93 protein-coding genes, 5 tRNA genes and 1 pseudogene (1 of these 99 running past the window's edge) are annotated in these 115,343 nt (G+C 63.9%); 46 read left to right on the top strand and 53 right to left on the bottom strand.

Annotation, left to right across the window (positions count from 1 at the left end; genetic code table 11):
- The 4 genes from PO883_RS09490 to PO883_RS09475 form a co-directional block, all read right to left on the bottom strand.
- Positions 1–764: the 5' portion of a selenium-binding protein SBP56-related protein gene (locus tag PO883_RS09490; RefSeq protein ID WP_289309537.1), read on the bottom strand. The gene continues 565 nt to the left of window position 1, outside the view; 764 of the gene's 1,329 nt are visible here — the first part of the coding sequence; the start codon lies at positions 762–764; the stop codon falls past the left edge of the window.
- A gap of 103 nt (positions 765–867) precedes the next feature.
- On the bottom strand, positions 868–1,326 hold the full coding sequence (locus PO883_RS09485) for an N-acetyltransferase (RefSeq protein ID WP_289309536.1): 459 nt from the start codon (positions 1,324–1,326) through the stop codon (positions 868–870).
- 102 nt (positions 1,327–1,428) lie between these two features.
- On the bottom strand, positions 1,429–2,082 hold the full coding sequence (locus PO883_RS09480) for a hypothetical protein (protein WP_289309535.1): 654 nt from the start codon (positions 2,080–2,082) through the stop codon (positions 1,429–1,431).
- A gap of 26 nt (positions 2,083–2,108) precedes the next feature.
- A complete protein-coding gene (locus tag PO883_RS09475) occupies positions 2,109–4,805 on the bottom strand; it encodes a phosphocholine-specific phospholipase C (RefSeq protein WP_289309534.1) in 2,697 nt (898 codons plus the stop codon).
- Positions 4,806–5,695: 890 nt separating this feature from the next.
- Here PO883_RS09475 and PO883_RS09470 point away from each other — a divergent pair.
- From PO883_RS09470 to PO883_RS09455, 4 genes are all read left to right on the top strand, one after another.
- Complete coding sequence (locus PO883_RS09470; RefSeq protein ID WP_289309533.1) at positions 5,696–6,442, top strand: hypothetical protein; 747 nt, start codon at positions 5,696–5,698, stop codon at positions 6,440–6,442.
- A 189-nt stretch (positions 6,443–6,631) separates the two neighbouring features.
- On the top strand, positions 6,632–7,549 hold the full coding sequence (locus PO883_RS09465) for a hypothetical protein (protein WP_289309532.1): 918 nt from the start codon (positions 6,632–6,634) through the stop codon (positions 7,547–7,549).
- An 88-nt stretch (positions 7,550–7,637) separates the two neighbouring features.
- Positions 7,638–8,555 (top strand): hypothetical protein, encoded by a 918-nt coding sequence (locus tag PO883_RS09460; protein ID WP_289309531.1) that lies wholly within the window; start codon positions 7,638–7,640, stop codon positions 8,553–8,555.
- 3 nt (positions 8,556–8,558) lie between these two features.
- The gene (locus PO883_RS09455) at positions 8,559–9,578 is read left to right on the top strand and encodes an O-methyltransferase (protein WP_289309530.1); all 1,020 of its coding nucleotides are present in this window, start codon (positions 8,559–8,561) and stop codon (positions 9,576–9,578) included.
- Here the strand turns inward: PO883_RS09455 and PO883_RS09450 are convergent.
- Positions 9,530–9,973, bottom strand: a complete 444-nt coding sequence (locus PO883_RS09450; protein WP_289309529.1) for a hypothetical protein — start codon at positions 9,971–9,973, stop codon at positions 9,530–9,532. The two genes, PO883_RS09455 and PO883_RS09450, sit on opposite strands and share 49 nt — an antisense overlap.
- 268 nt (positions 9,974–10,241) lie before the next feature.
- Here PO883_RS09450 and PO883_RS09445 point away from each other — a divergent pair, with 268 nt between their 5' ends.
- Positions 10,242–10,418: a hypothetical protein gene (locus PO883_RS09445; RefSeq protein WP_289309528.1), complete on the top strand. Its 177-nt coding sequence runs from the start codon at positions 10,242–10,244 to the stop codon at positions 10,416–10,418.
- Positions 10,419–10,446: 28 nt separating this feature from the next.
- On the opposite strand, the gene PO883_RS09440 is transcribed toward PO883_RS09445, so the two are convergent.
- Positions 10,447–11,982: a vanadium-dependent haloperoxidase gene (locus PO883_RS09440; RefSeq protein WP_289309527.1), complete on the bottom strand. Its 1,536-nt coding sequence runs from the start codon at positions 11,980–11,982 to the stop codon at positions 10,447–10,449.
- Positions 11,983–12,043: 61 nt separating this feature from the next.
- Between PO883_RS09440 and PO883_RS09435 the strand changes: the two genes are divergently transcribed.
- Positions 12,044–14,284 carry a bifunctional diguanylate cyclase/phosphodiesterase gene (locus tag PO883_RS09435; RefSeq protein ID WP_289309526.1) on the top strand — a complete coding sequence of 747 codons (2,241 nt, stop codon included), beginning with the start codon at positions 12,044–12,046 and terminating at the stop codon, positions 14,282–14,284.
- A 37-nt stretch (positions 14,285–14,321) separates the two neighbouring features.
- Here the strand turns inward: PO883_RS09435 and PO883_RS09430 are convergent, their stop codons facing one another.
- The 4 genes from PO883_RS09430 to PO883_RS09415 all read right to left on the bottom strand — a co-directional run bounded on the left by PO883_RS09430 (position 14,322) and on the right by PO883_RS09415 (position 20,383).
- Positions 14,322–16,847 carry a PAS domain-containing hybrid sensor histidine kinase/response regulator gene (locus PO883_RS09430; RefSeq protein WP_289309566.1) on the bottom strand — a complete coding sequence of 842 codons (2,526 nt, stop codon included), beginning with the start codon at positions 16,845–16,847 and terminating at the stop codon, positions 14,322–14,324.
- Positions 16,848–17,133: 286 nt separating this feature from the next.
- Positions 17,134–18,507, bottom strand: a complete 1,374-nt coding sequence (locus PO883_RS09425; RefSeq protein ID WP_289309525.1) for a hybrid sensor histidine kinase/response regulator — start codon at positions 18,505–18,507, stop codon at positions 17,134–17,136.
- Between the two features lie 8 nt (positions 18,508–18,515).
- Entirely contained in the window at positions 18,516–19,973 is a 1,458-nt protein-coding gene (locus PO883_RS09420) for an ATPase domain-containing protein (RefSeq protein WP_289309524.1), read from the bottom strand.
- Positions 19,970–20,383: a hypothetical protein gene (locus tag PO883_RS09415; protein WP_289309523.1), complete on the bottom strand. Its 414-nt coding sequence runs from the start codon at positions 20,381–20,383 to the stop codon at positions 19,970–19,972. The genes PO883_RS09420 and PO883_RS09415 overlap by 4 nt, the downstream gene beginning before the upstream one ends.
- 276 nt (positions 20,384–20,659) lie before the next feature.
- On the opposite strand from PO883_RS09415, the gene PO883_RS09410 reads away from it, so the two are divergent.
- Complete coding sequence (locus PO883_RS09410) at positions 20,660–21,154, top strand: pyridoxamine 5'-phosphate oxidase family protein (RefSeq protein ID WP_289309522.1); 495 nt, start codon at positions 20,660–20,662, stop codon at positions 21,152–21,154.
- A 28-nt stretch (positions 21,155–21,182) separates the two neighbouring features.
- Here PO883_RS09410 and PO883_RS09405 read toward each other — a convergent pair whose 3' ends face one another.
- Both PO883_RS09405 and PO883_RS09400 read right to left on the bottom strand, forming a co-directional pair.
- Entirely contained in the window at positions 21,183–22,436 is a 1,254-nt protein-coding gene (locus PO883_RS09405) for a hybrid sensor histidine kinase/response regulator (RefSeq protein ID WP_289309521.1), read from the bottom strand.
- Positions 22,437–22,531: 95 nt separating this feature from the next.
- Positions 22,532–23,653 (bottom strand): serine hydrolase, encoded by a 1,122-nt coding sequence (locus tag PO883_RS09400; RefSeq protein WP_289309520.1) that lies wholly within the window; start codon positions 23,651–23,653, stop codon positions 22,532–22,534.
- Positions 23,654–23,866: 213 nt separating this feature from the next.
- Here PO883_RS09400 and PO883_RS09395 point away from each other — a divergent pair, with 213 nt between their 5' ends.
- The 3 genes from PO883_RS09395 to PO883_RS09385 all read left to right on the top strand — a co-directional run bounded on the left by PO883_RS09395 (position 23,867) and on the right by PO883_RS09385 (position 26,301).
- The gene (locus PO883_RS09395) at positions 23,867–24,523 is read left to right on the top strand and encodes a CatA-like O-acetyltransferase (protein ID WP_289309519.1); all 657 of its coding nucleotides are present in this window, start codon (positions 23,867–23,869) and stop codon (positions 24,521–24,523) included.
- Entirely contained in the window at positions 24,507–24,698 is a 192-nt protein-coding gene (locus PO883_RS09390) for a hypothetical protein (protein WP_289309518.1), read from the top strand. Before PO883_RS09395 ends, PO883_RS09390 begins: the two co-directional genes overlap by 17 nt.
- A 139-nt stretch (positions 24,699–24,837) precedes the next feature.
- The gene (locus PO883_RS09385) at positions 24,838–26,301 is read left to right on the top strand and encodes a hypothetical protein (RefSeq protein WP_289309517.1); all 1,464 of its coding nucleotides are present in this window, start codon (positions 24,838–24,840) and stop codon (positions 26,299–26,301) included.
- 59 nt (positions 26,302–26,360) lie between these two features.
- Here the strand turns inward: PO883_RS09385 and PO883_RS09380 are convergent, their stop codons facing one another.
- Positions 26,361–27,098, bottom strand: coding sequence for a hypothetical protein (locus PO883_RS09380; protein ID WP_289309516.1), 738 nt, complete (start codon positions 27,096–27,098; stop codon positions 26,361–26,363).
- 202 nt (positions 27,099–27,300) lie between these two features.
- Positions 27,301–27,666 carry a PKD domain-containing protein gene (locus PO883_RS09375; protein WP_289309515.1) on the bottom strand — a complete coding sequence of 122 codons (366 nt, stop codon included), beginning with the start codon at positions 27,664–27,666 and terminating at the stop codon, positions 27,301–27,303.
- Positions 27,667–27,826: 160 nt separating this feature from the next.
- Between PO883_RS09375 and PO883_RS09370 the strand changes: the two genes are divergently transcribed.
- Positions 27,827–28,621: a YfaP family protein gene (locus PO883_RS09370; protein ID WP_289309514.1), complete on the top strand. Its 795-nt coding sequence runs from the start codon at positions 27,827–27,829 to the stop codon at positions 28,619–28,621.
- 81 nt (positions 28,622–28,702) lie between these two features.
- Here PO883_RS09370 and PO883_RS09365 read toward each other — a convergent pair whose 3' ends face one another.
- Positions 28,703–29,284, bottom strand: coding sequence for a DJ-1/PfpI family protein (locus PO883_RS09365; RefSeq protein ID WP_167086728.1), 582 nt, complete (start codon positions 29,282–29,284; stop codon positions 28,703–28,705).
- Between the two features lie 181 nt (positions 29,285–29,465).
- Here PO883_RS09365 and PO883_RS09360 point away from each other — a divergent pair, with 181 nt between their 5' ends.
- Positions 29,466–30,941: a M20 family metallopeptidase gene (locus PO883_RS09360; protein ID WP_289309513.1), complete on the top strand. Its 1,476-nt coding sequence runs from the start codon at positions 29,466–29,468 to the stop codon at positions 30,939–30,941.
- A gap of 134 nt (positions 30,942–31,075) precedes the next feature.
- Here PO883_RS09360 and PO883_RS09355 read toward each other — a convergent pair whose 3' ends face one another.
- From PO883_RS09355 to cysS, 20 genes are all read right to left on the bottom strand, one after another.
- Positions 31,076–31,636 (bottom strand): SRPBCC family protein, encoded by a 561-nt coding sequence (locus PO883_RS09355; protein ID WP_289309512.1) that lies wholly within the window; start codon positions 31,634–31,636, stop codon positions 31,076–31,078.
- A gap of 492 nt (positions 31,637–32,128) precedes the next feature.
- Positions 32,129–33,262 (bottom strand): nitroreductase family protein, encoded by a 1,134-nt coding sequence (locus PO883_RS09350; protein ID WP_289309511.1) that lies wholly within the window; start codon positions 33,260–33,262, stop codon positions 32,129–32,131.
- A gap of 9 nt (positions 33,263–33,271) precedes the next feature.
- On the bottom strand, positions 33,272–34,018 hold the full coding sequence (locus tag PO883_RS09345) for a 4'-phosphopantetheinyl transferase superfamily protein (protein ID WP_289309510.1): 747 nt from the start codon (positions 34,016–34,018) through the stop codon (positions 33,272–33,274).
- Positions 34,015–34,335, bottom strand: coding sequence for a hypothetical protein (locus tag PO883_RS09340; protein ID WP_289309509.1), 321 nt, complete (start codon positions 34,333–34,335; stop codon positions 34,015–34,017). Before PO883_RS09340 ends, PO883_RS09345 begins: the two co-directional genes overlap by 4 nt.
- Before the next feature lie 15 nt (positions 34,336–34,350).
- Positions 34,351–37,080: a polyketide synthase gene (locus PO883_RS09335; protein WP_289309508.1), complete on the bottom strand. Its 2,730-nt coding sequence runs from the start codon at positions 37,078–37,080 to the stop codon at positions 34,351–34,353.
- The gene (locus PO883_RS09330; protein WP_289309507.1) at positions 37,073–38,701 is read right to left on the bottom strand and encodes a D-alanine--poly(phosphoribitol) ligase; all 1,629 of its coding nucleotides are present in this window, start codon (positions 38,699–38,701) and stop codon (positions 37,073–37,075) included. The genes PO883_RS09335 and PO883_RS09330 overlap by 8 nt, the downstream gene beginning before the upstream one ends.
- Before the next feature lie 155 nt (positions 38,702–38,856).
- Entirely contained in the window at positions 38,857–40,797 is a 1,941-nt protein-coding gene (locus PO883_RS09325; protein ID WP_289309506.1) for an aminotransferase class I/II-fold pyridoxal phosphate-dependent enzyme, read from the bottom strand.
- Entirely contained in the window at positions 40,797–41,075 is a 279-nt protein-coding gene (locus PO883_RS09320) for an acyl carrier protein (RefSeq protein WP_167084706.1), read from the bottom strand. The genes PO883_RS09325 and PO883_RS09320 overlap by 1 nt, the downstream gene beginning before the upstream one ends.
- A gap of 46 nt (positions 41,076–41,121) precedes the next feature.
- On the bottom strand, positions 41,122–42,144 hold the full coding sequence (locus PO883_RS09315) for a methyltransferase (RefSeq protein WP_289309505.1): 1,023 nt from the start codon (positions 42,142–42,144) through the stop codon (positions 41,122–41,124).
- Between the two features lie 13 nt (positions 42,145–42,157).
- Positions 42,158–44,671, bottom strand: a complete 2,514-nt coding sequence (locus PO883_RS09310; protein ID WP_167084710.1) for an aminotransferase class III-fold pyridoxal phosphate-dependent enzyme — start codon at positions 44,669–44,671, stop codon at positions 42,158–42,160.
- Between the two features lie 112 nt (positions 44,672–44,783).
- On the bottom strand, positions 44,784–47,225 hold the full coding sequence (locus tag PO883_RS09305; RefSeq protein WP_289309504.1) for a decarboxylase: 2,442 nt from the start codon (positions 47,223–47,225) through the stop codon (positions 44,784–44,786).
- A 52-nt stretch (positions 47,226–47,277) separates the two neighbouring features.
- On the bottom strand, positions 47,278–51,654 hold the full coding sequence (locus PO883_RS09300; protein WP_289309503.1) for an FAD-dependent oxidoreductase: 4,377 nt from the start codon (positions 51,652–51,654) through the stop codon (positions 47,278–47,280).
- Between the two features lie 128 nt (positions 51,655–51,782).
- Positions 51,783–52,931 (bottom strand): acyl-CoA dehydrogenase family protein, encoded by a 1,149-nt coding sequence (locus PO883_RS09295; protein WP_289309502.1) that lies wholly within the window; start codon positions 52,929–52,931, stop codon positions 51,783–51,785.
- A 906-nt stretch (positions 52,932–53,837) separates the two neighbouring features.
- Positions 53,838–53,929: transfer RNA gene (locus PO883_RS09290), tRNA-Ser, on the bottom strand.
- A 202-nt stretch (positions 53,930–54,131) separates the two neighbouring features.
- Positions 54,132–54,223: transfer RNA gene (locus tag PO883_RS09285), tRNA-Ser, on the bottom strand.
- Between the two features lie 93 nt (positions 54,224–54,316).
- Positions 54,317–55,564 (bottom strand): aspartate kinase, encoded by a 1,248-nt coding sequence (locus tag PO883_RS09280; RefSeq protein ID WP_167086725.1) that lies wholly within the window; start codon positions 55,562–55,564, stop codon positions 54,317–54,319.
- Between the two features lie 132 nt (positions 55,565–55,696).
- The gene (gene tilS, locus PO883_RS09275; RefSeq protein ID WP_289309565.1) at positions 55,697–57,034 is read right to left on the bottom strand and encodes a tRNA lysidine(34) synthetase TilS; all 1,338 of its coding nucleotides are present in this window, start codon (positions 57,032–57,034) and stop codon (positions 55,697–55,699) included.
- Between the two features lie 74 nt (positions 57,035–57,108).
- Complete coding sequence (locus tag PO883_RS09270; protein ID WP_167086724.1) at positions 57,109–58,086, bottom strand: acetyl-CoA carboxylase carboxyltransferase subunit alpha; 978 nt, start codon at positions 58,084–58,086, stop codon at positions 57,109–57,111.
- A gap of 57 nt (positions 58,087–58,143) precedes the next feature.
- Positions 58,144–58,803 carry a DNA-3-methyladenine glycosylase gene (locus PO883_RS09265; protein WP_289309564.1) on the bottom strand — a complete coding sequence of 220 codons (660 nt, stop codon included), beginning with the start codon at positions 58,801–58,803 and terminating at the stop codon, positions 58,144–58,146.
- Positions 58,803–60,212: a cysteine--tRNA ligase gene (gene cysS / locus PO883_RS09260; protein ID WP_289309501.1), complete on the bottom strand. Its 1,410-nt coding sequence runs from the start codon at positions 60,210–60,212 to the stop codon at positions 58,803–58,805. The genes PO883_RS09265 and cysS overlap by 1 nt, the downstream gene beginning before the upstream one ends.
- Before the next feature lie 273 nt (positions 60,213–60,485).
- On the opposite strand from cysS, the gene PO883_RS09255 reads away from it, so the two are divergent.
- The 3 genes from PO883_RS09255 to PO883_RS09245 are packed head-to-tail and all read left to right on the top strand — an operon-like array spanning position 60,486 to position 62,420.
- Entirely contained in the window at positions 60,486–61,079 is a 594-nt protein-coding gene (locus PO883_RS09255; protein WP_289309500.1) for a peptidylprolyl isomerase, read from the top strand.
- Between the two features lie 53 nt (positions 61,080–61,132).
- Positions 61,133–61,621, top strand: coding sequence for a peptidylprolyl isomerase (locus PO883_RS09250; protein ID WP_289309499.1), 489 nt, complete (start codon positions 61,133–61,135; stop codon positions 61,619–61,621).
- Positions 61,622–61,658: 37 nt separating this feature from the next.
- Positions 61,659–62,420, top strand: coding sequence for a UDP-2,3-diacylglucosamine diphosphatase (locus tag PO883_RS09245; protein WP_289309498.1), 762 nt, complete (start codon positions 61,659–61,661; stop codon positions 62,418–62,420).
- 59 nt (positions 62,421–62,479) lie between these two features.
- On the opposite strand, the gene PO883_RS09240 is transcribed toward PO883_RS09245, so the two are convergent.
- Both PO883_RS09240 and PO883_RS09235 read right to left on the bottom strand, forming a co-directional pair.
- Positions 62,480–64,342 carry a hypothetical protein gene (locus PO883_RS09240; protein ID WP_289309497.1) on the bottom strand — a complete coding sequence of 621 codons (1,863 nt, stop codon included), beginning with the start codon at positions 64,340–64,342 and terminating at the stop codon, positions 62,480–62,482.
- Between the two features lie 279 nt (positions 64,343–64,621).
- Positions 64,622–66,742 (bottom strand): hypothetical protein, encoded by a 2,121-nt coding sequence (locus PO883_RS09235; RefSeq protein ID WP_289309496.1) that lies wholly within the window; start codon positions 66,740–66,742, stop codon positions 64,622–64,624.
- Between the two features lie 212 nt (positions 66,743–66,954).
- Here PO883_RS09235 and PO883_RS09230 point away from each other — a divergent pair, with 212 nt between their 5' ends.
- From PO883_RS09230 to PO883_RS09220, 3 genes are read left to right on the top strand one after another with little or no spacing between them, the layout of a single operon-like run.
- Complete coding sequence (locus tag PO883_RS09230) at positions 66,955–67,320, top strand: GntR family transcriptional regulator (protein WP_289309495.1); 366 nt, start codon at positions 66,955–66,957, stop codon at positions 67,318–67,320.
- Positions 67,317–68,174 (top strand): ABC transporter ATP-binding protein, encoded by an 858-nt coding sequence (locus PO883_RS09225; RefSeq protein ID WP_289309494.1) that lies wholly within the window; start codon positions 67,317–67,319, stop codon positions 68,172–68,174. The genes PO883_RS09230 and PO883_RS09225 overlap by 4 nt, the downstream gene beginning before the upstream one ends.
- The gene (locus tag PO883_RS09220; protein WP_289309493.1) at positions 68,171–69,130 is read left to right on the top strand and encodes a hypothetical protein; all 960 of its coding nucleotides are present in this window, start codon (positions 68,171–68,173) and stop codon (positions 69,128–69,130) included. The genes PO883_RS09225 and PO883_RS09220 overlap by 4 nt, the downstream gene beginning before the upstream one ends.
- 101 nt (positions 69,131–69,231) lie before the next feature.
- Here PO883_RS09220 and PO883_RS35075 read toward each other — a convergent pair.
- Positions 69,232–69,615 (bottom strand): annotated as a pseudogene (locus PO883_RS35075) (TetR-like C-terminal domain-containing protein); the annotation flags it as partial.
- On the opposite strand from PO883_RS35075, the gene PO883_RS09215 reads away from it, so the two are divergent.
- Entirely contained in the window at positions 69,605–70,126 is a 522-nt protein-coding gene (locus tag PO883_RS09215; protein WP_289309492.1) for a nucleotide disphospho-sugar-binding domain-containing protein, read from the top strand. The pseudogene PO883_RS35075 and the gene PO883_RS09215 overlap by 11 nt on opposite strands.
- On the opposite strand, the gene PO883_RS09210 is transcribed toward PO883_RS09215, so the two are convergent.
- From PO883_RS09210 to rnr, 4 genes are all read right to left on the bottom strand, one after another.
- Positions 70,107–70,787, bottom strand: a complete 681-nt coding sequence (locus PO883_RS09210; RefSeq protein ID WP_289309491.1) for a YceH family protein — start codon at positions 70,785–70,787, stop codon at positions 70,107–70,109. The two genes, PO883_RS09215 and PO883_RS09210, sit on opposite strands and share 20 nt — an antisense overlap.
- Positions 70,788–70,797: 10 nt before the next feature.
- Entirely contained in the window at positions 70,798–71,538 is a 741-nt protein-coding gene (cysE, locus tag PO883_RS09205) for a serine O-acetyltransferase (protein ID WP_289309490.1), read from the bottom strand.
- A gap of 280 nt (positions 71,539–71,818) precedes the next feature.
- Complete coding sequence (gene rlmB / locus PO883_RS09200) at positions 71,819–72,568, bottom strand: 23S rRNA (guanosine(2251)-2'-O)-methyltransferase RlmB (protein WP_167086708.1); 750 nt, start codon at positions 72,566–72,568, stop codon at positions 71,819–71,821.
- Positions 72,569–72,571: 3 nt separating this feature from the next.
- Entirely contained in the window at positions 72,572–75,094 is a 2,523-nt protein-coding gene (gene rnr / locus PO883_RS09195) for a ribonuclease R (protein WP_289309489.1), read from the bottom strand.
- 357 nt (positions 75,095–75,451) lie between these two features.
- Between rnr and PO883_RS09190 the strand changes: the two genes are divergently transcribed.
- The 10 genes from PO883_RS09190 to PO883_RS09145 all read left to right on the top strand — a co-directional run bounded on the left by PO883_RS09190 (position 75,452) and on the right by PO883_RS09145 (position 84,341).
- A tRNA-Leu gene (locus tag PO883_RS09190) sits at positions 75,452–75,536 on the top strand.
- A 63-nt stretch (positions 75,537–75,599) separates the two neighbouring features.
- Positions 75,600–75,684: transfer RNA gene (locus tag PO883_RS09185), tRNA-Leu, on the top strand.
- Between the two features lie 78 nt (positions 75,685–75,762).
- Positions 75,763–75,847: transfer RNA gene (locus PO883_RS09180), tRNA-Leu, on the top strand.
- 127 nt (positions 75,848–75,974) lie between these two features.
- On the top strand, positions 75,975–77,030 hold the full coding sequence (locus PO883_RS09175) for a serine hydrolase (protein WP_289309488.1): 1,056 nt from the start codon (positions 75,975–75,977) through the stop codon (positions 77,028–77,030).
- A 21-nt stretch (positions 77,031–77,051) separates the two neighbouring features.
- Entirely contained in the window at positions 77,052–78,188 is a 1,137-nt protein-coding gene (locus PO883_RS09170) for a PAS domain-containing sensor histidine kinase (RefSeq protein ID WP_289309487.1), read from the top strand.
- A gap of 63 nt (positions 78,189–78,251) precedes the next feature.
- Positions 78,252–78,458, top strand: a complete 207-nt coding sequence (locus PO883_RS09165) for a hypothetical protein (protein WP_099880217.1) — start codon at positions 78,252–78,254, stop codon at positions 78,456–78,458.
- Positions 78,459–78,528: 70 nt separating this feature from the next.
- Positions 78,529–79,074 (top strand): TIGR01841 family phasin, encoded by a 546-nt coding sequence (phaP, locus tag PO883_RS09160; protein WP_167086705.1) that lies wholly within the window; start codon positions 78,529–78,531, stop codon positions 79,072–79,074.
- 442 nt (positions 79,075–79,516) lie between these two features.
- Positions 79,517–80,323 (top strand): hypothetical protein, encoded by an 807-nt coding sequence (locus PO883_RS09155; RefSeq protein WP_289309486.1) that lies wholly within the window; start codon positions 79,517–79,519, stop codon positions 80,321–80,323.
- A gap of 102 nt (positions 80,324–80,425) precedes the next feature.
- Complete coding sequence (locus PO883_RS09150) at positions 80,426–82,078, top strand: VRR-NUC domain-containing protein (protein ID WP_289309485.1); 1,653 nt, start codon at positions 80,426–80,428, stop codon at positions 82,076–82,078.
- Between the two features lie 7 nt (positions 82,079–82,085).
- Positions 82,086–84,341 carry an ATP-dependent DNA helicase gene (locus PO883_RS09145; RefSeq protein ID WP_289309484.1) on the top strand — a complete coding sequence of 752 codons (2,256 nt, stop codon included), beginning with the start codon at positions 82,086–82,088 and terminating at the stop codon, positions 84,339–84,341.
- A 77-nt stretch (positions 84,342–84,418) separates the two neighbouring features.
- On the opposite strand, the gene PO883_RS09140 is transcribed toward PO883_RS09145, so the two are convergent.
- The 5 genes from PO883_RS09140 to PO883_RS09120 all read right to left on the bottom strand — a co-directional run bounded on the left by PO883_RS09140 (position 84,419) and on the right by PO883_RS09120 (position 88,063).
- Positions 84,419–85,141: a LytTR family DNA-binding domain-containing protein gene (locus PO883_RS09140; protein WP_289309483.1), complete on the bottom strand. Its 723-nt coding sequence runs from the start codon at positions 85,139–85,141 to the stop codon at positions 84,419–84,421.
- On the bottom strand, positions 85,129–86,211 hold the full coding sequence (locus PO883_RS09135) for a sensor histidine kinase (RefSeq protein ID WP_289309482.1): 1,083 nt from the start codon (positions 86,209–86,211) through the stop codon (positions 85,129–85,131). Before PO883_RS09135 ends, PO883_RS09140 begins: the two co-directional genes overlap by 13 nt.
- Positions 86,211–86,957 carry a LiaI-LiaF-like domain-containing protein gene (locus tag PO883_RS09130; RefSeq protein WP_289309481.1) on the bottom strand — a complete coding sequence of 249 codons (747 nt, stop codon included), beginning with the start codon at positions 86,955–86,957 and terminating at the stop codon, positions 86,211–86,213. The genes PO883_RS09135 and PO883_RS09130 overlap by 1 nt, the downstream gene beginning before the upstream one ends.
- Entirely contained in the window at positions 86,947–87,321 is a 375-nt protein-coding gene (locus PO883_RS09125; RefSeq protein ID WP_289309480.1) for a LiaI-LiaF-like domain-containing protein, read from the bottom strand. Before PO883_RS09125 ends, PO883_RS09130 begins: the two co-directional genes overlap by 11 nt.
- Before the next feature lie 127 nt (positions 87,322–87,448).
- Entirely contained in the window at positions 87,449–88,063 is a 615-nt protein-coding gene (locus tag PO883_RS09120) for a LysE/ArgO family amino acid transporter (protein WP_167086697.1), read from the bottom strand.
- 114 nt (positions 88,064–88,177) lie between these two features.
- On the opposite strand from PO883_RS09120, the gene PO883_RS09115 reads away from it, so the two are divergent.
- Positions 88,178–89,071 carry a LysR family transcriptional regulator ArgP gene (locus tag PO883_RS09115; RefSeq protein ID WP_289309479.1) on the top strand — a complete coding sequence of 298 codons (894 nt, stop codon included), beginning with the start codon at positions 88,178–88,180 and terminating at the stop codon, positions 89,069–89,071.
- A 113-nt stretch (positions 89,072–89,184) separates the two neighbouring features.
- On the opposite strand, the gene PO883_RS09110 is transcribed toward PO883_RS09115, so the two are convergent.
- Complete coding sequence (locus tag PO883_RS09110; RefSeq protein ID WP_289309478.1) at positions 89,185–89,361, bottom strand: hypothetical protein; 177 nt, start codon at positions 89,359–89,361, stop codon at positions 89,185–89,187.
- 95 nt (positions 89,362–89,456) lie between these two features.
- A complete protein-coding gene (locus tag PO883_RS09105; RefSeq protein ID WP_289309477.1) occupies positions 89,457–89,615 on the bottom strand; it encodes a hypothetical protein in 159 nt (52 codons plus the stop codon).
- 630 nt (positions 89,616–90,245) lie between these two features.
- Between PO883_RS09105 and PO883_RS09100 the strand changes: the two genes are divergently transcribed.
- Positions 90,246–91,268: an N-acetylmuramoyl-L-alanine amidase-like domain-containing protein gene (locus tag PO883_RS09100; protein ID WP_289309476.1), complete on the top strand. Its 1,023-nt coding sequence runs from the start codon at positions 90,246–90,248 to the stop codon at positions 91,266–91,268.
- Positions 91,269–91,365: 97 nt separating this feature from the next.
- Here the strand turns inward: PO883_RS09100 and PO883_RS09095 are convergent, their stop codons facing one another.
- Together PO883_RS09095 and dnaK are read right to left on the bottom strand one after the other, a co-directional pair.
- The gene (locus PO883_RS09095) at positions 91,366–92,016 is read right to left on the bottom strand and encodes a lytic enzyme (protein ID WP_289309475.1); all 651 of its coding nucleotides are present in this window, start codon (positions 92,014–92,016) and stop codon (positions 91,366–91,368) included.
- Between the two features lie 115 nt (positions 92,017–92,131).
- Positions 92,132–94,069, bottom strand: a complete 1,938-nt coding sequence (dnaK, locus tag PO883_RS09090; protein WP_289309474.1) for a molecular chaperone DnaK — start codon at positions 94,067–94,069, stop codon at positions 92,132–92,134.
- A gap of 544 nt (positions 94,070–94,613) precedes the next feature.
- Here dnaK and PO883_RS09085 point away from each other — a divergent pair.
- From PO883_RS09085 to PO883_RS09015, 15 genes are all read left to right on the top strand, one after another.
- Positions 94,614–96,542, top strand: coding sequence for a nucleoside-diphosphate sugar epimerase/dehydratase (locus PO883_RS09085; protein WP_289309473.1), 1,929 nt, complete (start codon positions 94,614–94,616; stop codon positions 96,540–96,542).
- Positions 96,543–96,627: 85 nt separating this feature from the next.
- Positions 96,628–97,956: a nucleotide sugar dehydrogenase gene (locus PO883_RS09080; RefSeq protein WP_289309472.1), complete on the top strand. Its 1,329-nt coding sequence runs from the start codon at positions 96,628–96,630 to the stop codon at positions 97,954–97,956.
- A 24-nt stretch (positions 97,957–97,980) separates the two neighbouring features.
- Positions 97,981–99,042 (top strand): Gfo/Idh/MocA family protein, encoded by a 1,062-nt coding sequence (locus tag PO883_RS09075; protein ID WP_289309471.1) that lies wholly within the window; start codon positions 97,981–97,983, stop codon positions 99,040–99,042.
- 2 nt (positions 99,043–99,044) lie between these two features.
- Positions 99,045–99,650, top strand: a complete 606-nt coding sequence (locus tag PO883_RS09070) for an acyltransferase (RefSeq protein ID WP_289309470.1) — start codon at positions 99,045–99,047, stop codon at positions 99,648–99,650.
- A gap of 25 nt (positions 99,651–99,675) precedes the next feature.
- Positions 99,676–100,791, top strand: coding sequence for a DegT/DnrJ/EryC1/StrS aminotransferase family protein (locus PO883_RS09065; protein WP_289309469.1), 1,116 nt, complete (start codon positions 99,676–99,678; stop codon positions 100,789–100,791).
- Positions 100,792–100,804: 13 nt separating this feature from the next.
- Positions 100,805–102,055, top strand: coding sequence for a lipopolysaccharide biosynthesis protein (locus PO883_RS09060; protein WP_289309468.1), 1,251 nt, complete (start codon positions 100,805–100,807; stop codon positions 102,053–102,055).
- Positions 102,052–103,317, top strand: a complete 1,266-nt coding sequence (locus PO883_RS09055; RefSeq protein WP_289309467.1) for a hypothetical protein — start codon at positions 102,052–102,054, stop codon at positions 103,315–103,317. The genes PO883_RS09060 and PO883_RS09055 overlap by 4 nt, the downstream gene beginning before the upstream one ends.
- A complete protein-coding gene (locus tag PO883_RS09050; RefSeq protein ID WP_289309466.1) occupies positions 103,223–104,368 on the top strand; it encodes a glycosyltransferase family 4 protein in 1,146 nt (381 codons plus the stop codon). The genes PO883_RS09055 and PO883_RS09050 overlap by 95 nt, the downstream gene beginning before the upstream one ends.
- Positions 104,369–104,598: 230 nt before the next feature.
- A complete protein-coding gene (locus PO883_RS09045; protein ID WP_289309465.1) occupies positions 104,599–105,303 on the top strand; it encodes a hypothetical protein in 705 nt (234 codons plus the stop codon).
- Positions 105,300–106,073, top strand: coding sequence for a hypothetical protein (locus PO883_RS09040; protein WP_289309464.1), 774 nt, complete (start codon positions 105,300–105,302; stop codon positions 106,071–106,073). Before PO883_RS09045 ends, PO883_RS09040 begins: the two co-directional genes overlap by 4 nt.
- Positions 106,074–106,101: 28 nt before the next feature.
- The gene (locus PO883_RS09035) at positions 106,102–107,331 is read left to right on the top strand and encodes a glycosyltransferase family 4 protein (RefSeq protein WP_289309463.1); all 1,230 of its coding nucleotides are present in this window, start codon (positions 106,102–106,104) and stop codon (positions 107,329–107,331) included.
- Between the two features lie 453 nt (positions 107,332–107,784).
- Positions 107,785–108,981, top strand: a complete 1,197-nt coding sequence (locus tag PO883_RS09030; RefSeq protein WP_289309462.1) for a DegT/DnrJ/EryC1/StrS aminotransferase family protein — start codon at positions 107,785–107,787, stop codon at positions 108,979–108,981.
- Positions 108,978–109,568, top strand: coding sequence for a sugar transferase (locus tag PO883_RS09025; RefSeq protein WP_289309461.1), 591 nt, complete (start codon positions 108,978–108,980; stop codon positions 109,566–109,568). Before PO883_RS09030 ends, PO883_RS09025 begins: the two co-directional genes overlap by 4 nt.
- 10 nt (positions 109,569–109,578) lie before the next feature.
- Complete coding sequence (locus PO883_RS09020; protein ID WP_289309460.1) at positions 109,579–110,181, top strand: phosphatase PAP2 family protein; 603 nt, start codon at positions 109,579–109,581, stop codon at positions 110,179–110,181.
- A 20-nt stretch (positions 110,182–110,201) separates the two neighbouring features.
- Entirely contained in the window at positions 110,202–111,398 is a 1,197-nt protein-coding gene (locus tag PO883_RS09015; RefSeq protein ID WP_289309459.1) for an acyltransferase, read from the top strand.
- Positions 111,399–112,089: 691 nt separating this feature from the next.
- Here the strand turns inward: PO883_RS09015 and PO883_RS09010 are convergent.
- On the bottom strand, positions 112,090–112,803 hold the full coding sequence (locus PO883_RS09010) for a trans-aconitate 2-methyltransferase (RefSeq protein ID WP_289309458.1): 714 nt from the start codon (positions 112,801–112,803) through the stop codon (positions 112,090–112,092).
- A gap of 54 nt (positions 112,804–112,857) precedes the next feature.
- The gene (locus PO883_RS09005; protein ID WP_289309457.1) at positions 112,858–115,158 is read right to left on the bottom strand and encodes a DUF1565 domain-containing protein; all 2,301 of its coding nucleotides are present in this window, start codon (positions 115,156–115,158) and stop codon (positions 112,858–112,860) included.
- Between the last annotated feature and the right edge of the window lie 185 nt (positions 115,159–115,343).

Here is a 115,343-nt window from a genome sequence, read left to right as displayed (position 1 = left end):
TTGAGCACTTTTTCCGGCTGCATCGATTTCAGGTTCCACATCACCATGGTGTTGCCGAACTGCTTCATGGCGGCCGGGTCCTTGATCAGCTTGCCCAGATCGGTCATGTAGTTCACCGCGCCGGTAAAGCTCGATGTCAGCATCGCGTTCTTGCTTGGGCTGATGGCGATATCGTAGCCGTAGCCGTCGCCGCCGTCGGTAGTTGGCATCGCGTGCCTGGCGATGAAGTCACCCTTGGTGTTGTAGACCGCCATGCCGGTCACGCCGCCGCGGTCCTTGTCGTTCGACAGCGCGCCGATCAGCATGCGTCCCGGCAGCGCATAAAAGGTGTGCGGACCGACCAGGCCGGAGCGCTTGGCGAAGTCGTCGATCGTCTTGACCAGCTTCGGCTTGGCCGGGTTGGTGTGGACGTCGAACACATAGATCTTGCTGTCGTCCAGGCCGCCCGCCCACAGGAAGCGGCGGTCATCGGTAAAGCCCATGTGATGGGCTTCGCCGCGCTTGCCGACCGAGACGTGGCCGATCACCTGGCCGAATTTTTTCGAGGCCGGATTGACATCCATGGTGACCAGTTTGTCGAAGCCGTCGCCCACGCCCTTCACGCCCAGGGTCCACACGTACAGGAAATCTTCCTGCCCCTTGATCAGGCCCGACATGTACGGGGAATTACAGGTTTCATCCGCCCGCGAGGCGCACGGAACGGCGGTGACGCCCAGGGCGACAGCTGCAAGCAAACTCAAGCGCATCAATTTACTGGAACCCATTGCTGATCTCCTGATCAAGCTTATGAAGACGCTAATGTACGCCTGTTTGACCCTGCTCCGCAATGGGTGAAAAAGATATCGCCTGGGCTTGCGCCAGATCAAGCTACGCAGCCAGGGTTTTGCTGTAGGCGAAGAAAATATCGTCGCGTTTCCAGCCCAGGGCCTGGTACAGGTTTTGCGCCGCCAGGTTGGTCTTGGCGGTGGTCAGGTCGAGCCGCACGGCGCCGTTGCGCATGGCATGCGCCTCGGCTGCCAGCAACAGCGCGCGGCCGGCGCCGAGCTTGCGCGCCTCGGGCCGCACGTACAGGTCGTACAGCGCGCAGATGGGGGCGGCGGTGAGCGAGCAATAGGTCGGATAGAGCTGGCAGAAACCGGCGGCCACGCCCTCTTCGTCTTCGGCCAGGATCAGCACCGATTCGCAGCCGAGCATGCGGTCGAGGATGAACTGGCGCGACAGGACCAGGTCCGGCGCGAGTTCGTAGAACTGGCGGTAGTCGTCGAACATGACGGCGAGCTGGTCGACGGCATCCATCGTGGCCAGGCGGGTGGTGATTTTTTTCATGTGCATTTTCTCGCTGGCGGTTGTTGCTGACACGGAGCGCGCGGTTCCAGCGTCATCATAAGCACCAACGCGCGCGCCGTGTTTTTGTTGACGCCCCGGCCGTCAGCGCGCGGCGCGGCGCCGGCCAATTCCCGCCAGCGCCAGCATGCCCCCACCGAGCAGGAACAAGACCATGCCGCCCGGCTCCGGCAGCGCCGTGCCGGTCCTGCCCAAGGCGACGTTGGTGATGCCGGCCAGGTAACCCTCGCCCATGCTGCGCAATTCAAAGCCGGTGAAATACTCGCCGCCGGTGGCCTGGAAACCGAGGAAATCCAGGCTGCGCGCGCCATCCTGCAAGGCGATGCCATCGAAGCGGTAACTGCCCAGGTTGGTCGCCACGATCAGGTCGACCATGCCCTGCGTGACCGCCGCATCGAAACCGAACAAGGTGTAGGGGATGTCGCTGGCGATGCTGGCGCTGATGGGCGACCAGTACTCGTTCGACATCACCGCCCGCCGCTGGCCGATGGACAGGCCGCTGCCAGCGCCCACCACCAGGTTTTCGGCGGAGGTGTACTGGACGCCGCCGCGCGCGAAGGCGCTGCCGGGAAAGTGAAAGCCCGCGCCAAAATCGTCGAAGTCGCTGCGCTGCAAGATCTGGCCCGCCTGTTCCAGACTGCTGCGCTGGCCGACCCGCAGCACGCCCGCGCTGGCGCCTGCCGTCCACAGCGCCAGCAAGGTGATGCCGATCATGAACCGATTAATGTGTTTGAACATACTGGTTTTCCGGTGAAGTGAAGAGATCATGCGACGCTCACGGCCAGCGGCCCGCCCAGCACGCCGTATCCATCGTTGTGCAGCAGCCAGGCGCTGTAGGTGCCCGGCGTCAGGCTGCTACTGTCGAACGTGACGCTGGCCCCGGCTTGCGCCGCGTACTGCCAGATGGCCGAGCTGCCCGCCCCCGGCGAGGTGCCGGCGCGGTAGACGCCGATCCAGTTTTTGGCGCTGACGCGGCTGGCTGGAATCGCGAAGGTGAACACCAGCGGCGCGCCGCGCGTAAGCGCTGGCGTGCTGGTGGCAAACTGCGTCACGCTCACCGTCACCGCCTCGCCCAGGGCCGTGTAGCCGCCCTGGTGGAAATACCAGACGGCGTAATCGCCCACCGCCAGCCCCGCCGTGGTGAACGTATGGGTGCCGTTCGCCGCCGGCACGTAGGCCCATTGCAGCGCGGCCTGCCCGGCGCTGCCCGGCACGACGTTGGCGGCAAACAGGCCGACCCAGTTTTTCGGATCGCGCTTGCCCGCCGGCGCCGCATAGGTCACGCCCAGGCTCGCGCCGCGCTGGAGGACCGATGCGCTGGCCGTCAGCACCACGCGGCGCCGGTTGGCGCCGATGGCCGGATCGGTGCGGCCCGGCGCCCCGCTCTCCACATGGCCCGCCACGCGGCGCAGGAAGCGCGGATCGGCGTCGCAGCCGATGCTGTAGTCGTACCAGCCGAAGCTGCCCGCCAGCTGGCACTGCACCAGTTGCTGGCGGCCGGCCGCCACCGTCCAGGTGGTCGCGGCAGCGCCGTAAGCGTTGTCCACCACGGTGAAGGTGCAGGCCGCCGTGCCGCCCGCGTTCGACAGCAATAACTCCACGTTGGCGCCGGCCAGCTCGTAGTTGACCCGCACTTCCGGCCGCGCGGCGCTCGCCGCCAGGTTGCCGGCCAGCTCGCGCAGAAAGCCATTCGGACCGGTCACGCTCAGGTGATATCGGGCGCCGCTCCAGTTCCACACTTCCCTGTCGATGCGCTTGCCCGCTTCGACCGTGTAGTACCACGGCCCGTCGCTGCGCACGCTGGAATACACGATGAAGGCCGCGCCAGCCTTGCCGCTGTTGTGCAGCGACAGTTCGAGCTGCTTGCCGGGCGTGACCGCCGCGTGCGCGCTCAGCACATACGGCAGCGCACAGGCATGGCGCGTGCGGGTGACGGTCTTGCACGGTTCCTGCAGCGGCAAACTCTGCTGCGCTGGTGGTGCCGGATAGGGCTTGCCGGACACCAGCTCGTAGCGGGTCGACGCCGGCACGCTGGCCGGCCATGCGCTGTTGGGCGATTTGAAATCGAAGGCCGAGGTCAGGTCGCCGCACACCACGCGCCGCCACGGCGAGATATTTTCCAGCGTGACGCTGGCCCGGTTCTTTTTCAGGCCGAGCGTGAGCCATTCTTCCAGGAAGCGCAGCTTGGAGGTGTGATCGAACACTTGCGAGCACACGCGCCCGCCCTTGCTCCACGGCGAAATGACCAGCATCGGCACGCGCGGGCCCAGCCCGACCGGCACCCCGGCCAGGTTTTCATCGGAGCCGATCTCGGCCAGCGTGGTGCGGCCCATGGACGGGTCAAGCGGCGGGATGTTCGGCGGCACATGGTCGAAGAAGCCATCGTTCTCATCGTAGGTCAGCAGGAATACCGTCTTCGACCACACCGCCGGATTGGCCACCAGCGCCGCCAGCAGGCGCGCCGTCAGGTTTTCGCCGGCATTGGGCGAGTTGGGCGAGTGCTCGGTGTAGTCGTTGGGCGCGACGATCCACGACACCTTGGGCAGGCGGTTGTCGCGCACGTCGCTGGCGAAGTCGGCGACCAGCCAATCGCCTTTGGTGCCGCGCGCATTGGCCTCGGTCGAGCCGGGCGCCAGCGCCCTTCCCTTGCGCGCCAGCGGGCTGTCGGGCGCAAGGCGGCTGCCGTCCGGATTGACGCGGAATTGCCGGAAATACGCCAGGTAATTGTCGCCGTAGTTATCCCATTCCTGGTAGACCTTCCAGCTGACGTCGTTCGCTTCCAGCACCTCGGCATAGGTGCGCCAGGTGGGCGCGCTGGCGGTGACGGCGGGCGACAGGTTGTCGCGGGCGGGATCGTTGTTGTAATAGCCGGCGCCGCTTACGTTGTACAGGCTGCCCAGCGCCCCCATGCGCCCGCGGCTGGTGCCCGACAGCGAGTAAAAGCGGTTGGGATCGGTGGGGCCGAAAATCGAACAGTGGTAGGCGTCGCAAATGCTGAAGGCATCCGCCAGCGCGTAGTAGAACGGCAAGTCGCCGCGGTCGAAGTAACCCATGCTCTGCGGCGATTTTTTCTTGACCCAGGCATCCCAGCCCTGCCAGCTCGCCTGCGAGCCCTTCCATGAATGATCGGTGCCGAGCGAGAGCGCGCTGGTGTTTTTGGCGTCGAAGTGGAACGGCAGCACGTGGCCGCCGGCGGCGTCGGGCTGGTACCAGACCGGCTTGCCGCTGGGGAGCGTGATCGCGCGTGGGTCGTCGAAGCCGCGTACCCCGGGAAAGCTGCCGAAATAGTGGTCGAAGGAGCGGTTTTCCTGCATGAAGATGACCACGTGCTCGACGTCGGCGATGGTGCCGGTCACGTTATTGGCCGGCACGGCGAGCGCTTCGCGGATCAGGCCGGGAAACAAGGAACTGGCGGCGCCGGCCGAAGCCAGGCTGAGAAAGGTACGGCGGCTGGTGGACATCGATGCTCCGTGGATGCGCTGGAAAGTTGTCGATCATAGTTGCCAAATATGACAGCAGCGTGTCAGCGCTCCGGCCGGATCCCGGCCGCGCGCGGCGTACGCACCAGCTAGGCGGCCCCGGATCTTTGGGTGCGCGATCGACGACTGCTCGCTCCTGGCGCCGCGCGCACGGCGACGATGCTGTCCAACGCCGGCAGTTGGTCGACCTTGCGCCGGCACCGGTGACTGCACGGCCTGCGCCCCACTGGCCGGCTGTGCCCGCAGCGCTTTGGCGGTGCAAGATCCTTGCACAGTTGACCGGCTGGCCGCGCCGACGGAACAGTTGGCCAAACTGGCGGGGGGATTCGTCAAAACGACCTGTAGCGCGCTTCCCGTCAACGCACTTGGGCATGAACAATCGCGCGAGATCGGCGCCGCTTCGGAGCGCCGCCTGCAGCACTTAAATAGATAGGCAATATTATTTCAGAAAGCATTCCCGGTTAAAGATTCGCCGTAATAATTGTTTCCAAAAAATTCTGCGAATATTTTAGGCAAGCTCAAGTTCAAGAACATTAAAAAAGCCCGATTCAATCGATTTTTTAGTGGACAATCGCGAATTCAAATCCTAATATTTTCCTTGTCGCCCCAGAACGAACCGAGAGGGCATTTCAAGATAAGAGGAAATACTTTTAATAAATTTACTACTGGTAATATAATCGGTGCGTACGGGGTAACGTTGCTGTGCACAGGCGATTGTGGAGGTGTGCCAGAACCCTTAGCCCAGCCAAAGTGGAAGGGCTCGGTTGAATATTGGCATACCCTTAAAGACCAGTTCGCTTCCCGCTTCGCTAAATTTTCATGGTGATGCCAATATAAAGGCAAAACCATAACATTAAAAAAGGACTCAACTCATGAAACGGAACCAATTTTTGCCCATATTGGCTGCATGTGCGATTAGTTTCGCCGGGGCTTTTTCAGCAAACTCCGCGCCAATTCACCCACCCAATGAAGCAAAAAAAGAAGGCCCAGTACGCGAAGTGATATCTGACGAGGCAAAAAAAGAACTGCTCGCACGCGAAGCGGTATCACAAGCAATCGCACCGATTAAATCCCAGGCAGACCTGGAGCGCTATTTAAAAATGGTTCCGCCAAAGTCCAATGCACTCTACCTGCTTTCTCCAGCGGCAAGGGAACGCTTCCTTGCCACAGTGACTTTTAATGAAAAAGGTCTGACTGGTTTTGGTTTCGAGGACCTTCAACGCGAATTGTCGCAAGAGCAGATAGCAAAAGTGCTTGCGCTATTCGGTTCCGAAAGTTCAGCCAAGTACATCAAGCCCTCTACCGATACACGGGCACCCGGTCCCGGCGCCAGTAGTAATTGCATCGAAAATCCGGGCGACTTCATACCCGTGTTTTGTGAAGGTGGCGGTGGTGACGGCGGGTTCGGCGGATTCGGCGGGCCCGGCGGTGGTGGCGGTGGAGGATGTATGGGCTGTGAAGGCCCGCCGAGGATGCCATCCGTCCCCCCCGAAAAAAAAGTCCCAGGGGCACTTGACCCCGTATTTCTAGCCAACGGCGACATTTATCACATGTATTGCGACTGGGGTGGAAGCACTTGCTCGCCAAGCAACTTCAAAATATGCAAAGCGAAATGCTAGTTATTAAGTCCATATTATCATGAATTGGCCGGCAATCGGAGTGGTGCTGTGAGCAGGATAGGTGCTGTCCTGCCCACGGCGCGGCATGTTGCTACGTAGTCATTTAGCAGGATCTGAATTGTCGCTCGCCGGCAGCACGGAGCTTGTAGAGTTCTACAGGATCATTCTTGCAACGAATAGAGGGACGATATGCCCCAAAAGATAAAACCGACCTTGATCGCGACTGTACTGTCCGCAACAGCTTTTGCCGCTGCCCTATTTTATTCTAGCCGCAAGGAGCTTGAACGCGAACCACGCTCCCAGACGCAGCATGTGAGGACGGTCGGGCCTGTGAAAAAAAACGCGGACAGGAAGGCGCGGTCCAGTACCTCAGTTAAAGCGGAAAACATAACCCGTGGCCCGTGCCCTCCTTTTTTCGGTGCGACAGTTACAGCAGTTCACGATGATGCGAAAGTACAGGCCGGCATACAAGCCGTTATAGCGAAAAACTTGGACGTCCGCACACTTAGCCAGTTATCTCAGCAGGGAAACATGTTCGCAGCTCTAGTACTATTTCAAAAGGTTAAGCCGTGCTCCGAAGCGACACGACATATGGACAGCATGGAATTTGATGCCCCCAATGCCGGCTACCTTTCCGCGCGCGAGTGCTCCCAGCTGCCGGCGCCGCTCTTGCGCAACCCGATTAATATCCTCATCCCAGCCGCAGACGCAGGTGCAACTGCCGCAAAATTGTTAATTTCAAAAAATGCTCCCACTGTCGCTTCCATCATGACGGTTCTTAAAAATACGACAGCGCAGGAAGATGCGGATCTCAGAGCTCTTGCCGAAAGGCATGGCCTTGACGCCGCCCGTTCTGGGTCAGAAAGCGCAATGGCGTTGGTTGCACATAGTTATCTAAGCGGCGCCTTTGGACGAAAAGACGCTGCGGACGCATATGCAATTGTGCAAGCGTGGGCCCATTCGGGAAGTCCGGAAAACCGTGACCGTGCGGGATATCTGCATTCCCAGATGTCGACAACTGAACTGGAGAACGCAAAAGCATTGCTCTCCCGTTGCGGCGCCCAAAATAGCAGCAATTCTTCGATAATGCTCTCGCCATTTAACTAGATTATTTCGCAAAAAAATTGGCACTACATACATTGGTTTAGGCAAACTTAGGACATTCGTTTTTATAGATGCAAGCTCAGGAGGCGTTATGAAAAAAAATGGCTGGATTAAGATTCTTGCCGGGTTATCGTTGCTTGGATTTTATTCCTTAAGTTCTGCAGGAATAGACATTTCACAGCGGTTGCAGGATTTTATTGCGAAGACGGATGCGGTTTCAACAAGCGGCAAACCGACTGCGGAAAAAGCTAATTTAATTGACGCGGAGTATGCGGAGAATTTCGGCACCCGCGCCTCGACCATACCTGATGACGAGTTGGCTGCGTTTTTCGCGGCGACCCAGTACGTGATGTTCTATACACTGGACAAGTCAAAATTACCTCTGTTCGAAAAGATATTTGACAGGCTAGTCGACGCCCGCCAGGCAACCCCGGACCAATATCGACAATTATTGGAAATGTACTACGCGCTTCGCGAGTTTAAAAAAGCGAACTCGCTTATTGAACAGTACAACCCAAATGCCCTACAAGGCCCAATTACAGTAAATGACCTAGCAAGCCCTTCGGCGCAACGAACTGCTTGGGCTTTTCAGGAGAAACGCAGCTTAACGCGGCGCGTAATGAACTTACAGAAGGGATTGCGCCTGGTGATTATTGGCTCGCCTTATTGCGGATTCACAAAAAGAGCTGTATCACAAATCGAGAGCGATCCCACGCTTGCGCCAATACTACGCGAAAAAGTGACGGTTATGGCAATGCCTGATTTTAATTTTAATTACGACGCGTACACCAGATGGAACCAGTTGCACCCCTCGCTTCCGTTTACACTGACGCATAGCCGGGAAGAATGGCCAGAGGTCACCCATTGGGTATCGCCCGTTTTCCTGTTTTTTCGAAATGGAAAGCTGGATTCGACATTTTCAGGATGGGGAAAGGGTGGGGATTTGAATAAAGTGTATCGAGGATTTGGGATCACTGTCTCTTCCGTTTCAGAACTGGTGTCACAATAAATCTTGCCTGAGGACTTAGCTGTCGAAGTTGGTGAGACGGATGTCGGTCGCAAGTCAAGTTGTCCATTAAAGCTGGTTTCGCAATCATTTCCGACATATCGCACCTGTTTCGGAAAGTCGCACCAGACGACTCCAGCGGAGCGCCGGCGCTGCGCGTGGACGGCCAAGGTGCGATGTTCCATCTACTCAGCAACCAGCCAGAAACTTCACCGTGAATGCAACTCTGCAAAACCGTTAAGCGAGATCGAACAATTCGGCGAGGAAAATGATGCCGCCATCGACGAGCGCGCACGCCGCATGCTCAACATCACGCGCGGCACGGGCGAGTTCCTGGCGCACGTGATCGGCGCCATGGGCGCGCGCGCGATCCTGGAAATCGGCACCTCGAACGGCTATTCGACCCTGTGGCTGGCCGATGCCGTGGCAGCAAACGGCGGCAAGGTCACCACGGTGGGAATGGCGCCGCTCAAGCTGCGCATGGCGCGGGAAAATATTGCCGCATCCGGCCTGGGGCGCACCATCGAACAGGTCGAGGGCGACGCCGGCGCGCTGCTGTCGCGCTCGTCCGATTGCTCCTACGACCTGGCTTTCCTCGATTCCGAACGCACCGAACATCTTGGCTGGTGGGCCGACATCAAGCGCGTGCTGCGTCCGCACGGCGTGCTGATCGTCGACAACGCCACCTCGCACGCGGCGGAGATGGCGCCTTTCATGCAGGCCGTGGCCGCCGAAGCGGTTTTTTCCACCAGCCTCGTCACTGTCGGCAAGGGCGAATTCGTGGCCAGCCGGGTGCCGGACATGGCGCGCTACTGGGGGCCTCGAAAAACCGTAGCGAGCGGTGCAAGTGTCGTCAGAGAAGCGCAGCCGTACGAAGGTACGGTGAGCATCGCAGGGCGAAAATTGCGCCGCGCAGTCGGTTTTTCGCGGTCCCCTACTGGGCCGGCTGGCGCGAGAGTTGAAGCCACGGCCGCGCCTTATTGGTGCTTCCCTTTTTTATCGGAACGCAGACTTCCGGCCCGGTGATTGCGCACGAAGGCGTCGATGATCTCGCGCAGAATCTGCTGGGTAGAGGCGGGCAGGGACACAATGTCGTTCATCATGGCAAGATTCTCACCAGACAACATCGAGGATGGCAGGCCGACGGCGGCCGTGTCCGCGTTTTCGGCATCGCCGAAGCGCAACCAGGCCGCGTGCACCCCCAGCCAGGTGGCCAGGATAACGATCTTTTCGTGGGTCGGAATGGCTTCCCCGGAAAGCCATTTGCGTACCGCGTGCGGCGTCACGGCGGCGCCATTGGCGCGCAGGTTATACGCCCGCATGAAAGGCGTCGGTGCGGCCGGCACCCCGGCAGCGCGTAGCGCGGTTTTGAGCCTGTCGCTGAAATTGACGCGCTCTTCGTCGGCGATCTTGGTAGTCATTCGGTATTGTAAGGAGATCGCCGCGGCGGGCGCGCACGCTTGCCGGATCGTGACAGCAGTCGGCCCGGCCGGGATCCCGTGGTGCGCGCCGCTGTCCAAGGTGGATACAGCCCCCCTTCGTGTTTCAGCATGGGGGTCGGTGGCCCGGCGATTGTGCCGCTTACCTGGCAAACCATGATGCAAACAAGGCCCCCTCCCCCCCCGCGCGCAGCACCTTTATTCCTACGCGGCGATCACTGCTCACTGCGCGGACCAGATCGCACAGCTCATGGCCGATGCGCGCCGCCAGAGCGGGGCCGAAGCGCGCTACCGGTACGAGCGCGCCTATGGCGTGTACATCGGCTGGCGCGCGCTGCTCTGCGGCCATGCCGACCATGCCCTGTTCGCGCGCGACGACCTGCGCCTCGAAGCCCTGCTCGCCGCCAAGTTGTCGTCCCGGCCTTGAACGGCGCCGGCGCGTGCCGGCGCCCCCGTTACGGCGTTGGCGCGGCCGGGGCCGCCGGGGGCAGCAAGCCGCGCTCGAACACATAATCGGCGACGCGGCGTCCGACCGCCAACCCGGCGCGCTTGTCGAACGGCCAGTGCACGCCCAGGTAAATCCGGCTCTGGGCGTTTTCTTCCTCCGCCTGGCTCAGGCGGGAAAACCCGCGTACCAGGCGCGGCCGCACCTGGCCGCTGTTGTCGCGCGTGATGCCATTGAATTCATCGGACACCAAGCTGAAGGCGATCGCATCGGTGCCGTAAAAGCGGCGCAGGGTCTGGAACAGCGCGCCGCCGAAGCTGGCGTGACCGGAAGGATAGGAGGGGAACGGCGGCGTGAAATCCGGGTCCGTGGTGTTGCTCGCCTGCGCCCCCAGCGGCGTCCATTGCGGGTCGCCCCGGGTGGCCGGATTGCCGTCGCCCAGGCCGGTCGGGCTGCTGCCGGGCGAGGCTTCGCGGATGCCGGTCACCGGGCGCCAGAATTGCTCGGTATACTTGGTGCCCCACACCGTCAGGCAGGTGTCGGCCAGCGCCACGTTAACCAGGGCCAGCATGCGCACCATCTGCATGCCGCCCAGGCCGCGCCGGGCGCCGATATCGAGCGCGATCTGGTTGTACATGCGCGGTGCGCTGCCGATCCAGGGCGAGCCGTCGTACGACCAGAAAATGCCGGCCACGGTTTGCGCCGGCGTGCGCCGGGTCGGGGTGCTCACGCCATTGCCGCCCAGCTGCCTGACTTCCTCGAAGGCGGCGGCGTAGGCGCTGCTGGTCAGGGCCGGCGGCGGCGCGGGCCGGAACGCCAGGGCCGATGGCAGCACGAACGGGCGCACCGGCTGCCACACGGCGGCCAGCGCCAGCGGATCGCGGCTGACCGGATCGGGCCGCCACTTGCCGGGCGCATTGCTCGGGAAAAAGTCGACGCCGACGATCCGGTCTTCATAGGTGGCCTCGCGCGCCGCATGCATCGCCAGCACGGCAGCGGCGGCGCGGCGGCCGGTCTCGGCGCCGTTGTCGCGCGCGCGCCCCGCTTGCAGGCGGGCCATGCCGCGCAGGTAGGCTTGCGCGAAGCTGGCCGCTTGCGCGGGGTACAGCGCGATCAGGGTATCGCGCGCGGCGCGCGCCAGCGCCGCGTCGGGGGCGCTGGCGGCGGGCGCCGGCAGCATGCCGGTGTAGCTCGGATAGAGCGGTACGACGGCGTTGACGGCTTCGTACAGGGCCAGGTGGAAAATGGCCAGCGCGCGCGCACTGCGCGCCGGGCCGAACTGTTCGCGCCAGAGGCGCGCCGATCCGGGCGGCGGCGGGGCATGGTCGAGCGCATTGGCGCGCAGCGCCATCTCGCTCCAGTAGCGCACCTGCGCCGCCAGGCCGAGCGCGCGCAGCAATTCCTCTTGCGGGGTTGCCGCGGCGCCGGCCCCTGCGCCCTGCGCTGCGGCGGCGCGCGCGTCCGGCTGCGCCTGCGCGGCCGCCCCATGGCAGGCCAGCACGCTCGCGAGCGCGGCGGACAAGATACGCTTGAACAAGGGTTTCATGGTGTTCTCCTTGAGAAGGGTGGAAACGCGGCCGGCGAGGTAGCAAGCCGACCATAGCGCCGTGGCGCCGCCCCGTCTCACGATCCTGTCAATGGCCGGCCTGCGCCATCCGGGCAAAAAAAGCCGGAACTTTCATGGCCGTGCGCATGTCGAACGAAAACCACAATCATTCGAGTTTCCATGGACCAGCCTTCCCCCCCCCAAGGAGGCGCGCATTGCGCGCTTCATTCGCACCCACCTGCAAGATATCCTGCGCAACTGGGATAACTTTGCGTACAGCATTCCGGCGGCGCGCTATCTGCCGGCGGCCACCCTGCGCGACCATGCGGCCGGCATGCTGGCCGCCATCGCCGACATGCTCGACCTGGCGCCGGCGGCGCCAGGCGCGGCCCCGCCTCCCGCGCCGGCTTCCCAACCGGGCACCCAGGCCAGCCTGCACGGGGCCGCGCGTATGGGCATCGGCTTCAGCGTCAACGACACCGTGGCCGAGTTTCGGGCGCTTCGGGCCAGCGTCATGTCTCTGTGGGCGGCCAGCGACCATGGGAACGACCTCGACAGCGAGGACCTGATCCGCTTCAACGATGCCGTCGACCAGGCGCTCGAAGAGTCGCTGCAAGCCTTCTTCATCGAAAAAGATGAACTCACGCACCGCTTCGACACCCTGCTCTCGGCCACCCCCGACTTGCACTACATCACCGATGTCAATGGCCTCGTGCTGTACGCCAACCAGGCCCTCGGCACGCTGCTCGGCGCGCCCGCCGCGCCCGGCGCCAGGCAGCACCTGGCCGATTTCTGCCCCGCCTTCGCCAGCCAGCTCGCACGCGACCTCCGCGCTGTGACCGACACCCGCGCCACCGGGCGCGGCGAACTGCAATACACCCTGGCCGACGGCACGAAGGACACTTACCGCTACATCCTGATCCCGGTGGTCAACGACGATGGCACGGTCGACGCCGTTACCGGAACGGCGCGCAATATTTCCGAACTCAAGGTGTCGGAAGCGCAAATCCTGCGCAACGCCTATTACGACAGCCTCACCGGCTTGCCCAACCGCGCACTATTCCGCGAGCGGCTAGACCAGGACGTGCGGCGCGCGGCCCGCACCGAGTTCGCGCTGGCCCTGCTGTTCATCGACCTGGACGGCTTCAAGGAAGTCAACGACCGCTTCGGCCACGATACCGGCGACCTGCTGCTGTGCCAGGTCGCGCAGCGCTTGCAGGCGTGCGTGCGCGCGACCGACACGGTGGCGCGCATCGGCGGCGACGAATTCACCGTCATCCTCAACGAAGTGAGCCGGATCGCGTTTGTCGAGATGCTGGTATGCCAGATCCTGGCCGAACTGGCGCGCCCGTTCGCGCTCGCGGACAAGGAGGTGCACGTGTCGGGCAGCGTCGGCATCACCATCTGCCCGCAAGACGCGCAGCTGCCCGACGACTTGCTGCGCAATGCCGACCAGGCCATGTTCGTGGCCAAGCACGCGGGCCGCAACCGCTTCAGCTATTTCACGCCCGACATCCGCGATTCGGCCTGGGCGCGCCTGCGCTCAATCGACCAGCTGCGCCAGGCGCTGGCGCGGCGCGAGCTGCGCGTGTATTACCAGCCCATCGTCGACCTGGCCAGCGAGGCCATCGTCAAGGCCGAGGCGCTGGTGCGCTGGCACCATCCGGACGGCGGCCTGGTGCTGCCGCAGCACTTCATCGGGATCGCCGAGGAAACCGGCCTGATCGGCGAGATCGATGCCTGGGTGCTGGCCCAGGCGGTGCCCTGCGCGGCCCGCCTGAGCGAACTGACGGGCGCGCCCTTCCAGATCAGCGTGAACAAGTCGCCGGTCGGGTTCATGAGCCGCGTGATCCGCCATTGCTGGGAAGAAGACATGGACCTGTTCGACCGCGCCGGCGCGCACATCGCAGTCGAAATCACCGAGGGCGTACTGCTCGACGATTCGCCCGGCGTGCGCGACAAGCTGGCCCGGCTGCAACGGGCCGGGGTCCAGTTCACGATCGACGACTTCGGCATCGGTTACTCATCGATGGCCTACCTGAACAAGTTCAAGGTCGACTTCCTGAAAATCGACCAATCCTTCGTCAAGGACATGCTCACCACCAACCCGCGCAGCCAGATCTTTGCCGAAACCATTATCGTGATGGCGCACAAGCTGGGCCTGAAGGTGATCGCCGAAGGGGTCGAGACGGCCAGCCAGCGCGACTGGCTGCGCGAGGCCGGCTGCGACTACGCGCAGGGGTTCCTGTTCTCGCCAGCCACTACCGAAGAGCACTTCGCGCAGCTGCTGCAAGCCGGCTGAGGCGCGCGCGGCGCCGCCCAGGCCGCGCCGCGCTTGCTCAATGCACCAGCGCCGGCAGCGGATCGAGGCCGGGCTGCTGCGCGTGCTGCAAGGCCAGGTCGAGCGCCGCCATGAATTCGGCGATCTGGATCGGCTTGGTCAGATAGCGGAAAAATCCGGCCTCCATGCCGCGCGCGATATCGCGCGGCATGGCATTGGCCGACAGCGCCAGCACCGGAATATGCGCCGTCTCGGGGTGACCGCGCAACATGCGCAGGGCGCCAAAGCCGCTCAGGTTGGGCAAGTTGATGTCCATCAGGATCACCGTGGGCTGGTAGGCGCGCGCCAGGGCGATGCCCAGGTGGGCGTCGATCGCGGTGAGCAGTTTCAAGTCCGGACGGCGCTCCATCAATTGCTCCACCAGCAGCAGGTTGGCGGGATTGTCTTCCACGTACAGCAGGGTGCGCAGCGCAGCGCCCGCTGCCGGACGGGCGCGCGCCAGCGCGGCGGCGTCCAGGGCCGACAGCGGTGGCGCTGCCACCGGCGCGGCGCAGGACGCGAAGTCGACCCAGAAGCGGGAACCGGATCCGGGCTCGCTCTCGACCCCGATGCTGCCCCCCATCAGCTCGACCAGCTGCTTGGTCACGACCAGGCCGATGCCGGTACCCTCTTCCGCTCCGCTCTCCTGCCCCAGGCGGTTAAACGGCTGGAACAGTTGCGCCAGCTGCTCGCGCCCCAGGCCGGCGCCGGTATCGGTCACGCACACCCGCACCATGCCGTCCGCGCGCGCGCTGCACGCCACATGGACCGATCCCTCGGCGCTGTTGTACTTGATGGCGTTCGACAGCAGATTGATCAGCACCTGCTTGACCCGCACCCGGTCGGCGTGGATGTAGAACGGCGTGCCGGGCGTGGGGAACAGCAGGAAAATGCCGCGCGCGGCCGCCTGCGGCCCGACCAGCTCGTAGCAATCGTCGAGCACGTCGGAAAGCGACATCGTTTCGGTCGACATCGATATCTTGCCCGACTCGATCTGGGCCAGGTCGAGAATTTCATTAATCAAGCGCAGCAGATACCAGCCGCCCTTGAGGATCTGGTTGATCGAGCGCTGCTGCTTGACGGTGGGCGGCGGATCGTCCGAGGCCATCAGTTGGGCAAAGCCGAGCACGCCGTTGAGCGGGGTGCGCAATTCATGGCTCATGCTCGACAGGAAATCCGACTTGGCCTGGTTGGCCTTTTCGGCGGCCGCCCGGGCCGCTTCCAGTTCGACGTTATTGGCCTGCAAGGCTTGCTCGAAGTGCTGGCGCTCGGTGACGTCGCGCGCGGCGGCGAACACGCCGCGCAGCTTGCGGTCGCGGTCGTAGAAGGTGGTGGCATTGTACGAGACCACCGTTTCCTTGCCGTCGCGGGCGCGCGCGGTCAATTCGTAATTGGTGACCTTGCCCGACGCCAGCACCCGCTTGATGCCGGCCTCGGCGCGTGCGGCATCGGTGAAATAATTCTTGAACGGGGCCCCGATCAACTCATCGCGGGTGCAGCCGGTCAGCGCTTCCATCTGGTGGTTCACATCGCTGATGATGCCGCGCGGATCGGTGGTCATCAGGGCATCGATATTCGATTCGATCAGCGAGCGGGTGTAGAACTGCTGGTCGCGCAAGCTCTGGTCGAGCAGCGCCTGTTCGGCCTCGACCCGCTTGCGCGCGGTATTGTCGGTGCCGATCAGCAGATAGCCGATGATGGCGCCGTCGGCGTCGCGCAGGGCGGTCACCGACACCACCGCCGGGAAGCGGCTGCCATCCTTGCGGATGTAGGTGAGCTCGTAGATATCCTCGATCCCGCGCGAGGCCTTGAATACCAGCGCCTCGAAACCGGGGGCGATCGGGGTGTCGAGTTCGTCGCTGAGGCTGGCGGCGCGCGCCACCACTTCCTCCGGCTCGGAAATATCGGCCGGGGTGATGCGGTCGACCACGTCGCCGGCGGCGTAGCCGAGCATTTTTTCGGCGCCGACATTGAAAATCTGGATCACGCCCTGGGCATCGGTGGCAATGCTGGAGAAATTGGCACTGTTGAAGATGGCCGCCTGCAGCGCACCCGCCCGCACCAGCGCCTGCTCGGCATTCTTGCGCGCGGTATTGTCGGTGCCGATCAGCAAATAGCCGATGATGGCGCCGCCGGCGTCGCGCAGCGCCGTCACCGACACCACCGCCGGCTGGCGGCTGCCATTCTTGCAGATGTAGGTCAGCTCGTAGATATCCTCGATACCGCGCGAGGCCTTGAACACCAGGGCCTCGAAGCCGGGCGCGATCGGGGTGTCGAGTTCGGCACTGAGGGCGGCGGCGCGCGCGATCACTTCTTGCGGATCGGAAAACGCGGCCGGGGTGATCAGGTCGACCACGTCGGCCGCCGCGTAGCCCAGCATGCGCTCGGCGCCGACGTTGAAAATCTGGATCACGCCCTGGGCATCGGTGGCGATGCTGGAAAAATTGGCGCTGTTGAAAATGGCGTCCTGCAATGCTTCCGACTTGATCAGGCGCTGCACCAGCGCGCGGCCGCTGTCGGGCGGGTCCTTGAGCGTGCGCAGCATGACGCGCGCGGGCCGGTTGCACAGCCACAGGCACAGTGGGGCCAGCAGCGCGGCCGCGCCGAACAGGGCCATCAGCACAGGCGAACCGGCCGGGCCGGCCAGGGCCAGCGCGCCAACCGTATACAAGGTCAGCAGCGCGACACCGAGGCCGGCGAGCGCCAGCTGGCGCGGCCATGCAATACGGGAAGAGAACATGAAATCACCTTGAGTAACAGACTATGAGCGCAAAACCCGGCTCATCAAGGTAGCGGCGAAGCCGCTGTAGGTCGTTCCGCGCCGCCGTGGCCTAACACGGCCGTACGGCGGCGGCGATGAAGCGGGTGACGGTGCTCGATGCCACCAGGGCCAGCAAGGCGTCGGCGTCGAGCGGCTTGACCAGATACTGCCCGAAACCGGCCGCGATGGCGCGCATGCGGTCTTCCACCTGGCCATAACCGGAAATGGCGATGGCAAAGGGAATGTGCGCGCCCGCGGTCTTGCGCAGCTGGCGGATCAACTCGTAACCGTCCAGCCCGGGCAAGCCGATATCGCAGATGAGCACGTCAAACGCGCGGGCGCGCGCCAGCGCCAGGCCGGCCACGCCATCGTAAGCCAGGGTGACCAGATGGCCCTCGCCCTGCAACAGGCGGCCCAGCGTTTCGTTGGCGTCCAGGTTGTCTTCGACCAGCAGGATGCGGCGCACGACCGGCACCTCGCCGACGCGCGGCGGCACGACCACGGGGCCGCCGGGGGCCACCAACGGCAGGTACACGGTGAAGACGCTGCCCAATCCGAGGCCATCGCTGCTGCCGACCACCTTGCCGCCGTGCAGCTCGATGATGTTGCGCACCACGTTCAAGCCGATGCCGAGGCCGCCTTCGGCCCGCGCCAGCGCGCGCGGCCCCTGGGTAAACAGGTCGAACACGTTGGCCAGCACGTCCGCATCCATGCCGGCGCCATTGTCGCTCACGGTGACCACCGCAAACCCGTCGTGGGCGCGCGCGGCCACCCGCACCAGGCCATGGTCGCCCGTGTATTTCGAGGCGTTCACCAGCAGGTTGGCGAACACTTGCGCCAGGCGCACCGGGTCGCCGTCGACGATGAGTTCCTCGGGCAAGTCCAGCTGCACCTGCTGCTGCCGTTCCAGCATCCTGACCTGGACCGTCTGCACGGCACGGCGCAGCAAGTCCGCCAACGGCATCGGGCTGCGCAGCAGCGACATCTTGCCGCTGCTGATGCGCGCCGCATCCAGCAAGTCGTCCAGCAGCCGGGTCAGGTGCTGCACCTGGCGGTAGATGATCGCATGCACGTTCAGCAACTCGCTGGACGGTTCGGGCAGCCGTACCAGCATGGCATTGGCCAGGCTGATGGGTGCCAGCGGATTGCGCAGCTCGTGCGCCAGCATGGCCAGGAATTCGTTCTGGTGCCGCTGCGCCCCCTCGGCCGCGTCGCGCAAGGTGCGCGCATCCAGGGTGGCGAGCACCAGGTTGCCGTTCGCTTCGCGTAATTCATCGCCCAGGGTGGCCTGGACTGCGGCGGCGGCGCGCAGGCTGGCCACCTCGCCGGCGAGCTGCGCCAGCATCGCGCGCAGGGTGGCGGGATCGGCGCAGTCGGCCGGCAGCGCCGCGTCAAGGGGTGACGTGATGGCAAGCGATCCTTCCGGGCTGTGGTGAATCGCCATGATGTCCCCTATTCCGGCGCCAGGATGGCCGTGGCCCGCCCGCACAGCAGGCCGTTGTACGCTAGCGCGCCGGGCTCGATGCGCAGGCCGCCCGCGTCGATGCTGTAGCGGCGCAAGTCGGTGCTGTGGGCGCTGCCGCGCACCTTGACCACCGTCAGCACCTTGGCCAGGCGGCCTTCCAGCTCGACATAGCGCATGGCGACGATGGCGTCGGCCAGGAAACCGGTGTCGGACTGGCTGAAGCGCAGCTCGGTGAAGCGGTCGTCCAGGCCCATGGTCACCATCACCGTCACCCCCAGGCGCGCCAGGCCCGCCAGGATGCGGAACACTGAGGACCGGTAGTCACTCTGGAACTCGGGCGCCAGGTACAGGCTGACCTCGGACAGCGAATCGATCACCACGCGCCTGGCGCCGCTGCCTTCGACGGCGGTGATCAGGTCGTCGAGGATTTCCTCGACCGACAGGTCGAGCGAGCGGCTCTGCACCAGGGCCACCTCGCCATTGCGGATCAGGGTATCGAGTTCGGCATTGCGCAAGTGCGCCGCGTCTTTCTGGAAGCAGGCGATGACGCCGCGTTCACCCTGGCGCGCGCCCTGCGCCAGGAAGGCCGTGCCGAGGATGGTCTTGCCCGAGCCGGAGGGGCCGACCACCATCGCCGCGTGTCCGGACGGCAAGCCGCCACCGAGCATGGCGTCGAGTTCCGCGTTGCCCATGGAAACCCGTACCGACGCGGCCGCCTGGGCCGGCACGACGGCCAGCGGCGGCAGCATGCGCGGGTAGATCTTGACCCCGCCGGCATCGATGCGGAAGGTGTGCGCACCGAGCAGGTGGGCCTGGCCGCGCATCTTGATGATGCGGATCTTGCGCACCGACGAGTTGCCCACGATATCATTGGTCAGCGCGAGCATGCCGTCGGCCACCGTCATGATGGGATTGGCTTCGATCTCGGCGTTGGCGTATTCGCCGATGAGGAAGGTGGTCGCTTGCCAGCTGGTCATGCGGGTACCGAGCTCCTGGATGAAATACTGGAGGTCGCTGACGCCCTCGTTGCCGTTTTTCGCCATCTGCACCACCGAGCGGAACGAATCGACGAACACCAGGCCGGGGGAAAACGCTTCGACCTCGCGCGTGATGCGTTCGAGCACGCCGCTGAAGTCGCCCGCGCGCAGGTCGTCGGCCAGGTTCACATAGCGGATGCTGTCGTCGATCTTGTCGATATCGAAAAACTGGTACTGCTGCTGGTAGCGCAGCATTTTCAGGGTCGGCTCGCCGAGCACGGTGAAAAACAGGGCTTTCTTGTGCGGGCCGGCCAGCGCGAACATCATCTGATGCGCGAGCGTGGTTTTGCCGCTCCCTGGCGCGCCGGCGATGACGTTGAAGGAAAACTCGCTCAGGCCGCCGCCCAGCAGGGTGTCGAGCCCGGGCACGCCGGTCGGCTGGAGGCCCAGCTGCACTTTCAGGTTCATGTACTCTTTCCGCCGGACCGCTCGGTCCATGCTGTATTCATCAGACGGACCGTGAGGGCCTCGCCTATCAGGCCCGCCAGCAGCCGGGTATAACTCTCGAGCATCGCGCGGTGGAAGGCGTCCGCCGCCTGCGGCTCCATGGCGCCCAGCTGCGTGCCGAGCTGGTCGAGCAGGAGCGCGGCCGAACGCAGCTCCCGCAAAACCGGACTCGGCAGCGAATCGGGAAACGTCAGGTGGCGCGCGCGCGCGTACATCGCGCACAGCGCGGCCTCCCCGATCAGCGGGGTCAAGTGCGTCATCAGCCGCTCCCATGCGTTCAGGGCGGCGGCACGTGCTGCGCACTCGCCGTCTGGCGACGCGGCAAGCACCTCATCAATCAGTTTTTGCCGCATCACATCACTGGTTTCCATCTAAGGCCGAGTAAGTATTGGTCATGTGCACATTTACAACTGGGCGTAACGCAGTATGGACGTTTATCCGTTTCCGCGCAGGTTTATTACGCTACCTGGCGTGGATGCCATGACAACGATAATCGCGCGCATCGCTGTCCGGTGCGGGGCGTGCGCGCGCTTTGTGCTAGGCTCGAACGGGTACCCTGGCGAATGCTCCCTGGTGACACGCGCGTGCGCGCCCCGTACCAGCCGGCGCGACGGCACGCTCGTCCCGATCCATTGAAAGGAGAACCCATGAAACCGCTTCCCCCAGCAGCGCAAGCGCTGGCCGCCAAGATCCTTGCCGCCGTGACCGACCTGACCCTGGCATCGATCCGCGACGATGGCACGCCGCACGCCTCGACGGTCAGTTTCGCCGCCGACGGGCTGGTGCTGTATGTCGCCATTGCGCTCGACAGCCACAAGGCGCACAACCTGCGCACCCATCCGCAGGTGGCGCTGACGGTGAACGCGCCCTACCGCGGCTGGCAAGAGATCCAGGGCTTGTCGATGGATGCCGTGGCCGAGATGATTCATGAACCGGTGGAAGCGCAGCGCGCCGCCGCCGCCCTGCTCGCCAGGTTTCCGGCATTCGCCGACGTGGTTGCCAACACGGCCGCCCTGCCGTGGCCGGGCATGCTGTTCGTGCGCATCACGCCGCTGGCCCTGTCCCTGCTCGACTACACCAAGGGATTCGGCCATACGGATTTTTTCGACCTGCGCGACAGCGCCGCCGGGCGCCTGGCCTGAAGGTGCAAGGACGGCGCTGGCGCCGCGCCTAGCGGGCGTTGCCGGCAGCGGCGATGAAGCCGGTGACCGCGGCCGAGGCGACCAGCGCCAGCAAGGCATCGATGTCGAGCGGCTTGACCACGTACTGGCCGAAGCCGGCCGCGATGGCGCGGGTGCGGTCGTCCGGCCGGGCATAGCCGGACATGGCGATCGCAAACGGGATATGCGCGCCGGCGGTGCGGCGCAGTTGCGCGATCAGCTCGTGGCCATCCAGGCCGGGCAGGTTGATGTCGCAGATCAGCACGTCGAAAGCCTGGGTGCGCGCCAGCGCCAGCCCGGCGATGCCGTCGTAGGCGGCGGTGACGCTGTGGCCTTCGGCCAGCAGCAGTTGGCCCAGGGTATCGTTGGCGTCGAGATTGTCTTCCACCAGCAGGATGCGGCGCGCGGCGGGCGCGGCACCGCCGGGCGGCGCTCCCGCCTCGCCGGCCGCGAGCGGCAGCGACACGGTGAACACGCTGCCCCGGCCAAGTCCGTCGCTGGCGCCCACCACCGTGCCGCCATGCAGTTCGACGATCTTGCGCGCCACGTTCAAGCCCACCCCCAGCCCGCCTTCGGAGCGGCCCGGTGCGCGCGGTCCCTGGGTGAACAGCTCGAAGATGCCGGGCAGCAGCGCCGCTTCCATGCCGGCGCCGTTGTCGGCCACGGTCACCACCGCCCTGCCCTCATGGGCGCGCGCAGCCACGCGGATGGTGCCGCCGTCGGCGGTGTACCTGGACGCGTTGACCAGCAGATTGGCAAAGGCTTGCGCCAGCCGGGCCGGATCGGCATGCACCGTGAGTTCTTCCGGCATGTCCAGCTGCAACTGCTGGCGCCGCTCCAGGATGCGCACCTGCACCGTCTGCAAGGCGCGCCGCAGCAGGGCGACCAGCGGCACCGGCGCGCACGCGAGCGTCATCGTGCCGCTGTTCAGACTGGACGCATCGAGCAATTCATCGAGCAGGCGGCTCAGGTCCTGCACCTGGCGGTGGATTACCGCATGCACATTGAGCAGGCCGGACGAGGGGTCGGGCAGTTTGGCCAGCATGGTGTTGGCCAGGCTGATGGGAGCGAGCGGATTGCGCAGTTCGTGCGCGAGCAGCGCCAGGAAAGCGTTCTGGCGCGCGCCGGCGTGCGCGGCGGCGTCGCGCAGGGTGGCGACGTCGGCGTCGCGCTGCGCCAGCAACAGGCGCAGGCCGGCCAGCTCGGCAGCCAGGGCTGCTTCGGCGGGGGTGGGCGATCCTGTTGGGCTGTGCTGGTTCGCCATGGCGTCCTTGGTTCGATCCGGCGAGGGCGGCAGCCGGTCCGCGCAGTATGGCGCCAAAACGCCGCGCGCGTGAAGTTAATTCACCGGTGTGCCGCTCAAGGACTTTTTTTGGCCGGACTGAGGATGGGGAACAGCTTGCCGAAGATGCCGTTCAAAACCTTGTCCGCGCCCATGTCGTCGGCGGCGTTGGCGACCACCAGCGCGCCGCTGCCCTGCTCCGGAAACAGCACGGCGATGGCCAGCCAGTTGCCGTCCGAGCCCTGGTGGACCAGCGCCGGCCCCTGGCGGCCGGCGACCGAGGCTTGCACGCCCCAGTCCAGGCCGGCGGGACTGTCCGGCTGCGCGGTCTGCATCAGCGTGCAGGATGCCGGCGCGAGCAGCTTGCCCTGGCCTTTGGCGCCGGCCAGCTGGTCGAGATTGAAGCGCGCCCAGTCGGCCAGGCTCATATGCAAAAAGCCCGCCGGCGCGAACATGGCCGGTGCGCCGTCGTCGAAGGTGGCCATGGCGAGCATCGGCTTGCCGTGCTGGTGGCCACGGTTCTGGCCAGCGCCGGTGTTGCCGAAACCGGCGTTGCGCATCGCCAGCGGCTCGAATACTTCCTTGCGCATCAGCGCTTCGTAGCTGTCGCCGGTGGCCTGTTCCGCGATCGCGGCGGCGATCAGGAAGCCGGTATTGCTGTAAGCGAAGGCGGGACCCGGCGCGACGGCCGGCTGGTCCCTGAGCGCTGCGGCGATGTAGGCCAGGCGCTGCTGTCCGGCCGGGCGGGCATCGGTGAAGAAATGTTGCGCGCCCTTGAGATCGAGCAGGTCGCGTGGCAATCCGGCCCGATGGGACAGCAAGTGCAGCAGCGTGACCTGGCGGTACGCGGGCAGCATGCCTGCGGCCAGCTCGGGCAGCAGCTTGTCGAGCGGCGCATCCCAGGCCAGCACGCCGCGCTCGGCCAGGCGCGCGATCATGGCCACCGTCATCACCTTGCCGGTCGAGCCGATCAGCCAGACATCGTCGGCGCCGGCGCGGCGCGGCCGGTCATTGCGCTGGCGGCCCTGCACTGTTTGCGCGGCGATGGCGCCGTCGCGCAGGATCACGGCGCCGACCGCCGGGACCTTGCTGCCGGCCATGGCCGATTTGACGATGGCGTCGAGCTTGTCGGGCGATGCCGCGCAAGTGGTGCCGGCGAGGGTGAGTGCGGCGATCAGGGCAATTCGTCGAAACAGCATGATGGGCTCCGCTCTCCGGTGCGCGGCCATGGCGGCGCGCACGGTGTCTATCCGCCTGCGATGCAGGATGAGTTCGCAGCTTACATCGCCGCGGGGCCAGTATGCGGCGGCGGGCGACAGGCTGCCGTTTCCGGGGAACAGAAGGTCGGGACGGCGCTGCCGGAACGCGGCCGTGGCCTGCCGGCCTGCACGTTGATCGGTTAAACTGCGTGCATGAAAAATTTTGAACTCCGGCGCGACCGCTACGAGGTATTCCGCCAATTCGACAATCCCCTGCTCAATATCAGCCTGACGCTGGAACTGCCCGATTTCCGTCCGTTTTGCAAGCAGCATGAGCTGCCGCCATTTCACTTCTTTTTGTATTGCGTGTTGTCGGCGATCGAGACGGTCGATAACTTCATGTACCGCGTGCACGAAGGCGAGGTGATCAAGATCGACGATTTCATCGGTTCGTTCACCGTGATCAATGAGGACAATAATCTCAATTTCGCGCGTTTCACCAGGAGCGCCGACCTGCGCGAATTCATCGCGCGCAGCGTGCGCGCCGGCCAGGAAGCGAAGGCCAGCCGCGCCTTGATCAATACCAGCGCGGACCTGACGCCGCGCCAGGCCAGGGAGAATATCTATATCACCTGCATGCCGTGGTTCGACATGCGCGCGATCGAGCATCCGATTTTCTGTCATCGCAGCGCCGATATTCCCTCGCTGGCCTGGGGCAAGTTCAGCGCGCCGGCCGGCGATACGATGACGATGCCGTTTTCGGTGCAGGCGCATCACGGCTTTGTCGACGGCTACCACGTGCATGTGCTGGCGCAGGCCATCGCGAACCGGGTGGCGGCGGTGATGGCCGCGCATGAAGGCGTTGATTAGCCGCGTTCCGCTCGTTTTCTCACTATCCGGCATGCACAAGGAAATCGGATTGCTCCGCTTTTTCAAGCGCAAGCTGGTTCCAGCACCAAGCCAGCGCGGCCCCGCTGAAACAGCGCCGATGGATGCTGAACTGACTTCCTGCTTCGCCAGGATGACCGAACGCCGGCAGGCTTAAACGTAACAAAACGAAATGTTTTTATTCTTTCGGATCGGCAGGAATAAGATGAGCGCGGATTGCATGACATACCGACACGTCCGCTGCAATCGCCAACCTCATGCGGTTCCAACCTGGAGAATGTTTGATGAAACGTGCTATGAACGCCGTACTACAACTCAGTTGCCTGGCCATGTTCAGTCACATCGGTGCAGCGGGCGCCGCCACCATTACCGTCGGGCCTGGGCAATCGATCCAGAATGCGGTGAATACGGCGATCGCCGGCGATACCGTGCGCGTGCTGGCTGGCACCTACACGCAAAAGGTCAAACTGGCCGACAAGAATGGCAGCGCGGGCAATTTCATTACCGTCAAGGGTGACGCCGGGGTGATACTCAGCGGTACGGGGCTGGTGCCAAGCGACCGCGAAGGCTTGATCACGATCACCAATTCAAACTATGTGCGGGTGGAGGGTTTCGACGTCACCAACTTCATCACGGGCGGATCGAATACGCCGGTCGGCATCCTGGTGCAGGGCAAGGGATCGAACATTCAAATCGTCAATAACAAGATCCACAACATCAAGCACACCAGCACCTGCAAGGACCCGTGTTCGGTGGGCGCGCACGGGCTGGCCGTGTTCGGCACCAACGCGGGCGGCATCACCGATTTGCTGGTGCAGGGCAACGAGGTGTATCAAAACGTGCTGCAGTCGAGCGAAGCGCTAGTGATCAACGGCAATGTCGACCGCTTCGAGGTGTTGTCGAACAATGTGCACGACAATAACAATATCGGTTTCGACTTCATCGGTTACGAAGGCGAATGCGGGGGCTGCGGCGAGAACGACCGGGTCCGCAATGGCATGGTTCGCGGCAATATCGCACGCAACAATTCGAGCTCGACCAACCCCTGGTACGGCAAGCAAGGTTCGGCCGGCGGTTTTTATGTGGACGGCGGCCGCAATATCCTCTTCGACCGGAATATTTCGACCGGAAACGACCTGGGCTTCGAGTTCGCCAGCGAACACGAAGGCAAGGCGACCGAGGATATCCTGATGATGAACAACATTGTCTATAACAACCGCGAGGCGGGCCTGTCGCTGGGCGGCTATTCGACCTCCGCGGGCGCGTCGCGCCGCATCCAGGTCCACAATAATTCCTTCTACAAGAACAAGGGCTGGGGAACCGAGCTGCTGTTCCAGTACAAGGTGACCGCCAGCCGTATCAGCAACAACATCTTCTTCGGCGAAAGCAGCGCGGATGAAGCGTATGAAGTGACTGGAAGCGGCCACAGCAACAATGCCTGGGGCAAGAATATCTGGTGGGGAACGGGCACGGCATCGTCCTCGCTGCCGGGCACGAAGGTCATTGCCGATCCAAAATACGTAGCGCCGGCGACCGGCAACCTCAAGCTGCAAGCCGCTTCCCCTGCCATCAATGCGGGCGCCGTGGCGCCCGCCGTGACGAACTGGACCTCGCCGCTGTGGATGCGCTATTTTCCATCCGGCGTGATTACGCCCAATGGCGTGGCCGATATCAACGGTGAATCGCGCAGCGAAGGCGCGATCGACCTCGGGGCCGATGAATTCGGCACCGCAGCGATGGCGGCCCGGGCGCCGCGCTAAGGGCCGCCCGCGCACCTGGAGGCCAGCGCCAGCGGCTGGCCTCGTCAGGCGCGGCCCTGTTACAGCTTGGTGTTGCCGCGATACCAGTCGTTGCCGACCAGCCGCAGATCGGCCGTCTGCACCGAACCGAGTGCGCCCGACCCGCTGCGGCTTTCGTCGATGCTCTGGATGTTATCGATCGCCACCGTGTTATCGCGGTTATACACGGTACTGTGCAGCAGCACGGTGCCATTATTCCAGTCGACGCTGGTCAGGGTCCCCTGCTCGATCGTGTAGTTGCTCGCTCCATACGGCACATAGATCATCAGGTATTTGCCTTGCTGGATCTGCAGCAGCTGGCGCCGGATCTGTTCTTTCCAGCCGTCGAACGGCGCTTCGGCCTCCAGGTTGGCGCTTTCCTTGGCACTCCATTCTTCCGCCGCCGATAGCATGCCGGCATATTTGGAGCGGTCGATGGTGCGCATCACTTCATCGGCGATGCGCACCTGCTCCGTGTACGGCAGGTATTTGGGAATATTGAACTCGTTGCGCCACTGCTCGGTGCGTACGATGTAATCGGCGTGCGTGGTGAACGTCGGCAGCGCTTCGCCCAGGCGGGTACGTTCATGTTCAATCCAATCCTCGGCTTCGGCGGCGATCTGCTCGTATTTATCGGTACCGATATCGAACAGGGCACGGTCGGCGATCTCCACCTTGAGATCGTAGGGATAGTCTTCCTGGATATTGAACTCCGCGCACCACTTGGCCGACTGCGCCACAAAATCGGAAACCGACAAATCGAATGGATTGATATTCATGTACATGCTCTCCAGTTAGTATGGTAAATGTCATTAACCTGCCTCTACCCCTACCCGACGCCGAGCTGTCGTATCAGCTTGTTACGTGCTTGAAAACCTGCCGCGCATTGCTTGATGTGAAAACCAAGCTTACTCTCGAATCAACAATAATACAAAGGCAATCGTGGCGCAGGCTGGCGCGGCGCGCGTGCCGGTGTTGTTCTTATGGCGCGTCCTGGCCCGGCACCGCCACCAGTTGCCGCGCGAGGGACGCCTTGCCCCCGGAATCGGACACCCGCACGACGACCTGGTAGCTGCCCTGTGCCGCGTAGGTGTGGGCGGCGCTCACCTCGCCCCTGCCCCGGCTCTCGCGCACACGCGCCGATTGCGCGCCGCTGCCATCGCCCCAGTCGATCGTCGCGGCATGGGTGTCGTACGCGTTGCGGTCGCGGAACGATAGCGTGAGCCTTGCCGGCTGGTTCGGGAGCGCCGCGCCGGTCCGGATCGGCCCCAGCACCGGCGCGTCGGTACCGCCACCGCCAAGGCGCAGCAGCACCAGCCCGGCGTTGGAATTGCACCTGGGGTGCACCTGGAACCATGTTGACCGTTGGCGTGCCGGGCGGGACGAGTTACCGCAAACTCCGCTGTCAGCGCATGACGCCGTTTCCGGGCGGCCGGCTTCCCCCGCCTTGCCTGTCCCCTTGGCCGGGCGAGCGGTTACAATCGCGCCAACCGCATGGAGCCCCCTGATGAAAACGAACTTGACGCCGTGCCTCGCAGCCTTGGCACTGGCCTTGGCCCTGCCGCCCGCAATGGCGACGGAAATTGCCTCCCCGGTGGGTGGCTGGAACCGCTCGGGCCTGGTCGACAAAAGCGATGACGCTACCGTGGCCTATCCCAATTCGCCGATCGACCGCGGCGCCCAGAGCAAGCGCAGCATGATCAAGGGGCGCATCGCGGCGGCCGCCGGCAAGCGCGAGGCGCACCAGTTGGTGGTCAACGGCAATCCCCTGCGCCTGATGACGGACGAGCAGGGCCACTACGCGCGCCCTTACCTGTTCGGCGCCGGCTCGAACAGCGTGGAAGTCAAATCGCCGCAGGGCAAATCGCTCAGGCGCGTGCAGTTTTACGAAACCAGCTCGGGCCGGCCCCTACCCGGCCTGCGCATCATCTGCGCCTGGGACGATACCGAAGCCGAGATCGACCTGCATATCGTCACGCCCGATGGCCAGCACGCTTACTTCGGCCATCCGGTACTGAGCAACGGCGGCGGGCTGGACGTCGACAGCGTGGACGGCCCGGGTCCGGAAATGTTCACCATGACCGCACCCTTGCGCGGGAACTACCATGTGTACATCAATTACTGGGGCAAGCTGGGCGCAAACGGTTATCACTTCGACGAAAGCAAGCGCCAGATGCAGATGATCACCGCGCGCGTGACGCTGGTGTACAACGAAAACACGCCGCGCGAGAAACGCGACGAGTTCGTGCTGCCCATGCGCAGCATCGGCGAACTGACGCTGGTGAAGTCGTTCACATTCTGAGTCGCGGCGTTCAAGGGCAATGGCGCGGATGGATCGATCCCGGGCCATCGCCGCCGCGTTGAGGTGATCAATCGCCGCCGGTCAGAGCTTGATCTCGGTACCGAGCAGCGTGAGGAACTGCGCCAGCCACTGCGGGTGCGCCGGCCATGCCGGGGCCGTGACGAAGTTGCCGTCCGTGACGGCCTGGTCGACCTCGATCTGCGCGTACTCGCCACCCGCCATGCGCACTTCCGGCGAACAGGCGGGATAGGCGGAAATGCGCTTGCCGCGAATCACATCGGCGGCCGCCAGCAATTGCGCGCCATGGCAAACCGCCGCAATCGGCTTGTTGGCCTTCGCGAACTGCCTGACCAGTTCGATCACCCGTTCGTTCAGGCGCAGGTATTCCGGGGCGCGGCCGCCAGCGATCATCAAGGCATCGTAGTTGCTTTCGTCGGCCTCATCGAAGCTGGCGTTGAGCGCGAACAGATGGCCGGGTTTTTCGGTGTAGGTCTGGTCGCCCTCGAAATCGTGGATCGCGGTCTTGATCTTGTCGCCCGCTTTCTTGCCGGGACAGACCGCGTGCACGGTGTGGCCGACCATGTGCAGCGCCTGGAACGGCACCATGGTCTCGTAATCTTCCGCAAAATCGCCCGTCAGAAACAAAATCTTCTTTCCAGCCATGCTTGTTCTCCTTGGTCAGTGGTGAAGTGATGCTTGCCGCTTGATTCATATCCAGATAATACGCCTGAATCCGGCTACGTAGCTGACGGTACCGGCTGAACGGCGACGTGCATGGCCCGCCCTGCCCCACCGAATGAAGTGCTACAGTAAAATACACTATTCTGATCAAGAGAGAACCGCCATGACCCACCCTACTTCGTCGCCCACCAGCGGCACGCTCTCCCAAAGCGAACTCGCGGCCTTTGCCGACCGCGTCTGGGATGAAGAAATCGTTCCGGCCCTGGTGTCGTACATCGCCGTGCCGGCCAAAAGCCCCGCCTTCGATGCCCAGTGGGAAGCCAACGGCTATCTCGACCGGGTCGTGCGCGATGCCGAGGAGTGGATCAGGAGCAAAAAGATTCCGGGGCTGAAACTCGAAGTGCTGCGCGCGCCGAATCGCTCGCCCGTCATTTTCTTCGAGTTGCCGGCCACCAAAGCCGCTTCCAACGATACCATCCTGATCTATGGCCACCTCGACAAGCAGCCGGAATTCGACGGCTGGCGCGGCGACCTGGGTCCGTGGACGCCCAAGTACGAGGACGGCAAGCTGTACGGACGCGGCGGCGCCGATGACGGCTACGCCGTGTATGCCTCGCTCACGGCCATCATGGCGCTGGACCGCCAGAACATTCCGCGCCCGCGCTGCGTGGGCCTGATCGAAACCTGCGAAGAAAGCGGCTCGTACGACCTGCCGCCTTACCTGGAGATGCTGGGCGACCGCCTGGGCCAGGTGTCGCTGGTGGTATGCCTGGATTCGGGTGCCGGCAACTACGACCAGTTGTGGCTGACCACCTCGCTGCGCGGCATGGTATCGGGCACGCTCAAGGTGGAAGTGCTGACCGAAGGCATCCACTCGGGCGCCCATTCGGGCGTGGTGCCGTCGAGTTTCCGCATCCTGCGCCATCTGCTGGACCGCCTCGAAGACGCCAAGACCGGGCGCTTGCTGCCGGAAAGCTTCCATTGCGAAATTCCGCACGTGCGTATCGAGGAAGCGAAGGCGACCGCCGCCATCCTCAAGGAAGAAGTGTACAAGCGCATGCCGTGGGCCTGCGGCGCCGATGGCGGCTCGGTGCTGCCGGTCACGACCGATCCGCTCGAAGCGATCTTGAACCGCACCTGGCGGCCGACTTTGTCGGTGGTGGGCGCGCAAGGCTTTCCAGAGTTCGCCAATGCCGGCAATGTGCTGCGGCCCTGCTCCGCCTTCAAGCTGTCGCTGCGCATTCCGCCTCTGCTCGACGGCAATGCCGCCGCGCTTCAACTCAAGGCCTTGCTGGAAGATAACGCGCCCTACAATGCGCGCGTGTCCTTTGTACCGGATGGCACGCCGGGTTCGTACGGCGCCAGCGGCTGGAATACGCCGGAGCTGAGCCCGTGGCTGTCCAGCGCCGTCAACGCGGCCAGCGAGAGCCATTTCGGCACGCCGGTCGGCTATCTGGGCGAAGGTGGCACCATTCCACTGATGGGCTTGCTGCAAAAGAGCTTTCCGAAAGCACAGATGATGGTGTGCGGCGTGTTGGGACCGAAGAGCAATGCGCACGGGCCGAACGAGTTCCTGCATGTGCCGTACGGAAAACGGCTGACGGCGGCGGTGGCGCAGGTGATTGCGGCGCATCCGTAAATAGCCAGGGCGCGCCGGGCGCAACAGACCGGTTTCGCCCGGCGTCCGGCCGGCCGCGCACAGGGCGTCGTGTTTGATCCACGGCGCGACGGGCCGGGGACGAAGCGGGCAGACGAAGCGGACCGAAAAATCGCTCAGTGCATCGGCCCTGCCCCATTCTCTTTCGATATGGTGCCGCGCCACGCGCCCGTTGCGCTGCCGCGCTGCTCCAGCATGTCCTTGAAGCGTTGCAGGTTGGCGCGCGCCTGCATGCGGACGGCCCCGGCCATATCGCCCAGGGTTTCCAGCGCGTCTTGCGGGTCGTAGTACAGCGCAAGCGTGACATTGGTGCGCCCGCCCGGCAGTTCCTTGAACGTCACCGTGCCGCCGTTCGGCGTGCCGGAAGTGCTGCCCCAGGCGATATTTTTGTCCGGGACCTGCTCGGTGATGTCGGCATCCCACTCGATGACCTTGCCGAACACGTCCGCCTTCCAGTGCAGGCGCTTGTCGTCGAGCTGGCGCACTTCATGCACGCTTTCCATAAACTGTGGAAATTGCTCGAACTGCGTGAACTGATCGTAGACAGTGCGCACCGGAAGATCGACATCGATACTGACACGCGATTGACTGCCCTTGCCGCCAGACTTTTGGATTTGCTTGGCCAGCAAGGTTCCACCGACCGCAACAGCCACCAACCCGAGAATACGGCTCAACATGGTTTCCTCCTGATTGTCGATTGAGATGCGTCAGCGCAGCCGGAGCGGCGTGTCGCCATGCGTCCTCGCAGCGGTTCCACGCGTCGCACCAGAAATCGGACGAAATAAGCCAGGACTGGACATGGGAAACAAAAAACCCGCAGTCTCATGAAGAGCGCTGCGGGTTTTTTGTCAGTCCGGAAGCAAGCCGGACAGAATTTTGGCGGAGACGGTGTCCTTAGGACTGAACGCCGCATCGCTGGTACGGAAGCGATAATTACGCCCGCACAACATCCGCTGCTTCTCGAAAAAGGCAGGAACTCGCTCCTTGAATTCGCACTGCCGGACGGGGCCAAACTCATCGTACCTTGTATCGAATTCTTCTCTCCTTGCTTCGGCAGATCGGGCGAGCTGAAGCGGGTGCTTGCGACCAACCCGTGGGACGGGCAAGGCGACACAGCTACTCATCGGCACATAACGCCGCGGGCTTATCGCTGACTGATGGCGGGAGGATCAGACTGTCTCGCCGTGGGTTTCAATGATGGCGGCAAGCGGCCTACGCAGGCATTCGCCGTGCCGCTGCCTGATCGCACCGAGGCGCGCGAAGAAAACGATGCGCCGGTCGCCGCCGGCCAGGCGCTGCAATTGGCCGCGCGCCCGGTCGTGCTGCAGCATCACGCTGAGCGGGTGCAGCGCAAGTCCGAGCCGCTGCGCGTTCAGCCATACTTCCATCAGGCGCGCGCCGGCCTGGACCATCACCGTCGATGCAACATCGTCCGACGGCAGGCTACACAACAGCAGTTGCGCTGAGTCTTTTACCAGCGCCGCCAGTTGCCCCGCCATGGTATGCGGCACGCGCACGATGCGCAGCACTTGCATGACCGCCGGCGCCAGCACACATTGCATGATGCGCGTACGCAGCGGCGACATCGGTCCCATCAGGCTATGCAGATAAAACCCGTCCTCGGCCGGCTTGCGCGGATCGAAATGCAGGTAGCGGTAGGTTTCCTTCCATGCGCGGTAGCTGGAGAAGTCCAGCGCCGCGAACTGCCGTACCAAACCGGCGGCAGGGGCAATGAAAGCCGGGCTGCGTTCCACCCGGATATGCAGTTGGTCCCCGGTCAGCTGTTGCGGCCAGTGCCGTTCCAGCAATTGCGCGAGCACCATGTCACTGCAACCGCCCTCGGCAAACGGCGCGCGATGCGTACGGCGCTGCCGGACGCTGTCTTGCAACCCGGCTAATGCCGTGGCATCTGGAACGCGCTGCGGCTGCACAGCAAGCAACACCAGGCCCCGGCAGCCATGCCCTTGTTCCAGCGCTTGCAGGGCCTGCGTATCGCGCATATCCAGCCAGTGCCAGTTGCAGTGAAAGCCCAGCGCATCGAAGGCCGCGCTCAACAAGCCGAGGAACATGCCGCAACTGAGCTGCATTTCCAGCGCAAGACTGGGTAATGCTCTCAAGGTACGCTTGCGATCGATGCCCAGCAGCAGCAACTGCGCGTGCTCCGGCCAAGCATGTGCCGGCAAAAGTTGCGCCCGCATCCGCCTGTCTTCGATGTGCACCAGCTTCCATGGCTGGCAGTTGTGCGACGACGGCGCCTGGCGCGCAATGTCGACTGCTTGTAGCAGGTTTTCTTCAAATTCCATCAACGTCCCTTACCCGTGCCCGTGTGACACGCACTGTCCTACCAGCGCCAGCGCGTAATCGCCGATCAGCCCGCCGTAGCCGCTCAGCTGCGATCCTTGGCTGCTCGGCAACTGTGCCACCAGGCGCGGCGACACGCGCCATGAGAAGCTGCCGTCGCAGCCGATTGCTTCCAGCTCGAGGTCGGCAAACCAGCCGAATATGCTTTTCCCGTGTGCCTTCATGAAGGCTTCCTTGAAGGCCCAGACCGCAGTACAGGCGGCATCGCCGCCGCCGGCGCTGACGCGCAATTCATGCGCAGTAAATGCCATCTCGCGTGCCGCATCCGGAAACGGCCGCACACGCTCTATATCGATGCCGACCGGATAAGCACTGGCCGCAGCCACCGCATATCCTTGCGAATGGCTGATGCTGACATGGCCACCGGCTGCCTCCGGCTGGCCGCGATTGTGTTCGGCACTGCTGTTGCCGATGACCAGCGCATGCAACGGCGATTCGGCACCGGCCTGCGCATGCAGCTGCTGCAATGCGGCCTTGGCGGCGACGCGCCCGGCCATCCATTCGCGGCGCCGCTTGGCCAGCCGCAATCCGTGCAGCCGCTCGCGCTCGGTATTGCCAAACATGCGTGCGAGGTAAACATGATCATGTTCGCGCCGCGCTACCGCGTCGACCGACACTGCGCTGACAACGCAGTCACCGATGCCCACTATGCAAGCCGTTTCCGTCCGCGGCAACATGATTGCGGCAATGCCGCTCATGCAGGCGCCCGGTAACCGGCGCCGAGCCGCGTGCCGGCCACTTCCTCCACCACTTCCGCCATCGTGGAAAAGCCTTCCACCAGCCGCGCGAAGCTCGCGCTGCCCATGTCGCGCTCGAATGCCTCGTTGCTGCTCACCTTGATTACCTCGATATAGTGGAACGGCGCATCAGGCGCGCTACTGACCCGGTACACGTCGAAACTGCGCACACTCGGCAATTCCGGACAGGTCGCATAGTCGGTGTCCAGTACCCAGTTTTCGAAAGCCTGCGCATGGCCGATGTCAAGCAGGCGGATTTTATGGACGATGGATTGCATGTGAGACTCCCGTGGTTAGTGAACGCTGCTATCTGCTTGCAGCAGCAGGTGGTAATTGATGCCGCCGGTGCCGAAGGAACTGACCGCCGCGCGCCGGCGGCCGTCGATCGCATCCCAGCGCGTGTTGGCGGTCACCAGTTCGGCCGGGATGCCCGCCAGCGGCAACAGCGGATCGATCCGGCGGCGCAGCAAGGTGGCCGGCAGCGCATGCCGCTGCAAGGCGAGCAGCGTTTTCAGCAAGCCGGCGGCGCCGGCGGCGGCGAAGGTATGACCGATGTTGGATTTGACCGAACCGATGCGCAGCGGCACTGCGCGCGCGCCGCCGTACACGCTGCCGATCGACGTCAGTTCCGCCAGATCGCCCAGGCGCGTGCCGGTACCGTGCGCTTCGACGTACTGCACGCTCGCTGGCGCATAGCCGGCCTGCGCGAAGGCGCGGCGCATCGCCAGCGCCTGCCCGTCCGGATCGGGCGCGGTCATCGACACTGCATCGGTGGAGCCGCCAACACCGGTGATCGTCGCATGGATACGGTCGCCGTCGCGCAGCGCATCGCTGAGCCGCTTGAGCACGAACAGCGCCGCGCCATCGCCCGGCGAGAAGCCGTCGGCATGCTCGGCAAACGGCGCTATCCTTTGCTGCGACAGCATCATTTGCGAGGAACAGAGCACCAGATCGCGCAGGTTGGCCGGCAATTCGACGCCGCCGGCCAGCACCAGGTCGTAGCGATGCCGACGCAAGGCCAGCACCGCATTGTTGAACGCTGCCAGTGACGACGCGCAGGCCGCTTCCACCGCGACCGGCATCGCGCCAAGGCCGAAGCAGGCCGACACCAGTGCCGCACTGCCGCTGGCAAGGTAGCCGTCCAGCGTGAAATGATCGATGCCGTGGTCCGCCGTAGCGGCAGCGGGCACGCTTCCCAAGGTGCGCGCCAGTTCAGGCGCGTGCAGCCGGCACGCGAGTTCGCGCTCGCGGCCCAGGCTGAGATTGGAGGCGACCATCACCGCGGTGCGGCCGAGCTTGCCGCGCTTGTGCGCCAGGCCGAAATCGGCCAGGGCTTCGGCGGCGACATGCAGGGTCAGCTTTTGCGCGATATCCAGCCCGGCAGCGCGCTTCGGGAATATTTTATATGCGGCAAGACCGGCATCGTACTGCTCGCGCTGCTTGAGGTCAGCGCCGTATTGCGCATAGCTGGACAGCAAACCGGCCTCGCCTTCGCCAAAATAGGCGGAGCGCGGCAGCACGCTTTCCGGCAGCGGCTGCACTGCATCAAGGCCGTCGAACAGGCGCTGCGCGAAGTCGGCGCTATTGCTGCAGGGACCGAAGGCACCGCCGATACCGACGATCGCAATCGCTTCCTGCTGTTCTTGCGCAGGCGGCATAGCGGACGACAATGCATGACTGGCACTGTCGGGTGCCGACAGCACCAGATGCCATTGCACGCCGGTCAGGCTGCTGCCAAAGACGCCGGCAAGCTGCGGCGCGTCGCCAGGCCAGGCAATCGCAGCAGCGGGATACGCCATACCGGCACGCGCATGCAGCGCTGCCGAGCTGCGCATCTGCGGCAAGGTTTTTTCGTGCAACGCCAGGCTGCTGCCTGCTACCGCGGCCAGTGCCGCATTGGCAAAGGTATGACCGAAGGTGGCGACACTGGCGCCAACCTGCAGCGGCCGCTGCTTGCCTTGCGCACAGGCATCGCTCAAGACGCTCAACAACTGCGGCGCCTGGCTGCCGATGCCGGGCAGCACGCAGTCGATATACTGTTGTGCCGCCGCCGTCACGTCCGCCTGTGCACAAGCTTCATTGATCACATGGAACGCCGCCCTGCCATCAACGGCATACGCCAATGCCCCCGGCACGTCCTGCCTTGCCGCACCCATGCCGCGCAGCACGCTGTAGATGCGGTCGTTGTCGCGTCGCGCATCGGACCAGCGTTTGAGCAGCAGCGCGGTGGCGCCTTCGCCCATGGGCGTGCCTGCTCCGTCCTGCGCAAAAGGGTGGCCGCCGCAGGCGCCGGTAAAACCCTTTCTTGCCAGTGCCAACGGCGTCAGAAGGCTCTCGATGCGTTGTCCGCTGGCGACGATGACTGCCCTGCTCTGGCCGCTGTGAAGCGACAGGCTGGCCGCCTCCAGCAGCGCGTAGCCGGTCGCATCCGCGCATTCCATTGCCTGCACCGGACCACGCAGCGACAGGAAGGATGCAATGCGCGCCGGAATGCTGCTTGCCATTTCGCCGACCCGGTCATGCGAGGAGGAACCGAAGCGCTCGCGCAATGTCTCCTTCAGGAGCGAAAATTGATCGGCGCTGCCAGCAAGTTCATGCGCCAGGCGCACGCCTTCCACCTTCAATGCGTTGGCGATGGTACTGTCGAAGCCGAAGCAGGTGCCGCACATGACGGCCACGTCATCGCGCGCCAGATCGCGCTTGTCATACCCGGCATCGCGCACGCACTCGTCCGCCACCTGCAACAGCATCAACATCATGTGCGATACCGATTTGCGGTAGGCCGGCGGAATGCGGAAGCGCTTGAAATCGACTTCCATCTCGTCGAAAAAGGCGCCGTGCCATCCTTGCAACTGTTCGCGCACGTTGCTGTCAGTATCCCAGTAACGTGCCAGCGGCAGCGGCGCAAAGTGAGACGTCCCCGCCTGCAGCTGGCGCCAGAACGCCTCCTTGCCGCGCGCCTGTGGATACAGGCAACCGATGCCGACGATCGCGATCGGCTCGAAATCGGGCGGCTTATGCATCGGCGCTGACGATCTCGTTGCGCTGGTCCGCATGCGGCATGGCTGCGCTGTCGCTGCTGCCGCGAGTCAGTTGCTCCAGCGCGCGGTAGTCGATCTTGCCATTCGCATTCTTCGGCAATGCTTCCAGTTGCCGGGCAAGCCTGGGGATCATGTAGCGCGGAAGCCGGGCGCTGCAGTAGCTCTTGATATCGAGCACGCCAAGTCGTTCGCCGGCATGCCGCAGCGTGTAACAGGCAACGAGGTGTTGGGTATCCCCCGCGCACTGCGCCACCACCGCGACTTCTGCGATACCCGGCATCGCGCCCAGCACCGCTTCGATTTCGCCCAGCTCGATACGGTTGCCGTTGAGCTTGAGCATGCGGTCCTTGCGGCCGTGGTAGTACAGGAAGCCGTTCTCGATGCCGACCAGGTCGCCTGTGGCATGGCGCCGGTGCAGGTGGTTGGCGTGATTGGCCGCTTCCTGCCGGCGCCAGTAGCCAGGCGTCACGCACGCGCCAGAAACGACCAGTTCGCCGATCGCACCTTCGCCGCTGACCGGCTGCCCGTCCGCGTCGACAATTTCCGCAATCACGCCGGGCAGCGTGCTGCCGATATAGACTGGCTTGTCGCGCGCAATGTCAGCGTCGCGCACGTGGTAGTACAGGCAGACGTTGGTCTCGGTCGGGCCGTACAGGTTATACAGCGCGCATGCCGCAGGCAGGCAGGATTTCAATGCCTGCAGTTGCCGTATCGGGAATACCTCGCCGGCGAACAGCACATGGCGCAACGATGCGGTCACCTCGGATGTCAGCTCGCCGCTGCCAGCGAGCAGCGCGAGTGCCGACGGCACGCTGTACCAGACGCTGACCTGGTGGCGCCGGATGCCGGCGATCAGCGCCGCCAGATCGCGCTGCTCGTCCTCGCGCACGATCCATACCGCAGCGCCGACCGCAGCAGCGGCGAAGTAATCGAAGGTGCTCAGGTCGAAATGAAAACCGGCATGGTTGGCGACGACGTCGTGCGGCGTCATCTTGAATTCCGCCAGTGCCCAGGCGATGAAACTGTGCAGGTTACCGTAGCTGATCTGCACGCCTTTCGGCACGCCGGTGGAGCCGGAGGTAAACAGGATGGCGGCGAGATCGTCCACAGCGGCGGCGAATGGTGGCGGCAGTTCGACCGACGGCTGTATTGCGGCAAGCTTCATGATCGCAGTGCGACCAGGCGGCGCATCATCGCCAGGCACATCATCCACGATCAGCACCAGTTTCAGCGTATCGCGCTGCCATCCGTCCAGCGCACGGAAATGTGCGGCATCCGTGACCAGCACCGTCGGTTCGGCGCTGTCCAGGATTTTCCTTGCGCGTTCGGCCGGCTGGGTGCCGTCCAGCGGCACATAGACGGCGCCGATTTCCATCGCCGCATAGAGCGACAAGGCATAGTCCTGGCATTTCGGCAGCCAGATGGCGACGCGGTCGCCAGGCTGTGTTCCATGGCGCGCAAAATGGGCAGCGCGCTGGCGCACGGCCTGGTAGAACTGTCCATAACTGATGGCGTCAGGATCAACGAATGCAGGACGATCGGGATGTTCCTGCGCGGAACTGCGCAGGTAATCAATGACTGGGGTGAAGGTTGGAGTGCTCATGTTCTTCTGTTAATTAGATTGAGGTGCTTCACTTTTTTGTAGAAAAAGAGGGTAAGCGGTCCTGTGCCGCTCCCGTGCACGCAGATTGCGATCCGGGATACGCCACCTCCCCCCCTTGCAGAGGGGGAGGAACCGTCAGTCCTTCACCTGAACACCTAGCCCCGCACCTCCACCCCCACCTCCTTGGCCGCATCCACCAGTATCTGCGCCGCCTGATCCAGATCATCGGCCGTGTGCTCGCTGCTCACGCTGATGCGCAAACGCGCATCGCCGACCGCGACGCCGGGGAACACCACGGTCTGGCAATACAAGCCGCGTGCACGCGCCGCGCGTCCGAATTCCAGCGTCTTGCGATCATCGCCGACCACCACCGGGAGGATCGCGCTGGCGGAATTCTCAAGGTCGAACCCGGCTTCGAGCAAATGGCCGCGCAAGTGATGGACGTTGCGCCACAGCTTGCTGATGCGCTGCGGCTCGCGCTCCATCACGTCGATCGCGGCGATCAGGCCGGCCGCGACCGCCGCCGGGATGGTGGCTGCAAACACATAGGAATGCGAATAGAAACGCAGGTAATCGACCACCTCCTCGTCGCCGCAAACGAAGCCGCCGACGCCAGCCAGGGTCTTGCTCATGGTGCCGACTTCCAGGTCCGCCGCGCCCTTCATGCCGAAATGCTCGGTGGTGCCCGAACCGGTGCGGCCGAGCACACCGGTGGAATGGGCATCGTCAACCAGGACCCGCGCACCGTATTGCTTCGCCAGCGCGACCAGGCGCGGCAAGTCGACCACATCGCCGTGCATGCTGAACACGCCGTCGGTGACGATCAGCTTGCCGCCGTCGTGGTCGGCATATTTCTGAAGGATGTTTTCCAGTCCGTCCAGGTCGTGCGGATAAATCTTGCGCGCTGCGCCGGCCAGCTTGCAGCCGTCCTGGATGCTCATGTGGTTCAGCGCATCGGTAAAGATCAGATCGTTCTGCCCGGCCAGCGCGGAAATGCAACCCAGGTTGGCGGAATAGCCGGACGGGTAGACGATACATGCCTGCCTGCCCTTGAGCTTCGCCAGCCGGCGCTCCAGTTCCATGTGCAGCACATTGGTGCCGCCGATCAGGCGGCAACCGGTATTGGTGGCACCGTATTCGCGCACGCCCTTGACGATCGCCTCGATCACTTCCGGATGATTCGCCAGGCCCAGGTAATTGTTCGACGCAAACATCAGGAATTCCCGGCGCTTGCCGCTGACCTCGTCGTAGATCACCGCACGGTTGCTGCAGCGCGATTCCAGCGGCATGCCGTACCAGTACAACTGTTCTTGCTGCTTGCGCTGATAGAAGGTATTGAACTCGCGCGCCTTATGGAACAGGTCGCGATGCGGGATGTGGACGAAATCCCTCATCGTACGATCGTCGTCCGCTGTCGGCTCCGCCGCCACGGAAAGCGCGCTGGCGTCAGCATGGGCGAGGTTATCGATGAACTCTGACCACTTCTTTTCTTCCGTCGCCGGCGGCACTGCCATTGCCGGAGCTGCCGGTTCCAGCATGTCCAGGTGCACCAGAGGGCGCAGATGCGCGATGACCTGTGCAATGCTGGTCAAGCCTGGAGGAAAGGTGAGGGCGGCCATCCCAAGCAACTTGGGAAGCTCGGACAACACGGCTGCCTGGGTAACGGAGTCGATGCCGAGATCACTCTCCAGCTCGGCATCCGGCGCGAGGTCGCCCGGCTTGTAACCGGTGTGGCGGCTGTAGGCGGCGATGACCGCCGTCGTCAGCGCATCGGCTGCGTGCTCCGGCACGCAGGGTCGCTGCGGCAAGGCAAGCGTCTTTCCGTCCTGTTCCAGGCATTGCCCGATATGCGCCAGCACCAGCGCAATCGTGCTTGTCTGTTGCGGATTTTGCCGGCTGGGCAGGCCGAGCGCCTTGTAAAGCTCCGCAAGGGTTGTGGCCAGCGTCACCGAGTCGATCCCGAGATCGCTCTCGAAATCGGCATCCGGCACGAGGTCGGCGCGTGCGTAGCCGGTGTGGGTTTGGAACATGCCCAGCACATACGCCTGCAGTCCTGCGTCCGGCGTTGCGATATGGTCGATTACCTGCTCGTTCATCATGCTCCCCCCGCTGCCGCTGCCAGTGCCGGCCGGCTTTCGCTTTGCAAGCGCTCGACCAGATCGAGCATGTGCTGCACCGATTTGAAATTGCTCGGGACCACCTCCTTCAGAGGCACCGTCACGCCGGCCTCCCGCCGCAGCAGGTCGACCAGATCGAACAAGGCACTGGAATCGATGATGTTCAATTCCAGCAAGGGCGTGTCCAACGCAAACTGCTGGCACTCGCCGCCGAGGTAGTTCTCCGCGATATACGCGAGAAGCTTGTTTCCTAACATGGTGTCCTCTCCTTCGATGATGTTTTCAGGTTGCTGACAGGCGCGCTCATTTCCGCTTTTCGCCGATGAACAAGGTGCGCGGCCCCGGTATCGCCTGCACCCTTGCATTGACGAAGCCCGCTTCCGTGAAGCGTTGCAGGTATTGCGCGCAGGTCGATTCGATGCCGCCGTCAGTGGACACCAGCATGTTGATCGACAGCAGCGACGTGAACAGTGGGCCGCTTTCGTCATCGGCCAACGGTGTCTCGCTGGCGATGAAGGTGCCGCCCGCCGGCAGCGCCTCGTGGATGTGACGCAGGATCTGCATCTGGATGTCCGGCGCATAGTCGTGCAGCATCCAGCCGAGATGAATCAGGTCGTGTTCCCCCTTGGGGATGGTGCCGCTGATGACGTCGCCCGCCACGATCTTGATGCGCTCGGCATAACCATGCTCGGCGATCTTGTCGCGCACGAAGCTGGTCGCCTGCGGCAGTTCGCAGATGCTCAGGCCAAGCTGTGGATAGCGCGCAGCGACAGCCATCGGCAAGGTGCCGATGCCGCTGCCGATATCCATGAATTTGCTGTAGCCGGAAAAATTGAATCCCTGCAGCATGCCCTCGATAAAGGGTTGCGCGAAAATGCCGAGGAATTCCTGGAAATCAACGACATCCTGCGGGTTCTGGTACAGGATGCTGAACCAGCTGCGGTCATCACCGAAAGCCGCCTGACGCTGATCCTTGTCCTCATGCACCCCTTGCGCCGTATGTGACCACAGCGGATACAGGAAGGTATCGATATGGCGGCCGAGCCAGCCCAGCCATTGCGCTGAACCACTCACCATGTAGTCGCGCGCGGCCTTGGTGAGGCTGAAATGATCCTCCTCCTTCGCCAGCAGGCCGATGGCAGTCAAGGCGATCAGCAGGCGCTTGCCGGATTGCAGCGGAATCTTGCGGTGCTCGCAAATGGCTTCTGCCGTTGCCGGGCCTTGCTCCAGCGCGTCGAAGACTTTCAGTTCCAGGGCGGCAGTAATCGTCTTGGTCTTGAAAAATCCCATCATCAAGTCAACGATCTGCTCTTTATTCATTTCCATGTTTCGGTTCCCATTAATTTAAAAAGGTGGACATTTCTTCGCAGACGGTCGCGAACGAACGCACGAAGTGATCGATTTCTTCCCGGCTGATCACCAGCGGCGGCTGGATGCGGATCACGGTCGAACTATTGGCCGTGACGAAGGTGAGGATGCCGTGGTCATTGCTGAGCTTGGTGACGAAGCGCATGCAGAACATCTCGGCCAGCGACTCTTCCATCTTGCTCATCGCATCGGCCAGGTGCTGCTTCACTTCATCGGGGAAGAAACGGTAGGTCAGGTGCCAGTCGCCCGGCAGGCGCGTGCCGAATTCGCGTGCGCAGGCTTCCACCGCGCCCGCGAAATCGTTGTCGAGCTGGATGCCGAGCATCAGGCCGCGCCCGCGCACTTCGGCGATGAACGGGTAGTGCTCGGTGGCTTTTTCCAGCTCCGCCTTGAAGTAGGTGCCGAGTTCGTCCGCGCGTTCGGCCAGACCCTGCTGATGCAGGCCGTCGAGCGCGGCCAGGCCGGCGACCGCGGCGATGTTGCAGCCACCGAAGGTGGATGTGTGCAGCAGGAAACGGCCCATGGTGCCGTAGGCGGCATCCCATACCTGCGCGCTGCTGAGCGTGGCGCCGATCGGGATCAAGCCGCCCGACAGCGATTTCGCCAGCACCATAATGTCCGGCTCAAGTCCTTCCCACTCGCTGGCGAACATGCGGCCGGTGCGTCCCAGCCCGGTCTGGATCTCGTCGACGATCAACAGCGTGCCGGTCTGGCGGCAGATCTCTTGCGCCGCCGCCAGGTAACCGGCCGGCGGCATCTTGACGCCACCCTCGCCCTGGATCGGTTCGACAATATAGGCCGCCACCTCTTCGGATAGCAATTCGTTGCGCAATGCCTCGAGATCGCCGAAAGCGACGCCGACACAGCCCGGCACCAGCGGCCGGAAATGCTTCTTGTGCTTTTCGCGGCCGGTCACCGACAAGGCGCCCAGCGTCTTGCCGTGGTAACTGTTTTGCGCGTACACGAAGCGGGTGCGGCCGGTGGCGGCACGCGCCAGTTTCAGCGCCGCCTCCACCGCTTCGGTGCCGGAGTTGCTGAAGAACACACGCTCGAGTTCGCCGGGCGCAATCGCGCACAAGCGCTCGGCCAGCCTTGCGGTCTCCTGCGGCAAGGACACGTATTGCACGAAGTTGGGCGTCGAATCGGTCAGGAACTTCTGGATCGCATCGGTCACGATGCGCGGATTGTGGCCGAGGTTCAGGCAACCGTAACCGGACACCATGTCGAGGAATTGCCGGCCTTCGGTATCGGTCAGCGTGCATTGCTCGGCGCGATCGAACACATGATCGCAGCGCTGCATGCCGAGGAAGTCGGCCAGCATTGGATTGATGTGGCTGCGGTAGCGCTGCAGCGTCTGGGTACGACGCTGTTCGCCGTCATCCGCCTGTGCCGGAGCCGACTCCTGGCGCCGGTGATAACGAGCCAGGCCGCTGATGATTTTCTCATTGATGCGCTCACCCCAGGACGCCAGCGGGAATGCGTAAAAGCCGTGGCGCTCAGCCAGCGCACCGATCTCCAGCACCTTTTCCGGCTCCAGCGTGCGCCCGATGGAAAAGCACTCGGCGCGCCCTTCCAGGGCCAGCACCATGGTCTCGGTCAGGCAGCCGTTGATCTGCTGCTTGATCGCCATGTTCAATGATTCCCCGCCCAGCTTCACCTGCGGCGAGGCGGTCATGCAGCCGCCGTCGATCACCAGCGTGTCGGTACGTGGCGGCGAGCTGCGGACCGCATCGCGCGGCAAGGCAATATCGACCACGATCGAACCCGGCAGCAGGCGCGCCTCGTCGATCACGTCGCCGGACGAGGTAGCCGATGCGAAGATGCGGTTGTTCGCATAGCAGTCGTCGATGCTGTCGCGCAGCGTCACCTGCGCATGCCATCTCGACGGCAAGTGTTCCAGCAATTCATCCCGACTGGCGCTGCCGCTGCGGTACAACAGGTCGAGGCGGCAGCCTTGCGCCAGCAACAGTTTCGCCAGAGACAGGCAGATCGAGCCGGGGTAACCGACAATCGCCACCTGTGCCTCCTGCGGGCGTAGTTGCAGCCATTCGAACACCTGCAGCAGGGCCTTGTAAGCGGCATAGGTCGTGAGCGAATTGCCGCTGGTGACCGGCAGGCTGGCGCGCTCGGCGGTGACCAGGCCGCGCTTGCCGATGATGGACGTGAAGCCTCCCAGGCCGACCAGCTGTGCGCCCTGTTTGCCGAGCGTATCGATGCCTTCGAAGATGCGTTCCTGCACCTCGCGCGCCGACGCCAGCATTTCATCAGCGGTCAGCGGCAGGTAGTGCACGACGCCTTCGCAGGTGGCGCCGGTGGCGGAACGGATCTGGCCGAAGTCGACGAAGGGAACCATGTTTTCGCGGCGCCACAAGTCACGTTGGTAGCCGCTTTGCAGGTCTTTCGATTGACGCTGCAGCAGGTCGAGCATCTTCACGTAACGCTTGAGTCCGACCGACGTCGGATGTGCGATGAATCCAAATTTCATTGTTTTTCCTGATACTTGTTTCTGATGGGGTTCATTAATTTAGCTGCCGTCACACGTTATCCCCTCCTCCTGGCAGGGGAAAGCAGCCCGTCCGCGCACGCCTTATCTGTCGTCACACGATCAAGGGCACATCTTCCGCCACGGCAGCCGGCTCAATCTGCATCGCATCGCGCTGCCATCCGGTCGCCGTCGCCAGGCTGATGCCGTCGCCTTCGTTGTTATGCCCAACCACCACCGAGAACAGATTGATGCGCCCCGGCTTCTGCAGCGCCTCGGCCAGCATGTCGGCGTCGAAGCTGTCGAGCGTGCGCGCGCAGACCTGCAGACCGCAGATGTCTTCTTCCCAGTCCGCGGACATCAGGTTCACCAGACGCATCTGGCGCGAAGTGCGGTTGAACAGGATGCGCTCCTGGTAGGTGTTGATCACCGAGTGGCCGCCGTTCATAAAGTAGAAGACGGTGAAGTTCTTGCGCATGCGGTCCGGATAATTGAGCGCGTTCTCGATAAAGCTCGGCAGAATGTCGGGCACCAGGCCCTTGGCGCCGTCGCCGATGAAGGCGACCACGTTGGTGCCGCTGGTGTACGCGACGCTCAGCGTGGCCTGCAGCGCATCACCCATCAGCGCCCGTCCGTACCAACCGGAAAAGCCGCGCCGGGTGCGCGCGACATTGCGGATCGCCGAGATGCCGCAGCGGCCGACGTCGTACAAGCCGGTGTAGTCGTAAGCGCGCTCGACGATCAGCTTTTCCACCAGGTGATTCAGGCGCGCGAAAAAATAGTTCGGGCTCATCGGTGTCGACGGCAGTTTGCTTGCCACATCCGACGGCGTGTCCGCCACCGACGCCATCAGCCGGCAGCGGCGTTCGCGCAAGGCCGGCGAGACGTCGAGGTGGCGCTCCACATGGTGCAGGAAGCTACGGTAGTCCATCACCAGCCCATGGTCGGTAAAGGGTGACATGTGGGCGCCGTTGCGGGTCAGTTGCACGATTCTCAGCTTGCGCATCAGCCGGCCTTCCGAAAACGGCGTACTGACCTGCCCAAGCTTGCTTTTCATGAAGAACAGGCATTGCTGCGACTGCGGATTGAGCTTGTCCCTGGTATGCAAGTAGTTGTACACGCGCGGACTGTAGCCGTACACTGCCAGCGTGCCGAGGTAATTTGGAATGCGCTTGCCGTCGCGGTACTTCGGCACCGAACCGGGATGGGTGAGCGAGTCGGTCAGCGCGATGCCGGCACGCTCCGCGATCGACAAGGTCAACGCCAGTTCTTCCTCATCCATCGGCCCGCATTGCCACAGCAGCCGTTCCGGCCCTTGGTTGATGATCTGCATCACGTCCTGCAAAACATCCTGCATCGCCTCGTCGGGCGCTGCCGTGCACTCCTTGAGCGCAGGTGCAAACAGCGCCGGATCGAGTTCGTCGCCGGCGTCGAGCACTGCCTGCGTCGCCAACAGCACCACCGGCCCCTGCCCTGCGTCGTACAGCGCCACCGCGCGTCGAAGGTCTTGCGCGATATTGTCGGCGTCTTCCATGTACACATAAGCAATGCCGCGCGCCTGCAGCACCGCACGCGTATCCTCGTCGCGGGAAATCGTGCCCTGGAACGCAAACCACTGGCTGGCACGGTTTTCCGCGCAGACGATGAAGCCCTTGGCGCGCGCCTCGCGCAGGTTGGCGAGCGTACCCCGGAATTCGTCGATCATGCCGCTGGTAACGATCACTGCGAACGGCTTCTTGTACAGCTGCCAGTTGGCCAGCGCGCCGCAAGCCAGGCTGTGTTCGCTCGGTCCACGTAGCACCAGCGCGCCAAGCCGGTTCGCTTCCACGTCAAAATAAGTGATCAGATTCGACACCAGCGAACCGGTGAAGTAAAAACCGAGCCAGTCACTGCCGGCGCGCGCGGACAGGAAGCCGGTCAGGAAAGCGGCCAGCGTATTCCTGCGCAGGCCGCGTGTGTCGGTCTTGGCGCGGCGATTGACATAACTGTGTTCGAGGAAATCCATCCACAGGCAGAGCAACTGCGTCTGCAGCACTGCCCTGTCGGACGGCAGGATGCATTCGATGTATTCCATCGGCTGGTAGCGGATGCGGTTCTCTTGCGGCGAGGCAAATACCGCCGTCGAAAACGACGAGCAGAATGCCGGCACCGCCGCCTCCTGCAGGCGCGTGTGGAAGCTGGCAAGCTGTTCGTCGATTTCTTGCGGGCTGATGCCATCGTACAGCGGATCGGCGTAATCGATGAACAGCATGCCAACCTGGAAGCCGCCCTGCGTGGGCGTGGCGGTAATCTTGCCGAACGCCGCCTCCAGACTGTCGGCCTGGATCACCTTGATCGCCAGGCGTTCCTGACGCGCGGCGAGGAAGCGCACCGCCTTGTCGCACGCCTCGCGATATACCGGGTTCGAGACCGACTGCGCTGGTGCATAGTCGATGTCGGCATCAATTTCCACGTGCTGGAATACGTCGCCGCGCACATCGTTCAACACACTGAAACCGGTTTCAAAGAACTCGCGGCGGCGCGTGACAACAACCACGCCTATAGCCGTCATATCCATATTTCTGTCCTTTAGTGGAAAATTGAAATCTGCGGAGATCACTACCGAATGTTTATGCGCTCGCTCTCTGCTCGACCAGCGCTTGGTCGGTATCGGCAACGCGTTCCTCGATGCGCACCACGCCGCCGTCACCGTCGAGGTAGATCAGGTCGCCGGTGCGTATGGTCTGGGTCGCCTGCTTCGCATTGACGACCGCCGGAATACCGAACTCGCGCGACACGATGGAGCTGTGCGACAAGGCCGAGCCGATGTCCGCGACCACCCCGGCCGCCAGCACGAACAGCGGCGTCCACGATGCATCGGTAAAGCGTGCCACCAGAATTTCGCCCTGGCGGAATTCGCCCACCTGGCGATTGAGGTCGGTGATCACGCGGGCGCGCCCCACCGCCACGCCGGGGCTGGCGCCGAGGCCATGCAGCAGGTCGCCCTGCGCCGCGTCCAGCAACACCTGAGCGTCGCGGCGCGGCACATGGCCGCCGATCAGCGCCATTGGCGGTTCCTGCAGGCGCTCATTGAGCAGATGCTGCTGACGGTTGCGCGCAATCAGTTCCGCAGCAAATGCCTGCTGCGCCGTTTTGCGCCCGGCCACGTAATCGCGCAATTCGTTGAAATCGATGTACGGCAGGTCCTGTATGCCAGACACACCCTCCGCCGCGACGCGGCGCAGCACCTCGACGATGATTTTGCGGTAGAACCAGGTCTCGGCGATGTAGGTCGGACGCGTCGCTTCGCGCCGTTCCGCCATCTTCGCGTAGGCGGCGATCACGAAGCGGAATGTCATCCTTGCCTTGAGCGGCAGTTTGTCCAGCAACTGCCGCGTGTCTTCTTCGCGCGCCTTGTCGATCGTCGCCAGACGCGATTCAAGCTGCACATCGCTGGTCAGGTACAGACGGATGATTTGCAGCAGATAGGTCGGATCGTCGTTCCAGCGCGGAATGCTCAGTTCGAATTCCTGGCGGCCACGCGAACCGAACTCCGCGAGGAAGGCGCCAAAATGTTCGTTCCAGAAACGGCGCCCCTCCGCATGCTGCTGCAAGTTATCCGCCAACTGCTCCAGCGGCGTCTCCAGGAACAGTGTGCGCAGCACCGGCAAGCGCTCGACGCACGCTGCCAGTTCGCACACGCCACGCGTCACCTCGATGGTACGCAGGCTGTTCATCGATGCCTTGATGCGGTTCTGCAGCCCTTTTCCTTCGTTCCCCAGCCACTTCTCGCACAGCTCCGCCAGCGCATCGTACAGCGCGAACGATTGCAGGAAGAACGGCATGTAGGCCGCACAGGATTCGAGGAAGTAGCGGTCGATGCGCTCCAGTTCGGCATTGAGCTGCGGCAGGCTCATCTTCTCGAGATCCAGCTTGCCGAAGCGCTCGGTTTCGCGCTGGCGCAAGGCGATCATCTTGTTCACCGTGCCGCCGGCAGTGGCCAAATTGTGCACCTGGCATCCCAGCCAGTAGAGGCTGCTCTTGAAGAATTGGAACCCGGACACCGGTTCGCCGTAGGGATTTTTGTAGTGCGTGAAGTCGACGTCGGCTGTCGCGTAGCGCCGCGTGAACTTCATCGGCTCGTGCGTGGGAGGGCATTGCGTCAGCAGCCGCGCCGATGCGGAGATGTTCAGGTATACATGACCCTGCAGGTAGCCGACGTAATACTGCGAACTGCCGATGTCGAGCAAGCCCATGGTCTTCACTGCCGGGCCGTGCACGTGGTGCTGGTAGAAGCGGGTGAAGGACAGTCCAAGCGGCGTCATCAGCCCGGTCAGGATTTCGCCGGTGTCCATGCGCGAAAACATCGTGTTGTCGCGCACCTGCTGATTGGTTTCCTGCTCGTCGCCGTACTGCTTGGCGGCGCTGGAAGCAGTCACCGTGATCGGCCGCGCCTGCAGTATCCAGATACTGTCATCCTTCAGTGCCCATTCGATATCCAGTTCGCAGCCGTAATGGCGGCGAATGCGTGCGGCACAGGCCGCCAGTTCGGATGCCTGCATATCGCTCAGGCTAGGCTGATCAACGAATTGCGGGGGCACCTCCTGCATCGCGACGCCATCTGCAGTGCGCGCACACATTACTGGCTTGGCCCGGACAATACGTTCCATCAGCGCATGACTGTCGCTGTCCACCACATAGGTATCGGTGCTCGCCTGGCCCGACACCACGCCCTCGCCCAATCCCCAGCAAGATTCAATCACCGTGCGTCCGGCATCGCCGCTGATCGGGTCGGCGGTGAACAGCACGCCGGCAGCATCGGCCACGATCATCTGCTGGATCACCACCGCGATGCCGCCGTCGGCCCGCTTGCGCCCCTGGTAGGCAAGCGCGCGTTCGTTCCACAGCGACGCCCAGCAACGTTTCACGCAATCGAGCAGCGCGCTCTCGCCCTCCACGTGCAGGAAGGTGTCGTACTGGCCTGCAAATGATTGTGCATCGCCGTCTTCATTGACGGCGGAAGATCGCACCGCGACCCGGCCGCTACCGAGTTCGCGATAGGCGGCGACGATCGCCTCCTGCAGCGCGGGCGGCAATGGCGCTTGCGCAATGCGTGCGCGGATGTCGGCGCAGGTGTCGCGGTCGACCTTGTCCATGCCGTCGATCCAGGCCGCCAATCCGGATGCCTGCAAAAAAGCATGACAGGCATCGACCGTCACGCAATAGGCGCGTGGCACCGGGAAGCCGGCGCCGATCAAGGTATTGAGCGAGTTGGCCTTGCCGCCGAAACGCTGCACGCCGGCCGCAGGGTTGCCGGCAATTTCCATCACATGCAGGCCGGAAGGCAGTGCTTGCGCCGCCATCGTCTCGGCCGCCGTGCGCTGCAGGTATGCCTGCGCCTGTTGTGCCGCAGCGAACCCTGCGCTCACTGCGCTCTCCAGGTTGCCGATGCCGACGCTGTCCTGGTTCGCAAAGGAAACCCCACCCACCGGCTGCGACGCCTGCACAAACAAATCGGCTTTCATTTGCCCGCGCGAAGCGACCACCAAGGCCCGCGGCCAACGCCAGATCCGGATGTCTTCCACCTCGTCAGTGGATAGTCCCTTCGCCTGCAGCATTTCCGACACTTCTTGCAAGGTCGCCTGCTGCAGCTGCGCAAAATCTGTCTTGCCGAGTTTGCCCTGGTTGAGCCGGTCCGCCACCGGCTTCAGCAAGGTCAGCACACCGGCTTTCTTACCGTTGTCGCGGTCCAGCCAGTTGGCGACCACGCACACGCTGCTGCGGCACCAAGCCAGCGGCGCAGCGGCGGCGGTATCTCCTTCGATCACATAGCCGCCGAAGTAGTCAGTCCAGGCAGCGTTGCGCAGGTAGACGTTGGCGATGCAGTAGTCGCGGTGCTCGATCTGACGGATCGCATGCTGCTGCTGCGCCGGCAAACCGGAGACCGCATCCAGTGCTGCATGCTTGGGCGCGGCCCACACCACCGCGCCGGCGCTGACCTCGCTCTGCACGCCGCCACGTTCAAAGGTGATGCGGTACCGTTCGCCATCACGCGCAACCGTCTGCACGCGCGCACCGGTTGCAATACGGCAGTTGCCACGCTCGCGCAACGCCGCCTGCAGACGTTCGCTGAGATAACCGTTCCCGCCGGGGAAGGTCACCAGCGTGCCATACAAGTAGCCGACCAGGAAGTGCAGCCCGACATAGGCGGACACATCCGCCACCGACAGGCATTCCACTTTCAGGGTCGTCTCGACCGCATCGCGCACCAGCGGGCCGAACTTCGCATCCGGCACCAGCGCCGTTGGCAGCCGCGCACGCACTTTCTCATCGAACAATAGTTCGGCCAGCGACACCGAGTCGAACTGCTCCATCTCCTCGCGCGTCCAGCCGCATCCGGGTTGCCACGGTAGCGCCGGATACTTGCCGCCATCCTTGCAGAAGCGCTGCAGGTAGGCATATAGTTCCGCAAACACCGGATCGCCCAGCTTCTTCGGCGCCGCGATGAATTTCTTGCCGCGCAATGCGGCGCCAAGCAGGTTGCATGTCAGTCCATACATCGCCGGGTTCAGCAACTCCTTCGGCTGCTTCAGCAGCCCCAGCGTGACCTCCCCCAGACCGCGCAGCAGATGGCGTGTGTTGAACAGCACGAATTGACTGTCGCCGGTGGAGCGCCATGCATTGGACAAGCCGAGCCCGCTCAGCAATTGCGCCGTGTCCGAACCGGGCACCGGCTCCTGGAAGCAGCTGCCTGCTGTGGCGAAGCGTAGTTCACCGCGCTGCCCGCTGCGCGCCGCGCCGCCCACCGTGCTCTCCCGCTCCAGCACCAGCACGCTATGGCCAGCAAGCTTCCAGGCTGCCACGAGGCCGGACAGCCCGCCGCCGACCACCACCACGTCGCAAGCGCCGACCGCTTCGCCTTCCCGTACACCGCTATCGTCCGCACCGGGAATGGCCGCTGCACCTTTTTCATAATCCTTGCTGGGGAACTTTTTCTGCGTTGTCATTTTCTGTCTCTACCTTTTCCTGGGTTGAACAGCTGCCTTCAAAAAGCCAGCTTTGCAAGACCGTTGGATTACAACCAGCCACGGACAAGCGATGTGTCCGGCGCGTATGCGAATCCGAATGAGTCGGGCTAACGCAGCCCCATGTGCCGTGCGATGAACTCGCGCTGTATTTCATTGGTGCCGGAGAAGATGCGCGCCGGCAGTGCATCCAGCAGCAAGCGATCGATGCCGGTCTCGCTGCAGACACCGGCGCCACCAAAGATCTGTACCGCGTCCAGCCCACATTGCACCGCGCACTCGGACACCCACAGCTTGCTTTGTGCGATCGCCTCTTCATGCGGCAGGCCCTGGTCATAGAGCCAGCCGGCGCGGTACAGCAGCAGGCGCGATGTTTCCAGGCGCAGCTTGAAGTCGACCAGCCGGTCCGACACCGCCTGGTTGTGTCCTATCGGACGGCCGAACTGCTGACGTTCGCGCGCATGCGTGACGCATTGCTCAAGCACGCGATCCATCGCGCCGACATAGGCGGCAAACAGGCAGCCGCGCTCCCAGATCATGGAGTCATGGAAGATGGTCGCGCCCGCGCCTTCTTCGCCCACGCGCGCCCATGCGGGTACTCTGCAGTCGTCCAAATGGACGCTGCCCCAGGGCGAGGTGCACAGGCCCGACTTGCGCTCACCGGTAGTGACTGTGAGGCCATGCGTTCCGCGCGGGATCAAAAAGGCGCTGATGCCGAAATAGGATTGGTGCGCATCGGTCTTCGCATACAGCAGGAAGGCATCGGCCACCGGCGCATTGGTGACGAAACATTTTTCGCCGTTGAGGATGTAGTGCTCGCCGTCGCGCCGCGCGCTGCTGCGCATGGCGAATGCGTCGGAACCGGAGCCGGGCTCGGTGATCGCATTGGCGGCAATCAGGCTGCCTTTCGCCATGCCAGACAGGTAGCGCTCGTGCAGCTCGCGCGAACCATGGCGCCACAGCGGCACAGCGCAAGCGAACATGTGTGCACACAAGGAGAACACCAGCCCCATGTCGACGCAACCCTTGCCGAGCGCCTCCACCGCGAGCATGGTATCGAGCGCACCAAAGCCGGAACCGCCCCACTCTTCAGGCAAGGGCAAACCGGCCAGGCCGATCTCTGACGCCTGCGCCCACTTGTTGCGGTCGAAATGGGAAGACGCGATGCGTTCGCTGGCCGAGGCGGACAACACGTCGCGGGCAAAACGATGGATGTGTGAAACAGTTTCTTGCTGCTCGCTGCTGAGACGAAAATCCATGCACCTGCCCTCTATTTGGTGCAGCGGCAATAGCGGCTGCACATGTTTTTACTGGAAGTTCCCTTGGCAATGCGTCATCACGCCTGCACGATCCGTACCGCTACAATTGCACTGCGCTACTGTCTAACAGCCTGTTCGAGATCTTTTAAGCTAGAAACGGCAGTTGACCGCTCAATATCGAAGCGCTTCCACCTGGAGATCCGCATGAGCATTGACTTTCGCTGCTTCGATACCGTTCACCAGTTGGGTGAGAGCGCTACAGGGTCGATTGCACACTTGTTCGGCGCCCTGGCGGCGTTGTTCGTCGTAGCAGAATTGGCCACACAAACGAGGCGCAACGCCGTAGCGCGCCCATCAGGTTAAATTCCACCTCTTTACGGTGATTCCGGCGCCGTACTTCAGTTAAATTAAATATTAAAAAATACATGCATTCCGGAACGTTGAACATTAATCATGTTGAATTCAAATGTCTAGTTACGGTGCATATTTCACGTCGATTCCGAAATTTTCGGCCTACCTGGGGGGGCTAAGCGGACTAAGCGGGCTAAGCGTTCAAAGCCCAGCGGGCGGGGAAATCAATGCCGTGAGGTTCGCAGGAGACCCGCACAAATTTGATGACGAAGGTGTGGAGACGATCCAATGCTCCTTCAGCTTCAGTGACTTCTCCCCCTGCTTGGCGTTTCGGATAGCCAGGTCAGTCAAAGGGGCAATTCGCTTAGCCATGATCGTGGGGGCATGAAATTTTGGGGGCATGGGCTTTTGGGGGCACGGAATAGGCCCCCAAACATGCCCCCAAGTGGAGAAGACACAGCTGGGCAAAGCTGGACCTTAAAAACAAAAAACCCGCAGTCTCATGACGAGCGCTGCGGGTTTTTTGTCAGTCCGGGAGCAACCCGGACAGAATTTTGGCGGAGACGGTGAGATTCGAACTCACGATACAGGTTACCCCATATGCGTCCTTAGCAGGGACGTGCCTTCGGCCACTCGGCCACGTCTCCATCCTGGCCTACACAATCTTGCTAAGCCAGAAGATCAAGATCATACCGGATTCCCGCGGCGGCGAACAGGGCTGCGGCACCTTCCGCACCGAAAAAATTAACGCTTCGCCGGGGCGTGCAGGCAAACAAAAACAAAAACCCGCAGTCTCATGACGAGCGCTGCGGGTTTTTTGACAGTCCAGCAGCAAGCTGGACAGGATTCTGGCGGAGATGGTGAGATTCGAACTCACGATACAGGTTACCCCATATGCGTCCTTAGCAGGGACGTGCCTTCGGCCACTCGGCCACATCTCCATTCTGCCCAGTAGGTTTCACCAGATCAGAAGACCAAGATCATACCGGCTGGGCGTGGATTTTGCAATGATGCGCATCCACTTTTTGGAAATATTATGCTTTTTCCAAATCAAACGCTTTATGCAGGGCGCGCACGGCCAGTTCCATGTACTTTTCATCGATCAGCACCGAGATCTTGATCTCCGAAGTCGAGATCATCAGGATGTTGATGCCCTCTTCCGACAAGGTGCGGAACATCTGCGACGCCACGCCCACGTGGCTGCGCATGCCCACGCCGACCACCGACACTTTCGACACCTTGGCGTCGCCCGAAATGCTGGCCGCGCCGATATCGGTCTTGACGCCTTCGAGCACGCCCATCGCCTTCACATATTCGCCGCGCGAGACCGTGAACGTGAAGTCGGTCTTGCCTTCCACCGACTGGTTCTGGATGATCATGTCGACTTCGATGTTGGCATCGGCCACCGGCCCCAGGATGTGGTACGCCACGCCCGGCTTGTCCGGCACGCCCAGGATGGTGATTTTGGCTTCGTCGCGGTTGAATGCGATGCCGGAGATGACAGCTTGTTCCATATTTGTATCTTCCTCAAACGAAATCAGGGTGCCCGAGTTGGCTTCTTCTTCGAGCGGCATCAGGGGATCGGTCAGCGACGACAAGACGCGGGTCGGCACGCGGTAATTGCCAGCGAATTCGACGGAACGGCTCTGCAGCACTTTCGAGCCCAGCGAGGCCAGCTCCAGCATTTCTTCAAACGTAATGGTCTTCAGGCGGCGCGCTTCCGACACCACGCGCGGGTCGGTCGTGTAGACGCCGTCGACGTCGGTGTAGATCAGGCATTCCTGGGCCTTCATCGCCGCCGCGATCGCCACGGCCGAGGTATCCGAGCCGCCGCGGCCGAGCGTGGCGATGTTGCCGTTCGCATCGACACCCTGAAAACCGGTGATGATCACGATCTTGCCGGCATCGAGGTCAGCCTTGACCTTGACATCGTCGATCGATTCGATGCGCGCCTTGGTGAAGGCCGAGTCGGTCTTGATCGCGACTTGCCAGCCGGCGTACGAGACAGCCGGCTTGCCGATCGCCAGCAAGGCCATCGCCAGCAAGCCGACCGAAACCTGTTCACCGGTGGAGGCAATCATGTCCAGTTCGCGCGGATCAGGCTGGTCCATCAATTGTTTTGCCAGGCCGATCAGGCGATTGGTTTCGCCGGACATTGCCGAAGGCACAACAATAATCTGGTGCCCCGCGTCATGCCACTTGGCGACGCGTGCCGCAACGTTCTTGATGCGGTCGGTCGAGCCCATCGACGTTCCGCCATATTTGTGGACGATTAAAGCCATAAGAGTGAAGTTTCCGCTCGGTTAATGAAAAAGGAGGGCTTTACTCTACATGCTGCGATGCAGAAAAACAAGGCAGTCGGCGGCCAAACCTATACGTTATTGCTATATCGAAATTACGTTTCTGCGTAGTCGTCAGGCCGGGCGCGCTTCCCAGCGCAGGCTGAGCAGGGACGCCGGGGCGGAACCGAAGTGATGGCAATCCATGCCGATGCCGGCCGCGAACAGTAAATCCTTGCCGCTGGTCACAACCGGCAAGCGCTCGCGCTCCCAGGCGGGCACGTTGCAAGCCTGATAGTGGTACTTGAGCGGACGGGTGGGCCGGTTGGCGGCCGGTTTGAGGCGCTCGCCGCCCTTGCGGAAGTCGATTTGCAAGGGCTGGGCGCGCAGCCAGCCAGCCTCGAAGCCCTGCTGCGCCGCGTCGAAATGCAGCACCCCGCCGTAGGCCGGAAAGGCCATGCTCGCTTCTCCGGTCCAGGTGAAGCGCTCGCCTTCCTTGACGAAAACGCCCTCGTCGTCCGGATCGCGCTGGCCGGCCAGGTCGGCCAGCTTGGGCGTGATGTGCAGAAGGTCGCGGTGGCGCCGGATGTGGCAGTCGGGGTGCGTCACCAGCAGCTGGGCGTCGTGGCGCGCTTCGACCAGCTGGGTCACCATTTCGGTCAGCCAGGCGGTGGACGGCATGCGCAGCGCGCGCAGGCCGAACCAGTAGCGCAGCATATTGTAGGCGCGGTCCAGGCTCATCGCGCGCATTCGGGCGACGTCGATGCAAGCGTCGACCAGGCAGCCGGCCAGGTCTTGCACGGCCAGTTCGGTCAACAGGCGCTGGGCCGACTGCGCGTGCGCGGCGCTGCGCGCAAAGCGTTCCTGGTAGCCGGGAAAGGCGGTGGCCAATGCCGGCATCACCTGGTGGCGCAAGGCATTGCGCGCATAGCGCGGATGGGTATTCGATTCGTCCTCGACGCAGGCGATGCCATGCGCGGCCACGTAGGCTTCGAGCTGCTGGCGCGAGACCGGCAGCAAGGGGCGCGCCATCACCAGGTCCGGGTTGCCCAGCAACTCAGGCGCGGCGTTGGCCGCGTCCATGCCGGACAGGCCGGCCGTGCCGGAGCCGCGCAGCAGTTGCAGCAGCACGGTTTCGGCCTGGTCGTCGAGATGGTGGGCGGTCAGCATCAGGCGCACGCCATGTTCGGCGCACAGGGCGCCCAGGGTGGCGTAGCGCAGCTTGCGCGCGGCCGCTTCGACGCCGGATTTGGTCTTTTCCAGCACCACGCGGCGCGCGGCGAACCGCACGCCCAGAGCGGCGCAGGCCGCTTCGCAATGCGTCAGCCAGGCATCGGCGTTGGGGCTGATGCCGTGGTGGACGTGGAAAGCAAACAGGGCAATATCGCTGGCGGACGCGTACTGCGCCGCCAGGTGCAGCAGGGCCGAGGAATCGAGCCCGCCGCTGTAGGCGATGGCCACCGATGGCGCCATGGCCCCGCCTTGTGCACGCAACGCGTCAAGCGCCTGCGCAAACTGCGCTGCAAGCGCTGCGTTGGTGGTCTGGTTCACTCTTCGGCCGGCGTCGTTTCTTTGAATTTGCCGTAGCTCATCAACTTGTTGTGACGCGCTTCGATCAGATCCTTGGTCTTCATGCCGTGGAACTGGCGCAGGGTGTCGGCCAGCGCGCGCTTGAGCATCACGGCCATGCCCTTCGGATCGCGGTGGGCGCCGCCCAGCGGTTCGTTGATGATCTTGTCGATCAGGCCCATCGCTTTCAGGCGGTGCGCGGTCAGGCCCAGCGCATCGGCAGCGTCGGAGGCGCGCTCGGAGGTTTTCCAGAGGATCGATGCGCAGCCTTCCGGCGAGATCACCGAGTAGGTCGCGTATTGCAGCATCAGCACGGCATCGCCCACGGCAATCGCCAGCGCGCCGCCGGAGCCGCCTTCGCCGATGATGGTGGCGATCAGCGGCACCTTGAGTTCGGCCATCACGTACAGATTGTGGCCGATGGCTTCGGACTGGCCGCGCTCTTCGGCATCGATGCCGGGGAATGCGCCCGGGGTGTCGACGAAGGTGAAGATCGGCAAGCCGAATTTTTCGGCCAGCTTCATCAGGCGCATGGCCTTGCGGTAGCCTTCGGGCTTGGGCATGCCGAAGTTGCGCAGCGCGCGCTCCTTGGTATCGCGCCCCTTCTGGTGGCCGATGACCATGCAGGCCTGTCCGTTGAAGCGGGCCAGGCCGCCGACGATCGACAGGTCGTCCGCATAGGTGCGGTCGCCGTGCAGTTCGTGGAAGTCGGTAAAGATTTCGTTCACGTAGTCCATGGTGTACGGACGTTGCTGATGGCGCGCAATCTGCGACACCTGCCATGGCGTGAGCTTGGCGTAGATATCTTTGGTCAGTTGCTGGCTCTTCTTGGCCAGACGGTCGATTTCTTCGGAGATGTCGACCGCCGAATCGTCCTGGACGAAGCGCAGCTCTTCAATTTTGGCATCAAGCTCTGCAATTGGCTGCTCAAAACTGAGGAAAGTTTGTTTAATCATGATACCTCCGGGTAAATTCTGGCCGCAGCATACCCCACCGCACGGCCACTTCAGGCGCTATTCTACCGGAACCGGATCGAGGCTACGCCACAAATACCACGTAGCGACCGTTCTCCACGGCTCCCAATTGGCCGACACCTCGCGCGCATCGCTGCGCGATACCGGTTCGCCGGAAAAGTAGTTCTGGCTGATACCTTGAATCAGGCCGGGATCGTCCAGCGGCAAGACATTCGGACGCAGCAGATTAAAAATCAGAAACATCTCCGCTGTCCAGCGTCCGATGCCGCGAATCTGCACCAGCTCGGCGATGACGGCTTCGTCATCCATCTCGGCCCACTGGTTGGCGTGCACGCGCTTGGCCTTGAAATGGTCGGCCAGGTCGAGGATGTATTCGGTCTTGCGCTTGGACAGTCCGCATGCCGACAATTGCTCGGCGCCGGCCTTGATCACCTGGGCCGGCGTGATCTTGGGACAGGCCGTGAGCAGCTTGTTCCAGGCCGCGTCGGCGGCCCTGGTGGTCACTTGCTGGCCCACCACGGAACGCGCCAGGGTCGTAAACGGATCGCCGTGGCCGACCAGGTGCAGGTCGCCGAACTGCGGGATCAGCTTTTTCATGATGCGGTCGCGCTTCATGAGTTCGATCTTGGCTTGCTCCCAGTACTCAGGCACCTCCAGCGGCGGCGGGGTGGCCCCCGCCGTTTCCTTGGTTGGCGCCATCATGCGCGGCGCCAGTTGGTCGTGCCGTCCGGCTTGTCCTCGAGGACGATGCCGGCCGCCAGCAACCCGGCGCGAATGCTGTCGGACTCGGCGAAGTTGCGTGCTTTTTTCGCCTCGCTGCGCTTGGCGATGGCCGCCAGGATGGCCGCTTCGTCCAGGCCGCCCTCCTCGCCGCCGGCTTGCAGGAATGCCTGCGGCGTCCGTTCGAGTAAACCCAGTACCGCCGCCAGCGCCTTGAACTGGCGCGCCAGCTCGACCGACTTGCTCTTGTTGAGCTCCGTGGCGAGATCGAACAGCACGGCGATCGCGATCGGCGTGTTGAAGTCGTCGTCCATCGCTTCGCGAAAGCGGATGGCGTAGGCTTCGTTCCAGTCGACTTCCAGCGCGGCGCCGGTATCGATGCCGGCCAGCGCCGTGTACAGGCGGGTCAGGGCGGACTTGCCATCCTCGAGGTTGGCCACGCCGTAGTTCAGCGGGCTGCGGTAATGTCCGCGCAAGATAAAGAAGCGGATCACTTCGGCGTCGTACAGCTTGAGCACGTCGCGGATGGTGAAGAAATTATTCAGCGACTTGGACATCTTGACGGCGACCTGGGTCTCTTCGTCGACCACGCGCACGAAGCCGTTGTGCACCCAGTAGTTGGCCATCGGATGGCCGAACGCGCCTTCGGACTGGGCGATCTCGTTCTCGTGGTGCGGGAATTGCAGGTCGGCACCGCCGCCGTGGATGTCGAAGTGCTGGCCCAGGGTCGCGCACGACATGGCCGAGCATTCAATATGCCAGCCCGGACGCCCGCTGCCCCAGGCCGAATCCCATTTGACTTCGTCCGGCTCGGATTCCTTGGACGCCTTCCACAGCACGAAGTCGAGCGGATCGCGCTTGCCGGTATTGATATCGACCCGTTCGCCCGCGCGCAAATCGTCGAGCGACTTGCCGGAAAGCTTGCCGTAGCCGGGGAAATTGCGCACCGCGTAATTCACGTCGCCATCCTCGGACTTGTAGGCCAGGCCCTTCTGTTCGAGCTGGGCGATGATCGACAGCATCTGCGGCACATAGGCGGTTGCGTGCGGCACCACGTCGGGCGGCAAAATGCCGAGCGCCGCGGTATCTTCGTCCATGTACTTTTCGAAGCGCGAGGTCAACGAGAAAATCGACTCGCCGTTTTCGACGGCGCGTTTGATGATCTTGTCTTCGATATCGGTAATGTTGCGAACATACGTGACCTGGTAGCCCGATACCTTGAGCCAGCGGTAGATGACGTCGAACGCCATCATCATGCGCGCATGGCCGATATGGCAGTAGTCGTAGATCGTCATCCCGCACACGTACATGCCGGCTTTGCCGGGCTCGATCGGGGTGAATACCTGCTTTTCACGCGCAAGCGTGTTGTAGATCTTTAATTGGCTCATCGGATTCTTACTCGTTACAGCGGGCGCCGCGCCCGGGCAAAACGACAACCGGGCGCGATCGCCGCAGTGGGCGCGCGCCGGTCAGGCGTAGTTTGCATCGAGATCGTCGGAGCCCTCTGTCTTGTTCTTCTTTGATAGAATGGGACGTTCTGTCCAAAGTATAGCATTGTTAAAATCCCGGCTGGCCGCATATGGATCAGGTTTATTTTTACGGTAAAGGCTTGACAGCCTCTCCGCCATATAACAACAAGCACCTCACGTCAAGGATTTCAAATGCAAGATTCGTTATTGTTCCGCATGCCCCTGGTAGCCCGTTTCCTCACCCTGTTCTGCGGCCTGACCCTCAGTACCGCCGTGCTGGCAAGCGATACGCCGCACGTCTCGCTCAAGACCAGCATGGGCGAAATCGTCCTTGAACTGGACCAGGAAAAAGCCCCGAAAACCGTCGCCAATTTCCTCCAGTACGTGAAAAGCGGCCATTACAAGGGATTGATTTTCCACCGCGTCATCAACGACTTCATGATCCAGGGCGGCGGCATGGATGAAAAGATGCTGCCGCGCCGTACCAATAAACCGGTCCAGAACGAAGCCAAGAATGGCTTGCTGAACGTGCCCTACTCGGTCGCCATGGCGCGCACCCAGGACCCGAATTCGGCCACCTCGCAGTTCTTCATCAACGTCGCCGAAAACACCAATCTCGACTATCCGGGCCGCGACGGCTTCGGCTACACCGTGTTCGGCAAGGTCATTTCCGGCCAGGACGTGGTCGATAAAATCAAGGGCGTGATGGTCGACGACGTGCGCGGCAACCAGAACGTGCCCGTCATGCCTATCGTCATCAAGTCGGCAAGCATCGTGAAGCAGTAAAATAGCGGGCGCATGCAAGCACCCTCACAACAACTAACCAACAGGACACCAATATGGCCGTACTCATCACCACCAACATGGGCAACATCACCGTCGAACTGGACGCCGAAAAAGCACCGAAATCGGTTGCCAACTTCCTCGACTACGTGGCCAAGGGCCACTACGACAACACGATTTTCCACCGCGTCATTGGCGACTTCATGGTCCAGGGCGGCGGTTTCGAGCCAGGCATGAAACAAAAGCCAGCCGAGCAAACCGTGGAAAACGAAGGCAAGAACGGCCTCAAGAACGAAATGTACACCCTGGCCATGGCCCGCACCTCGGCGCCGCACTCGGCATCGGCCCAGTTTTTCATCAACGTCAAGAACAATGGCTTCCTCGACTATCCAGGCCAGGACGGCTGGGGCTACGCCGTGTTCGGCAAGGTCAGCGAAGGCACCGACGTGGTCGACAAGATCCGCAAGGTCAAGACTGCCAACAGCGGCATGTTCGCCGACGTGCCGGTCGAGCCAGTGATCATCGAAAAAATCACGGTTATTTAAGCATGATGCGCGGGCAAACCACACCGGCAGTGCAGCGATGACCCTGCCCGCGCGAACGCTCGCGCTGTTTATCTCCGACCTGCATCTGCAGGCCGCGCATCCGCGCACGGTCGAGGCCTTCTTCGCTTTCCTGGAAGAACGCGCGATGGCCGCGCGCGCGCTGTACATTCTGGGCGACCTGTTCGAGTACTGGGCGGGCGACGACGACCTCGACGCACCCCTGCACCGGCAGATCGCCACGGCCATCCGCGCCGTGCGCGACGCCGGCATTCCAGTCTACTGGATCGCCGGCAACCGCGACTTCCTGGTCGGCCAGGCGTTTGCCGACGCCGCCGGCATGGCGTTGCTGGCCGAGCCGCACATCGCCGACATCGGCGGACAGAACATCACGCTGGTGCATGGCGACGCCGAATGCAGCGACGACATCAACTACATGGAATTTCGCAGGCAGGTACGCCAGCCGGCCTGGCAGGCGCAATTTCTCGCCATGCCGCTGGCCCAGCGCAAGGCGATCATCGCCAACCTGCGCGAAGGCAGCAAGGAAGCGCACAGCACCAAGACCATGGACATCATGGATGTCACGCCGCAGGCGATCGACGCGCTGTTCGCCGCCACCGGCACCAAGGTCATGATCCACGGCCACACGCACCGCCCGGCGCTGCACGAGAAGGATGGCACGCGCCGCTACGTGCTGCCGGACTGGGAACCGGATGGCGAGCCGCCGCGCGGCGGCTGGATCGCCATCGGCGACGATGGCGCCATTACGCGCCACGACCTCGACGGCAAAGTCATCGGCTGAACCGGCCGGCGCAGCGCGCACCGTGGCGTTGCGGCCGGCGAGGCCGCAACGGGCTGCCGTCAGTCGGCCGGCAATGGCGTGTGCAGCACGGCGAAGCCTGTCATGCCGATCAGCATGCCATTGCCGATGGCGATACCGCCAAGCACCGGCTTGCCCCATGCCAGCGCCGGGGTCGATACGCTGCCGTCCGGCTTGACCTTGCGCAGCAAGCCCTGCCCGCTCAAATACATGTCGCCATTCGGCGCGAACGCCATTTCCACCGTCCCGTGAAAGCCCAGCATGGCGGTGCCGACGGGGCCGTCACGGTCGCCCATCCAGCCGGGCGAGCCCGCGAACACAGTCAGCTTGCCGGCCTTGCTCAATTTATATACGGCCACACGGCTGATATCCGCCACGTACAGGTTGCCAAGGCGGTCGTAGGCGATACTGGCCGGCTCGACGAAAAGGTCGTTCGGGTCACCAGGCCGATAGCCTGCATCGCCAAGCAGTTCGGTCACCTTGCCCGACGACGCCACCTGGCGCACCCAGGAATAGCCGGCTATCGCCAGGTTCTCTTCGGCATCGACTGCCATATCGACCACGTCGCTGCCGCCATGCGAATGCGCCATTACCGTTGTGGTCGCGCCGCGCTCGATCCGGGAAATCCTCTCGTTGTCGGCCACATACACGGCGCCGTTCGGACTGATCGCAATGCTGTAGGGATGCGTAAAGACAGCGCCCTTGACGCCATTGCCGGCAAACACGCTCACCACGCCGTCCGGACTGACCATGCGCACCAGGTTGGTGTTGTAATCGGCGATGTACAGATTGCCGGCCGCATCGGCGGCGGTGCCATCGCGCCGGTTCAAGCGCGCCGCGCTGCCCTTGCCGTCCACGCTCGCGCTGGTCACCGGCGTGGCGGCCGATGTCGTGACCACGCCGGCCGGCGTGATCGTGCGGATCGCCGGGGCGCCGGTATCGAGCGCCAGTACGTTGCCCGAGGAATTGATCAACAGTTGGCTGATGTACGAGAAGCGCGCCTGCGTTCCCGTGCCGTCGCGCACGTCGCCGCCCTTGGCGTCGCCAGCGACCGTGGTGACCACGCCGCGCGGGGTGACCTTGCGCAAGGTGTCGTAATCGCTGACATAGACATTGCCCGCCGCATCGACCGCGAGGGCGCGCGGCGACCTGAAACTGGCTGCGGCGCCGGTGCCGTCGCGTACGCTGCCTTCCTTGGCGTAATCGCCGCCGGCGATGAAACTGGCCAAGCCACCGGCGATGCGATAAATACGCGCGCTTTCAACCACGTAGAGCGAACCGTCGCCGGCCACCGCAATGCGCGATGGCCCGCTGATTTTCCGCTCGTTCGCGGGATCATTGGTCCAGATAACACGGCTCACCACGCCGGCCGGGGTCACGCGGCGGATGCCAAGCTTCTCGATCACGAGGTAGTCGCCATTGACGTCAAGCACGATCTCGCCAGGTCGCCCGAACAGCGCTTGCGCGCCCGTGCCGTCCTGGATCGGTATCGCACCGGTACCTGGCTGGCACACCGGTTCGCGCACGCCGGCGAGCGTGCTGACCACGCCGCCCGGGGTAATCTTGCGCAAGGTGTTGTTGCAGGTATCGGTCACGATCAAATTACCGGCCATGTCGACGATGATGCGCGACTGGTGGTTGAAGTTGAAGCTGGCCGCGCCGCCAGCGCCATCCTGGCTGCCGTAGTTGCCGATCGAGCCGGCCAGCACCGACATCGCGCCCGAGGGCGAGAGCTTGAAGATGACTTGCTTGGCGCGGTCAACGATATACGTATTGCCGGCCTTGTCGAGAGCCATGCCGGTCGGAACCTGCAGCACGGTTTCCTTGCCGGCGCGCACGGACTGCATGCAGGTGATGCCGAGCGCGGCCATGTCGTCGTCGCCTGCGGCCATGTAGTCGGTCACACCGGCGGCGCCACCACGACGGGGGTGGCCGGGGTGGACGAGCCACCCGAGCCCCCGCCACCGCAGGCCGTGAAAAACAGGCATGCAAGCAGTGCAGCGCCGCGACGCGCTGCCGTCGAAGGGGGAAAAGGCAGTTGGTTGTGTGGCATTGGGTCTTTTATCTATCTGGAAAATATCTGAGAAGGCGGAATATACCGATTTTGCTTGCGCAACACTACTCATATGTTCGGAGCGGGGCGCCGCGCAGCCGCCAACAAGGCCGGCTGCGCGCGGCGCTGCTTACTGCGGCAGCGGGGTCTCGAGGACGGCGAAGCCGGTCATGCCCAGCAACCGTTTCTGGCTGTACGCGATGCTGGTCAGGCTGGGGTAGCTCCAGGCCAGCACAGGCGTCGATAGCGTGCCATCCGGGGTGATCTTGCGCACCTTGCCCGAGCCGGTCAGGTACATGTCGCCATTCGGGACAAACGTCATGTGCACCGGGCCGTCGAAGCCCAGGCGTGCCATGCCGGGGGCGCCATCGGCGTTGCCGTCAGCGTCGAAGGTGCCCGCAAAAACCGAGACATGGCCAAGCGTGTCGCGCTTGAGGATCGTATGGCTTTCCAGATCGGCGATATACAGGTTTCCAGCCCCATCGAAGGCAACCCCGGCGGGGCGGTAGCCATACAACTCCCGTGCGGGCGGTGCCAGTTTGGCGACATCGCTCTGTTCGACCGTGATCAATATATCGCCGCGCGGGTTCAGCACGCGCACCCCCGTGCGCCCGACCGTGGCGATATTGCCGACCGAATCGACCGCAATATGTTCCACCATCGTGCGCTCGTCCTGCGCCACCACCGTGATCAGGACACCGTCCTCGATCCTGACGATCCGGTCGACATCGGAGACATACACCACGTCCCTGGCATCGACCGCGATCGATTTTTGTTCGGCAAACGCGTCGGCGCGAACGCGTCCCCGCTCCGCGCTGTTGCGGACCCCTGCAACCCCCGCCAACAAGCTCGCCGTTCCGTCGGGGCTGACCCGCCGCACCACGTTCGCATGGGGGTCGAGAACGTATGCGTTTCCTTTGGAATCGGCTGCCATGCTGATCCCGTATTGGAAGCGCGCTACGCCAGCCGGTCCGTCCAGCATGCCGCTGGTCGCTGGCGTCGCCGCGAAGGTGCTGACGTCGCCCCCCATCGACACCTTGCGCATGACGGAACCGTCGACAACGATCATCTGCCCTTGGGGATCAAAGGCCAGCGCACCCAGGCTACTGAAACGCGCAACGTTTTTATTCCCATCGCCGGCGCCTGGACTGTCGCACTTCCCCGCCACGGTGCTCACGATGCCGTCGGATGAAATTTTCCGGACCGACGAAGAGTCGCTGAGGTACAGATCGCCGGATGCATTGAATGCCATGTGGGTGACCATATCGAGCTTGGCGTTCAGACGTGGCCCGTCGGGTGCGCTACGCTCCAACGTACCTGCCCAGCGCAAGGCTTCCCCATCCTTGATCCGATAGATCAATTCCCGACTGGAGAAATAAATGATGCCGTTCCGGTCAACGGCCAGCCCACGGAGCTTGCTGGGGACGGTCGGACCATTCATATCGGGCTGGGCCCACACTATGGTGGTCACCGTGCCGTCCTGCGTGACGCGCCGCACCACGTGCGTCGCGCCTTCCGCGACCAGATAATCCCCATTGATGTCGAGCGCAATGCTCTCGGGAGCCTGCAACAATGCGCCCGCCCCCACGCCGTCGCGGCTTTCCGGATGGCCAGAGCACCCTGCCGTACGAGTACCGGCCACGGTACTCACCATTCCCTGGGGGGTAATCCGCCGTATCGAAAAATTGCAAGTGTCCGCGACAATCAGGTTCCCTGCCCTGTCGATCAGCATGCCGGAGTTTTTCGTGAACCGAAAGCTGGCGTCGGCCCCTTGCCCATCCTGGCTGCCGTACGACAAGTCGGAGCCGGCGAGCGTGGTGACTACCCCTGCGGGCGTTATTTTCAGGACAAGCTGCCTGGTCGAATCGATCACAAACGTATTGCCATCCTTATCGACGGCAACGCCCGCCGGTGATTGCAACAAGGAGGGAACTCCGGAGAGCACGTGCGGCAAACGTGACGCCTGCGGTGGCGCGACGGGAACCACCGGCGTTTCCGGTGTCGGTGCCGGTACCGCCGAAGGCGCAGGCGACGAGCCGCCAGAGCCGCTGCATGCCGCCAGCGCGCAGCAGAGCAACAGCGCCGTGGAGCGCGACAGCGCCTGAAAACGAGGGGAAACCGACTGGATCGAGTCATGCCGCATGGTGTTGTTGTCCTTAAAGATACTTGTGGTCGTGAATGCAACAGAAACTTCTTGATAATATTTACACGAAGAAAATAAACCACACCTTTCTTTGTAGACCCGACTCACGCCATTTCCCGGAAATGCCCTGAGCTGCAAGCGAACCAGCCATTCCCTCACTCAAGGTCGAGCCGCGTCTCCCTTGCCCCGTCAAATTATTCTTCCATTTTTGAGCTTCGGTGTTATAGTTAACTACATCACCATCAAATCACCTCACCACCTCACCAACAGGGAGGAATCATGTCTCACCAGGCAGCACCACACCACCGGAAGGGCCCGCCATGACGATCGGCTGGAACGACAACACGCCCATCTACCGCCAGCTCAAGGACAAGGTCATCGGCATGATGCTCGATGGCGCCCTGAAAGCCGGCGACGCCCTGCCCTCGGTGCGCCAGGTGGCGGCCGAATACCAGCTCAATCCGATCACCGTCTCGCGCGCCTACCAGGAACTGGTGGACGAGCAACTTGTGGAAAAACGAAGGGGAATTGGCATGTATGTGACCGAAGGCGCGAGCGAAAAACTGCTCGCCAGCGAACGCGAGCGCTTCGTGCGCGAAGAATGGCCGGCCATGCTCGAACGTATCCGCCGCCTCGGCCTCGATGTCGACCAATTGCTGCGCCCGCAAGACGGAGGCAAATCATGAACGCCGTCATGACAGCCCGTGGCTTGAGCAAGCGCTACGGCAAGTCGGTAGCGATCGACAACATCAGCTTCGAGATTCCCGCCGGCAGGATCGTCGGCTTGATCGGCCCCAACGGGTCCGGCAAGACCACCACCCTCAAGGCCGCGCTCGGCCTGACCGCGTTCGAGGGCACGCTGTCGGTGCTCGGCTTCGACCCGCGCACCGAGCGCGATGCGCTGATGCAGCAAGTGTGCTTCATCGCCGACGTGGCGATCCTGCCGCGCTGGCTGCGCGTATCCGAGGCGATCGCCTTCGTGGCCGGGGTGCACCCGCGCTTCGACCGCGCCAAGGCTGAACGCTACCTGGCCGCGACCAAGCTCAAGCCGGAGATGAAGGTCAAGGCCATGTCCAAGGGCATGATCGTGCAGCTGCACCTGGCGCTGGTGATGGCCATCGACGCCAAGCTGCTGGTGCTCGACGAGCCGACCCTGGGCCTGGACATCCTGTACCGCAAGCAGTTTTACCAGAACCTGCTGGAAGACTATTTCGACGAGAACAAGACCATCATCATCACCACCCACCAGGTCGAGGAGGTCGAGCACATCCTCACCGACCTGATGTTCATCCGCGACGGCAAGATCGTGCTGTCGGCCTCGATGGACGAGGTCGGGGCACGTTTCGTCGAGGTCATGGTCGCACCCGACAAAGTCAAGGCCGCCAGCGCCTTGCAGCCGATCGACCAGCGCACCGTGTTCGGCAAGTCGGTCATGCTGTTCGACGGCGTGGCGCGCGAGCAGCTCGCCGCCCTTGGCGAAACCCGCAATCCCAGCGTCGCCGACCTGTTCGTCGCGACCATGAAAGGAAGCTACGCATGAATACCCTGAAATGGCTGCTTAAACGCGAGTTCTGGGAGCACAAGGGAGCGTTTTTTTACGCGCCCGTGATCCTCGCGGTCGTCATGGTCGGCGTCACCGCCCTGACGCTGGGCTTTGGCATGTACTGGTCCGAAGCGCCCTTCCGCCACCTGCTGGCGGCAGCGGCAGCGGGCCGCGCGGCCATGCCTGGCGGCCTGGCCGGCGTGGGCGACCTGCTCGCCACGCTCAGCCTGCTGGCGGCCTCGCCGCTATTGCTGCTGCTGGCCGCGTCCACGTTTTTCTACTGCCTGGCCGCGCTGTATGACGAGCGGCGCGACCGCAGCATCCTGTTCTGGAAGTCGCTGCCGCTGTCGGACACGCATACGGTGCTGTCGAAAGTGATCACGGTGACCATGGTGGCGCCCCTGATCGTCATTGGCGTGAGCACGGCGACCTCGGTGCTGCTGGTCTTGTTCGCCGGCGCGATCGCGGCGCTGAACGGAGTGAACCTGTTCGGCCCGGTGCTCTCCAGCCCGATTTTCCTGCTGGCCCCGCTGCGCTCGCTGGGCATGCTGCCGGTGTATATGATCTGGGCGCTGCCGACGGTCGGCTGGCTGCTGATGGTGTCGGCCTGGGCCCGCTCCAAGGTCTTTTTGTGGGCCGTGGGCGTGCCGGTGATTGCGCTCGTGCTGGTCAAGTGGATCACCTATGTGCTGGGGGCCGGGCCCGCTGCCGGCACGCTGATGCAAACGGTGGTGGGGCGCATCCTGCTCGGCCTGGCGCCCGGCAGCTGGCTGGGCGGTGAGAGCAGCGCGATGGGTAGCCACGGTGCGCATGTCGCGATCGACCGCGTCAATGGGCTGCTGGCCGATTCCTGGGCTACCCTGGCGTCGCCCGGCGCGTGGGTCGGGGCGGTTGCCGGAATGGCGATGATGTACGCCGCGATCCGCCTGCGCCGCTTGCGCGACGAAGGCTGACGCCCGGCCCATTTGCCGCGAGCGCGCCGTTGCCCCGGGGCGCCGGACCCCGCGCGGGAACGGCGCGCGCTCAGCGCGCGCGCCAGCACCTCGGGCTCATGGCCCGGCAACATTCCGTCGAGCAGCAACTGGGCCAGGCCGTGCACCATGCACCACAGCTTCAGGCTCATCACCGCCACATCCTTGCCCTCCCCGCCACTGCCTTGCAGCATGCGCGCAAATGCCTGCGTCACGCCTTGCACCGCCGCCGGCAGGCCGGGATGGCGGCTGCGGTCGGCGATCAGCGGCCCGTACATCAGGCGAAAGCGCCCGGGGCGCTCCAGCGCGAAGCGGACATAAGCCTGCCCGACCGCGGCCAGGGCATCCTGCGCCCCGCCCGCAGCCTGTTCGATGTACAGCGCGAAGTCCGCGTAGCCCTTGGCGGCCAGCGCCGCCAGCAACGCTTCCTTGTCCTCGAAATGCCGGTAGCACGCCGTGGCGGACACGCCGGCCCGGCGCGCCACCTCGCACGTGTTTTATGCCGCCTCGGCCGAGGCGTGCCGGCTGTCCGGCAAGCGCGGCATCCTGATCACCGCGCATACAGCGCAGCTGCCGGCCGCGCTGCCCCCGGGCGTGGCGCATGCCGATTACGTGTCATTCAAGGCACTGTTGCCGCGCGTGGCGGCGTTTGTCCATCACGGCGGCATCGGTTCGACCAGCCAGGCGCTGGCGGCCGGCGTGCCGCAACTGATCCAGCCGATGGCGTTCGACCAGTTCGACAATGCCAGCCGCGCGCTGCGGCTCGGGGTTGCCCGCTGTAGCGCGCCGAAGCGCTATACGGCCAGCGCGGTGGCGGACCAGTTGCACCAGCTGACGGCCGACCAGGCGCTCGCGACCCGCTGCAAGGCGGTGGCGAAAATGACCGCCGCCAGCGCCGGGGTGGACGAGGCGTGCGACCTGGTGGAGAAGGTACTGGCCGGGGTGAGCCCGGCGCCAGTTACTCGAACTGCGTCTTGAACGCCAGGAATTGCAGCTTGAGGTCGTCGACCTCGGCGCGCAGGGAAGCGACTTCCTGCTCCAGCTGCGCCACCCTGCTGCCCTGGGCCGGCGCACTGACCACCCCGAACGCGGATTCCTGCTGCGACAGCGCGGCGTCGCCGCCCAGAAGCTGGCCGTAGCGCGGCTCCTTGGTGCCCGGCGCGAGCGCCAGGCGGGCCACGATCGGCGGGTATTTATCGATCAGAAATTGCAGGCAGGACTCGACATCGGCCACCGACTTGAATTCGTGCAGGCGCCCGCTGCGGGTGCGGATTTCGCCCGCCGTCTGCAAGCCGCGCAGCATCAGGATCGTCAGCACGGCCAGCTTGTCTTGCTCCAGCGACCATTTGATGCGCATGCGGTGCTCGTACTTGGTCACGCGCGCGCCGGCCTGGGTGATGCCGTTGACGAACTTGCGCTGCATCAGGCGCTGCAGCACATCCTGCACGGTTTCATCCGACAGCTGCATCACCGGATCGCGGCTCGACAGCTGGTTGCAGCCATTGGTGATGGCGTTGAGCGACATCGGATAATTGTCTGGCGTGAGGCCTTCTTTCTCGGCCAGCACCGCCAGCACGCGGATTTCAAACGGGTCCAGCAAGGCAGCGCCGTCGGCGCCGCCCGTTATTTCTAGTGTCATGCGTGTGTCCTTACTCGACCAGTTTATTGAGCTTTACCGAATCCAATTTATCACACTCGGGCGTGCTCTGGCAGGCGATTCCGGCGCTCTTCATCAGGGCCATCAGCCGGTCCAGCTGTTCGTCCTGGCGCGCCGCGTGATTGATCAGGCCATGCAAGGCCTTGGAGAGCGGATCGTCGCCATTCGGGGTGACCCCGTAGGCCGAGAACAGATGCGCGCTCGCGCGCGTGTCGGCCTCTTTCTGGACGATGTGGGCCGGGTTGCCGACCGCCGTGGCGCCGGCCGGCACCGGCTTGATCACCACCGCATTCGAGCCGACCTTGGCATACTCGCCCACTGTGAACGAGCCGAGCACCTTGGCGCCGGCGCCGATGATGACGCCGCGTTCCAGGGTCGGATGGCGCTTGGTGCCGCTGTTGAGCGAGGTGCCGCCCAGGGTCACGCCCTGGTAGATGGTGCAGTCATCGCCGACAATGGCGGTTTCGCCGATGACCACGCCGAAACCATGGTCGATGAACACGCGCCGCCCGATCGTGGCGCCCGGGTGGATTTCAATGCCGGTCAGGATGCGCGCCAGATACGAGATGAAGCGCCCTATCCATTTCAGCTTGCGGGTCCAGCAAGCCTGCGCCCAGCGATGCATCATGATGGCCTGAAAGCCGGGATAACAAGTGAACACTTCCCATCCGTTACGGGCGGCCGGGTCGCGTTCAATGATGCTCTTGATATCTTCGCGCAGGTGTAAAAACATAAACAGGGACGTGGGGACAGTTGCGATACAGGCATGGTAGCGTATCCGACCGTCTCCCGCTTATGTATGGTCAATTTGCCAGATGCGCATGATGATACTTGCAAGAAATTTACAGTGTTGCGTCGCCATGCAAGGGGCGGACTACCTTGGCGCGCATACCGACCTGGCCAATGCGTGCAAGTCCACCACGGACAGCACCAACAAGATGAGAACCTGCAAATAGGGGGAGGAGCGGCGCGCCGGCACGGATATTTCCGCGCCGGCGTGCCCGGTCCTGGACTTAGACCTGGCCTTCGCGCGCGATGCGCTGGCGGCGTGCTTCGTACAGGCAGACGCCCGACGCGACCGAGACGTTCAGGCTCTCGACGGAGCCGAACATGGGAATACCAACCAGCACGTCGCAGGTTTCGCGGGTGAGGCGGCGCATGCCCTCGCCTTCCGAACCCATGACGAGCGCGGCCGGACCACTGAAATCGGCTTCGTACAAGCCCTTGTCCGCATCATCGGTGGTGCCGATCAGCAGGATGTCGCGCTCCTTGAGTTCGCGCATGGTGCGCGCCAGGTTCGTGACCGTGATGTACGGCACGGTTTCAGCCGCACCGCTGGCGACCTTGGCCGCCGTGGCATTCAAGCCAACCGCGCGGTCCTTCGGCACGATGACCGCGTGCGCGCCGACACCGTCGGCCACGCGCAGGCAGGCGCCCAGGTTGTGCGGATCGGTGATGCCGTCGAGGATCAGCAGCAGCGGCGGACCTTCGATGGCGTCGAGCAGTTCATCCAGGTTGCGTGCCAGCGCCAGCTGGCTGGCAAAGGCAATCACGCCCTGGTGGCGGCGGGTTCCGACGATCTTGTCGAGACGGGCCGAATCGACCGGCATGACGCGCACGCCGAGCGCCTTGGCGTTGGCGATGAGATCGTGCATGCGGCGATCCTGGCGGGTCGCATCGACAAAAATCTCTTCCACCGACGAGGCCTCGTGACGCAGACGCGAGGTCACCGCGTGGAACCCGAAAATCATTTTATTCTTCATGTGTTATCGCTTGCTCTTATTCGTTTTGCTTGATGTTTTATTGCTCGTACCAACGGCTGGTTTTGCCGACCGGGATGGCGCCTTGCTGGCCGTCGACCCGGACTTGCTGCGTTTTGGCTTGCTGCCCGATGCTTCCGCGCCGACGCTCTCGTCGAGTTCGTAACGCGAAGGCGTGTTGCCCGCGCTGCCACCGGCACTCTTGCCGGACGAGCGGCCCGACTTGCTTGACTTGGCCGGCTTGGCGTCGAGTGCCTTGTGGGCGGCGCTTTTCGGCTTGCCCGCACCGCTATCGGCCTGCACGCTGCTACCGGCCAGCACCAGGTCGATCTTGCGCGCTTCGAGGTCGACGCGCGAGACCTGCACCGTCACGCGGTCGGTCAGCTGGTAGCGCTTGCCGGTGCGTTCGCCGCGCAGTTCGTGACGCGCATCGTCGTACTGGAAGTAATCGGTACCGAGTTCGGTGATGTGCACCAGGCCTTCGACGAACAGCGCGTCGAGCTGCACGAAAATGCCGAAGGTGGTCACGCCCGAGACCACGCCGGTGAATTCTTCACCCAGCTTGTCCTTGATGAAGTAGCACTTGAGCCAGGCTTCGACATCGCGCGACGCTTCGTCGGCGCGGCGTTCGTTGGCCGAGCAGTGCACGCCCAGGGCGTCCCAGATGGTCAGGTCTTTTTCGTGCTTTTGCTTGCCGTCGGCCTTGTCCTTGGCCTGCTGCTTGCGCGCGGCGTTCGACACGGTCGAATTCAGACCGGTCAGGTCGATGCCCTTCGGCTCGTACTTTTTACCGAGCAAAATGGCCTTGATGGCGCGGTGGGTCAGCAAGTCGGGATAGCGGCGGATCGGGCTGGTGAAGTGGGCATATGCCTCGTACGCCAGTCCGAAGTGGCCGATATTGTCCGGGCTGTAGACCGCTTGCTGCATCGAACGCAGCAGCATGGTTTGCAGCAGCGAGGCGTCCGGACGGTCCTTGATCTGCTTCATCAGTTCGGCGTAATCGTTGGCGGTCGGCTTGTCGCCACCGTTCAGATTCAGGCCGACCTGCTTGAGGAAGGTGCGCACTTGGGTGAGCTTTTCCTTGGTCGGCGAGGCGTGGATGCGGTAGGTGCCCGGATGCTTGTGGCGGATCAGCAGGTCGGCCGCGCAAACGTTGGCGGCCAGCATGCATTCCTCGATCACCTTGTGCGCATCGTTGCGGGTGCGCGGAATGATCTTTTCGATCTTGCCCAGCGCATTGCAGACGATATAGGTTTCGGTGGTTTCGAAATCGATCGCACCGCGCACCTGGCGCGCCTTGTGCAGCGCGTGGTACACATCGTACAGATTGAGCAGGTGCGGGACGATGGCTGGACGGCGTGCCGCTTCCGGACCGGCGGTGTTACCGAGGATATCGGCCACTTCGTTATAGGTCAGGCGCGCGGCCGAGTGGATCACGGCCGGATAGAACTGGTACGCCTTGATCTCGCCCTTGTCCGAAATGACGGCATCGCACACCAGCGTGAGGCGGTCGACGGCCGGGTTCAGCGAACACAGGCCGTTCGAGAGCTTCTCGGGCAGCATGGGAATCACGCGGCGCGGGAAATACACCGAGGTGCTGCGTTCGAGCGCATCGACGTCGAGCGCATCGTTCGGCTTCACATAATGGGACACGTCGGCAATCGCCACGATCAGGCGGAAGCAGTTGGCCTTGCCGACCTTGACCGGCTCGCAGTACACCGCATCGTCGAAGTCGCGCGCGTCTTCGCCGTCGATGGTGACCAGCGGCACGTCGCGCAGGTCGACCCGGTCTTGCAGGTCGGCTTCGCGCACTTCGCCGGGCAGCTTGGCGGCCGATTTGAGCGCGGCGGCGGAAAAGATATGCGGCACGCCGAACTTGCGCACGGCAATTTCGATTTCCATGCCGGGATCGTCCAGGTCGCCGAGCACTTCGACCACGCGGCCGGCCGGCTGCTTGAAGCGCGATGGCTGCTCGCTCAGCTCGACGCTGACGATCTGCCCCGCCTTGGCCTTGCCCGGCGAACCGGCCACCAGGATGTCCTGGCCGATGCGTTTGTCTTCGGGAGCGACGATCCAGACGCCGTTCTCATGGAGAAGGCGGCCGATCACATGACTGTTGGCGCGCGTGACGACTTCGACGATGGTGCCTTCAAGGCGGCCGCGGCGATCGGTTCCTGTGACTTTGGCGAGCACACGGTCGCCATGCAGGACTTTCTGCATCTCTTTGTCGGACAGGAACAGGTCTTCACCCGGTTCATCAGGGATGACGAAGCCGAAACCGTCGCGGTGCGCACTGACCTTGCCGGCGATGAAGCCGGAATGGTCGGCCAGGGCGTAATTGCCATCGGCGTCGGCGTGGATCTGGCCGTCGCGCTGCATGGCATTCAAACGCCTGGTTAACACCTCCAGCGCGGCTGGCTTGACCTTGAGCGTGCGGGCGATGGCTTCAAGATCAAGCGTCGTGCCCGCGTTGCGGAAAATGCCGAGAATGTCCTCGCGGCTGGGAATGGTATGAGTAATTTGGTTCAAATGGTTTTCTATAATTGTTTTTGGCAGCGCTCGCGGGAAATGCCTGACCGGATAGCTGACACAGTGATTATTGACACGGTGATAGGCGTAGTGTAACGGAGGTCGGTCCGATTCGCCTAACCGAAGCGTGCTTTGAAAGATTCTTCGCTCAGGCCTGTGACATTTCCAAATTTTCGGCTATAATTTTGGTCTTTCGCGGAAACACAACGTCGACGCGGAAGAAAAACGCAGCATATTTGCATGGTGTAGAGCAAAAAGAGTAACGAAAGTTAGTCTGGCGCAAAACTCCGAAAGCGAGTATGATAGCAGAAGTCGGCGGCAACGCCGGTTTGCAGCAAAAGAAGTAGGCAAGATAATGCCCACGTGGCGGAATTGGTAGACGCGCATGGTTCAGGTCCATGTGCCGCGAGGTGTGGGGGTTCGAGTCCCTCCGTGGGCACCACTCCCTGGAAGATGTTTTCCTGAGAGTACCAAGTAGTAAAGTTGTTGCAGTTGCTGTATCAATGCCCACGTGGCGGAATTGGTAGACGCGCATGGTTCAGGTCCATGTGCCGCGAGGTGTGGGGGTTCGAGTCCCTCCGTGGGCACCACTCCCTGGAAGATGTTTTCCTGAGAGTACCAAGTAGTCAAGTAGTTGGCAGTAAAACTGTTGTAGTAGCTGTATCAGTGCCCACGTGGCGGAATTGGTAGACGCGCATGGTTCAGGTCCATGTGCCGCGAGGTGTGGGGGTTCGAGTCCCTCCGTGGGCACCACTCTACCGGGTTAGTATATTCCCGCAAAATTCCATGAGCGCCGCAGTCCTTGCATAAAGGCTGCGGCGTTTTGCGTTGCGCGCCCGCTTGTATGCGCTCCCCCTCTGTTTCATTCAGAAAGACGCCAATGACCGCTCGTTTGCCTGGCCGCCTGCTGGCCGTTTTCTTGTTTGCCTTGTCCGCCAGCGTGCGCGCCGACCCCGTGGACGATATCGTCAATGCCGAAATCGCGCGCCAGCAGATTCCCGGCGCCAGTATCGCCATCGTCAAGAACGGCCAGATCATCAAGGAGGCCGGTTATGGCATGTCCAATCTGGAGCACCAGGTCGCCGCGACGCCCGATACCGTGTTCCAATCCGGCTCGGTCGGCAAGCAATTTACCGCCGCGCTGGTCTTGCTGCTGGCCGCCGACGGCAAACTGGGGCTGGATGATCCGATTTCGCGCCACCTTGCGGGCACGCCGCCGGCCTGGAAAAAGATCACGGTGCGTCATTTGCTCAATCACACCGCCGGTTTGGGCGATCCGGACGACATCCTCAAGCTGAACCAGAATTACACCGACGCGCAATTGCAACGCGCGGGCAGCACGCTGCCGCTCCAGTGGGCGCCGGGCACGCAATGGGCCTACAGTAATTTCGGCTACCAGTTGCTGGGCATCCTGTGCACCCGGGTGGGCGGCAAGTTTTACGGCGAGCAACTGCGCGAGCGCATTTTTGCGCCGGCGGGCATGCAGGCGCGCATCATCAGCGAACGCGACATCGTGCCGCACCGCGCCGCCGGCTATGACCTGGTCAACGGCGCATTCAAGAACCAGGAATGGGTTTCGCCCACGCTCAACACCACCGCCGACGGCAGCCTGTACCTGACCGCGCGCGATCTGGCGAAGTGGCATATTGCGCTCGACGGCGACCATCTGCTCGGCGCGGCCATCAAGCAAGCCATGTGGACGCCCGCCACGCTGAAAGACGGCAGCGCCGTTCCCTACGGCTTCGGCTGGGAAACTTCGCCAACGCTGGAGCGGCGCTCGCTCTGGCACGATGGCGCGTGGCAGGGGTTCACCACGCAAAGCACGCGCTTTGTCGACGATGGCCTGTCGGTCGTGGTGCTGACCAACCGCTCCGAAGCCCAGGTCGACAAGCTGCTCGAACTGGTCGCGGCCCACTACCTGCGCACGGCACGCTGACATTTGCGCTGGCGGTGCGGCGTGGCTACACTGATAGCCTGTCCGGATGCCATGGTTTGTGTGGTGAAGTCGCCGTCCGAAACCGAATGCAGCAACGCCCGTGTAGCGCCGCCCGATGCGCGCGCGAGCGCCCGACTGCACATAAACTACCGCGCCCTGCTCGCGCGCTCGCCCGATAATGTGGTGCTCGTCGACGTTTCCAGCGGCTGCCTGGTCGATGCCAACCATGGCGCGTGCGCGCTGTTCGGCATGGACGAACAGACACCGCTGACGCGCGCATTCGCCGACCTGTGCCCGCCGTTCCAGCCTGACGGCCAGGCCTCGGCGCAGCTGCTGGCCACCCGTATCGAGCGCGCGCTGGCCGGCCGTGCGGGCCAGTTCGAGGCCGGCTTCCTTGCCGCCGGCGGGCGCCGGATCACCTGCGAAGTACGGCTGCTGCCGCTGCCGGCGCCGCACACGCACCTGCTGCATGTGGGCCTTGTCGACGGCACACGCCGCGTTCTCGATGACGAACTGCGCCACGGCCAGAATCGTTTGCTGGAAATGATCGCGCGCGGCGCCGCGCTCAAGGCCGACGACGCCGCCCAGATCCTGGCGCGCAACCTGCAACGCGCGGCGCGGCTGGTGGCCAGCTTCAAGCAGGTGGCGGTGGACCGCCGTGGTTCGGAGCGGCGCGCCTTCATGCTGTGCGAACTGGTCGCCGAATTGCTGCCGCCGCTGCGCATCCTGGCGCGCCAGCGCGACGTGGAGATCCGCACCGAGGTGGCGCCGGGGCTGGCGATGGACAGCTATCCGGGCCCGCTGGCCGAGGTGCTGCCCCATCTGGTTGACAATTGCCTGGTGCATGCCTTTGCCAGCGATGCGCGCGGCACCATCGTGATCGGCGCCAGCGCCGGGCCGGAGGCGAGCATCGTCCTGTCGGTCGCCGACAACGGCGCCGGCATCGCCGCGCCGCTGATGCTGCGCGTGTACGACCGCTTCGTCACCACCCAGCCCGTCTCGGGCGGATCGGGGCTGGGATTGCACGTGGTGCATAACATCGTCAGCGGCGTGCTGGGCGGCAGCATCGAACTCGATAGCGAACCTGGCAAGGGTTCCACCTTCCGCCTGCGCCTGCCGGCGATCGCGCCCGCCATGAGCGGCCGGGATAGCGGCTGACAGCCGGCCAGCTGCGCGCCACGCTTGACTTGCGGCGCGAACAGGCTATGCTCGCTCTGGCATATGATCACTTTCCGCAAACTCGGTGTCACCGCCCTGCTCGCCTGCGCCTGCGCAGCGCTGCTGGCCGCGCCCGCACCATGGTTCACCTGGCGCAGCAAGGCCGACGGCAAGCTGGTCTGTCACCAGACCCCGCTCGGACCCGGCTGGGAAAAGGCTGGCGGTCCCTATCGAGATAGCCATTGCATGAAGTTGCTTATTGCTAAATAATAGGAAAAAAACATACAGAGGAGAAGGTTGAAAGCAGTCCGTTGCATCCATTCCAACTGAGGAGAAGTCAATGTTTACGAATCCCGAACAATTTGCATCCGCCACCAAGACGCTTTTTGAACTCCAGATGATGACTTTTAACGCGCTCACCAGCAAAGCGGTGCAGGGCGTGGAACAGGTTGTCTCGCTGAACATGACGACTGCAAAAAATTCGGTGCAAGGCAGCATGGCCATGGGCAAGGAAATGAGCCAGGCCAAGGACCCGAAAGCGGCGATGGACGTCGCTGCGGCCCACGCCAGGCCGATGGCGGGCGCGGTGGTGTACGGCGAACAGCTCAAGGTGATCATCGACGACATCCACAGCGAATTCACGCAGGCTGCCGACGCCCATATCGCCGAAGCCAAAAGCACCCTCACGGCGCTGATCTACGACGTGACCCAAAACGTCAAGCCGGGCAGCGAAAATGCGGTGGAAATCATCAAGACCGCGATCGACAATGCATTCCAGGGCTACGAACAGGTAACCAAGGCCACGCGCCAGGCGGTGCAGGTGGTGGAAGACCAGATCGCCAAGGCCACCGCGCAAGTGGTGCCGCCTGAAAAGAACGCCGCCTGACCAGCGCCATTCCGGCCCCCCGATAAAAAACCGCCGTTGCCGCGCTTTGCGGCAACGGCGGTTTTTTTGTCCGCCAGCGCGCCTCAGGCCACCACGCCCCCGCACACCACCAATACCAGCACCAGCAAGGCAATGCGCTTGCGCGTCGCGAGGCGGTCGAGCGCCATGTGTGCAAAATCTCTCACTATGTTCTCCCGGTGGAGCCGCGACCCGCGTCACGGCATTTGCGTGCAAACACCATTATTGGATCGGCGATGATACTGTCGGTTGCGATTACTCAATACACGATTGGTTACTACAGCAGTGTTGCAAAATCCACGGATCGTTGATGCGGCGCAAATGACTGTGCAGCCGGACCCGAAAGCACGACAAATATCAGAAGCATTACGGCGGGAATTGTTTCTAATCGGAATGTCCGTGTTCTCACCTCCAGGAGTCCTCCGTGTCCATTCCCGCCCCGAATACCTATCCCGGCACCCCGTCCGAACAGCGCCGGAACACCCGGCGCGCCCACGATATCGAGCAGCGCGCCTATGCTGCCGTCGGGCGCAGCTTCGCGTCCGGCAGCGCGCCAAAAAACCGCCAGCTGCGCGCGGGCCTGGCCGTGGCGGCGGCCGTCACGGTCCTGGTCCTGATCGCGCTGGTGGCCCTGCTGGCCGACGAAAACGCCAGCTCGCCGCGCGCGCTTGCGGTCGCCGCCGCCGGCAAGGGCGCGCCGCACCCGGCCGCCCCCGCCCATGCGGCCAAGGGCAAGCCGGTGGTGATCATCGATGAAAAGGACGAGGCGCCCACCCGGCCGGTGCTCGCCCCGGAGCCGATACCCCCGCTGGTGCTGCTGGCGCCGGCTGCGGCGCAGCCCACCCCGGCGCTGGCCCAGGCGCGTCCGGTGGCAGCGCTCAGGATGCCGGCCAAGGTGCGCGAGCACGGCAAACCGGCCAGTGCGGCGCTCAAGCAGATGGCCCTGAAAGCGAAAAAAACGTCCCAGCCGCTGGCAAGCGGCGCGGCGGCGCGCAAGGCGGCGCGCAAGGCCGCGCGCAAGGCGCCGCCGCACGCCCCCGTGAAACGCAAGGTGGCGGCCGCAGCCGCCGTCCCTGCCCAGCCCGACGCACCCGTCCGGTATGCCGGCGCCGGCGTGCTCGACACCCTGCGCTCCTACGCCAGCCTGCGGCGGCGCTACCTTGGCCAGCCGATGCCGCTCATGGCGGCCCGGCTGGCGCTGCCGGGCCGGCGCTACCTGGGCGAACCCTGAAAACCACGGACCGATGCACGCGCGGCGATTTTGCTGGGGTTTGGCGGCCACTGACGATATACTGTACATAATTACAGGTGTCGGTCGCTTGCCCGCAGTACGATGCGCAAAGTTCTTGAGAATGAGTTCTACTACCTGGACAACTTCCACCGGGTGCTGGAATGGATTGCCGGGCGCTACAGCGACTTGCTCACCGATGAGGAGCAAGCGTTTATCGCCACGTTCCCGTCGCTGCCGCAAGCCTCGCGCGCGCTGCTGGTGCGCATGGTCATGCGCAAGGGCACGGTGTTCCGCGCGAGCAAACTGAACTACGCGGAAATCGGCTGCGCGATCGAGGCCGCGCGCCACTTGCTGCCCACCGGCTGGGTCCGGTGCGACCCGGTGATCACGCTCGACGAACTGTTCGAGCTGCTGCTCAAGGCCGAAATCGGCGCCATTTTCAGCCTGTCCCTGCACGAAAAGAACGCGCGCAAGGGCGAGCAGCTGGCCGCCCTGCGCGACGGGTTCGGCGACGCCCGCGCATTTTCCGCCTGGTACCGCGACTCGCCCGATACCGTCTACAGCATTACCGTCAAGGACCTGTGCGACCGCCTGCGCCTGATCTTTTTCGGCAACCTGCACCAGGACTGGACCGAATTCGTGCTGTCCGACCTGGGCTTGTTCCAGTACGAAAAAGTCGAGTTTTCAGCGTCCTCGCGCGGCTTTCGCACGCGGCGCGATGTCGACGACTACCTGGCGCTGCACCAGTGCAAGGAACGCTTTCGGGCCGGCGAGGCCCTGCCCGAGGTGCTGGCGAGCTTGCCGCGTGACGCGTTCGACAACGAGTGGATCGACAGCCGGCGCGAACGGCTCATGTTCCAGATCGCCCAGCAGGTGGAAAAACAAAAGGAGTGGGGCCAGGCGTTCGATCTGTACGCCTGCTGCAATTTTCCCGGTGCGCGGGCGCGCGCCATCCGCGTGCTGGAAAAGCACGAGCGCTATGCCGAGGCGCATGCGCTGCTGGAACGGGCCGAGGCCGCGCCCGAAAGCGATGCCGAGCGCCAGCAACTGCTGCGCATCGCCCCGCGTCTGCGCCGCAAGCTCGGGCACCAGCCGCTGCCGTCGCGCCGCAATCGCTTCGTCGAGCGCCTCGACCTGAGCCTGCCGATGCCGCCTGAACCCGGCTGGTGGGTCGAGGGCATCGTGCGCGACCACCTGGCGCGCGCAGACGCGCCCGTGTTCTATGTCGAGAACGCGCTGATCAATTCCCTGTTCGGCCTGCTGTGCTGGGGCCCGGTCTTCAGCGCGATCCCGGGAGCGTTTTTCCACCCCTTCCACCGCGGCCCGGCCGACCTGCACAGCGCCGATTTCTACCGCCGGCGCGAGCGCGAATTCCGCGCCTGCCTCGACCAGCTCGACGACGGCCGCTACCAGGACACCATCCGCGCCAACTACGACGGCAAGCGCGGCATCGCCTCGCCGTTCGTGGCCTGGGAAGCGCTCGGTACCGACCTGCTGGACATGGCGCTGGCCTGCATCCCGGCGCCGCACCTGAAAAAATGGTGCGAGCGCATCCTGCTCGACATCAAGGCCAACCGCAACGGCTTCCCCGACCTGATCCAGTTCTGGCCCGTCGAGCGGCGCTACAACATGATCGAAGTCAAAGGCCCGGGCGACCGCCTGCAGGACAACCAGCTGCGCTGGATCGAATACTGCGCCGCGCACCAGATGCCGATTTCGGTGTGCTACCTGCAGTGGGCGGAGCCGTGTTCGTGAGGCGCGCGTGAGCTACGTCGTGGCGGTGCGTGCCCTGTGCGAATTTTCAGCCAAGCAGGGCGATCTCGATCTGCGCTTCACGCCCTCGCCCACCGCCCAGGAAGGCATCGCCGGCCACGCCGTGGTGACCGAGCGGCGCGGCCCGGATTACCAGAAAGAGGTCAGCCTGACCGGCGAATACGGCCCGCTGCTGGTGCGCGGACGGGCCGACGGCTACGACCCGGCCCAGAACCTGATCGAAGAAATCAAGACCTATCGGGGCGACCTTGAGCGCATGCCGGCCAACCACCGTCACCTGCACTGGGCCCAGGTGCGCGTATACGGGCACCTGCTGTGCGCGCAGCGCGGGCTGGACCAGGTGTCGCTGGCCCTGGTCTACTTCGACATCGGCAAGCAGACCGAAACCGTGCTGCGCGAAACCCGCAGCGCGGCCGAGCTGCGCGCCACGTTCGCCGACCAGTGCGAGCGTTTCGTGGCGTGGGCCGCTCAGGAACTGGCGCACCGCGCAGCGCGCGACGCGGCACTGGCCGCGCTGCGCTTCCCGCATCCGGCCTTTCGTCCGGGCCAGCGCGACCTGGCCGAAACCATCTTCCGCGCCAACAGCGGCGCGCGCTGCGTGCTGGCGCAGGCGCCGACCGGCATCGGCAAGACCGTCGGCACCCTGTTCCCGGTACTCAAAGCGGCGCCGCTGCACCGGCTGGACAAGGTGTTTTACCTCGCGGCCAAGACCCCGGGCCGCAAGCTGGCGCTCGACGCGGCGCAGGCGATCAAGCGCAGCGCCCCCGACCTGCCGCTGCGCGTGCTGGAACTGGTCGCGCGCGACAAGGCCTGCGAGCATCCCGACAAAGCCTGCCATGGCGACTCCTGCCCGCTGGCCAGGGGCTTCTACGACCGGCTGCCGGCGGCGCGCAGTGCGGCGCGCGAGCTTCCCCTGCTCGACCGCGAAGGCTTGCGCGAGGTCGCGCTGGCCCATCAGGTGTGCCCGTACTACCTGGGCAGCGAAATGGCGCGCTGGAGCGACGTGGTGGTGGGCGACTATAACTACTACTTCGACATGGGCGCGATGCTGTACGGGCTGGCCCTGGCCAACCAGTGGCGGGTCAGCGTGCTGGTGGACGAAGCGCACAATATGGTGTCGCGCGCGCGCAAGATGTATTCGGCCGACCTGGAACGCGCAGCGCTGCGGGCGGCGCGCGCGGTGGCGCCGGCGCACCTGAAAAAGGCGCTCGACAAGGTGGGGCGCAGCTGGCCGTCGAAGGACGGCGCCGGCTACGAGGTGCTCGACGCGCCGCCCGCAAAGCTGCTCGACGCGCTGCAAACCGCATCGAGCGCGATCACCGATTTCCTGGCGGAGAACCCGGGGCCGATGGAGCCGGACTTGCAGCGTTTTTACTTCAACGCCCTGCACTTCGCCCGGCTGGCCGAGACCTTTGCCGAGCACTCGATGGTCGACTGCACGCGCGACGGCGCGCACGCGTCGACGCTCGCGATCCGCAACATCGTGCCGGCGCCCTTCTTGAAGCCGCGTTTTGCGCTGGCCCATGCGACGGCGCTGTTTTCGGCCACGCTCAGTCCATGGAACTACTACAGCGATGCACTCGGCCTGCCGCCGGATACGGCCTGGGTCGACATCGACTCGCCCTTCGTGGCCGATCAGTTGAGCGTGCACGTGGTGCGCGACATTTCCACGCGGTTTACGCACCGGGCCAGGTCGGTGGCGCCGATTGCGGCGCTGATCGCGCGCCAGTACGCGCAGGCGCCGGGGAATTACCTGGCGTTTTTCAGCAGCTTCGATTATCTCGACCAGGTGGCCGACCGCGTGCAACGCGATTTTCCCGACATCCCGGTGTTCCGCCAGCCGCGCCGCATGGCCGAAACGGAGCGCGACGCTTTTCTGGGGCGCTTCACGCTGGAGAGCCGTGGGGTTGGATTTGCGGTCCTGGGCGGCTCGTTTGGCGAAGGCATCGACCTGCCGGGCGCGCGCCTGATCGGCGCCTTCATCGCCACACTCGGACTGCCGCAAATGAACCCGGTCAATGAGCAGATCCGCCAGCGCATGCAGGCCACGTTTGGGGCGGGCTACGACTACACGTATCTGTATCCGGGCATGCAAAAGGTGGTGCAGGCGGCGGGCCGCGTGATCCGCACCGAGGGCGACCGTGGCGTGGTGTACCTGATCGACGACCGCTTCGCCCAGCCCGAAGTGCGCGAGCTGCTGCCGCGCTGGTGGCATGTGGATCAGACGCGCATTGCTTTGACTTAAAACCCACTACGTCGTTCCCGCGCCAAGGCGGCACTCGGCGGGAACGACGAGGGTGGTGGTGGAGGGAACGACGGGTGTCAGCCGGTCAGGCCCTTGAGCTTCTGGAAGCCGCTGCGGCTGACCGGTAGGCGGGCACCATCCCTGAGGATCGCGGTGTGGCTGTCCCTGCCCTGCTCGATGCGGTCGATGGCGCCGAGGTTGAGCAGCCAGGAACGGTGAATGCGCACGAACAGGGCCGGATCGAGCTGGCTTTCGAGTTCCGACAGGCGCTGGGTTTTCATGTAGTGCTTGCCGCCGGCGCTGATGCGCACATAGTCGTCCTGCGCTTCAATGTAGTCGATCTGGCCGGCCGCGATGATGTGCACGCGCCCGCCGTCGCGGATCAGGACCCGCTCCAGCGGCTTGCTGCGCAGCGCGGCGTCGCGCAGCACGGCGTCGACCCCGTCTTTTGCGGCACTGGTGCGCGCATGCGCCAGCGCGGCGTCGAAGCGCTGCTGGCTGAAGGGTTTGAGCAGGTAGTCGACGGCGTGGATGTCGAAGGCCTTGAGCGCGTACTGGTCAAAAGCGGTCACAAAAATATAGCGTGATTTGGCGCCGGCCAGTTCCACCACCTCGAAGCCGTTCAGCTTGGGCATCTGGATGTCGAGGAAGACCAGGTCCGGTTCCAGTTCGGTGATGGCCTTGACGGCGTCGAAGCCGTTCGCGCATTCGGCCACGATCCCGATGCCGGCATGCTTGCCCAAAAACTCGCGCACCACGGCGCGCGCCAGCTCTTCATCGTCGACGATTATGACGCGCATGATGGTTCCGATTCCTTGGTGTGGGCGGGCAGCGACAGCGCGACCCGGAACAGGCGCGCCTCGCGCGTCCAGACGATGCCGGCCTCGTGGCCGTAGGCGACGGCCAGGCGCTGGCGCACGTTGGCCAGGCCAATCCCCTTGCCTGCGACGGCCGGCTCGACGTCGATGTCGTTTTCCACGACGATGTTCAGGACCGGGCCGGCGCGCTGCGCCGCGATGCGGATGGTGCCGCCGCCGGTCAGGTTGGCGATGCCGTGCTTGACGGCGTTTTCGACCAGCGGTTGCAGGATCATCGGCGGCAGCAGGCAATCGAGCGCGCCGGCGTCGATGACCTGCTCGACGTTCAGGCGCGCGCCGAAACGCACTTTTTCGATGGCGATGAAGTGCATCGCCAACGCCGCTTCCGCTTCCACGGTCACTTTGCGGCTCGCTTCCAGTCCCAGGCTGTGACGGAAAAAATCCGCGAGGCGCAAGGTCATGTCGCGCGCGCGGGCCGGATCGATGGAGGTGAGCGCACTGATCGAATTGAGGCTGTTGAACAGGAAGTGCGGATCGATCTGGGTGCGCAGCATGCGCAGTTCGGCGTCCTGCGCCATCAGCGCAGCTTCGAGTTCGCGCCGTTCGGCGCCACGCGCGCGCTGGAATTCGAGCGCCAGGTAGTGCGCCACCGCCGACATGGCATACAGAATCACGCCCAGGCCGACAATCATCGCCTGCAAGGGGGTAGTCATGGGGACGCCGGCCCAGGGCAGGCCCAGCGATCCGCAGGCACTGTTCCAGGCGGTGCTCAGCGTGGTCCACAGCACGCCGGCCCATACCGATGCGACGGCGAAGACCAGCAGCACCGAGATGGCGCTGCGTTCGCCCAGCGGATAGGCGCGGCAAAGATAGTAGCTTGAAAAGCCGGTGGCGCAGGCATACACCAGCGTCACCGGTACGGCCAGGAGCAAGCCGTTGGTCCATGCGGCGCCAGTCGCTGCCATGATCAGGCCAGCAAACAGGATCGCCAGCAGCAGCCACGCGAGCAAATACAGGCCCGCGCCGCGCCGCATGGAAAACGGCCCCTGCATCAATTGCGCACTTCCACGCCGCCCATGATTGCGTAGCCACGGATGGTGAGGCGCTTGCCGGTGCCCGGTGCGGGCGAGGTTTTTTCCTCGAAGCCGCCGAGAATCGGCACCCCTTTGAGCACGATGCTCCAGTCGGGCGGGCACTTGATGGTGATGCCGCCCATGACCGCGAACACATTCAGTTCGGCGTCGCCGGCGATCGACGATTCGCGCAGGTCCAGCACGCAGCCACCCATGATGGCGCAAATGTCGCCGCCACGGAAGGCCGGGGTGCTGATGCGGCGCTCGAAGCCACCCAGGATGGCCGTGATATCGACCACGGCGTCGGCATCGGGCCTGGCAAATGCATCCGGCTTGGCATCGGTATCGGCATCGGCCTTGAGCGGCGCGGCGCGCGGCGTGCGGCCCTTGCGCATGGCTCGGTGGATGACACCGACGCCGAGCAGGATCAGCAGCACGGGCCACAGGGTGCGGGCGTTGAAAAAGTAGCCATAGCCAAGCCGGTTGAGCGTGAGGACAACGCCGGCGGCGGCGATCAGGCCGAACACCATGCGCTCGTGCTGGGATTCGGCCCCTGAAAACTTGACCAGGCCGCCGATAACGACCAGCACGGGCCAGAAGTGCAGCACGCGGTGGCGGTCGATGATGTTCAGGTTATCGAGCAGGAACAGCAAGCCGAAACCGATCACCGCCAGGCCGACCCAGACCTGGTTGGGCACGCCGGAGTTGGGGGTATCATTTTTCATCGTGGGGCTCCGGTTCGGGTGCGAGGCGGCGTTCGATGAACGGTTCGAGGATCATGGTGACGCCGCAAAAGATGACGGGGATCGGCCAGCCGTTGCTGAAGGTCAGTCCGAACAGGTTTTCGAACACTGCAAGCAGCCACAGGCTCAGGAAGACCATCCACAGGCCGGCGGTAAAGTCTTTGGCGGTCGGAAAACCGATCATTTTATTGAGGCCCATGACAGTCATCACCAGCGGCGCGTAATGCCAGAGGCCATCGACCTGGACGATGTCCATCTGGTCGAGCAGGACGATGGTGCCGAAGCCAATCAGCAGCAAGCCCCACATCAATTGCTTGCGCCATTCGTAAGAGGATTTATTGGACACGTGTGCTCCTGTAGTCAGTTCAGGCGCAACGATACAACGGGGCGGCGGCGCTGCACAGCGGATTTCGGCGAATGGCGTATGGCGGCCGGTGAATGACGGCGCCAGCGGCGAACGGCGGCGCCGGGCGTCAGGTGCCGAAGGCGACCGAGGCCGACAGCGCCAGCATCATGGTGCCGGTCAGGCCGTCGATCCACTTCCATGCGGCGGGACGGGCAAACAGGCCGGACAGGCGCGTTGCGCCATAGCCGAGCGCGCAGAACCACAGGGCCGAGGCGCTCATCGCACCCAGCGCAAAGGCTGGGCGTTCTGGCGGGGCAAAATTTCCGCCTATGGCGCCAAGCAAGACCACCGTATCGAGATAGACATGCGGATTGAGCAGCGACAGCGCGACCACGCTGGCCAGCGCCTGGCGCGCGCCGGTGCGGGCGGCCTCGGGCGCCACCGTCAGCGCGGCGCTGGCGAACACGGCGCGCCAGCTGCGCAAGCCGTACCACAGCAGGAACGCCGCCCCGCCCCAGCGCGCCGCGCCCAGCAGCAGGGGCGAGGATTGCACCACGGTGCCGACGCCGGCCACGCCAAGCCCGATCAGCACGGCATCGATGACAATGCAGGCAGCCACGGTCAAACCCACGTGTTCGCGCTTGAGGCCGGTGCGCAGCACGTGCGCGTTCTGCGATCCGATGGCGACGATCAGCCCGGCGCACAAGGCGAGGCCGTTGAAAAAGGTGGACACGTAGGGCATGCAAACTCCTGGCGCTAACTGGATGAGCTGGAAGTTTGCAGGAGGGAAAACCTCAAGTGAAGCAAATTTAATCCAATTACGTATAATTAAATTTTTCTAATCCTGGAGGTGGGCGTGCTCGATACTCGCAAGGGAGAAGCCCTGCTCGCCGTCATCGACAGCGGCAGTTTCGAGCAGGCAGCCGCCCTGCTCCACCTGACCCCGTCGGCGGTGTCGCAACGGGTCAGCGCCATGGAAAACGAACTGGGCATGCCGCTGCTAATCCGCAGCAAGCCTTGCCGCGCGACCCCGGCCGGCCAGCGCCTGGTGCAATACCTGCGCCGCAGCCGGCTGCTGGAAGCCGAGTTCCTGGCCGAATCGGCCGACAGCGACGCCCATCCGCTGACGATTGCCCTGGCCGTCAACAACGATACCCTGGCCACCTGGCTGCTGCCGGGGCTGGCATCGTTCCTGATCGAGGAACAGATCCTGCTCGATATCGCGCTGGACGACCAGGACCATACCTACACCTTGCTGTCGCAGGGCGCGGCGCTGGCCGGGGTGTCGAGCGAAGCGCAGCCGATGCGCGGCTGCACGGTGGAGCGGCTGGGCGCGATGCGCTACCGGCTGCTGGCCACGCCCGCGTTCGTCGCACGCTGGTTTCCCGACGGCTTGCAGCGCGAGGCGGCGCGGCGGGCGCCGCTGATGGTGTTCGACCGCAAGGATGCCTTGCAGGCGGCGTTTCTTCAACGCGAGCTGGGGCTGCCTGCGGGAAGCTATCCCTGCCACTACATTCCGTCGAGCGATGCATTCACCCACGCGGTACGGCTGGGGCTGGGATATGGCATGGTGCCGGAACAGCAATTTCGCGACGCTATCGACAAGGGCGTACTGATCGACCTGGCGCCCGGCAAGCCGACCGACGTGATGCTGTACTGGCACGCGTGGCGGGTGCAGTCGCCCAAGCTGGAGCGGCTCAGCGCGCGGCTGATTGCGGTGACGCGGGCGGCCTTGCGGCAAGCTGCGTGAGTGCCGGTCCGGTGCTTGTCCATGGTGCGGGGGATTCTACCGGCTGGGTAACACCTAACAAAAAACCCGCAGCGTTGCCGGTGCGGGTTGTCGGTACTGCGGTCACGCGAACATCAGGCCGGTGGCAGGAAGGCCTCTGGCGCTGGCTGATTGCGGACCTGGTTGCGGTACTTGGAAGCGGCAATGGCTTTCTTGAGGGCTTCGCGCGCGATGTTGGTGCGCTTGATGTCTTTTTTCTCGGCTTTGCCACGATGCTGGGCTTCGTCTTTGTTACCGATTCGATTTGTCATGTGAGACTCCTGTGTTGATGTTTTTAGGATTATGGTAGAGCTGTGCTACAGAAAAAATAGGACAAAGTGCAAGGTTTTTGTAGGACAGGAGGACGTCAACTACGGCTCGGGGCCAGTTTGAAGCCTGGAATCAGCAATCCCCATCCAAGCTCGCGCCGGATTTCTTCCGGCGATGGCGGCGGTTTGGGATCGCGCGAGCGACGCTGAAGGTATTCCCGTACCAGATGCTTGGGTGGCTGGGTAATGGCAGGCATGATGACCTCCGCTTCCGTTTGTTGATCAAGGCCAGCGCGATGGCCTGCGCTGGCATGAAGAATTGGTGCCGATCCTTGAGGCGACCGGCTAACCTGCTGAGGAGGAATCACCTTGGGACTTCGCCGCCGGCCCCTCACTCACACAGCTTCATCATAAGAGCTGAGCTGAAACCCAACCGTTCGTTGCCGCACACTGGCGCGAAAATCATCCTCGCGCGCGTGGCGGCAATCCGCAGAACGCCCGTACCTAATGGCGCCATGCGATGACGCGGCGTTTCCGTCTGCGGCATCACTGCGCTGCGTGTGCCGGAATCCATGACGCCGGAAGGGCCGCCATCGCCCCTCTCCATCGTCCGCCTCATGATGAATCCCTTCGCGGCGCGCTTGGCTCACGCTGTCGCCGACCATGGCCTCGCCTGTGTCATGTCATCTATCAAAGCAGGCAATGCCGGAACGGCAAGCCTGCACTTTCCTCGTCTGTGCGCAACACATTTCCATTGTCAAACACCGTGCCAGCGGTTAGCGTGTGGCTTTAGCGTTCAATATTGATTCCCGATGCGTCTTGCTCCCCTCGTTTTGTTTAGTGCCGTCCTGGCTGGTTGCGCAAGTGCGCCGCCCGCTCCACCTGTCGTGGCGCCGGTTGCGGTCGCGCCGCCGCCAGTTGCGCCTGAACCGGTTGCGCTGCCGGCGCCCGAGCCTGTCGCCGCAGCGCCGCTGGCCCCTGCGGCAGCGCCGTTCGATCTCGCCACCTTGCGGCGCAAGCAGATTTATCAGATGACGCCGGCGGAAGTCGGACGTTACATCGCCTATATGCATACCGCCGAACCGGACCTGCGCAAGCGCATCGCCGCGATCGGACGCAAGAATATCGGCCAGCCTTATGTGCTTAATCTGTTGGGCGAGTATCCGTACGAGCTGCACGACAACCTGCCCATGTTCAGCCTGCAGGCAAGCGACTGCGTGGTGTTCGCCGAGCACACGTATGCGATGGCGCTGAGCCAGTCGTGGGAGGAGTTTTTCTGGATGCTGCAACGCATCCGCTACAAGGATGGCGTGATCGGCGTGGCAACGCGCAATCATTACACCGAGGTGGACTGGAATACCAATAATGCCTGGCTGGTGTCCGACGTCAGTGCGCTGCTGGCAGGAACCGATGCACCGGCGTATGAGATGAAGATCGACCGCGCGGCCTTTCTCAGGATGCGGCACAACACGGCCAGCAGCATCCCGGTGCAGCTCAGCCAGGAAGCGTACGTGGCCAAGGACAAGGTGGCGAGCGTGGCCGCGCAATTGCAGGACGGCGACCTGGTCAATGTCATTTCCACGCGCGGAGGCAAGTTCTGGGCCTCGCACGTCGGCATCATCGTGGTGGATGTCAACGGGCAGCGCAATTTCCTGAACTCGGCCGAACCACAGGTGCGCGAAGAAAGCTTCGAGGCATTTTTTGCGCGCACGGCGGCGCGCGAGGAGCGCAACGGCAAGAATGGCATGAAGCTGGCGGGCTTCAAGTTCTTGCGCTTGAACGACCATATCGTGGTGCCACCGGCCGCTCCCCAGCCACGTCCGGGCCCGCCGGTGGCAGTGGTGCAGAAGGCTACCACAACCGTCACCGCGACGGCGGCCATCAAAGGACCGGCCTCGGCGATCCGCTGACAAGACACAGGCACGCGGGACGACGGCGCCGTGGCTGACTGGCGCTCGCCTGCACCGGCACCGCCACGCGGCGCGACGGCGGCGTGGCTAACTGGCGCTAGTCGCGCCACACGGCCCGCGTGCGCGCCAGCCAGCGCCGGCGCTCGGCGAGTCCCACCGTACCGCCGTTGATGCGCGTACTTACCTCCTCAATATCACCCGCATCCGCCGCCTCGTTGCGGCCTTTCGCGATCCAGATGGCGGCGGCCGCGCCCAGGCACCAGCGTGCCGACAGCACCGCATCCGGGTCGGCAACAAAGTCCGGCGCCGACGGATAGCCGGTTCTCAGGGTCTCGGTCGCCTGTGCGTGGCTGTCCTTTCCAGTCAGCTGCAATAATCCGCGACCGCGATACAGGTAGCCGTCACCGGGAAGCGCGTTGCCCAAACGGCCACCGTACACGACGTTGGCAAGCCGGACTTCATCGTCGGCGTAGCTGGCCGGATCGAGCGGGCCGCGCGGCACGAAACGCTGCGGCCACACCTTGGACAAACGCTGCGTGCGGTAACGCAGGTTTTCCAGCTCCCGTGTGAGGGCCACCGTTTCGTGCAAGACCTGCGCCATGAAATGGCTGGCCCGCAACGCGGACGCGGCGATGCCGAAATGGACCAGGAAGTGTTGCTCGGTGCCGAATGCGGTGCGGTAGACGGGGAGCGCGCGCGGCGCGAGCTGGTCGATCTGGCCGAGCGTGATGACAACGGGCTCGGCCATGGCGAACTCCTTCGCTGTGCGGTAGCTCCCATCGTATTGGCTTTGCCACCGCTGGACACCAAGCGCATCAAATGATGCGGCGCTAGCAGCCTCGCCTGGCCATTGATCATCGCGTTCAGCCCCCGCCCACCGCGCGGAAATCGGCATCGACCACATCGTCGCCGCGTCCCGCGCCTGCCTGTCCGGAAGCGGCCTGGGCCCCGCCCTGCTGCCCCTGGCCCGCTGCGTCGGCTGGCTGCTGGTCCAGCTTTTCGCCGATCCCCTGCGCGGCGTTGGACAAGGCCGCGATGCGCGCGTCGATGTCGTCCTTGCTGCCGCTGCGCAAGGCGGCGTCGAGCCTGTCGATGGCCGCCTGGATGCGCTCGCGCACCGGGGCGTCCAGCCCGGCACCGTGCTCGTCGAGTTGCTTGCGGGTCGCATGCAGCAGCGCATCGCCACGGTTGCGGGCGTCGGCCAGTTCGCGCGCGCGCCGGTCTTCGTCGGCGTGGGCCAGCGCATCCTGCACCATTTTCTGGATCTCGGCTTCGCTCAGTCCCGAATTGGCCTTGATGGTGACCTGGTTGGCCTTGCCGGTGGCCTTGTCGAGCGCGCTGACGTGCAGGATGCCATTGGCGTCGATATCGAAGCTGACCTCGATCTGCGGCATGCCGCGCGGCGCCGGCGCAATGCCGACCAGGTTGAATTCGCCGAGCAGCTTGTTGCCCGCGACAATATCGCGTTCGCCCTGGTAAACCTTGACGGTCACGGCAGGCTGGTTATCGTCGGCGGTCGAGAACACCTGGCTGAACCTGGTGGGAATCGTGGTGTTGCGGGGGATCATTTTGGTCATCACCCCGCCCAGTGTCTCGATGCCCAGCGAGAGCGGGGTCACGTCCATCAGCAGCACGTCGGAGCGCTCGCCGGCCAGCACCGCGCCCTGGATGGCCGCGCCCACCGCCACCGCTTCGTCCGGGTTGACATCCTTGCGCGCCTCGCGCCCGAAAAATGCGCGTACCGTTTCCTGCACCTTGGGCATGCGCGTCATGCCGCCCACCAAGATCACGTCGGCGATCTGTTCCTTGCTCAGGTTGGCATCCTTCAGGGCAAGCTGGCACGGCGCGATGGTGCGCTCGATCAGCTCGTCGACCAGCGCTTCCAGGGTCGCGCGCGACAGGCGCAGGTTGAGGTGGGCCGGGGCGCCGTTGGACATGGCGATGTAGGGCTCGTTGATGTCGGTCTGCCGGGTCGAGGAGAGCTCGATCTTGGCGCGCTCGGCCGCGCTCTTGATGCGCTGCAAGGCGATCGGGTCGCGCCCCAGGTCGATGCCGCTGTGCTTCTTGAATTCGGCGATGATGTGGTCGATCACGCGCTGGTCGAAATCCTCGCCGCCGAGGAAGGTGTCGCCGTTGGTGGAAAGCACGTCGAACTGTTTGTCGCCCTCCAGCCCGGCGATTTCGATGATGGAGATGTCGAAGGTGCCGCCGCCCAGGTCGTACACGGCCACCTTGCGCTCGCCGCGCGCGGCCTTGTCGAGGCCGAAGGCCAGCGCGGCGGCGGTCGGCTCGTTGATGATGCGCCGCACTTCCAGGCCGGCGATGCGGCCGGCATCCTTGGTGGCCTGGCGCTGGGCGTCATTAAAATAGGCGGGCACCGTGATGACGGCGTCGCTGACCGGCGCGCCCAGATCATCTTCGGCCGTCTTTTTCATCTTGCGCAGCACCTCGGCCGACACTTGCTGCGGCGCCAGGCGCGTGCCGCGCACGTCGACCCAGGCGTCGCCATTGTCGGCGCGCACGATCTTGAAAGGCATCAGGTGGATGTCTTGCTGCACTTGCGCCTCGTCGAACTTGCGTCCGATCAGGCGCTTGACGGCGAACAGCGTGTTTTGCGGATTGGTCACCGCCTGGCGCTTGGCCGGCGCACCGACCAGGATGTCGCCATGGTCCTGGTAGGCCGCCACCGAGGGCGTGGTGCGCGCGCCCTCGGCATTCTCGATCACCCGGGCCTGGCCGCCTTTGATCACCGCGACGCAGGAGTTGGTGGTGCCGAGATCGATACCGATGATCTTGCTCATTTCCTCCTCCTTGAAAGACATGCTCGCGCGCGCACCCAGCGGGCGCCACGCGGTCGTAGTTGGATAGACCGCGCGCGCCAAAACAATCCCGCTAACGCCGGCAAACACGATCTGGATCAAACCTGGCGCTTTTCGCGACACCCGCAGCGGCCGGGTCCGATAGCTAAAGAGCGATGTTTTCGCCGCGCTTTCCCACGTCCGTTCGGATAATCCGCCAATTCCCCCTCTGCACGGCGCTTGATAATATTTCCAACAGCAATACATTCTGGATTCCAATCAAATCCCATTGGCAATTTTTACGCTAAGTCAGCCGTTGCGAACGATCAAATCAACACGATTGAGCCGGCAGGATAATAAACTTACGCCTGAATAAGTGCTTCAAGCGCCGCACGATTATCCGCCCATCTTTTCAATATCCAGAAACAATAAGCGTGCACTCCCCCGGTAGTCGCCACATCAACCCCGACTTAATCGAATGCCTATTCCCGCCATGCAGACGCTCCTTACAAAGCCGCTCAGCCAATTCTGTACCGAGCTGGTCGCCATGAACCGCACCGCCAAAATCGCGCTGATGGTCGTGGTCGATCTGCTGGCCCTGCCGTTTTGTTTTCTGATCGCGATGCTGCTGCGGGTCGGCGATGCCGGCGCGGCCATGCACTATCCGGCCGCCGCCTATCTGCTGGTGGCGCTGCTGACGGTGGGGGCGTTTTCGCTGTCCGACCTGTACCGCGCGGTGATCCGCTTCATCGACCAGCGCATGCTGGCGGTGACCGGATGCACGCTGGCCCTGGCGACCCTGGCGGTGTACCTGGTCATGGTGGGCATCAACGACGACAGGTTTCCGCGCAGCGCGCTGGTCATTTACTGGTTTATCGCGTTTTCCTACGTCGTCACGTCGCGCATGACGGTGCGCAACTTCCTGCGCAAGCACATGAGCGGCGCGCCGGCGGCCGACCATGCCGTGGCCATCTACGGCGCCGCCGAACCGGGCGCGCAGCTGGCAATGACCATGCGCACCAGCAATCAATACCGGCCCGTCTGCTTTTTCGACGACAAGCGCGCCCTGAACCAGCGCACCATCGCCGGCCTGCGCGTGTTCCACACCGACCACCTGGCCGAGATGGTGCGCAGCCTGGGCGTGCGCACGGTGATCATCGCCCTGCCCTCGGTGTCGCCCCAGCGCCTGCGCGATATCATGGAACGCCTGTCCATGGCCGGGGTGCGCACCCGCATCCTGTGCCGCCTGCTCGACCTGGCGGACGACGCCACGCCCCTGCAAGCGGTGCGCGACCTCAAGTTCGAGGACTTGCTGGGCCGCAAGCCCGTGCCGCCGCGCACCGAGCTGTTCGACCGCTGCGTGCGCGGCAAGCGGGTGCTGGTCACCGGCGCCGGCGGCTCCATCGGAAGCGAACTGTGCCGCCAGATCGTCACCCTGGCGCCGGCCCACCTGCACCTGGTCGAGCATTCCGAGTTTGCCCTGTACACGATCCGCCAGGAATTGCTGGGCCGCCACCCGGAGATGCGCATCAGCGCGCACCTGGGCTCGGTATGCAGCGCGCGCCTGGTCGAACGTATCCTGCAGGAAAACCCGATCGACACGATCTACCATGCCGCCGCCTACAAACATGTGCCCCTGGTCGAAAGCAATATCGTGGCCGGCCTGCGCAACAATGTGCTCGGTTCGCAAGTGATCGCGGCCGCCGCCGCCCGCTTCAAGGTGCGCACCTGCGTGCTCATTTCCAGCGACAAGGCGGTGCGCCCGACCAACATCATGGGGGCGAGCAAGCGCATCGCCGAGCTGATTTTCCAGGCGGCGGCCACCACCCACGGGGCCGACACGACTTTTTGCATGGTGCGTTTCGGCAACGTGCTGGGCTCGTCCGGCTCGGTCATCCCCCTGTTCCAGCGCCAGCTGGCCCACGGCGGGCCGCTGACGATCACCCATCCGGACGTATCGCGCTATTTCATGCTCATCGCCGAGGCGGCGCAACTGGTGATCCAGGCCGGCGCCATGGCCAAGGGCGGCGATGTATTCGTGCTCGACATGGGCGAGCCAATCCGCATTGTCGACCTGGCGCGCAGCATGATCATGATGTCGGGTCTGACCGAAAAGACGGCGCAGAACCCGGCCGGCGACATCGGCCTCAAGTTCGTCGGCTTGTTTCCCGGCGAAAAGTTGTACGAGGAATTGCTTACCGACGGCAAAGTTTTTCCAAGCGACCATCCGCGCATCATGCGCATGAAGGAACACGCGCTCGATCCCGGCGTGCTCGATACCTATATTACCTGCCTGATGCTGGCCTGTAATACCCATGAGCGCGGCATGATCGAATCGATGGTCAAGGCAATCGTGTCCGACTATACGCCGCAGCCGCATGGCGGATCGGCACACCATTCGCCGGCGGCGGTGGCCGCGCCCGATAAAACCCGGCCCGCGCTATTGCGCAGATTATCGTCCGACCGCATCGAATAAATACCGGCCGGGATAAACATAACAGCGGGATGCCATCCTGATTCACGCCCGGATGCGCCCCGCATTCAGTACGGAGATTATTTCCATGCGCGACCAACATTCAAGCCGCCATTTAGCGCAATTAATCGATAAACTCGATCGGCGCAGCGCTGTCATCGGCATTATCGGGCTGGGCTATGTCGGATTACCGCTCAGCCTGCGCTATGCCGAAGCGGGTTTCCGGGTGCTCGGCATCGATATCGATCCGGCCAAGGTGGCGCGCCTGAATGCCGGCGCCAGCTATATCGAGCATATTTCCACCACCGCCATCGGGGCTGCGCTGGCCGCCGGCTTCGAAGCCACCAGCGACTTTGCCCGCGCGGCCGGGGCCGACGCCCTGATTATCTGCGTGCCAACCCCGCTCAACGCTTACCGCGAGCCGGACCTGTCGTTCGTGCTGGCCACCGCCGACGCCCTGCTGCCCCACCTGCGCGCCGGCCAGGTGGTCTCGCTCGAAAGCACCACCTACCCCGGCACCACCGACGAGGAACTGCGCCCGCGCCTGGCCTCGCGCGGCCTGACCGTGGGCGAGGATATCTTCCTGGTGTTTTCGCCCGAGCGCGAAGACCCCGGCAACCCCGATTACGAAACGCGCACCATTCCCAAGGTGTGCGGCGGCGATACGCCGGCATGCCTGCGCGCCGGCATCGCCCTGTACAGCCCGGCCATCGACCAGGTGGTGCCGGTCAGCTCCACCCGCGCCGCCGAGCTGACCAAGCTGCTCGAAAACATCCACCGCGCCGTCAACATCGGCCTGGTCAATGAAATGAAAATCATCGCCGACAAGATGGCGATCGATATCCACGAGGTGATCCGCGCCGCCGCCACCAAGCCGTTCGGCTTCACCCCCTACTATCCCGGCCCCGGCCTGGGCGGGCATTGCATTCCGATCGACCCGTTTTACCTGACCTGGAAGGCGCGCCAGTACGGCTTGCACACGCGCTTCATCGAACTGGCCGGCGAGATCAACAGCGATATGCCGCACTGGGTCATCGGCAAGCTGGCCGATGCGCTTAACGAGCGTTCGCGCGCGATCCGCGGCAGCCGCGTGCTGGTGCTCGGGATCGCCTACAAAAAGAATGTCGAGGACATGCGCGAATCGCCCTCGGTCGAACTGATGGAAATCCTGCGCGCCAAGGGCGCCGTGGTCGACTATTCCGATCCGCACGTGCCGGTGTTTCCGCCCATGCGCGAGCACCATTTCGATCTTGCCAGCGTGCCATTGACGGCGGCCAGCATCGCGTCCTACGACGTGTTGCTGCTGGCCACCAGCCACAGCGCCTTCGATTACGCGCTGATCCAGCAGCACGCCGCCCTGATTATCGACACGCGCGGGGTCTACCTGGACCGGCTGCCGAATGTCGTCAAGGCTTGAACCGCACCGCTTTGGAGAATCATCATGCGCTACTTCCCACCCCCTGTTCTCGACCGCCGCATCCGCTTTGCGCTGGTCGGTTGCGGCCGCATCGCCAACAACCATTTCAATGCCATCGCGCAGCACGAAGACCGTTGCGAGCTGGCCGGCGTGTGCGATATCGACCCGCTGGCGCTGGCCGCAGCCAGCGAGCGCAGCGGGGCGCGGGCTTACCGCAGCCTGGGCCAGATGCTGGCCAAGTGCAACGCCGACGCCTTCGTCATCTGCACCCCGTCCGGCCTGCATCCGGAACAGGCGGTCCAGATCGCCGCTAGCGGGCGCCATGTGATTACCGAAAAACCCATGGCCACGCGCTGGGAAGATGGCAAGCGCATGGTGGCCGCCTGCGACGCGGCCGGGGTGCGCATGTTCGTGGTCAAGCAGAACCGCCGCAATGCCACCTTGCAGCTGCTCAAAAACGCGGTCGACAAGAAGCGCTTCGGGCGCATCTACATGGTCAACCTGAACGTGTTCTGGACCCGCCCGGACGAGTATTACAACAGCGCCAAATGGCGCGGCACCTGGGAATACGATGGCGGCGCCTTCATGAACCAGGCCAGCCATTACGTCGACCTGATCGACTGGATCGTCGGCCCGGTCGAGAGCCTGCAAGCCTACACGGCCACCCTGGCGCGCGATATCGAGGTCGAGGATACCGGCGTGATCAGCCTGCGCTGGCGCAACGGCGCACTGGGGTCGATGAACGTGACCATGCTGACCTATCCGCGCAATATGGAGGGCTCGATCACCATCCTGGGCGAGCGCGGCACGGTGCGCATCGGCGGCGTGGCGGTCAATGAAGTGCAGCGCTGGGAGTTTGCCGAACCCGACCCCGACGACGCCCTGGTGGGCGACGCCAGCTACCAGACCACCTCGGTCTATGGCTTTGGCCATCCCCTGTATTACGACAATGTGATCAAGGTGCTGCGCGGCGAAGCCGAGCCGGAAACCGATGGCCGCGAGGGACTCAAGTCGCTCGAAGTGCTCATCGCCGCCTACAAATCGGCGCGCGACGGCAAGCGCGTGGCCTTGCCGCTGGAGTATTGAACATGGACCAGGCCATCATCGAAGCGAGCGCCATCGTCGACCCCGGCGCCACCCTGGGCGCGGGCACCCGCGTCTGGCATTTCGCCCACGTGTGCGGCGGCGCGCGCATCGGCGCCGGCTGTTCGCTGGGGCAGAACGTGTTCGTCGGCAACGATGTGCTGATCGGCGACCGGGTCAAGATCCAGAACAATGTGTCGGTGTACGACGCCGTGACCATCGAGGACGAGGTGTTCTGCGGCCCCAGCATGGTGTTTACCAACGTCTGGAACCCGCGCGCGGCCATCGCGCGCAAGGATGCCTACCGGCGCACGCTGGTGCGGCGCGGCGCCAGCATCGGCGCCAACGCCACCATCGTGTGCGGGGTCACCATCGGCCGCTATGCCTTCATCGGGGCCGGGGCCGTGGTCACGCGCGACGTGCCCGACTACGCGCTGATGGCTGGCGTGCCGGCGCGCCAGAGCGGCTGGATCAGCCGCTACGGCGAACGCCTGGCGCTGCCTCTGGGCCGGGATGGCGTGGCCACCTGTCCCCATACGGGCGAGCGCTACCAGGTGCGCGGCGGGGTGTGCGCCCTGGCCGGCGAGCGCGCCTGTTTATTAAACGATTGACCTGTCAGCGAACGGACCCTCCATCATGGAATTCATCGACCTCAAAGCGCAATACCAGGCTGGCCGCGAGCACATCAACGCCCGCATCCAGGCCGTGCTCGATCACGGCCAGTACATCATGGGACCCGAAGTGGCGGAGCTCGAAGCGCGCCTGGCGGCGTTTACCGGCGCGCGCCACTGCATCACGGTGTCGTCCGGCACGGAAGCGCTGCTCATTGCGCTGATGGCGCTCGGCATCGAGCCCGGCGACGAAGTCATCACCACGCCGTTTTCCTTCATCGCCACGGCCGAGGCCATCGTGCTGCTGGGGGCCACCCCGGTGTTCGTGGACATCGACCCGGCCACCTGCAATATCGATCCTGCGCTGATCGAAGAAAACATCACGGGCCGCACGCGCGCCATCATGCCGGTATCGCTGTACGGCCAGCCGGCCGACATGGAAGCGATCAACGCGATTGCCCGCCGCCACGGCTTGAGCGTGATCGAAGATGCCGCCCAGAGCTTTGGCGCCACCTATGGCGGCAAGCACAGCTGCAACCTGTCGGCCATCGGCTGCACCAGCTTTTTTCCCAGCAAGCCGCTCGGCTGCTACGGCGACGGCGGCGCCATCTTCACCAGCGATGCGCAACTGGCCACGGCCATGCGCGAAATCCGCGTGCACGGCCAGTCGCAGCGCTATGTGCACACGCGCATTGGCGTCGGCGGCCGCATGGATACCTTGCAATGCGCAATCGTGCTGGCCAAGCTTGACCATTTCGACTGGGAACTGAAGCAGCGCGCGCGCGCCGCCGCCAGCTACGACGCCCTGCTGTCGGGGAAAATCGGCCTGGTGGCGCGTCCGCGCGACCGCAGCAGCGTGTTTGCGCAGTACACGGTGGTGCTGGACGAACGCGAGCGGGTGCGCGCCGCGCTGCACGAGGCCGGCATTCCGAGCGCCGTGCATTATCCCGTCCCCATGCACCTGCAGCCCGCCTATGCGCGCTGGAGCGACCCGGACAGCGCGCCGGTCGCGCAAGCCATGGCCGCCAGGGTGCTCAGCCTGCCGATGGGGCCTTACCTGGACGACGCCAGCATCGGCCAGGTATGCGCCACCCTGCTGCGTGCGGTGGGCGCCGACACGGCCGCGTGCCGCCCGGATTGACATGGAGTCGGCCATGAGCGCGCGCCTGCCCGCCTACTGGCGCAATGTGATGACCGTGCTCGGCGGTGCGCTGGGCGCGCAAGCCCTGCCGCTGCTGGCCGCGCCGCTCATCACGCGCCTGTGCACGCCGGCCGACGTGGGCGCGTTCAGCGTCTGGCTGGGGATGGTGGCGGTGGCGGCCATCGGCGCCACGCTGCGGCTGGAAGCGGCCATGATCCTCGACCACGACAGCGCCGCCCAGCGCACCTGCTTTTCGGTGGTGGCTTACAGCGCCAGCGTCACCGCCATCCTGCTGACCGGCTGCGCGCTGCTGGCGCGCCTGCTCGGGCTGCCCATCGCCGCCCATCTGTCGTGGCCGGCGCTATGGACGCTCGGCCTGGCCACCTGGATGACGGCCTACATGCAAACCACCCTCGCCTACGCCACCTCGCGCAATGCCTTCGGCAAGGCGGCCCGCGCGCGCATCTGGAGCGCCGGCGTGATCGCGCTGGCGCAGGTGGGCTTGCTGGCGCTGGGCGTGGGCGGCGTGGCCCTGGTCGCCGGCCAGCTGATCGGGCTGGCGGCGGGATTGCTGGCCGCCATGCTGCTGCTGGCGCCGCCGCAGGCATGGCCCGGCTGGCGCCTTGACGACGGCCAGCGCCGCTACCTGCGCCGCCACGACAAGTTCTGGCGCTTCTCGCTGCCGTCGAACTTGCTCAACGTCATCGTCGGACAATTGCCGCTGCTGATGATCGGCGCCCGTCATGGCGCCCTGGCGGCCGGCCTGTTCGCCCTCACCCAGCGCGTGCTGGGGGCGCCGATTGCGCTGCTGGCCGCGTCCGTGCTGGAAGTGTTCAAGCGCCAGTCGGTGCTCGACTTCCAGGCCCACGGCAATTGCCGCGATGCCTACCGCTACACCTTCAAGGCGCTGGCGCTGCTGGGAATCGGCCCCTCGCTGGTGCTGCTGCTGTTTTCGCCGCCACTGTTCGCCTTTGCGTTCGGCGAGACCTGGCGCGCCGCCGGCGAGCTGGCGCAACTCCTGGCGCCGCTGTACTTCCTCAACTTCATCGCCAGCCCGCTGAGCTATGTGTTCTTTGTCGCCGGCAAGCAAAAGGTCGACCTGGTGTGGCAGGTGGCGCTGTTCGCGATGACCGTGTCGGTGTTTGCCGCGCCGGGCAGCTTGCGCCAAAGCGTGCTGTGGTACGCGGCCGGCTATTCCCTGCTCTATCTTGTCTACTTGCACATGTCGTACCAGTGCGCGCAAAACCGCATGGCGGCCGCATGAAGCCGATCGCGCACACGGCGGGACGCGAACATCGGGCCGGGATGCTGGCCTTCTTTGCGCTGTTTCCCGGCTTCTTTTTCTATCACACCGCACTCGGGCTGGGAAAGATTCCAGCCGTGCTCGGTGGCTATTTCGCGCCGGTCTCGCTACTGCTCTTGCCGATGCTGTGTTTCGTCTACGCCAGCAAAGTCCGGCGCGATACGAATTATCTCGGCAAGAGCGATATCGCGTTCTTCCTGTACCTGGCGTATTTCGCCTTGATCGTCGGCGTGAACGCCGTGGCGGGCGCAAATATCGTGATCGTCACCAATCATGTACTGAGCATCATCTTCATAGTGAACGTGTTCTTTGCCTTCCGCCTGTGCGACCTGGACGAGCGGCGCTTTCGCCAGATGGCGCTGGGGAGCTTGCTGGCCATGTCGGCCATCGTGTTTGCCTACGCGGTCGATGGCTCGTTTTACCTGGCGCCGCTCGGCACCGCCAAGAATCCCGAGAGCCTTGCATCCTACCAGGGGTTTTCGCGTTCGTATTTGTTTACCTTCGCGGCGGCGATTGCCTATACCCGCTCCGGGCCGCTGCGCATTTTTCTATACTGCCTGGCCGCGCCTACCCTGTTTGTGAATACCGCGCGCAGCGAATTTGTCGCCATGCTGTTCATGATTCCCATTATCGAGCTCTATCATACGCGGCATAAATCGTTCATGACCGCCATCTTTATCGTCCTGGGCCTCCTGCTTTATTCCAGCCTCGACCAGCTGTTATCCATGCTGCCCAGCAACCGGGTATTGGAGCTGCTTGACCTGTCACAATCGACCTCGGCCAACAAGCGTCATCATCTGAGCGAATATGCGCTCAATTCGATCGCCCAGTTTCCCATTTTCGGCGATTACGCCAGTTATTCACCCGGCCTGTATGCGCATAATGTGCTCTCCGCCTGGGTCGATACCGGCATGGCCGGATTCCTGTTCGTGCTGGGCATCTTGATCGTGCCCGCGATTCCCATGTTTTTCAAAGGATATTTTTCGCGCCAGCGCGACAGCGCATTCATCCTGGGATTCTCGCTGTGCTGCATCACGGTGCTGCTCCTGATTACCTCCCACTATTTTACCGACATGCTCATCGGCGCCACCATGGCGGCGTACTCATCCTACCGGTATGGAATGACACATGCTCTCAATCGCCCATCTGACATCGGCCCATCCGCGCCGCGACACCCGGATCTTCGTCAAGCAATGCCGGACCCTGGCGCGGCAAGGATATAGGGTCACCCTGGTCGTGGCCGACGGCCTCGGGGACGAGCACGACAGCGGCGTCCACATCAGCGACGTCGGGCACAGCCCGGGACGGGTGGGACGCATGCTGGCCAGCACGCGCCGCGTCTTGCGGCGCGCGCGCCAGATCGATGCCGATATCTACCACCTGCATGATCCGGAATTGATTCCCGCCGGACTGCGCCTCAAGCGGCTCGGCAAAATTGTCATTTTCGACGCCCACGAAGACTTGCCGCTGCAATTGCTGGGCAAGCCCTACCTCACGCCACTCCTGCGCCGCCTGCTGGCCGCCGCCTGCGCCGTCGCCGAACGCCACGCTTGCCGCCGTTTCGATGCGATTGTCGCGGCGACACCGTTTATCAGAGACAAGTTCTTGCGGATCAACCCAAACACGGTCGATGTCAACAACTACCCCCTGCCCGGCGAATTCGACGCCGACGCCCCCTGGCGCGAGAAACGCCAGGAAGTGTGTTACGTCGGCAGCCTGTCGGCCCTGCGCGGCATCGGCGAACTGGTCGAGGCGGCGCACTTGTTGCAATCGCCCGCCCGCATCACGCTGGCCGGGCGCTTTTCCGAGGTGGCGCTGGAAAACGCCCTGAGCGCGCTGCCCGGCTGGCAGCGCCTGAACCGTCCCGGCCATCTGGACCGCGAGGGCGTGCGCGCCGTGATGGCGCGCGCCCTGGCCGGCCTGGTGACGCTACACCCGGAACCCAATTACCTCGACGCCCTGCCGGTCAAGATGTTCGAATACATGGCGGCTGGCATTCCCGTGATCGCTTCCGATATTCCCCTGTGGCGCGCGATTATTCAAAATCATCAATGCGGCGTGTGCGTCGATCCGCTCGACCCGGCCGCGATTGCCGCCGCCATCGATTATTTCGTACGCAATCCGCAGATTGCCCGGCGCATGGGACGCAATGGCCGCCGCGCGATTCTCGAGAAATATAACTGGCCGGCCGAATCGGAAAAACTGATCCAGCTGTATCAGGATGTGCAAGCAGCGGCCGGCCAGCGGCGGCTTGCCGGCAGCCACGGCATATAGCGGCCGATATTCGTATCTCCACCGAAATGAAATGATGCGGCGACCCTGATTGATAACAAAACACCGCGCTTGCCCCGTATCGATTTACGCCACTTCAAACAGCCGTCGATTCATCTGGCTACAGTAAGAAAAGCCCGAACCTTTTCCGGCCCGCAGGCGCAGCTGCCAATGCGTCCCCTATTTATTTTGACAAACAAGAAAAGGCGGTTTCATGCCGCGATGAACGCCCAATGAACAGCTTACTCGCCACCGTATCGGACCATGTTTCCACCTTCAGGCAATTGCTGCGGCTTCCTGTCGCGCATTTGTATTTCGACCTGGCCATCGCACCCGTGAATGTGCGCTCGACCTACCGCTATTACACCAAGCGCCATCCACGCTACAAAATCATCCAGCACAAGAGCTGGGGCGCCGCGCTGATCGACCTGCAGCGTTTCCAGGGAGACGCCGACTATCTCGACAGCATCAAAGGCAGGAACGGGGGCGCCCATCACATCAGGCGCGCGCGCGCGCGCGGCTACAGCGTGACCAGGATCGACCGCAACGACCATGTGGATGCCATCTTCGCCATCAATACCTCGGTCGAGGCGCGCCAGGGGCGTCCCATGGACCAGCACTACCTGGAAAAACAGCACTGCTACGACAAGCTGAGCAACTTCAGCTATTACGGCGTGCTGGATGCCGACGGCAAGCTGGTGGCCTATGCCAACCTTGGGCGCTACGGCAACTTCCATGCCTTCGAGCAGCTCATGGGTTACCGCAACAACGACGGCATCATGCATTTGCTGGTGGGGGACATCGCGGCCGGCCTGATCGACCAGGGCCTGGCGCACTACCTGATGTACGACACCTACTTCGGCGCCTTGCCCGGGCTGCGCCAGTTCAAGACCATGCTCGGTTTCACCCCCCATCGCGCGCTCTACCACCTCCGATGAAACGCCTTTTCCGACGCCTGTACAGCGACTACCTGATGCCGTCGCGCCTGCCCGAGTACGAGGCCCTGCTGCGCGACGCCGCCGGGCACGGCTACGCGCAAGTGTCGGTGCGCGACTTCCTGCTCCCACCGCCGGCGCAGGGGCGCGCGCCCACCATCGTGCACCGGCACGACATCGACAGCGACCTGCGCACGGCGGCCAGGATGTTCGCGCGCGAAGTGCGGCACGGGGTACGGTCGAGCTATTACTTCCGCCTGTCGACGCTCGACTTTGGCCTCATGCGCGCCATCGAAGACTATGGCAGCGAAGCGAGCTACCACTTCGAGGAAATCGCCACCTTCGCCAAACGGCAGCACATCAAGGATGCCGATGAAGTGCGGCGCCACCTGCCCGCCATCCGCGAGGAATTCGCCGCCAACCTGCGCCGCATCGAAGAGGGACTCGGCATCAAATTGCGCACGGTGGCCAGCCACGGCGACTTCGCCAACCGCCGGCTCAAGCTCATCAACAATGAAATCCTGGCCGATGACGCCCTGCGCGCGCGCTGCGGCATTGCCTGTGAAACGTATGACAGCGCCTTGCTCGACAAGTTCGACCTGTATATCAGCGACCGCCCGCCGCCGCAGCTGTACCACCCGATGTCCCCGCACGCCGCGCTGGGGCGCTACCGCAGCATCTGCCTGCTGACCCATCCGGTTCAGTGGGAAACCAACTGGCGCGACACCACGCGCTGCAACCTGCGCCGCCTGGCCGAGGGGCTGACATGGTAAGCGCGCGCCGCCCGCAGGAGCTTCCAGCATGAATATTCTCCTCATCAACCACTACGCCGGCTCGGTTCGGCACGGCATGGAATACCGCCCCTTTTACCTGGCGCGCGAATGGGTACGGCTGGGCCACACGGTGCGCATCATCGCCTCGGCCCGCTCGCACATCCGGGCCCAGGCGCCGCAACTGCACGGCCGCACGCAGCTCGACGAAACCATCGACGGGGTCGGCTACCGCTGGGTCGCCACCCCGGCCTACCGCGGCAACGGCGCGGCGCGCGTGCTCAATATGCTGGCCTTCGTCAGCTACCTGCAATGGCATGCGTCCCGGCTCGCCGCCGAGATGGCGCCCGACGTCGTCATTGCCTCAAGCACCTATCCGCTCGATATCTGGCCGGCGCACCGCATTGCCCGCCTGGCCGGCGCGCGCCTGCTGTTCGAGCTGCATGACCTGTGGCCGCTTTCACCTATCGAACTGGGCGGCTATTCCCGCTGGCATCCTTTCATCATGTTGTTACAGGCCGCCGAAAACTATGCCTGCCGCCATGCCTGCGCCATCGTCTCGATCCTGCCCAAGGTACGCGACCATCTGGAAGCGCACGGCATGGCGCCGCATAAACTGCATATCGTGCCGAACGGCGCCGACCCGGCCGAATGGCTGTGCGCGCCACCTGCGCTTGCCGGGCAGGCTGGCGCCGTCCTGGCAACGTTGCGGCGCGAAGGCAGATTCATCGTCGGCTATGCCGGCACGCACGGTGTCGCCAATGCCCTCGACACCCTGCTCGACGCCGCCGCCCTGGTGGCCGACCAGCGCATTGCCTTCGTACTGGCCGGTGGCGGCCCCGCCAAGTCCCGGCTGATGCAACTGGCCCGCGAACGGGGCTTGCACAATGTCCATTTTCTCGATCCGGTGCCCAAGCAACAGGTGCCGGCCTTGCTGGCCTGCTTCGACGTCGCCTACATCGGCTGGCAGCGCCAGCGCCTGTACCGGTATGGCATCGCCCCCAACAAACTGATCGACTACATGATGGCTGGGCGGCCCATCCTGCATTCGGTCGAGGCCGGCAACGATCCGGTGGCCGAAGCGCGTTGCGGCCTGACCGTGGCGCCGCAGGACCCGGCCGCCGTCGTCCATGGCCTGCTGGCCCTGTTCACGCTCAACCAGCACGAGCGAGAGGCGGCGGGGCAACGTGGCCGCGCGTATGCGCTGGCCAACCTGAGCTATCCGGTGCTGGGCCGGCGCTTTTTGCAGGCGTGCGCATGAAGCATACCGTTCATTCCCAGCGGCCGGCACATGACGGAGCAGCGATGTCCGTTGCGGGCGCGCGCGCCGGCCTTGTCCACGCAGTGGCGTTGGCCCGCTCGCTGATGCCACAGGCGGGTGCAACCTTGCCGGCAGGACCCGCCCCGGGGAGTCGTCGCGACGGTGTGCGCGGTGTCGTTCCGTCGCCGGCTGTCAAGGCAACTCGGGCCGCCGCCTGCGCGGGGGCGACGCTGGGGGATGCCGTATCAACGGCCACACGAGCCGCACCGGGGAATCATCGCGCCGATGCGCTCGGTGTCGCGCCATCGCCGGCTGTCAAGCCAACCTGGGCCCCCGCCAGCGCGGGGGTGACGCTGGAGAATGCGGAATCGATAGCCACGCTTGCCGTCCCTCCTATAAAAATTTACGCGCGGCGCGCCCGCACGCGACTATCAACTTCACGGAGCACCCATCATGCCTGAAGACCTGACACCCAAGCCGAGCCCGGCCCTGTCCGCCGCACCTCCCTTTCTCCCTTTCGCCCTGCCCGACATCGGCGACGAGGAAATCGCCGCCGTGGTCGACTGCCTGCGCTCGGGCTGGGTCACCACCGGCCCGCGCACGCGCCAGTTCGAACACGACTTCGCCGCCTACCTCGGGGGCGGCGTGGAAGCGATCTCCGTCAACTCGGCGACCGCCGGCCTGCATCTGGCGCTGGAAGCGCTCGGCATCGGTCCCGGCGACGAAGTCATCGTGCCGACCCTGACCTTTACCGCCACCGCCGAAGTGGTGCACTATCTCGGCGCGCACCCGGTCCTGGTCGACGCCGACCCGGAGACCCTGAACCTCGACCTGGCAGCGGTCGAGGCCGCGATCGGGCCACGCACGCGCGCCATCATTCCCGTGCATTACGCCGGCCTGGCCTGCGACATGGACGGCGTGCTGGCCCTGGCCGCCGCCTACCAGCTCAACATCGTCGAAGACGCCGCGCACGCCTTCCCGACGCGCTACAAGGGCCGCCTGGTCGGCACCCTGGCGAGCGACGCCACCGTCTTCAGTTTCTACGCCAACAAAACCATGACCACCGGCGAAGGCGGCATGGTCGTCACGCGCGACGCCAGCCTGGCGCGCCGCGTACGCCTGATGCGCATCCACGGCATCAGCCAGGACGCCTTCGACCGCTACACCTCGCGCACGCCGGCCTGGTTCTACGATGTCGTCGCGGCCGGCTTCAAGTACAACCTGACCGATCTCGCCTCCGCCATGGGCATCGAGCAATTGCGCAAGATCGACCGCTTCCTGTTGCGACGCCAACAACTGGCGCAGGCCTACGCCACCGGCCTGCAAGGCTTGCCGCTGCGCTTGCCGCCGGTACCCGGGCCGGGCAGCAGCCACGCCTGGCACCTGTACGTGGTGCGGCTGGAACCAGGTGCCAGGCTCGGCCGCGATGAACTGATCGCGCGCCTCTCCGAGCTCGGCATCGGTACCAGCGTGCATTTCATTCCACTGCACCGCCATCCGTTCTGGCGCGATAGCTGCGGCCTGCGTCCGGAACAGTTTCCCGTGGCGGAGGCCAGCTTCGGCTGCATGCTGTCCCTGCCCCTGTACACGCGCATGAGCGACGCCGACCAGCAACGCGTCATCGCTACCCTGAGCGAGTTGCTGACATGAGCAAGCGCCTTTTCGACATCGTGGCGGCGCTGGCCGGGCTGCTGGTGCTGGCCCCGCTGTTTGCCATCGTCGCTGCCTGTATTCGATTGGACTCGCCAGGGCCGGCTTGGTTCCGTCAACAACGCGTCGGCCGTCACGGCGTGCTGTTCGACATCATCAAATTCCGTACCATGCGCGCCGACTGCGGCCACGGCGCCCAGCTCACCGTGGGCGCGGATGCGCGCATCACCCGCATCGGCACCTTTTTGCGGCGCTATAAGATCGACGAATTGCCACAGCTGATCAACGTCCTCCAGGGCAGCATGAGCCTGGTCGGGCCGCGTCCCGAAGTGGCGCGCTACGTCGCCTGCTATCCGCCCGAGGTGCGCGCCATCGTGCTCTCGGTCGCGCCGGGCATCACGGACTGGGCATCGATCTGCTACAAGGACGAAAACGCCATTCTCGGCCGCAGCGCCGATCCGGAACGGGCCTACCTGGACATCATCCTGCCCGCCAAGCTCGACTACAACGTACGCTATGTGCGCGAGCGCGGGTTCTGGACCGACCTGCGCATTATTTTCAACACCCTGGCCGCGCTGGCGCGCTAGCGACACTGCCATGAACATGCTCATGCCCCTGCTGCACCTTGGCGATCCGCGCCTGGCCATCGCCCTCGGCGCCGCCCTGTTCGCCTGGCTGCTGGCCGCGCGCGCGTGGCGCATGGCGTGTTGCTGGGGCGTGCTGCTGGGCAGCGGGCTGGCCCTGGTCGGCGCCAGCAAGATCGTCTTTCTCGGCTGGGGCGGCGGCGTGCCGGCGCTCAACTTCAAGGCGCTCAGCGGACATGCCGCGGGCGCGGGCGCGCTGTTTCCGATGCTGTTCTGGATGCTGCTGCACGGACGCGCCGAAGGCTGGCGCCGCGCCGGGATCGCGCTCGGCCTGGCGCTTGGCGCACTGGTCGGCGCGCTGCTGGTCGCGGACGGCCAGCACAGCGTGGCGGAAGCCGTGGCCGGCTCGCTGCTGGGCGCGGCGGTCAGCCTGGGCAGCATCCGCCTTGGCGGCGCCAGCGTGTCCACCCTGCCGCCGCACGGTTTGCTGTGGGCCTTGCTGACGCTGATCGCGGCGGCGTGGCTGATGAAATCGGCGCACCTGGGCTACTGGATGATCCGCGCCGCGCGCCTGCTGTCCGGCAACGCGCGCCTCTACCCGCTCTCAATCGAATAATTTAACCGGGATACCGCACCATGAACTCGCATCCGATGCCAAGCATCCGCTTTCTGAAGCAAAGCCAGCTGGGGGAAGACTCCTGGCATTCCTTGCTTATTTCACTGCTGCGCGGCCTGGCGGCCATCGAAGTGACCGCCGCCCACCTGCGCAATGAATTCTTTCCTGGCCTGCGCACGCTGGAAAACCCGGCCTTGTGGTACCAGGGACTGGCTTTCCTGACCGGTTTTGCGCACCAGGCCGTGGTGGTATTTTTCCTGATCAGCGGTTGGCTGGTTGGCGGCAGCCTGCTCAACAAGCTCGGCCAGCCGCACGCCATCGGGCTGTATGCGATCGACCGCGCCACGCGCCTGTGGACTGTGCTGCTGCCCACCTTCGTGCTCATTCTGGCCAGCGGCATCGTCAGCGGCGTGATCGATCCGCGTGCACCGGATTTCGCGCCGGCAAACGACTATTCGGCGACTGCGCTGGCCGGCAATCTGGTCGGCCTGCAAACCGTCCTCGTCCCTGAATTCGGAGGGAACTTCCCGCTCTGGAGCCTGTCCAACGAAACGTGGTACTACGTGATGTTTCCGCTGCTGCTGATGTGCGTGGCGGCCAGTTCCGGCGTACGGCGGGCACTGGCGGCAAGCGCATTGCTGGCCGTGGGCGCCCTGCTGCCGGGCGAGATGGTGCTGTATTTCACGATCTGGCTGCTGGGTGCGGCGTTCTCGCGCGTGCGGATCGAGTGCGGAACGCCGCTGCGCATGATGATGCTGCTTGTGCTGACGATCGCGTCGGTGGTCTTCAGGCTAAATGGTCGTAACGACGATATGGGCGTCGAGTCGTTCCCGCAAGATCTGCTGCTGAGCGTCTTGTTCTTGCTGTTCTTGTCGAGTACGGTGAATCCGCTTCCTGTGAAGCAAAGGTTCCTTGCGTCGGTGCATCGGGTAGCGGTGTTCTTTTCCAATTTTTCGTTCACGCTGTACGTCGTGCACATTCCTGTACTGGGCATTATCGGCTATGTTGGCACAACGCTGTTCGGGCACCGTCACTGGAAAGCTGAAAGCCTTGGCGACCTCGGCGCTTACCTAGGCATGCTGGTCACGGTGCTCGTCAGCGCGTACGGTTTTTACCTGCTGTTCGAGGCGCGTACGTATGCGGTTCGGCGCTGGGTAAGGAACCTGTTGATGGGAAAGGAGATTGTCGCGCAGAGAACCGCGCCTGCGAAGCAGTGAACGCAAAGCCCGCTGAGGGAGATTCAGCCGGCTCACCACGTTCGACGGAACGTGCCGGCGGGCCGCGCAACGTTCGACGGAGCGTGATGGCGGGCCGCGCGACGTGGGCCGACGCGTGCGACGCTCCGGCGTGGGCTTCGATTGCCGGTGCGCAGCGATGCGTCGGCAGCCCGCACATGCCCAATGGCCGGTACGTGTCGACATGAGGCGTGGTCAGCATCCGGCCATCTGGACGCCGATGCGGCGGGCGTACACTCACGCGGACATCGCCAGGAAGCTTGCTCGCCATGCGGATGAGTTGCGGGCGCAGCGGCGGCGCCAACTACCCCGTCAGTGCCGGCATGAGGCGCGCCGGCAGGTCCGGTCGGCGGGAGTCCGATGCTGTGGACATACGATCCGGCGCACATCGTCAGGTCGGCTTGTGCGCCATGTAGATGAAGTCCGAGCGCAGCGGCAGCGCCAACTGGTTTGTCATGCCAGCATGACACACGCTGGCGGGGTCCGGTCGGCGAGACCCCGATGCGGCGGGGGGACGATCCGGCGAACGCCGTCAGGCTGGCTTGCCTGCCATGTCGATGAAGTGCGAGCGCAGCGGTGGCGCCAACTGGCCCGTCACGCCGGCATGAAGCACGCTGGCGGGGTCCGGTCGTCGGGACCCCGATGCGGCGGGGGTACGATCCGGCGAACGCCGTCAGGCCGGCTTGTGCGCCATGTAGATGAAGTGCGAGCGCAGCGGCGGCGCCAGCGTGGCAAGCAGCTCGGCCACGATGCGCGGTGCGCGCGCCAGCCGCCGCGCGATCGGCGGCGCCAGCAGCAGGCTGCGATAGCGGCTCTCCGCAGCCGGCCACATCTGGCGCAGCTCGTCACGCGTCACCCGGCGCACATTGGGATTGCGAGGGTTGTTGTAGCGGAAGTCGAACAGCATGCACCAGCCGCCGGGCGCCACGCTACGCCACATATCGCTTGCCAGCGCCGCCCTTGCGTGCGGCGCGAGGATCGATGAAAAGACAGTATTCGCCACCGCCAGGTCGAAGCTGCCCGGTGCGGCAAAGTCGAGGTCGCCCAGGTGCCAGCGAATGCCCGGTGCGCTGCGCATGCGCGCCAGCACCAGCCGCTGCTCCTGGTACTCCGTGCCGGCCAGCCTGCAGGGGTCGGCGCCCCGGTCGACCAGTTGCCGCAGAAAGCCGCCCGTGCCACAGCCGACATCGACCACGCGCAGCTTGCCAAGGTCAGGCCCCAGCGTCTGCGCGAGCAAGGTGCCGGCCACGCGCCGCCGTGCCGCATCCTGTTCGATGATGTCGGCCCGGTGCCAGGCGTACGCGGCGATGCGCTCGTCGGCCAGCCAATCGCGGTAGATGGAACGGATGCGTTGCTGTTCCGGGGAATGATCGTCGGGGAGGTCCATGCCACCATCTTAACGACGATGACACGTGCCCCTTTGACACCAGCCACAAGCCGGTCAGTGCTGGTACGCCCCCATGTCGTAGCCAGTGTCCGCATTGCGCGGCTTGCCGTCGAAATCGCTCGGCGGTGCATTGGTGGCCGTGCCTTTCCCGATGGCAGGGGATGTCGGCCGCAGGTGCAGGTCCGGCGTACCCGTGCGCGTGTAGGCGAGCAATTGCGGATCGGCGCTCACGGTAGCGCTGTGCGTCAGTCCGTTCTTGAGTCTGAAGTTGTACGTCGAGTTCTGGAACACGAGGTTGTTCGTGTAGCGGTTGCGCGTGCCCGTCTGGCCCTGCTCCGAAATGCCCATCGCATTGTCGTACACGATGTTGTTGGCGACGATGGTGTCGTTGTTGGGGCCGGTGGTGTGGTAGTAGTCGCCACCGCCGACAATGATGCCGGTGTTCGATGCGGTCACCGTGTTGTTGGTGATGATCACATTGTTCGCATCATGCCAGAGGTGAATCGCCCCTTCCGCCACGCGGTAGACCACGTTGTTCTTGACGGTCCCCGAGGTACTGACGTAAATACCCTGAACGAATCGGCAGCCCGCTGGTCCAATATCATGAACGAGGTTTCCGACCACATCGGACTTGACGCCGCGGTAGTAGCTGTCCACCCCGATGGCTGAGCCACCCGCGCTGGTACAGGCAACGGTCTTGGCGATGTGATGGATCCAGTTACCTCGGATCATGTCGTAAGAACCGCCGTTGTAGATGCCGTGAGTCCACTTGGTGCCGCCCTGCGACGTGGTGCCGTCGACATGGAAACCGATGATGTCGGTATAGTTTCCACGGTTGTCCCACGCGGTATCGTTTGAGGAGTTCGCCGGGGGCACGATTTTAGCGCCCCATTTGGTGCTTGACACGTAATAGATACGCCCGGAAGCGGTGCCGCTGACCGTGGTCTTGAAGCCGCCCGGATACGTACCCGCCGCCACGTGAATCGTGGTGCTGGGCAGCGCACTGCGCGACGCCCGCGCAATCGTCTTGAAAGGCGCCGCCGACGTGCCGCTTGCGGTGTCCGAGCCGGTGGTCGCCACGTAATAATTGTACGTGGTTGGCGGCGTGGTTGGCGTCGGGGTTGGCGTCGGGGTTGGCGTCGTGCCGCCCGCATGCTGATAGGCGCCGATGTCGAAACCGGTTTCCGCCGTCCGTGGCTTGCCGTCGAGGTCAGTGGCGGGCGCGTCCGCCATCAGTGCCGCGCCGTTTGCCGGCGATGTGCCGGCCGGACGATAGTCGCCGCCGCCGCTGCGCACGTAGTTCACGAACTGGGGTTCGGCCGCCACCGTGGCGACCGGCTGCAAGCCGTTGTTCAGCATGAATGGCGTGCCGTTACGAAAAACCAGGTTGTTGCTGTAGCGATTGTTAACGCCAGTCGAGCCGACTTCCAGCACGCCATAACGCGTATTGTCGTAAAGAATATTGTTGCTGACACGTGTGTTGTCGTTCGGCACGCTGCCGTTGTAACCGCCATCACCGCTGACCACGATCCCCGTGCTGGCGTTAAACACGGTGTTGTTGACCACCACATTGCGCGTGGCGTCGTGCCACAAGCGAATGCCAGCTTCGCTGACCGCGTACACCAGGTTGTTATCCACCCGGCTGCCGGCCGTGTTGATGAAGATGCCGAAATAGCTGGCGCAGGCGGCCGGTCCGACGTCATGCACGACATTCGCACTGACATCGTTGGCGCTGCCCTTGTAATAGCTGTCCGAGCCGATGCCGCCGCCACTGCCGGCGCAGGGGACCGTACGCGCGATGTGATGCACGTGATTGTTGCGCAGCGCGCTGTAGGAGCCGGCGGTGTACAGGCCGATCAGCCATTTGACGCCGGCCTGGGCGGCGCTGCCATCGACCTCGAAGCCGTCGATGTCGACATGGCTGCCGCGGTTGTCCCAGGCGAAGGTACTGGCGGAGTTGGCAGGCGGCACGATTTTGGCGCCCCATTTCACTTCGGACACATAGCGGATATGCGCTTCGGCGGTACCGCTGGCAGTGGTGCGAAAGCCCCCGGCGTAAGTGCCCGGAAGCACGCGAATGGTGACGCCGGGCGTGGCCGCCTGGGCGGCGCGGGCGATGGTCTTGAACGGCGCGGCCTGGGTCCCCGCATTGCTGTCGGCGCCGCTGGGCGACACATACAGGTCGAGCGGCGCCAGTGCGCCGTTGTAGGTGACGGCGGCGAACTGCGGGGCCTGGGTCGGATTGTTGCCGTTGTTGCTGGTGCTGCCGCCGCACGCGCTCAGCAGCACGGCGGCGCCACCGCACAGGCTGGCGTTGAAGCGGAAATCAGACGCAAAACTGGATAGCTTGTTCATCAAAAGTTCCTCGTTCAATCAAGTAAATGAACAAGGTTTGATCTGCGTCAAATATTTAAGTTCAGGGTTTACCCAGGTAAATTTTCCTGTGTAATCAAATGATCAAAATCACTTTCTTTCAGGAAATATGAAATCGGCATAGGGGGCGGCGAATGGCCGCTCCCCTGCCACACCACCCGGCGGGG

This window comes from Massilia sp. DJPM01 (assembly GCF_030348125.1).
GTDB classification, from domain to species: Bacteria; Pseudomonadota; Gammaproteobacteria; order Burkholderiales; family Burkholderiaceae_D; genus Telluria_A; species Telluria_A frigida.
Note: the sequence above shows the minus strand (reverse complement) of the source record. Positions and strands in the feature narration are given on the sequence as shown.

Bases quoted from the DNA above. Each gene is read 5' to 3' on its own strand.
- PO883_RS09485 (WP_289309536.1), bottom strand. From the start codon at position 1,326: ATGAAAAAAATCACCACCCGCCTGGCCACGATGGATGCCGTCGACCAG.
- PO883_RS09480 (WP_289309535.1), bottom strand. From the start codon at position 2,082: ATGTTCAAACACATTAATCGGTTCATGATCGGCATCACCTTGCTGGCG.
- PO883_RS09475 (WP_289309534.1), bottom strand. From the start codon at position 4,805: ATGTCCACCAGCCGCCGTACCTTTCTCAGCCTGGCTTCGGCCGGCGCC.
- PO883_RS09470 (WP_289309533.1), top strand. From the start codon at position 5,696: ATGAAACGGAACCAATTTTTGCCCATATTGGCTGCATGTGCGATTAGT.
- PO883_RS09465 (WP_289309532.1), top strand. From the start codon at position 6,632: ATGCCCCAAAAGATAAAACCGACCTTGATCGCGACTGTACTGTCCGCA.
- PO883_RS09460 (WP_289309531.1), top strand. From the start codon at position 7,638: ATGAAAAAAAATGGCTGGATTAAGATTCTTGCCGGGTTATCGTTGCTT.
- PO883_RS09450 (WP_289309529.1), bottom strand. From the start codon at position 9,973: ATGACTACCAAGATCGCCGACGAAGAGCGCGTCAATTTCAGCGACAGG.
- PO883_RS09445 (WP_289309528.1), top strand. From the start codon at position 10,242: ATGGCCGATGCGCGCCGCCAGAGCGGGGCCGAAGCGCGCTACCGGTAC.
- PO883_RS09440 (WP_289309527.1), bottom strand. From the start codon at position 11,982: ATGAAACCCTTGTTCAAGCGTATCTTGTCCGCCGCGCTCGCGAGCGTG.
- PO883_RS09430 (WP_289309566.1), bottom strand. From the start codon at position 16,847: ATGCTGCGCACGCTCAAGGACCCGCCCGACAGCGGCCGCGCGCTGGTG.
- PO883_RS09425 (WP_289309525.1), bottom strand. From the start codon at position 18,507: ATGGCGATTCACCACAGCCCGGAAGGATCGCTTGCCATCACGTCACCC.
- PO883_RS09420 (WP_289309524.1), bottom strand. From the start codon at position 19,973: ATGAACCTGAAAGTGCAGCTGGGCCTCCAGCCGACCGGCGTGCCCGGG.
- PO883_RS09415 (WP_289309523.1), bottom strand. From the start codon at position 20,383: ATGGAAACCAGTGATGTGATGCGGCAAAAACTGATTGATGAGGTGCTT.
- PO883_RS09410 (WP_289309522.1), top strand. From the start codon at position 20,660: ATGAAACCGCTTCCCCCAGCAGCGCAAGCGCTGGCCGCCAAGATCCTT.
- PO883_RS09405 (WP_289309521.1), bottom strand. From the start codon at position 22,436: ATGGCGAACCAGCACAGCCCAACAGGATCGCCCACCCCCGCCGAAGCA.
- PO883_RS09400 (WP_289309520.1), bottom strand. From the start codon at position 23,653: ATGCTGTTTCGACGAATTGCCCTGATCGCCGCACTCACCCTCGCCGGC.
- PO883_RS09395 (WP_289309519.1), top strand. From the start codon at position 23,867: ATGAAAAATTTTGAACTCCGGCGCGACCGCTACGAGGTATTCCGCCAA.
- PO883_RS09390 (WP_289309518.1), top strand. From the start codon at position 24,507: ATGAAGGCGTTGATTAGCCGCGTTCCGCTCGTTTTCTCACTATCCGGC.
- PO883_RS09385 (WP_289309517.1), top strand. From the start codon at position 24,838: ATGAACGCCGTACTACAACTCAGTTGCCTGGCCATGTTCAGTCACATC.
- PO883_RS09380 (WP_289309516.1), bottom strand. From the start codon at position 27,098: ATGAATATCAATCCATTCGATTTGTCGGTTTCCGATTTTGTGGCGCAG.
- PO883_RS09370 (WP_289309514.1), top strand. From the start codon at position 27,827: ATGAAAACGAACTTGACGCCGTGCCTCGCAGCCTTGGCACTGGCCTTG.
- PO883_RS09365 (WP_167086728.1), bottom strand. From the start codon at position 29,284: ATGGCTGGAAAGAAGATTTTGTTTCTGACGGGCGATTTTGCGGAAGAT.
- PO883_RS09360 (WP_289309513.1), top strand. From the start codon at position 29,466: ATGACCCACCCTACTTCGTCGCCCACCAGCGGCACGCTCTCCCAAAGC.
- PO883_RS09355 (WP_289309512.1), bottom strand. From the start codon at position 31,636: ATGTTGAGCCGTATTCTCGGGTTGGTGGCTGTTGCGGTCGGTGGAACC.
- PO883_RS09350 (WP_289309511.1), bottom strand. From the start codon at position 33,262: ATGGAATTTGAAGAAAACCTGCTACAAGCAGTCGACATTGCGCGCCAG.
- PO883_RS09345 (WP_289309510.1), bottom strand. From the start codon at position 34,018: ATGAGCGGCATTGCCGCAATCATGTTGCCGCGGACGGAAACGGCTTGC.
- PO883_RS09340 (WP_289309509.1), bottom strand. From the start codon at position 34,335: ATGCAATCCATCGTCCATAAAATCCGCCTGCTTGACATCGGCCATGCG.
- PO883_RS09335 (WP_289309508.1), bottom strand. From the start codon at position 37,080: ATGCATAAGCCGCCCGATTTCGAGCCGATCGCGATCGTCGGCATCGGT.
- PO883_RS09330 (WP_289309507.1), bottom strand. From the start codon at position 38,701: ATGAGCACTCCAACCTTCACCCCAGTCATTGATTACCTGCGCAGTTCC.
- PO883_RS09325 (WP_289309506.1), bottom strand. From the start codon at position 40,797: ATGAACGAGCAGGTAATCGACCATATCGCAACGCCGGACGCAGGACTG.
- PO883_RS09320 (WP_167084706.1), bottom strand. From the start codon at position 41,075: ATGTTAGGAAACAAGCTTCTCGCGTATATCGCGGAGAACTACCTCGGC.
- PO883_RS09315 (WP_289309505.1), bottom strand. From the start codon at position 42,144: ATGGAAATGAATAAAGAGCAGATCGTTGACTTGATGATGGGATTTTTC.
- PO883_RS09310 (WP_167084710.1), bottom strand. From the start codon at position 44,671: ATGAAATTTGGATTCATCGCACATCCGACGTCGGTCGGACTCAAGCGT.
- PO883_RS09305 (WP_289309504.1), bottom strand. From the start codon at position 47,225: ATGGATATGACGGCTATAGGCGTGGTTGTTGTCACGCGCCGCCGCGAG.
- PO883_RS09300 (WP_289309503.1), bottom strand. From the start codon at position 51,654: ATGACAACGCAGAAAAAGTTCCCCAGCAAGGATTATGAAAAAGGTGCA.
- PO883_RS09295 (WP_289309502.1), bottom strand. From the start codon at position 52,931: ATGGATTTTCGTCTCAGCAGCGAGCAGCAAGAAACTGTTTCACACATC.
- PO883_RS09280 (WP_167086725.1), bottom strand. From the start codon at position 55,564: ATGGCTTTAATCGTCCACAAATATGGCGGAACGTCGATGGGCTCGACC.
- tilS (WP_289309565.1), bottom strand. From the start codon at position 57,034: ATGGCGCCATCGGTGGCCATCGCCTACAGCGGCGGGCTCGATTCCTCG.
- PO883_RS09270 (WP_167086724.1), bottom strand. From the start codon at position 58,086: ATGATTAAACAAACTTTCCTCAGTTTTGAGCAGCCAATTGCAGAGCTT.
- PO883_RS09265 (WP_289309564.1), bottom strand. From the start codon at position 58,803: ATGGCGCCAACCAAGGAAACGGCGGGGGCCACCCCGCCGCCGCTGGAG.
- cysS (WP_289309501.1), bottom strand. From the start codon at position 60,212: ATGAGCCAATTAAAGATCTACAACACGCTTGCGCGTGAAAAGCAGGTA.
- PO883_RS09255 (WP_289309500.1), top strand. From the start codon at position 60,486: ATGCAAGATTCGTTATTGTTCCGCATGCCCCTGGTAGCCCGTTTCCTC.
- PO883_RS09250 (WP_289309499.1), top strand. From the start codon at position 61,133: ATGGCCGTACTCATCACCACCAACATGGGCAACATCACCGTCGAACTG.
- PO883_RS09245 (WP_289309498.1), top strand. From the start codon at position 61,659: ATGACCCTGCCCGCGCGAACGCTCGCGCTGTTTATCTCCGACCTGCAT.
- PO883_RS09230 (WP_289309495.1), top strand. From the start codon at position 66,955: ATGACGATCGGCTGGAACGACAACACGCCCATCTACCGCCAGCTCAAG.
- PO883_RS09225 (WP_289309494.1), top strand. From the start codon at position 67,317: ATGAACGCCGTCATGACAGCCCGTGGCTTGAGCAAGCGCTACGGCAAG.
- PO883_RS09220 (WP_289309493.1), top strand. From the start codon at position 68,171: ATGAATACCCTGAAATGGCTGCTTAAACGCGAGTTCTGGGAGCACAAG.
- PO883_RS09210 (WP_289309491.1), bottom strand. From the start codon at position 70,787: ATGACACTAGAAATAACGGGCGGCGCCGACGGCGCTGCCTTGCTGGAC.
- cysE (WP_289309490.1), bottom strand. From the start codon at position 71,538: ATGTTTTTACACCTGCGCGAAGATATCAAGAGCATCATTGAACGCGAC.
- rlmB (WP_167086708.1), bottom strand. From the start codon at position 72,568: ATGAAGAATAAAATGATTTTCGGGTTCCACGCGGTGACCTCGCGTCTG.
- PO883_RS09175 (WP_289309488.1), top strand. From the start codon at position 75,975: ATGACCGCTCGTTTGCCTGGCCGCCTGCTGGCCGTTTTCTTGTTTGCC.
- PO883_RS09165 (WP_099880217.1), top strand. From the start codon at position 78,252: ATGATCACTTTCCGCAAACTCGGTGTCACCGCCCTGCTCGCCTGCGCC.
- phaP (WP_167086705.1), top strand. From the start codon at position 78,529: ATGTTTACGAATCCCGAACAATTTGCATCCGCCACCAAGACGCTTTTT.
- PO883_RS09150 (WP_289309485.1), top strand. From the start codon at position 80,426: ATGCGCAAAGTTCTTGAGAATGAGTTCTACTACCTGGACAACTTCCAC.
- PO883_RS09140 (WP_289309483.1), bottom strand. From the start codon at position 85,141: ATGCGCGTCATAATCGTCGACGATGAAGAGCTGGCGCGCGCCGTGGTG.
- PO883_RS09135 (WP_289309482.1), bottom strand. From the start codon at position 86,211: ATGCAGGGGCCGTTTTCCATGCGGCGCGGCGCGGGCCTGTATTTGCTC.
- PO883_RS09130 (WP_289309481.1), bottom strand. From the start codon at position 86,957: ATGAAAAATGATACCCCCAACTCCGGCGTGCCCAACCAGGTCTGGGTC.
- PO883_RS09120 (WP_167086697.1), bottom strand. From the start codon at position 88,063: ATGCCCTACGTGTCCACCTTTTTCAACGGCCTCGCCTTGTGCGCCGGG.
- PO883_RS09110 (WP_289309478.1), bottom strand. From the start codon at position 89,361: ATGACAAATCGAATCGGTAACAAAGACGAAGCCCAGCATCGTGGCAAA.
- PO883_RS09105 (WP_289309477.1), bottom strand. From the start codon at position 89,615: ATGCCTGCCATTACCCAGCCACCCAAGCATCTGGTACGGGAATACCTT.
- PO883_RS09095 (WP_289309475.1), bottom strand. From the start codon at position 92,016: ATGGCCGAGCCCGTTGTCATCACGCTCGGCCAGATCGACCAGCTCGCG.
- dnaK (WP_289309474.1), bottom strand. From the start codon at position 94,069: ATGAGCAAGATCATCGGTATCGATCTCGGCACCACCAACTCCTGCGTC.
- PO883_RS09085 (WP_289309473.1), top strand. From the start codon at position 94,614: ATGAACCGCACCGCCAAAATCGCGCTGATGGTCGTGGTCGATCTGCTG.
- PO883_RS09080 (WP_289309472.1), top strand. From the start codon at position 96,628: ATGCGCGACCAACATTCAAGCCGCCATTTAGCGCAATTAATCGATAAA.
- PO883_RS09075 (WP_289309471.1), top strand. From the start codon at position 97,981: ATGCGCTACTTCCCACCCCCTGTTCTCGACCGCCGCATCCGCTTTGCG.
- PO883_RS09070 (WP_289309470.1), top strand. From the start codon at position 99,045: ATGGACCAGGCCATCATCGAAGCGAGCGCCATCGTCGACCCCGGCGCC.
- PO883_RS09065 (WP_289309469.1), top strand. From the start codon at position 99,676: ATGGAATTCATCGACCTCAAAGCGCAATACCAGGCTGGCCGCGAGCAC.
- PO883_RS09060 (WP_289309468.1), top strand. From the start codon at position 100,805: ATGAGCGCGCGCCTGCCCGCCTACTGGCGCAATGTGATGACCGTGCTC.
- PO883_RS09055 (WP_289309467.1), top strand. From the start codon at position 102,052: ATGAAGCCGATCGCGCACACGGCGGGACGCGAACATCGGGCCGGGATG.
- PO883_RS09050 (WP_289309466.1), top strand. From the start codon at position 103,223: ATGCTCTCAATCGCCCATCTGACATCGGCCCATCCGCGCCGCGACACC.
- PO883_RS09045 (WP_289309465.1), top strand. From the start codon at position 104,599: ATGAACAGCTTACTCGCCACCGTATCGGACCATGTTTCCACCTTCAGG.
- PO883_RS09040 (WP_289309464.1), top strand. From the start codon at position 105,300: ATGAAACGCCTTTTCCGACGCCTGTACAGCGACTACCTGATGCCGTCG.
- PO883_RS09035 (WP_289309463.1), top strand. From the start codon at position 106,102: ATGAATATTCTCCTCATCAACCACTACGCCGGCTCGGTTCGGCACGGC.
- PO883_RS09030 (WP_289309462.1), top strand. From the start codon at position 107,785: ATGCCTGAAGACCTGACACCCAAGCCGAGCCCGGCCCTGTCCGCCGCA.
- PO883_RS09025 (WP_289309461.1), top strand. From the start codon at position 108,978: ATGAGCAAGCGCCTTTTCGACATCGTGGCGGCGCTGGCCGGGCTGCTG.
- PO883_RS09020 (WP_289309460.1), top strand. From the start codon at position 109,579: ATGAACATGCTCATGCCCCTGCTGCACCTTGGCGATCCGCGCCTGGCC.
- PO883_RS09015 (WP_289309459.1), top strand. From the start codon at position 110,202: ATGAACTCGCATCCGATGCCAAGCATCCGCTTTCTGAAGCAAAGCCAG.
- PO883_RS09010 (WP_289309458.1), bottom strand. From the start codon at position 112,803: ATGGACCTCCCCGACGATCATTCCCCGGAACAGCAACGCATCCGTTCC.
- PO883_RS09005 (WP_289309457.1), bottom strand. From the start codon at position 115,158: ATGAACAAGCTATCCAGTTTTGCGTCTGATTTCCGCTTCAACGCCAGC.